Source organism: Chloroflexota bacterium, from assembly GCA_020850535.1.
Taxonomy (GTDB): domain Bacteria; phylum Chloroflexota; class UBA6077; order UBA6077; family JACCZL01; genus JADZEM01.
Genome location: JADZEM010000016.1, coordinates 1 through 93,191, shown reverse-complemented (window position 1 = coordinate 93,191; position 93,191 = coordinate 1). Strand labels below are relative to the sequence as shown.

The window sequence follows — 93,191 nt, the reverse complement described above, 5'->3', positions numbered from 1 at the left end:
CCACAGTGGATCGCGCTGGAGATCTTGTATCGATTCAGTCAAACGGATAACCATATCGTCTGGGGTCAGGGCAGCGCCCGCCATGTCTTGCGCACAGATGCCGAGAGATGTTCTGCCAGACACGGTAAAGGGCGAATCAATGAGAACATCCGGCGAACGATTCGGCACACTTGCGGTTGCCGCAACCTGTGTTGCGATGGCAGTGGCATCTGCAATTTGTACCGGAGATGTCTGGCTCGACAGGCCTCCCCGGCTGGTCGTATAGAGTGCGGCTGTCGCGGCAAGACCTAAGGCACCGCAAACAAGCAGTCGCACGAATGACTTCTGTCTCACTACAGTATCCTAACGGTATCGCTCTTGTCGTATCCATGGCAGGAACATGAGGCTGCTCATTTAGCCAACCACAATCGAAGTATCCCGCGCGTGTCCGCATACGCAGTATGCGGTAGGTGTTGAGTGTGTCAATACTGACGTTGGGTGTAGATAGTATGCGAATCCGTCTATTGGCGCTCGGGCACGCTGATGGCTATGAGGATTCCTGTAGTCGCGGGCAGCCGACGATTGCCACGGTCATGCCCTGAACTGAACCCATGCGAGTCTGGCGACACTCTGGGGGAGGGGCGGAATCAAGCTCATCATTGGATCCAAAAGTTCACCCGTCAAGTGCACGGAATGCTTGATACGCGAAGAGACTATCTCAGACTGGCACGTAGATCGTGAACTGGCTACGGACTTGAGGCCTCCGGACTGCTCGTTTGCACGAATTCGGGCGTCTCGGGAACAGGCCGTGTCGCGACGTTGAGAGGTCACGGACCTTGCGTCGCGGCTGTGTCGGCCTGAGATGGTTTCTTATTGATCGTCCTCGGCCTTTGGCAAGCCCCTCTCGATCCGGTCACGGTGCACAATCCTGGACCGTGGGTTCTAGCTGCGCCTCCTGATGCGCTCGTATACTGGGCCACCGTACCCTCTTCGAGAGCATAGCGCGGACGGAGCGAGACGGTGCCGGAACTGATCCGACTGGCGATCATCACGAGCCAGATCTCTGACGGCTACTTTGCGGATGCACGCGACATTCTTGTGAAGACGCCGTGGGGCGATACCCCGATCACCATCGGCACGCTCGGCGGGCACCGCGTGGCCGGGCTGATGCGGTACGGCCCGCGGCGCAACACCGCCAGCCACCACATCAACTTCCGCGCGAATCTCTGGGCGCTGCGCGAGCTTGGCGTCGAGCGGATCGTGTCGCAGAACGCCATCGGCTCCGTCAACCCGATGCTCCAGCCGGGCGACGTGGTCATCTCCGACGACTTCATCGACCTGACCAAGAACCGCCCGCTCACCCTCTACGACACCGATCGGTCGTGGGTCCGCGTGGACATGACCGAGCCGTTCTGCCCGGAGATGCGGCGGGCGCTGGTGGCCGGCACGCGGACCGTCTTCGGGCGGGCGCAGGACGGCGGCACGTTCATCTGCGTCGAGGGGCCGCGCTTCGAGACGCCCTCCGAGATTCGGATGTACCACCGCTGGGGCGCGGACATCATCGGGACGCCGCTCGTGCCGGAGGTCGTGTTCGCGCGCGAGGCCGGCCTGTGCTTCGCCTCGATTGCGCCGATCATCAACTACGGCTCAGGCCTTGCGCCGGCGGTCATCCAGACCGGCGAAGGCAGCATGTCCGACTTCTACTACTCCGGCATCCTCCACACCAACGTCGAGCAGGCGATCGCCCTGGCGCTGGACAGGATCCCGACCGACCGTGGCTGCGGCTGCGGCGACGCACTGAAGGGCGCGCTGAACGGCCCGATGCCGGACTTCGTGCATCGACCGCCGCCAGGGGTGCCTGAGGATGCCTGAGCCGGCCTCAACCCCAGCCCACGACCCAGAGGGACGGCCGGTGCTGCCGCTCGATCCGCCGAGAGCGCCGCTGGCGATGATCGGCGGGGCGGTCACCCGGGCGCTGCGCTTCCCGCACGACCTGACCGATCCCGATGTCGAGGTCGTGGCCACGGACCTCGTCTACCAGACGCCGTCCGGCATCAGCGCGCCGTTCAAGCATCTGCGGCTGACGCGTGCGCCAGAGGTCGGCGGCGGCACGGTAGATGTCCTCTACCTGCGCTATCTGGGCGTGCGCTCGGGAGCGACCCGGCGGCAGGACACGGAGGCGGCGTTCCACGTCTTCGCGGCGGCGGGCGTCCAGCGCATCGTCACCGACGACAACATGGGCAGCCTCAACCCGCTGCTCGACCCCGGCGATCTGGTGGTCTGCCACGACTTCATCGACTTCTTCAAGGAAGCGAGCGTAGCGCCGCTGGAGGGCAAGCTCGTGCGGATGCGCGAGCCGTACTGCCCCTCCCTGCGGAAGCAGATCGTCGAGACGGCCCGCGCCTCGACCCCGAACCGGGTCTTCCGGCGCGGCGTCTACGCCGTCAGCCACGGCACCCGCTTTGAGTCGCCGGCCGAGATCCAGGTGTACCGGCAGCTTGGCGGCGACATCGTCGGCTACAGCGTCATCCCGACGATCTACCTCGCGCGGGCGCTGGGGATCTGCTACGCCGGGCTGTACCTCGTCAGCAACTACGGCGAGGGGCTGATCGAGGACTGGGACCACGACAGCGTCTGGCAGGAGAGCGACTCCATCGCGCCGAGGATGGGGCAGATCCTGCTGGATGTGCTCAAGCGCGCGCCGCTGCCCCCCGAGTGCGGCTGTGCCGCCTACTGCACGCCGCGCCCGCCGGGCGTGGTCAACTACCCCGACAAGTGAGGCAGACGAGCAGGTGAGCCGCATCATCCTCGAACGGCTGAGTCAGGCCGTCTTCGTCGTGTTCGGCGTGTCGCTGCTGTCCTTCATGCTGGTCCACCTGACGGGCGATCCGGCCGCCTTGCTGTTGCCGCTCGACGCCAGCCAGGAGGACCGCGACCGCTTCCGCGCGGCGATGGGCCTCGACCGGCCGCTGCTCGTCCAGTACGTCGACTTCGTGGTGAAGGCGGTGCAGGGCGACTTCGGCAACTCGCTGCGCTTCCAGCAGCCGGCCATGGGGCTGGTCGTCGAGCGGCTGCCGGCCACGCTGGCGCTGGCCGTCACGGCCCTGGCGATGGCCCTGGCGGTCGGCGTGCCGGCCGGGCTGATCGCTGGGGTCAAGCGCAACTCGCTCTTCGACCGCGTGGCGATGGTGCTGGCGCTGGCCGGCCAGTGCGTGCCAGCGTTCTGGCTCGGGCTGATGCTGATCCTGCTGTTCAGCGTCGGGTTGAGGCTGTTGCCCGTCTCCGGCGGCGGGACGGTCGCCCACCTGATCCTGCCCGGCCTGACCCTCAGTTGCTACACGATGGCGCTGGTGGCGCGGCTCCTCCGCAGCAACATGCTCGACGTCATGAACGCCGACTACGTGCGGACGGCCCGTGCCAAGGGCCTGGCCGAGCGCGCCATCGTGGTCCGGCACGCGCTCAAGAACGCCGCGATCCCCGTGGTCACGGTCGTCGGGCTGAGCGCAGGCTACCTGCTGGGCGGGGCGGTGATCGTGGAGCAGGTGTTCGCCTACCCGGGACTGGGGCGGCTGGTCTACCAGTCGATCTCGAACCGAGACGTGGCGGTCGTGCAGGCGTTCGTGGTGCTGATCTCGCTGGTGGTGCTGGCGATCAACCTGACCGTCGATCTGGCGTACACGCTGCTCGATCCGCGGGTGCGCTATGAGTAGCGCCGCGACCGCGGCAACGTCCGCCGTCGTCACGCCGGCCGAGCCAGCCCGCCGGCCTCGGCGTCGGCCTGCGCCGCCGACGTTCGCCGTCGGCGTGCTGGGGCTGATCGTCCTGGCTGGCATCCTCGCGCCGCTGGTCGCCCCCCACGACGCCGAAGCGCCGTCGCTGGCGGTCCGGGCGCTGCCGCCGGCCAGCACCGCCGAGGGCGGTTTCTACCTGCTCGGCACCGACGCCCTGGGCCGCGATCTCCTGAGTCGGGTGATCTTCGGCGCGCGGGTCTCGCTGGTGGTCGGCATCTGCTCGATGGCCATCGGCGGGACGCTCGGCACGCTGCTCGGGCTGCTGGCCGGCTTCTACGGTCGGAAGGTGGACGCGATCATCACGCGGCTGGCCGACCTCCAGTTGAGCATCCCGTTCCTGATCCTGGCGATCTCGATCATGTCGGTGCTCGGGGCCGGGCTGAGCAAGGTGATCCTGGTGCTCGGGCTGACCTCGTGGATCATGTACGCCAGGGTGGTGCGCGGCGAGGTGCTGGCCGTCCGTGGACGCGACTACGTCCTGGCGGCGCGGGCGCTCGGGGCGTCGGACGGGCTGCTGCTGCGACGGCACATCCTGCCGAACGTCTCGACCTCGGCCATCGTGATCGGGACGTTCGAGATCGCGCGGGCGATCCTCAGCGAGGCGAGCCTCAGCTTCCTGGGGCTGGGCGTCCAGCCGCCCACGCCCTCCTGGGGTGGGATGGTGGCGGACGGCCGCGAGTACCTGACAACCGCCTGGTGGATCGCCACCTGGCCGGGCGTGTTCATCGCCATCACGGTGATGTCGATCAACCTGATGGGCGACTGGCTGCGCGACGTGCTGGACCCGGTCAGCCGAGGGCGCGGCGGGTGAGCGGGTCAGGTGGTGAGGTCATCTTGGACGTAGCTGCCAGGGGGTGGCCATGCGGACGCTGATCGCCAACGTCTTCGTGTACGTCTCCGACGCTGCTGAAACGATGGTGCACGACGGTGCGATCTTGATCGAGGATAGCCGGATCGTGGAGGTGGGCGCGGGCGACGCCCTGGCTGGACGCTTCGTGGACCGGGTGATCGACGCGCATGGCATGGTCGCCCTGCCCGGGTTCATCAACTGCCACGCTCACGCCACCCTCTCGGCCAACCGGGCGGACTCTGACGACCTGGAGCTGTTTCCCTGGCTCCTGGATGGCGCGCGGGTCCGCACGCCGCACCCCGACGACGCGGTGTACTCGGCGTACCTCGGCGCGTTCGAGATGGTCCGGGGCGGCATCACCTACGTCGTGGAGTGCGGCCGGCGCGAGCCGTACCTCTACGCGAAGATCGCGCGGGAGATCGGGCAGCGCTGCCTGAGCGGCGCGATGGCCAACTCCGAAGAGCTGCGGCCAGGGGCCGGCAACTGGCCGGTTATCGTCCAGGACACCGAGCGCGCGATGGCCCAGGCGCCCCAGGACGACACCCTGATGACGCGCTACTTCCTGGGCGCGCACTCGCCGTACTCGTGTACGCCTGGCTTGCTGCGCAAGGTCAAGCAGGAGGCCGACCGCCTCGGGCTGCTGTTCGACATCCACCTCGCCGAGTGCCAGGACGAGATGGACATCATCCAGCAGCGCCACGGCACGACGCCGCTGCGGCTGGCCCACGATCTCGGACTGCTGGACCGGCGAACGATCCTCAACCACGCCGTCTGGATCTCCGAGGACGAGATCCCGATACTGGCGGCCAGCGGCGCGAGCGTGGCCCACTGCCCGATCAGCAACGGCAAGCTGGCGAGCGGCGTCGCCCCGGTGACCCGGTTCCGGGCGCAGGGCGTGCCGGTGGGCCTTGGGACGGACAGCACCGTCAGCAACAACACGCTCAACATCTGGGAAGAGATGAAGGTCTCGCTGCTGTTGCAGCGGGCGACCAGCCACAACGCCCGCCAACTGACGGCGCGCGACGCCCTGGCGATGGCAACGCGCGAGGCGGCGAGGGTTGTCGGCCTCGAAGACGACCTGGGATCGCTGGAGGTCGGCAAGCGGGCCGACATCCAACTGGTCGCACTGGAGCATCCGCGCGGGCTGACCCCTGCGCGGGTGCGCTCCGATCTGGTCTGGGCGACGCGCCCGGAGCAGGTCCAGCTCGTCATGGTCAACGGCGAGGTGGTCTACGAAGACGGCGCGTTCACGCGGGTGGACGAGCCAGGCATCCAGGCGGCGGCGCGGGCGCACTTCGCGCGGCGCGAGCGCGGCGAGACGTAGTTCAACTGGAGACAGCACATGCAGCGAATCAATCGACGACACTTCCTGGCCGGCGCGAGCACCATGGCGCTCGGCCTGATGGCCGCCTGCTCGGCCCCGCCGGCCGCCGCGCCAGCCGCCAAGCCGACCGAGAAGCCGGTGGCGACGGCCCAGCCGGCCTCGGTGGCCGCACCCTCTCCGGCGGCAGCCGCTCCATCCCCGGCCGCCGCGGCCTCCCCGGCGGCAGCGACATCACCCGCTGTGGGGGCGTCGCCGGCCGCTGCCGCGTCTCCAGCAGCCTCGCCGGCCGCCGCCGCCGCGCCGGCCTCCAAGCCGTCCGGCACGGCCTCCACGAAGGACACGTTGATCTTCGCGCAGACGCAGGATGCGATCTCGCTCGACCCGCCGATGCACTCGCTGATCCAGAACAACACCACGCTGATGCACATCTTCGACTCGCTGGTGTACCTGGACGCGCAGGGCAAGCTCCAGCCGATGCTCGCCACGACCTGGGAGGTCTCCCCGGACGGCAAGAGCTGGACGTTCAAGCTGCGGCAGGGCGTCACGTTCCACAACGGCGAGCCGTTCGACTCGGCAGCCGTCAAGTTCAGCATCGAGCGGACGCTGAACCCGGACCAGAAGTCGCCGACGCGCTCGAAGATCGCCGCGATCACCAGGGTGGACGCGCCAGACCCGAGCACCGTCGTGTTCAGCACAGCCCAGCCGTTCGCGCTGCTGCCGTACACGCTGGTCGGGTTCGGGGCGATGCCGGTCCCGCCGAAGTACGTCCAGGACAAGGGCGACGCCGAGGTCGCCAAGAACCCGATTGGGACGGGGCCGTACAAGTTCGTCGAGTGGGTGAAGGACGACCACATCACCCTGGAGGCGAACCCGGACTACTGGGGCGAGAAGGCGAAGGTCAAGCGGGTCATCATCCGCCCGATCCCCGAGAACGCCACCCGCGTGGCCGAGCTGCGCTCTGGCGGCGTAGACCTGATCATCAACCCGCCCCCGCAGGAGATGGCCGCCCTCAACGCTGGCGACACCAAGACCTACGTCCAGCCGAGCCTCTGGGCCATCGTCGTCGGCATCAACGCGATCCAGCCGGGGCCGCTCCAGGACAAGCGGGTCCGCCAGGCGTTGAACTACGCCGTGGACCGCGAAGCGATCGTCAAGGGCATCTTCGGCGGCATGGGCAAGACCATCAACAGCCTGGCCGTGCCCGAGGTCTTCGGCTACGACGCCAGCCTGCCGGTCTACCCGTACGATCCGGCCAAGGCCAGGGCGCTGCTGGCCGAGGCCGGTGCCTCGACCATGCAGCTGGTGCTGACGACCCGCATCAACAACACCTTGAACGACAAGGACGCCAGCGAGGCTATCGTCGGCTACCTGAAGGCGGTGGGGATCGACGCCAGCGTGCGGACGATGGAGAACGGCGTCTTCGCGCAGTGGTCGAACAACAAGGGCCGTGACGGCATCTGGTACGGCGGCTGGCGCGGCGACTACCCCGAGGTGGATGGGTACGCCTTCTCGAACCTCGTCTCAAGCCAGTTCCAGGGGTACATCAAGGACGACGAGCTGGATAAGACGGTGCTGGCCGCCCGCGAGGCCATCGACCCGGCGAAGCGGGCCGAGCTGTACAAGCAGGTCGGCAAGCTCTCCAACGACCTCGCGACCCACATCTTCCTGTATCAGTTGCCAGACACCTACGCGGCCCGCAAGAACCTCAACTGGACGCCGAAGCCAGACTCGGTGATCGAGCTGTGGAACGCGACGTTCAGCTGAGCGACGCGTTTAGCTGCACGACGCACTCAGGCTGCGGGACCGGACTGCCCACGCGAGAGGCTGACGTCTCCCCTGCGTCCTCCAACGAGCGCAGCCGCCGCGAGCGCACGGCCGCCAGCGCCGTCGCTACCGCAAGCAGCCCCATCACCACGAGCAGCAGCCCGATGCCGCGCCCCGGCCCGGTCCCGATCCAGACGCCAACGCTCGAAGCGAGCGTGCCAGACGAAGCCAGCAACGGCTCAAGCACGCGGTCGGCCAGTGGTCCGGCCGCAAGGTACGCCAGCATCGCCGCGCCATGCTCGACCGCTCGCCGGACGGAGAGCACCCGCCCCTGCAATCCGTCTGGCGTCGCAGCCTGCCAGATCGTCTGTTCGCAGCCGTTCACGAACGGCAACGTCCCGAAATAGAGGCCGACGGCCAGCGCCAGCACGATCCAGGTCGGATGCCATCCGATGGTCACCATCGCGAGGCCGAGCAGGATGCTCGCGCCGCACGCGCCGAGCAGTCGGCGGCGTGGCCCGCCCCAGGCGGTCAGCAAGAGGCCGCCGGCCAGCATGCCGCAGCCGCCCGCCGACGCCAGTCCGCCCAGCACCGAGGCGGACTCCGTGCTGAGGATCATCGGGGCGAACAGGGCGTTGAACGTGCCGGCGCTCAGACTGACGAGCGTCGAGAACACCAGCAGGCCGCGCAGCCCCGGACGTTCCGCGATGAAGCCCCAGCCCTCACGAAGCTCGGCCATCAGGCCGGCCCGATGGTGGGACGCGGCCTGCACAGGCTCTGGCCGCGCGCCGCCCGGGATGCGCGCCAGCATCAGCGTCGCCACGCCCACGCCGAAGGTCGCCAGGTCGACCAGGAGCAGCCCCGGCAGCGACACCCACGAGATCAGCGCGGCGGCGAGCAGTGGCGCGACGATCAGGCTGCCAGACCATGCCATCTCGACCATGCCGTTCGCCCGGCCGAGGTGCCTGGTAGGAACGAGCCGCGCCATCAGCGCGGCATAGGCGGGATACTGGAGGGCGGCACAGGTCGACGTTGCCAGGACGGTTGCGTAGACGTGCCATGTCTGCAGTTGACCGCCCCAGGCGAGCGCCGCGACGACCAGGGTGCTCAGCGCCGCGCCACAGTCGGCGAGCAGCATCACGCGGCGGCGGTCTGCGCGGTCGACGATGGTGCCCGCCAGCGGCGCGACCAGCACCTGCGGCAGGCTGATGCAGAGCGCGATCAGCGCATAGTCGGTGGCAGCCCCGGTCCGCTGGAAGACCCAGACGCCAAGGCCGAACTCGGTCAGGCCGGATCCGACCATCGAGACGACCTGTCCGAGCCAGATCACGCTGAAGGTCGCCATGCCGTGCCGGCCATCCAGGCGGACAGCGCGGAGACCCGCGAGCCACACACCGAGCCGCTGCATCGCTGTCGTCCCCCGGCGGCGGCGCTACCGGCCGGCCGTCAGCGACGCCTGACGCGGAATCAGGGTCGTCATCGCGAGGCGGACGCCCTGCTCCCCGGTGACGTAGGCATAGGACGCCCCCATCGGCTCGGACCAGCCGCCGCCCGCCTCAAAGGCATGGGCCACGCCGTCGATGGTGACGGTCAGACTGCCGTCGAGCACGCCCACCAGACGCGGCCCCTGCGGGATCGGCAGCGCGACCTCCGCGCTCGGGTCCAGCGTAACTGACTGCTCCAGCACGTCCAGCGGCCCCGCCGGCAGGACGGACAGGCTCTTCGTCATCGCCAGGGCGTCCGGCACCGGCGGGGCGGTGTCCTCGTCGGTCTCGACGATGCGGGCCGGTGGGATGCCCCGCTCCACGACCATTGTGGCGATCAGCTCGGCGGGCACGTCGCCGACGTTGCCCGCCACATGCAGGACGCCCGGCTCGTCGGACCAGCCTTCGCCCGGACCAAACGTCCGGTCCGTGTCGCCGATGCGGAGGGTGACACTCCCGCGCAGCACCGTGTTGTAGCTGCCGCCGGTGTGGGCGTGCAGCGCCGTCCAACTACCCGGCTCGAAGGACAGCACTGACTGATACAGATCGGCCAGCGGCGGCGAGTCATCGGCTGCCATGCGGCGCTCGATGGTGATGGTGGTGTGGGTGGCCTCGCCGTAGGCAGCAGCGCCCGCGGGCACGACGAGCAGGGCAGCGGCCAGCGCGGCAACACGGAGCAACGCCATCGGACGCATCACGCCACCTCCCGGGCCTGCGGCTGTGTCTGCCGAGCCCGCGGCGGTGTCTGGTCGGTCGTCGCCGCCGGTGCCGCCGCCGGTGCGAACGGCGTTGGAGCCGCCATCAGATCGGCTGACTCGGTGCGGCCCGACTCGCGCTCCCCCAGGAACCGCGCGATCCAGGCGACGATCTCGTCGATCTCAGGCATCGCGCCGACGGTCGGCCGGCCATTCGCGACGGCAAGCCCCTCGACCGGATCGATCACGCCATACCCATCCGCTCGAAGCTGCGCCACATTGCGCTGAACGGCGGGCTTCCTCCACATGATCTCGTTCATGCCCGGCACGAAGATGACGGGGCCGGACGCCGCGACGATGCAGGTCGTGAGCAAGTCGTCGGCGATGCCGTGCGCGGCGCGTGCCAGGGAGTTCGCGCTGGCCGGCAGCACCAGCATCAGGTCGGCCCAGCGGGATAGCTCCATGTGGGTGACGGTCGGACCGCCCGGGTCGACGGCGTCGTCGAGGGCCACCGGCGCACCGGACGCAACGGCGAGCGCTCGTGGCGTCACCATCGTGGCGGCCTGACGGGTCATCACGACGCGCACGTCAAGGCCGAGCTCGTGACGCAGGTAGAGGATCGACTGCGGCGTCGTCACCGAGGCGATCGAGCCAGAGACGCCGATCAGCACGCGGCGGGCGGCCAGTTGTGTTGATTCGTCAGCCATCACCGTTCTCCTCGCGGCCCCTTCGGGGTGGGGCGTTGGTCTGAGCGATGGACGCCGCCGCGCGACATGTCGGCGTGACAGATGGCGGGACCTCGGCCTGAAGTGGCCGAGGCCCCGACGCGGCATCGGATGCCAGGCGGCAGGCGCCGGTCTGCCTAGCAGACCGGCCCGCGCGGAATGAAGCAGACCGGGCCACGCGGAATGAAGCAGACCGGGCCACGCGGGATGAAACAGACCGGGCCACGCGGGATGAAGCACACTGGACCACGGGGCGCGCCAGACTCTGCGAACATCGACGTTCTCCCTTTTCTGCCGGCCGTTCTGGCCGCTTGCGGCGGGCTCTGTGTCCCGCGGCGCACCGTCATGATCGCCTGGGCAGCCAGGGGCTGGCTGCCGCCCGCCCGACATTGCGAAGGTTGGCGCCGAAACACCCCGGCGGCCTCGTCGTGCGCCGGACCCGCTCGGGCGTCAATCCGGTGCGGCCAGCGTGTCCGCTGTCCATAGCCAGCGCGGACGCGAAGGAGCCCCATCCGGCCGGCCGGATGGGGCTCCCCACTCGCATCACGATCGAACCGATGGGCCTTCCCCCTGCGCCGATGCCCAGGGGGACGACCTGCCAGCTCGTGCAGCTTTGAGACGGATGAGGCGGTGGACGTACCCGCTGGCGGCGGTCAGTGGCCGTTCCCGACGTACCCGATCAGCAGCCACGACCCGACGACCTTCGGCGTGCCGTCCGGGTTCTTCAGGTTGGGCGAGGTGTACGTGTACCAGATACGCATCGACTTGGTGACCTGGTGATACGCATCGTTCGTTTCCCAGTACTTGAGCTTGCCGCGCCCGTTGTCGCCCAGATCCCAGTCCGCGACGCTGCCCCCTGACACGAAGGTCGTCGTCAGGAAGGGACGGTCGGCGTTGCTCTCGGCGTATGCGCCGTCGATCTCGACGGGGGCCTTGGCGTGGTACCCCTTCGGCGCGACGGCCGGGACCGGCGCCGGGCTCGGCAGCGGGTTGGGGAACGGGTCCGGCGAGGGCACTTCGAGGGCCGGGAACGCCACCTCGGCGCTGTACGGCAGCTGGTCCAGGATGAACTGCCCCAGGCGCATCGCGAGGTCGTCGGGTGAGGACGCCGTCACCGGCGCGGCCACGACGACCGGCGTCGTCGGCTCAGGCGTGAACGTACCATCGTGTGGGTAGGCATCGTTCGGGTTGTTCGACGGTGCAGGCATCGCGTCGCTCCTCTTCAGCTCGTCTCACAGAACGCTCAGGGCACATCGTCAAGGCGTATGAGCGTGGATGCTACAGCCCTGCCGTTGCCGGGCCGTTGCACACCCGTTTCGTTGCACCCCAATCTTGGCTGGCCGCGCTCATCCCTTTACCGCGCGGGCAGGGCCGCCGGGGCCGCGATGGTCAGCCGCCAGGCTCGCCGCGCTGACGGATCTCCAGCAGCGCGGGCAGCTCGGACCAGTCGAAGAAGAGCAGGTCAGCATGGCTGGTGATGGCGCCGTCGTTGTCGCCCTCGGGCAGGTAGCGGGCCGAGTACATCCCGGACGCCTTTGCGCCCACGATGTCCATGCTCTCAGTGTCCCCGATGTGCAGGGCGTTCTCCGGCGGGACGCCCAGATCCTTGAGGGTGTCGTGGAAGATCCGGGTGTCCGGCTTGAGCCAGCCGTGCTCGTTCGAGAAGGTCAGCGTCTCGAAATAGCCGATCAGCCCATGCTGGGCCAGCACCTGCCGCAGCACCCGCCCGCCGGTGTACCCCGTGTTGCAGATCAGCGCGAGCTGATAGGTACTTGCCAGCCGCTCGACCGCTTCCTTGACGCCGTCCAGGAGGTTCGGGAGGAACTCGACCGTCAGATCCTCGTAGGCGGCGGTCACGAGGTCGAACGGGACGGCCTCCGGCGGGATGCTCAGCTGCCGCATCAGCTCCTGCCAGCGGCCGGGCGGCCCGACGTCGTGGTTGTCCAGGGCGATGCCCTCGTCGATGATCCGCCGGGCTGCGCGGAAGCCGCCGCGCAACTGCTCCAGCTCCAGCGGGTAGCCCGCGCCGCGGATCGCCGTCAGTAGCATCTCGCGTCGCCGCTCGATCTTGCCGATGGGGTCGCGCGAGTCGATCAGCGTGCCCCAGAGGTCGAGCGTGACGGCGCGCAGCGGCCGCCAGGGTGCATGCACGTGGACGTTCGGCGGCTGACTCATCGGGGCTGCTCCTCGGCACAACGGGCGACGCCCGGTTGCGCGGCAGGATACCCGGGCGGGGGCGCGGCAAGCCAGCATCGCGGAGCGGGGGTCGTGGGCCGAGGATCACGGGTCGTGGACGATTGTGAAAACATGCAAGCTGCAATTGTCATCCTGAGCGCAGCGAAGGACCTCACCCACTGACGCGAACGTTGACGGTCAGCGGGTGACGCGGGGGTTGACGCTCGGAGGGTAACGCGCGAGACGACGGTCAGCGGGTGAGGTCCTTCGCTGCGCTCAGGATGACATGGGGAGTTGCGTGCTTATGACGATGCAGCGGCGCGCGGCAGCCGATACGCTCCCACGACCCACGACCCACGACCCACGACCCACGACCCACGACCCACGACCCACGACCCACGACCCACGACCCACGACCCACGACCCACGACCCCGCTAGGCTATCCTATGGGGCCGCGCGCTGCCGCCAGACCGATGGTGGCGCGGTCCATCAAGGAGGATTGAGATGCGCCCGAACAAGGTCAAGCAGTTCTTCCAGGAGAAGAAGCAGCTTGCAGTCGGCTGGCTGGGCAGCCCGGACACCTACATCGTCGAGACGATGGCCAACTCCGGCTTCGACGCCATCGTGCTCGACATGCAGCACGGCATGGGCATCGGACCGGATCGCGCCGTCCTGGCTCTCCAGACCCTCAGCACCACCGACGTGACCCCGCTGGTCCGCGTCCCCTGGAACGATCCGATCTACATCCAGTACGTGCTCGACGCTGGCGCGTACGGCGTGATCGTCCCGATGGTCAACAGCCGGGCCGAGGCCGAGAAGGCCGCGGGCGCCTGCAAGTACTTCCCGATGGGCTACCGCTCGAACGGCGCGAACCGCGCGCGGTTCTACGCGGGCACCGACTACTTCGCCAACGCTAACAGCGACATCCTCTGCTTCGTCATGATCGAGACGACCCAGGCCATCGAGAACCTGGAGGAGATCGCGACGACGCCCGGCGTGGACGGCTTCTACATCGGCCCGTCCGACCTCGCCATCACGATGGGCCTCGAGCCGAAGCTCGACCACGATGCCCCGCGGCACATCGAGGCGGTCCAGAAGATCGTGGACACCGCCAAGAAGCACGGGCTGATGGCCGGCATCCACACGACCGGCCCCGAGGAAGTGATCCGTCGGTACAAGCAGGGCTTCAACCTGTGCCCGCTCGGCTCGGACGGCGGGTTCGTGGGCGCGGCGGCGCGCAAGGCCGTTGCCGACCTGCGCGGCTCGGCCCCGGCCGCCGGCGGCGGCTCGCCTTACGCCTGAACCCCAGCGGAGGCCCTCACCCGCGCGGGTGAGGGCCTCTACACCGCCCAGACTCGTTTGCTGTGCAGCTTCTCCGAGGCTCGCACGGCGATGCCCTCGCGGGCCAGCACCGCGTCTCGCAGATACTCGAAGGCGTGCCGATCCTGCGCCGTCACCACGGCCTGCTTGTCCGCGCGGGCCAGCACGTTCGGGTAGCCCAGCCCCTTCTGGCACTGGTCGAGGATGACCGACTGCACCAGCGCAAGCTGATCGGGGTCGTCGGCTGTCCAGGGCGGCACCTCGATCCGCGCGATCTCCGTGCCGACGTTCAGGTAGAAGAAGCAGGGCACCAGATCCTCGTAGAACTCGGTCAGGCCCGCCGGCAGCGTCATCTGGAACAGCGCCGAGCGCTCTCCTGGCCCGAGCAGCCCAAACAGCTCGCGGTCTGGGAGCCGCTCGAAGACGCACGGCTCGTCGCCGCCGTCGCCGCACGGCGAGCACCCGCCGAACGGCCCGACGCACCCGCCCTCGCGCAGTAAGACCACCACGTCCTGGCTGCGCGGCCGGCTGATGTAGCTGGCCAGCGGCCGGCCAAGCGCTCGCAGCCGCTTCAACTGCTCGACGTAGGGCGCTACCAGCGCCTTGCGAAGAAAATCGTCCGGCCGCTCTTCCAGCACCCAGAGCGCCAGCGTACCGTCGGCCAGCACCGCCAGATCGATGGGATCATCCCGCCAGCGGTCCGCCAGCGTCGCCGCCTGGGTGATCTCGAGCACCGAGCGCTTCGCGCTCAGGTGACGGTCCTGGATCGGCACACGGCGCGTCCCGTGGGGGCCGCTGTAGGTGATCGCCGTATCCTCAGGCTTGAAGTAGAGCGTCGGCTCGCTCGCCAGCTCCGCGAACGGCTGCGGACCGTAGCGCAGGACCGCCCACCCGACGTTCAGCAGGAAGAAGTCCGACATCGCGTGGCGGTCCGGCTCGATCTGCGAGCCGTCCGTGGCGATGACGACGTGCTCGGGCGGCAGTGGGATGCCCGGGTGGCGGGCGTCGAGCGGCTCCTGCGGACGCGGCAGGCGGCGCTCAGCGCTCGCAGCCAGCTCCTCCAGGTCCATCCAGCGCGGGGCCAGCCGGGCCAGCACGGCCTGCGCCTCCTCGATGCGCGGCCCGCGCCCGCGGAGGTACGCCCCCGAGGCGCGCGCCATCTCGGCCATCTGCGGCCCGACTTTCAGGAGATCAAGCGTCATGTGGCCCTCTCTTCGGCACTAGACGCCGCACCGAGGCGTGGGCCAGAATCCCCACCGTGGTGCGCAGAGGCCCGGGGTGACAGAATTCGAACAGATGTCTCATACGCGCTGCCGCCAGTATACGGCGTGCTCGGCGCGCTGAGAAGACCGCGAAGGGGGCGTCCGCTGCTCTCCCACATCACGAACCCGTTCACGGCAGGGGCCGATCTCGCGTCAGGCCGCCCGCTGCGGGTGCTGGCCATCGGCACCGATCCGTCGCTGCTCCAGCCCGCCGACGTCGCCTTCGGGGACGCCCACCAGCGCCAGCTTCAGTACGCGAGCATCCTCGACCAGTACCGGATGATCGTGCGGAGCATCGGCGGCTCACGGCGCGCCATCCCGCACGGCGGCAGCTTCGTGGTCCATCCGAGCGCCTCACGTAACCGGGCGGCGTTCACCCACGATGCGTACCTGATCGGCAGCGCGTTGCATCGCCGCTTCGGCTTCGACCTTGTCTCCACCGAGGATCCGATGCTCTGCGGGCTGGCCGGCACGCTGCTGCGTGCGCGGCTGGGCCTGCCGCTCTCGGTGCAGATCGCCGGGGACATGATCGACAACCCGTACTGGCTGCGCGAGCGCCGCATCAATCCCGCCCTCAACCGCATCGGCCGGTGGCTGGTGCGCGCGGCGGACAGCGTGCGCGTCGTCAGCGAGCGCGAGCGCGCCAAGATGGTGCGGCTGGGCGTGGCCCCTGAGAAGGTCAGCAACCTGGGCTGGATCGCCGATTTCCGCCGGTTCGATGCCGTCGATGCTGTGGCCGCCCGCCAGTTGCGAACTGACCTGCTCGGCGTGGACGGGACTGAGCTGCTGCTGTTCGTCGGGCGGCTGGTGCTCCAGAAGGACATCCCGACGCTGATCCGCTCGATGGCGACCGTCGCAGCGCACCGCCCTGGCGCCCGCCTCGTCATCGCTGGCGACGGCCCCGAGCGCCCCATCGCCGAGCGGATGGTGGACGATTTCGGCATCCGCCGCGCCGTCCGCTTCCTGGGGATCGTGCCGTATCCCGACGTGCCGCGCCACTTTGCCGCCGCCGACCTCTTCGTGCTCCCCTCCCGCTACGAGGGGAACGCCCGCGTGCTGGCCGAGGCCGGCGCGGCCGGCGTGCCATCCGTCACGACCGATGTGAGCGGCGCGCACGACACCGTGCTGCAGGGTGAGACCGGCACGATTGTGCCCGTCGAGCGGCCGGACCTGTTCGCCGAGCGCGTGCTGGCACTCCTGGAGCGCGCCGGCGAGTTGCCGGCGATGGGCGCACGGGCGCGGGAGCACGTTCGCGGTCTGTACGACGCCCAGACGCTGCTGCCGGCGTTCGACCAGTTCTGGCGGCAAACCGCGGCTCGCCGGTAGCGCCCGGCGATGCGCGTCGACGCGCCGGGCGGGATGTGTGCTGGCCCGGCCCGATTCTCGCGGTGTTCGCGTTATGCTTGGTACGTTGCCGCGCGCCCGGAGGCGATGGCTGCTCCTGGCGGCCAGCCATCCTGTATCCTGCCATGACACATCCTCGCGCCTGAGAGAAGCGTGATCGATCCTGATGGGCACCCCGATCTGGCAGGTGGCTGGCAGACGCTGGACGAGGCAGGCTTCCCAGCCTGCCTGATCGACAGCAGCCTGCAGTATCGACGCGCCAATGCCGCCTGGCTGGCCTACCTCCAGGGTGATACGTTCCGCTTTGGGCCGCAAGAGGTCACCATCGACGGGCGCAGCCTGCTCGCCGACGTGCCCGCGGATCGCCGCGACCGCTGGAGCCGCGCGCTCTCGGAGATTGTGGCGGGGCGGCTCGGGCACTTTGTCGATCGGCTGATCGAGCACCGCGCGCTCGGCGACCGCCTGGTGATGATGACCGCCAGCCCGACCGTCGGCCCGTCTGGGGCCGTGAACGGCGCGCTGTGCGTCCGCTACGACATGACAGGCCCCCTCCAGGCCGCCGCCAACGAGGAGCGGCTCTCGCAGGTGCTGCTCGCCGCCCGCCGGCTGCAGCACTTCATGGGCAACCAGCTGGCGTTGACCCTGGGGTACGTCGAGCTGCTGACGTTCGATCCGCGCCTGCCGCCCGAGCTGCGCGACCGCGTCGATGAAGCCCTGCGCGGCGTGATCGAGGCCACCGAGACGCTGTCGAAGCTGCGGCTGGTGACGCGGCTGGAGATGGACCCCGACGACCCCGACGTGACGGACGGCGGCGGCCACCCGTGAGGCGGGGCGCCCAGGCCTGAAGGCGGGCGACGTAAGGCCATCACGCCCAAAGGCGCTCATGCCCCGGCGAGGCCGCGTAGGCACGCTCCCTGCGTAGTAGGCACGCTCCCTGCGTACAGGGGGCCACGCAACCGCCAGGAGCACGCCGATGCCTCGCCGCAGGCCAGCCCGCAGCGCCACTTCTGACAATCGTCAGCCAGTTCCGCCTGACTCGGTGCAGATGAACCTGCGATCGGATCGGGGACAGGCAGTCGTCACTCGGATCGTTCCTGCTGCGCGCGACCTGCCACCCACGTGCCGGTTCGACATCGACGTGGCCGTTGAGCGGCTGCGGGATGCTGTCCGCCCCCTGCCGAAGGCGGCGATGTTCCAGCTTGCCGACGAGGGCCACACCTCCCTCTTCGAGCAGCTCGTGGCCTGCATCATCTCGATCCGTACCTATGAAGAGGTCACGCTGCCGACCGCGCGTCGCCTCTTCTCGGCGGCGCACACCCCTGCCCAGATGGCTCGGCTCACGCCCGCGGAGATCGACAAGCTGATCGGCGCGTGTACCTTCCACGAGCCGAAGGCCGGCCAGATCCACGCCATCGCCCAGGTTGCGCTCGACCAGTACGCTGGTGCGCTGCCGCCAGACCGGGACGCGATCCTCAAGCTGCCGGGCATCGGGCCGAAGTGCGCCGCGCTGGCGCTCGGCATCGCCACCGGGCAGGCCGGCATCGGCGTGGACGTCCACGTCCACCGGATCACGAATCGCTGGGGGTACGTCCGGGCCCGCACGCCCGAGACGACGATGGCGGCCCTCGAAGCGGTCCTGCCCCGGCTGTACTGGCTGGAGATCAACCGTCTGCTGGTGCCGTTCGGCAAGCACGTCTGCACCGGAACGGCCCCGCGCTGCTCGGTCTGCCCGCTCGGGGACATGTGCCAGAAGGTCGGGGTCACCGCCCACCGTTGATGGGTGGATTGCTCGTCGGGCACGCTGCCGGCTGCCCGCCGGGATGCTGCACACCCCTCGCCGGGGACTGCCGGCTCCCAGCGTCGCGTACACTTCGCCCTCGGAGCCGGTGCGCGCGAGTGGGAGATGCGGCCGGGCTGGGAGCACATATGACCGCAGATCGGGACGCGCAGACGGACGCCCTCTCACGGCACTTGCTGGCCATCGCCACCGACGCCGCGAAGGACGCCGCGGCCTACTTCGCGCCGTTCGCCGGGCGCATCGCCATCGCCGCCGAGAAGAAGGGCTTCTTCGATCCCGTCACCGAGTGCGACCGCGAGTCCGAGCGGCGGATCGTCGAGCGCATCTTCCGCGAGCATCCTGACTCGACCATTGTGGGCGAGGAGGATGGCCAGCAGGGGAGCGGCGCGGTCCACTGGTACGTCGATCCGATTGATGGCACCAACAACTTCGTGGCGGGCGTCCCGTTCTTCTGCGTCTCCATCGCGGCGGCCCTGGGGGATCAGCTGCTGGCCGGCGTGATCTACGATCCGAGCAAGGACGAGTTGTTCGCGGCCTCGACGGCCGGCGCGACGCTGAACGGCGAGCCGATGCGCGCCGCCGGCAGCGTGCTCGACTCCGGCTGCACCCTGTTGACCGAGTTCCCGCGCTCCGGCCGCCCGCTCGACCCGAACGACCTGGACCAGTACGAGCGGCTGATCCGTCCGTACCGGGCGGTGCGGCGGCTCGGCTCGACGGCCCTGCACCTGGCGTACGTCGCCTGCGGGCGGGGCGACGCCACCTTCGGGATGGGCACGAACCCCTGGGACGTGGCGGCCGGCGTCATGCTGATCCAGCAGGCCGGCGGGCGGTATCTGGTACCAGAGGGCAACGCCACCTGGGCGGCCCGGCCGTGGCTCTCGCCCTACTACCTCGCCGTGACGCCCGAGCTTGACCTGGGGCAGTCGGCGGTGGGCGACGTGGTGCTGCGGGAGATGTTCGCAGAGGTCGAGGCCGGCGGCTCCCGGTAGCGCCCGGCCCGCTCAGGAACCCCTGGCAGGCTAGTAGCGCGCCGACAGGCTCCCGCGCTGCCCGCCGACTTCGCTGGTGGCGGTGGGCAGCGTGAAATGGACCGTGGTGCCCTGGTCGAGCACGCTCTCCGCCCAGATCCGCCCGCCCAACGCCTGCACGACGTGCTTGGCGATCGCCAGCCCCAGGCCTGTGCCGATGGCCGCCCGCGCGCGGTCCACCTTGTAGAACCGCTCGAAGATGCGCGGCAGATCCTCGGCGGAGATGCCGGAGCCGGTGTCGGCCACGGTGAAGTGCGCGAACGCGCCATCGGCCTCGACGCCCACGCGCACCTCGCCGCCGGGCGGCGTGAACTTGATGGCGTTGTGGACGAGAGCCAGCAGGACGTGCTCGACCCGGGTGCGGTCCGCCAGGATCGGGGGCAGGTCGTCATCGGCGGTCCAGCGCAGCCGGAGTCCGGCGCGCTCGGCCTGCGGCTGCAAGCGCTCGGCGGCCGACTCGGCCAGCACGGTCGGGGCGACGGCTTCGAGCTTGAGCTGGGCGCGCCCGCTCTCGACGCGGGACAGCTCCAGCAGCTCGGCCACGAGCTGGGCCAGCCCATCCACCTCGACGTGGATGCGCCGCAGAAAATCGCGGGCGGCCGGCGGATCGTCCAGCGCGCCGTCCTCCAGCGTCTCGACCAGGGCCTTGAGGGCGGCGATCGGCGTCCGCAGCTCGTGGGAGACGTTTGCGACAAAGTCCCGCCGGAGGTTTTCGACGCGCCGCTCCTCGGTCACGTCGCGCAGCACCAGCAGGCCGCCGCCCCCCTCGCGGAGCGGCGCTGCCGAGACGCGCAGGTGCCGCCCGGAGTGCTCGACCCGGCGGACCTCGGTGCGGCTGCTGCCCTGGGCCAGGGAGTCGTTCAGGACCGCGCAGATCTCATGATCGCGCACGGCCCGCGCCAGCGAGAGCCCGTCTGGCACGTCCACCATGTCGAGCAGGCGGCGCGCCGCCTCGTTGGCGATCACCACGCTGCCCTGCTGGCTGACCACCACGATGCCGTCCGCCAGGTTCGTCAGGACGCTCGCCAGCACGTCGCGCTCGTGCGCGAGGCTCAGCATCTGGGCCTGGAGCTGGTCCGCCATCTGGTTGAACGCCTCGGCAAGCCGCCCGATCTCTCCCTCGGCCGGCATGCCCAGGACGGCCGTCGGCCCGCCGCGCGCCACCTCGTCGGCGACACTCGTCAGGTGGCGCAACGGCCCGGTCACCCGGCCGGCGATCCACAGGGCCATCCCCACGGCCACCAGCGTGATGGCGAGGAGGGCGGCGGCCACCACCGCCAGGATCTGGCGGATGGCGTCGTTGACGGCCGTGAGGGGCACCGCCAGCCGCGCAACGCCGTAGACCTCGCCGCCCGCCACGATGGCCGAGGCGACGTACAGCTCGCTCTCGCCGAGGGTGGCGCTCTTGCGGGTGCTGCTGGGATTGGGGGAGCCGGCCAGGGCGGCGGCGATCTCCGGCCGGTTGGCGTGGTTCTCCATCTGGGCCGGGTCCGCCACCGAGTCTGCCAGCACCACGCCGCGCCGATCCACGATGGTGATGCGCGCGTCCGTCCGCTGCGCGAGGCGGGCGGTCTGGTTCTGGATCTGGGTGCGGCGCTCAGGGCTCAGTTCGGGGCCGCTCGATGCGAGGAGGATCGGCAGGACGCCCTCGCCCACGAGGCGCGCCTCGGCCAGCAGGCGGGTCCGCAGGGCGTCCACCTGGAACTGGCTGAGGATGGCGCCGAGGTACGCGCTGAGCGCCAGCAGACACCCCCCGAGCAGGAGGGTGTACGGAATGGCGATTCGCCACTGCATCCGGCCGAGGATCTGCCTCACGCTCGCCCTGCCAGCGCCGCGCCCGGAAGGACCGTGGCGGCGCGCCTGACCGCTGAGAGTGTAACGCAGCGCGGCGGCATCGCTTCTGATGCCGCCGCGCTGTTGGTGTCAGGTCCTGCAGGCCGGTCGTGGATTACGGGACGGGCATCGGCTCCGCGCGTGACTGCAGCTCGGACTCCGTCATCGACGGGGTCGCCTCCTCCAGCCGCCGCGCCAGCGCCCGCGCCGCCGTCACGTGCTCGTAGTCGTAGCCGGGGGCGTAGGCCAGCGCCTTCAGCCCGCACTCGATCAGGTACAGGTCGGCGCGGGAGACCCGCAGCTCGATCTCTTCGTCAGAATGGACCGCCACCCGGGGCCGCGCCGCGCCGTCCTGCGCCTCGGCATCGCCCTCACGGTGAACGCACGGCTCGGGCTCTTCGGCGTGCAGCGCAGAGGGGCGCGTCAGCAGCAGCGGGATGCTCGACTGGCGCAGCACGCTGGTGGCCACACTCCCCAGGATCAGGCGGCTCAGACCGCCGTGGCCGTGCGTCGCCATGACGATCAGGTCTGGATGCAGTTCGCGGGCCGCCGAGGTGATGACCCCCGCCGGCTGCCCGACGACCACCCGGCCCATCGCATGACGGCCGGCCGCCTGGAGCCTGCTCACCTGCTGATCGACGTACTGGCGGGCCTGGGCCAGCTCCGTTTCTTCGTCGTAGGGGATGTAGGTGTAGCCATCGCCGTAGAGCGGGTAGGCCGGCGGCTCGATGACGCGCAGGAGCGTGATACGCGTCTCGCGGTGCAGCGGCAGATTCTCCGCCGAGGCCAGCGCCTCCTCGGCCAGCTCCGAACCGTCCAGCGGAATCAGCAGCGTATCGATCTGCTGGCCCACCTGGAGGCCGCCCTTCGCCGAGGCCGGCACCAGCACCACCGGAACGGTCGCATGACGCAAGACCAGGTCGGCCACGCTGCCGTACAGCATCCGCCCGATGCCCGTCCGGCCGTGGGTTGACATGACGATCAGGTCGGCAGACTGCCGCTCCGCGGCGTCGAGGATGGCGTGGGCGGCATCGTCGTAGTAGACGTGGGCAGAGGAGCGGACGTGCTCAGCTTCGAGGCGGGCCGTCACCATCTGGAGGTACGCCTGCGCCCGCCCCATCACCTCAAGCTCGGCGTCCGTCTGATCGACGCCAGGCGGCGTGTGGGCCTGCACTGCCTGGACCAGCACAATGTCTGCTCCGGCCCGGCGGGCAAGGATGGTGGCATACGAGATCGCCAGCTCTGCGAGCGGTGAGCCATCGAGCGGTAGCAGGATGTTCTGCAACATTGTGGTACATCCTTCTCGGCAGTACGCCCCCTCGCCGTATCGGCGGGGGGGCGCAAGTGGTGCGGCCGATTCAACTGATTTGAAGAGCGAGCGGCGAGTGCGGGAGACTGCGATAGCTAGACCGTGCGGGCCGCGCCAGGGATCTGCGCCGGAACCTCAGCCTCACGCTGCTTCCAGGGGGTGCCGAGCATCGGAAGGAGGAAGCGGTCGATGCCGATGTAGCCAGCGTTCTTCCACGCGAGGATCAGGAGGATGCCGGCGAGGAACAGGACCGGGTTCGTCGAGACCGTGCCCGCCATCAGGAAGCTCATGTTCATGAGCGCGCCGAAGAAGGCCGCGACGCCGACGAGTGCACCAACGATCAGCCCAAGACCGACAGCCAGCTCGCCGAAGACGATCAGCTTGGCGAACCACGGGTGCGAGCCGCTGTCCACAAGGAACTGGATGAAGTTGCGGTACCAGTCGTACGCGATGACCGGCTTGCCGTTGTTGACCGCGAGTGCCCGGTTCCAGAAGCCCAGGATGCCATCGCCCGTCTGCATCCACGCAGGATCCTCGAACTTATGCCAGCCAGCCTCGATCCACTGCCAGCCAATGTAGAGCCGCACGATCAGCCAGAGCACCGACGCCTTGCTGTTCGAGAAGAGGAATTGTGCAACAGGCGGATCCTGAATAATGACATTGCCCTTGCTGTCCGTGACATGCTTGACTGCGAACATCTCAGCCTCCTGGGCGCTCCTGCGCCAGATCGACGATGGACTGCCGCCTGGTTGTCGTCCTGGCCGCCATCGGTTCGATCTCTACCATCAGAATACGTGGGGGGGCCGCTGGAACAGGTCTGTCGAATGTCCCATCCTGGGGGGGACGGTTGGCGGCCCGATGGGACAGTTGTCCCGGGACGTCTGTCCCGTCCGGCGTTTCACAGGTGAGGCACAAGCGTTCGCGTGCGCGGGGCATCCTCCCACCAGACAGCTCACCCTGCCGTATCATGGTGAACATCACGAGCTCTCAACACTGCGAGGCAAGACGTGCGCGATCTTCGCATCCTGCTGGTCGACGACCATGAAGTCGTCCGGCTCGGCCTGAAGGCGCTGCTGAGCCGCCATCCCCGATTCGAGATCGTCGGGGAGGCCGGCACGGCTGAGGAGGCGCTGGTCAAGGCACGAGTCCACAAGCCCGACGTCGTCGTCATGGACATCCGCCTGTCCGGCGCGAGCGGCATCGACGCCACCCGCGACATCATGGCGGCGCTGCCGGAGACGCGCGTCATCATCCTGACCTCGTACGCCGACGACGACCTGCTCATGGACGCCGTGGCGGCCGGCGCGATTGGCTACGTGCTCAAGCAGATCGGCTCCGACGAGCTGGTGCGCGCCCTGGAGACGGTCGCGCGGGGGGAGGCCCTGCTCGACCCAGCCATGATGAACAAGGCGTTCGCACGGCTCCGTGAGGCTGCCCGCAAGGACCGTGGCGACGCGTTCAAGATGCTGACCGAGCAGGAAGTCAAGATCCTGGCGCTCGTTGCCCGTGGGCGGACCAACCGCGAGATCGCGTCGGAGCTGTACCTCTCAGAGAAGACGGTCCGCAACTACGTCTCCTCGATCCTCGGCAAGCTCAACATCTCACACCGCGCCCAGGCGGCAGCGTACGCCGTGAGCCACGGGCTGCCGGGGGTGGGCGCGGAGAGCGAGTAGCACGCAGGGCGAGCAGCGCGGACGAGGTAACCCGCGGACGAGGTAGCCCGCGGACTGGCACGACGACGTGGCGGATGCCCCTATGACGCGGCGGATGCCCCGGCGATGTCCGCGCCACACGGCGGGTTCACCATGGCCGTGCGGACCTGCTCGGCAAGCCCGTTCGGCCCGGCCGACTTGAGCTGATACCGGCCGCCGGCGTGGAGCACCAGCTCCTCAGCTCGCGGATCGCGCAGCGACGCCAGCGCGATCAGCCGCGCGCCCACGTCCTCGGTGGCCTCGATGGCGGCGCGCAGCTCCGCCAGGCCCAGCTGGCTCAGGTCCAGCACCAGCACATCCGGGTGCGCGTCGATGATCGCGCGGGGGCTGAAGGCAGACCCCGTCACCGCGAGCGCAGGCGACCTGCTCAGGTACATCACCAGCTGTTGCCGCACGGCATCATGCTGACTGACGACCAGTGTCTGAACGGCGCAGCCCAGCGCGTAATGCGCGCTCTGCTCTTTCTGAGATCTGCTGCTCATGGCGCCGCTCGCCTCCGCGCAGCCTGACGCTGGGAATAGGGAACCAGCGACCGACTGCCTACCTTCATGCTCAAGATTACGTATCCGGCCGGGCTGGTGAGTCGTGTCGGATGTCCCCATCTGCCCGGGACACTTCTGCCGCCTACGCCTCTGGTGAACGGCCCCCGAGGCCAGAATCCGGCCGATTCCGGCCCGATTCGGCAGCTATCCGTCCCCGCAGGCCGCCCGTCGCCGTTGTAGTCAGAATGTCCAGCGTGTGCGCCGGGCCACGGAGCTGCTATGCCAAAGTACGATGTTCGCTGTCAAACCTGTGGTTCTTGCTTTGAGTCGTCGCGTTCCTTTGACGAAGCGTCTGCGCCAGCCGTCTGCCCCCACGACGGCGACGCGGCCATCCGCCTCTTCTCCCCGCCGCTCGATCTGCTGATGGACAACCGCGAGCCGGCCGCCCCCTCCGGCCGCGTGACGATCCCCCCGGGGGCGCTGTCCTGCCACGATCACGGCCCGCCCGTCAGCCCGCACGACGACGAGTCAGGCCGCCACTGACACGCGCACGGCTACGATGCCGAGCCGGCAGCCGAACAGGCAGGCGCACCCCACAGCCACCCGCACGGGCACAGGCATGCCCACAGGCACGGAGCGCGCCCACATGGGCACCGCCACGGGCGTACTCACGGGCACGGGACGCACACGCACCCGTAGCGAGGGAGGGTACCCTCCGCAGCGAGGGAGCGTACCCTCCGCCCGTTCATCGGCGGAATTGGCGGGCGACACGCCCGCGCGATACGGGTGGGTATGCCCCGCGCTACGACTGGCTGCTCAGCGGTGACGCCTGCCGACTCGGCGAGATGATGGCTGTGCGGAGGTCTGGCTGCGCCGCCGCCGCCGCCACCGCCATCACGACCAGCAGCGCGCCCATCACCCCGAGCGTGATCGGCGCGCCGACGAAGTCTGTTCCGACGCCGGCGATCATCGTCCCCAGCGGGATCAGCCCACGATTCATGAACAGCGTGCTGACGATCCGCCCACGGAACTCCGGATCGACCTCTTCCTGAATGATCGAGTTGTTCAGCGCCATGAACATCTGCTGCCCGAAGCCCACCCCGAACAGGGCGCTCGCGGACAGCCACAGCCACGGCGAGAGCGCGAACGACGAGATCATCGTGCCGAACAGGACCAGCCCCACCAGCATCAGCCGGCGCCGCCCTTGCGTCGGCCCGCGAGACGCCACGAAGATCGCGCCGCACACCGCGCCCAGCGCCGCACAGGCGGTCAGCAGCCCCAGCCCCGGCCCGCCGATGTTCAGGATATCCTTCGCGAAGACCGTCAGCATCGTCATGTACGGGTTGCCGAGCATGATCGGCACCAGCGCCAGGATCACCAGCGTCCGCAGCGACGAGTTGCCTCGCAGGTACTGCACCCCGCCCAGCAGATCGGACGTCATGCTCTTCCGGGGGCGCGGCTGACGGGGCGGGAACCGCATCTGCATCAGGCCGATCAGCACGGCCACAAAGCTCAGGCCATTGACGTAAAACGCCCCGGCCACCCCCACTGTCACGATCAGCATGCCGCCGATCATCGGCCCGATGATGCGCGTCAGATTCATCGTCGCCGAGTTCAGCGCGATGGCGTTCGTCAGCAGCTCGCGCGGGACAAGATCGGAGATCAGCGACTGCCGGGCCGGCTGGTTGAACGACATCATGACGCCCCGGCCGACCGCCACCACCAGCACCATCCAGAACTGGACGATACCCGTGCTGACCACCACGGCCAGCGCCAGGGCCAGCACCATCGCCACCGATTGGGTGATGAACAGCAGCGTCCGGCGCTCGACGCGGTCCGCCGCCACGCCGCCAATCAGGGTGAAGAGGGTAATCGGGACCAGCCGGCACATGTTCAGGAGCGCCAGCGCCAGGGCCGAGCCAGTCAGATCGTAGACCAGCCAGTTGAGCGCGATCTGATCCATCCAGTCACCCGACTGGGAGATCAGCGTCCCACTCCAGAGCAGACGGTAGTTGCGGTGGCGCAGCGAGGCGAACGTGTCCGGGAGCCGAAAGGGCGACCGTGAGGGGGCGTTGGGAACGGCGGTCACAGCCAGGTCATCGCTCGCGGATACGCGCACCTCGTTCGCCATGCAGCCGCCTCCCAGGTCAAGCTCACACCCACCACCGACCAGCGCCACGCCTCACCGACCAGCGCCACGCCAGCCCTGTCCGCCACGGCCGGCCAGCAGCATCCGCCGGCCAGCAGCCGTCTACCAGCGGCGAGCGCCGCCAGCCGCCGCTCGCTGAACCGTTTCACTATAGCGTGGGCGTGCCTCCGGTTCACCCCCCCGTGACCGCCGCGAGAGGTGGCGCGCAGACGAGCTTCGTGCGCCGCCGCGCACGCTCTGCGGCACGCATCGGCGAGAGCGCGGCTGCCCAGGCCGAGACGGTCGTCGGTCGTCGCGGAAATGTGCCCGTTCTACATGACAGAAACAACACCAGGGCATCCCTCCACTGGTAGCGTCTCTCGTTAGTCTCTATGGGCACAATCTCGAACAAGATGAGCGCATCGCGGCACGGGAGAGGCGATGCACCTAGACGCCTGGGGTGGCGGTGTGGAGGCGCAACAAGATGGCAGCGGCAGTCCAGCCGGCCGAATTACCTGTCAGCAATGTCTATGTTGCGCGGCAGCCGATTTTTGACATCCACGCCAAGATCTACGGCTACGAGCTCCTCTACCGCGCGAACATGGAGAACCGCTTCCACTCCGCCGACGGCGAGGAAGCCTCGCTCTCGGTGCTCTCGAACAGCGCGTTCGTCTTTGGCGTCGATGCGCTGGCCGGCAATGGCAAGGCGTTCGTCAACTTCACCCGCAAGGCCTTGCTTGCGGATTATGCCCGCATCTTCCCGGCCAAGACGCTCGTCGTCGAGGTGCTCGAAGGCGTCGAGGTGGATGACCATGTGCGCGAGGCCTGCCTCCGCCTCAAGCACGACGGCTACCTCATCGCGCTGGACGACTGGGATCCGCACGGATCGACCGGCCCCCTGCTGAACCTCGCCGACATCATCAAGATCGACTTCATGGCGTTTGGCCGTAAGATGCGGCAGGCGTTGGGCGCGGACCTTTCCCGGCGCGGCATCACCCTGTTGGCCGAGAAGGTCGAGACGCAGGACGACGCCGACCAGGCTCGCGATTTCGGGTACACCTACACCCAGGGGTACTTCTACGCCCGCCCCGAGATCAGGGTCGGGACGCGGTCCTCCGGCTTCAAGCCGCACCGGCTGCAGCTGCTGGGCGTCCTCAACAGCGGAGACCCAGACCTGGACACGATCGAGGAGTTGCTGCGGCACGATCCGGCCCTCTCGTTCCAGATCATCAGCTACCTGAACTCGGCGGCGTTCGGGCTGCGCTCGCGCGTCACCACCATTCGGCAGGCCATCTTCCTGCTCGGGCAGGCTGGCGTGCGGACCTGGGCCACCGTGGCGATCCTCGCGGACGCCGGCTCGGATCGCCCCAACGAGCTGATCGTCACGTCCGTGGCGCGCGGGCGCTTCTGCGAGCTGGCGGGCACCGCGGCCGGCCTCGGCGCGCGCCATCACGATCTCTCGCTGCTGGGCCTGTTCTCGATGATCGACGCGATTGTTGCCCGGCCGCTGGCCCCGACCCTCGAAGCCGTCTGCCTGCCGGCCGACGTCACGGCGGGCATCCTCGGAGAGCCAGGGCAGATGGCGGACCTGCTCAACCTGGCCCGCGCCTACGAGCGCGCGGAGTGGGGCGCCGTCGAGACGCTCGCCGAGCGGCTGGGGCTGCCGCTGTCCGCCGTCCCCCAGATCTACCTCGACGCCGTCGAGTGGGGGAACCGCACGCACTCGATAGGCTGACAGAGCGCGGCGGCCCGCCCCCACGAGCGTACACTCCCTGTCCCCGCGCCTGGCATGGCATGGCCTCTGCATACGCTCTCCGCAAGACCTCATCGATCTTGTGGAGGCACACACTCATGAGTCAGGTCAACGTCAACCCTGGTTCGGCCCCGGTCCGCGAGGACACGGGCGACCGAACAGCCGCGGCCGGCATCAACTTCGCCACGGTGCTTATCGTGCTGGCCGTGGTGGTGGCCGTGCTCTGGTTCTTGTTCAGCGGCCCGGTCGGCACGCTGTTCCGGGGCGGCAACGTGGACGTGAACATCAACACGCCAGCGCAGACGCAGCCGGCCGCACCGTCCGCCCCGAACGTGACCAACCCGGCGTCTGGCGCTCCGGCCAGCAAGCCGTAAGGCGAGTAGCGAGCAAGGCTCACGGAAAGGGCCCGCTCCCTTGCTGGGAAGCGGGCCTCTTCTTCAGGTCAGTGGCTACGAGGGGCAGACTGCTTTCCAGAGATAGCGATGGTGGCGAATTTCGACTCCGTCAGGCGTGCCGTACTCAGAGAAGATGCGCGCCAGGATAGGGTGCACGTCAGCAAGCGAGGGCACTTCATCGGCGGCGCAACCCCAGGTCAACCAGATGTACAGCTGTTCCGGATCAGGGAGAACCTCCGGTACGTCAAAGCTCCACCAGCTGTCCAGAGCAAGCTGCGCCGTCTGAAGTCGCTGCTCGATGGCCGGGCGCGCCCAGTTCGGATCGAGCGCGTCCTCCCACTGCAACGCAGCAGGCAGCCGTGAGTGCCAGCGTGTCAGCGGAACCGCATCCGGGACCAGCATCAGCAGGATTGCCCCAGGCCTTGCAACACGCCTGGCATCCTCAATCCAGTGGAACGGCCCCTTGCTACAGATCAACAGGTCGAACGCGTGGTCAGCGGCCGGGAGGCGCACCCGCCCACCGTTCACCGCCGCCGACGAATCGTGGCAGACGAAGGTCGCATTGGAGACGGCACGCTCACGAGCGGCACGCTGCGCAATCTCGATCCAGGCAGCCGTGCGATCGTACCCCAGCACGGACCGCACCTGGGATGCAACGATGAGGCTCATGTCGCCGTGGCCACACGCTGCATCCAGAACATCCATGTCTGGGCGCGCGTGCTGCCGCACCAGTTCTACGTACGCGTCCTCCCCGTGCCAGTCTGGGAGCATTGAGCGCCACGGATACTGATACCCCTCCTGAAGTGTGGCGAGGCGGTCGTACCAGACTGCAGTCTGCCGGTCCGTTCGCATGTCGCCCTCCACTCGCGTTCAGGCTCAAGCGTCTGAACTGCTTGAGCCCTGGCCTAACATCGTCGGGGCGCTGAAACATCAGCGGAAATCGTGGGAGGGGACAGATGGGGCTGGCCGGCCGTCCGGCCCACCTGTGTCACTATCCGTGCCACCCTCAAGGACGCTGAACGGCCACGCCTTCCGCACAATGACGTCCATGACGATGCCCTCCCGCTGAAGGATCCCCTCAATGATGAGCAGCGGCTCACCGCGCAGCGCCCGCGTGAGCGCGTGGTAGACCTGGGGCTGCACGATGACGTTGACCAGCCCGGTCTCATCTTCCAGCGTCATGAACATGAAGTCGTTGGCCGTCTCCGGGCGCTGCCGGCAGATCACGATGCCGCCGATCCTGACCGGGCCGCCTCGGCGGTGCTCCAGCTCGGCGGCCGTACGGACGTTGTGCAGGCGCAGACGCGGCCGGTAGAAGCTGACAAGGTGGCGGTCCACCGAGAGGCCCAGGCCGCCATAGTCGGCGCGGGTGGCCTCCCAGGCGCCCATCGGCGGGAGGTCCGCGCGCTCAGCCAGTTGATCCGCGAGGCCGGGCAAATGCTGCGGGCTGCTCAGGCCGGCCAGCTCCCCGGCCTGCCAGATCGCTGCTCGCCGCTCGTCGAAGCGCAGGAACGCCCCGACCTCCGCCAGCCGCTCGACGGCGTCTCGACCCAGCCCCGTCCGCCGTACAAAGTCCGCGATGGACTGGTACGGCCCGCGTGCACGCTCCCGTTCCAGCGCCTCACGGGCGTGCGGACCCAGCCCGCGCACCATGTTGAAGCCGAGCCGAAGCGAGGTGACCTCACCCCGCACCCCCCGCCCCGCGTGCGGGAGAGGATGTCGACGAAGTCGATATTCGCGCCGCGCAGCGGGGCGGGGGGTGCGGGGTTCCTGATCGGGGGTGGGGGGCACATCTTCCAACGCACACTCCCACCCGCTCGCGTTCACGTCCACGGGCAGCACCCGCACCCCGTGCCGGCTGGCGTCCCAGATCAGCGTGTGCGGCGCGTAGAACCCCATCGGCTGGCTGTTCAGGAGCGCGCCCAGGTACTCGGCCGGATAGTTCAGCTTGAGGGTGGCCGAGACCAGCGCCAGGTGTGCGAACGGGTAGGCATGGGCGCGCGGGAAGCCGTACCCGGCAAACCCGATGACCATCCGGCGGATCTCCTCGGCCAGGGCCTGCGAGCGCCCGAGCTTCAGCATCCGCTGCACCATATCCTCGCAGAGCGCCTCCATCGCCTCGTAGGAGCGCTTGTGGGTCATGGCGCGGCGGAACTGCTCGGCCTCGCCCAGGGTGTAGCCGGCCATGATCTGGGCCACCTGCATCGCCTGCTCCTGCCAGAGCAGCACACCCGAGGTCTGCTCCAGCACAGGTTGCAGCTCCGGGTGGGGGTAGGTGATCGGCTCCAGGCCGCGCCGCCGCCGCGCGATCCGGCCGCCGGCGCCCGTCGCGCCCGGGCCGGGGCGGATCGCCCCGACGCTGATCGCCACGTCGCTGAGGGTGCGCGGCTCGAGCCTGGGCAGGAAGCTGATCTGCGCGCGCGACTCGATCTGGAACAGGCCGATGGTGTCGCCTTTGCAGATGCTGTCGTAGACGCGCTCGTCGTAGCGGAAGCCGTGCAGCCGGAGTGGCTCCTCGCCGCGCGCCTCCAGTTGCTCGAAGACCCGCGAGATGACTTTCAGCATCCCCAGGCCCAGCAGATCGAGCTTGATCAGGTGGACCTCGAACAGCTCGGCCAGCAGCACGATGTCGTCTTTGTCCCAGGGGATGATGGTGCGGCCCGGCATCCGCGCCGGCTGGTTGTGCACCACCTCGTGCAAGGAGCGCGCCGAGATGACCATGCCGCCGACATGAATCGAGAGGTGGCGCGGCGCGTTGACGAGCTGCTGACAGAGCGAGATCAGGAGCGTCGCCGTGCGACCGTCAACGGGCAGGCCGCTGCCGCCGGTCTCCAGCAGCGTGTCGAGGGATCGGCGGTCGTACAGGTCGACGGTCTTGGCGAGCACGTCGATCTGGTGCTGTGGCAGCCCCATCGCGAACGCGACATCCCGGATGGCGCTCCTGGCGCGGTAGGTGTTCACCTCACAGACCATCGAGACGCGGGCGCGGCCATACGTCTCGTAGACGTACTGGATCACGCGCTCGCGGTCCTCATGCGCGATGTCCAGGTCGATGTCGGGATACTCCTTGCGCTCCGGCGAGGCGAACCGCTCGAAGAGGAGGCCGTGCTCCAGCGGGTCGATGGGGCACAACCCCAGGCAGTAGAGCAGCACGGAGGCCGGCGCAGACCCCCGGATGCTGACGAGGATGCGCTCCCGGCGGCAGAAATCGACGATGTCCTTGAAGACCAGCAGGTAGCCCGGCAAGTTCAGGAGCTGGACGATCTCCAGCTCCTGCACGATGCGGTCATGGACGTCCCGCGTGATGCGCGGATAGTAGCAGCGCGCGCCCTGCCAGACTTCTTCTACCAGGATGTCGTACGGGTCACGGCCCGGCGGGAGGTTGTCCGGCAGCGGGAACTCGTAGTGGAGATCGGCCAGGGTGAATGCGCAGCGCCGCGCGATCTCGACGGTCCTGGTCAACTCCTCCGTGTGCCCCCGGAACAGGTGCGCCATCTCGTCCGGCCCTTTCAGGCAGCGCTCGTCGTTGGGGAAGAGCAGTGGCGGCTCCGCGCCGGCCGGTTGGGCCGCCTGCTCCAGCGGCACGCGCAGGCGGATCGCCGTCACCACGTCGTGCAGCAGGGCGCGGTCCCTGGTGGCGTAGTGCACGGCGTTCGCGGCGACGGTCTTGAGGCCGCGCGCCTCGGCCGCCCGCCGCAGCCGGGCGTTGTGGCGCTCCTCGCCCGGCACGAGGTGGCGGTTGATCTCGACGTACAGATCCTCGTCGAGGATGTATCGCTGGTACTCGGCCAGCCGCTCGGCCAGCGCGTCCTCGAAGGCGGAGGCCGGCCGCACCAGCGCGATCAGGCCCTCGGTACGGTCGGCCAGGAGGTGCAGCGGGATGTGTGGATGCCCCTCACCCCCCGGCCGGGGGGTGAGGGGTTCACACGGGGTGAGCGGCAACTGACGGATGTCATCCGGAGCCAGCGTCTGCCGGTGCGCCCGGTCGATGAGCCAGCACAGGTTCCGGTAGCCCGTCAGGTTCTGCACCAGCAACACGATGCGCTCGTCGCCCTCCAGCAGCAGCTCGGCCCCGAGGATCACCTGGATGGACGGCTCGCCGCGCAGCGCTCGCGCCTTCGCGGCCGCCGCGAACCGCACCACGCCATACAGCCCGTGGCTGTCCGTCAGCGCGATGGCCGACAGCCCCAGCTCGATGGCCCGTTCCACCAGCGCTTCCGGATCTGACGTGCCGTCCAGGAACGAGAAGTTGCTGTGGCAGTGCAGCTCGGCGTAGCCAAGCGCCCCGACGCCCGACTTGGTGTCTGACCCACGGTCTGACTCGGTGTCTGGCATCAGTCGAACGTCCCGAGCAGCAGCCAGCGGTCGGTCAGACGGTCGTGCACCAGCCAGCAGGCTGTGCCGTCCGCCAGCACCACGTGGTAGGCGTCCCGGGCGACAGGCTCGGCCACCCAGCGCTCCACCAGCCGCCACGGCCCGGCCGCCTGCACGATGCGCCGCACCCGCTTCCCCTGGGTGACGCTGCCGGGCCGCCGCCGCCCGTTCGGCTGCCGGCCCCCCCGGTCAATCTGAACCTCCTCCGGGACGGCAGCCAGCGAAAGCAGCCAGACCTCACCCCCCGGCCCGGTGGCCCGACTGGGGCGGAGGGTGAGGGCCTTCGTCTGCCGTCCGGCCAGCTTTCGCCCCCCTCGCCGTGTCGGAGAGGCGGGGGGCGCGGCGAGCAGCGCCGTGGAGGTCAGCTCGCGCCAGCGGAACGCCTGCTCTGGCCGCCGCGACGCCACCAGCTCGGCCTGCTGCACACACGTCTCGCCCCAGCGCGTCTGCAGCCGGGCCAGCGTCCGCGCAGCCGAGAGCAGCCGCTCTGGCTCAGGCGTGCGGCCGTCCTCGCCGGGCAGCAGCGCCAGCTGCCGGCCACCCAACGGCCCCAGCTCCTCCGCTTCCACCAGCAGGCCGCGCACGCCCCGCTGCCGCCCGGTGTGCGGATCGCGGAAGCGCTCCGGTCGCAGCCCCTCCACATGCCAGCGCAGATGCTCCAGCAGCGTCGAGCCAGAGGCCCCTGGCTCGGCCAGCCGCACGATGGAGACGACCGTCCCCTCGTCGGACAAGCCGTCTGCGTCTGCCGCACGTCGGTGGTCGCCTTCTGCCGCCCCGTCGTCTCCGTCGATCCCGCTCAGGTCGTCGCCGGTCGTCAGCCCGGCCGCGTCCAGCAGCCACACGATTCGCAGCCGGCCACAACCCAGCCCATGCTGCGCCAGCCGCACGCTCAGCCGGTCGGCCAGCCGCTTCAGCAGGAACAGCAGCCGATCCAGACTCGTCTCGACCCACTCCAGATCGAGCGCATCGTGCAGCTGGAGCGGCATCGGACGGGGGCGCAGCGGCCCCTCGTCGTGGCCGGCCGCCAGCGCCCGGGCCACCACGCCATCCGGCCCGAAGCGGTGGCGCAGCGCGTTGCCGGGCAGCCGGCCGACATCCGCCAGCGTCCGCGCCCCGAGCGCCGTCAGCCGCTCGCGCGCCTCCCGGGGCAGCGGCAGCACGGAGACGGGCAGCGGGGCCAGGAAGGCGGCGTCCCCACCGGGCGGAACGACCTCACCCCCCCACAGCGCCGCCAGCAACGCTGCGTACCGTCCATCGGCGATCCCCACCTGCGCCGCATGTCCCGCTTGCTCCCACAGCTCCCGCACGATCAGCCGTGCCAGCCGCGCCTCGGAGCCGTACAGCGCCACCAGGCCGGTCCCATCCAGAAAGACCGCGTACCGCGCAGACGGCTCGTGGCGCGTGGCCGCCGATGCATCCGCCGGATCGGCGCTCCACTCGACAACCGGGCTCAAGGCGGCCAGGACCGCCAGCACCGGCTCGATGGCCTGCGCGTACGCCGCCGGCGCATCCGCCCGATACGACACGTCCGGCCACCGCACCTCCGCCTCGCGCAACGCCAGCCCCACGTAGGTGCTGGGTTCTGGGTTTCGGGTTTCAGGAGATGTCTCCCCAGAACCCGAAACCTGACGCCCAGCACCCAGGTCAGGCGGTTCGAGCAGCGGGCGACGCCGCCGGCTCGGATCGAACACCGAGATCGGCCGCCCCAGCGGGTCCGGTCGCTCGCGCGCCTCCACCTCCGAGCGGAAGCGCGGCAGCCAGACACAGATGGTCCGCCGGTGGGCAGGCTCCGGCTCGGCCGGAGGGCTGCTGTCCAGCATGCCGGGCATGCGGGCCTGGCATGTGCGGTCCTGGAGCGCTTCCGCCGACGCGTTCGGTCCGGCCAGCGGCGGCGGCGATCCCGCCCCGAACTGCTTCCCGCGTGGATGCTTCACGGCCGGGCGTCCAGAACGCGCCCTCGCGCAGACCGTCTGGCCCCATGCCCGAGGCGTCCACCGCCCGATGCTGTTCGAGACGCAGCTCCCACTCCTGGCCGGGTTGCGCGCCACGGAGCCGCTCGGTGCGGAGGCGCGGGGAGACGCCCGCCAGCTCGCCATCCTGCCAGCGCCACTCCCAGGCCGTCACCCGCAGCCGCACATCGGCGCTCGGGAAGAGCCGGTCGGCGTCGGAGTCCGCGTGCTCGGCCAGCCTGCTGCCCGACGCCCGACGCCGATCCGTCACCAGCGCCAGCAGCGTGGTTTTCGAGCGCGCGGCCAGCGTCGAGAGCCTCACCGAGTCCAGCCCGCGCGGACGCGTCTTCCACTCCAGCGGCCACAACACCGCGTCGAAGCCGGCGCTCGCCAGCAGCAGCGAGACGGCCTCGACTGCCTCTCGTCGGTCTGGCGGGCGCACCACCACCAGCCGGGCCAGGTCGAGCCCGCTCGCGGCGGCGGCCGGCGGGTAGAACGTCCCTGCCTGATCCACCACGGCCACCAGCCCGCCCCGCGAGGCCGCCGCCAGCCAGAGCAGCGCCACGCCCAGCTTGCCGCACGAGTCCGGCCCACGCAGCTCCAGCAGGTTCGGCCGTAGGTAGCCTTCCGCGCCCGGCCACCAGGGCGGCAAGGCCGGCTGCGCGGTGTGCCGCGCCCGCAACGCCAGCATGCCCGACGCGCGTGGGCCGTTGTACCCACGGGTCAGGCTGTGCGAGCCCCAGCGCTCCTGCACCGCGCCGAGGACTGCGGAGATCGCGCTTGCTGTATCGCGTGACATGGTGAGTCATCAATGATCAGGAGTCAGGGAGCATACTTGCGGATCGTCGATTACTATCATACATGCGACTTCCAATTGTCATTATGAGCGCAGCGAAGGGCCTCCCCCGCTGACGCGGTCGTTGACGGTCAGTGGGCAATGTGCAAGATGACGCGCGACACGAACCTTGACGGTCAGCGGGTGAGGTCCTTCGCTGCGCTCAGGATGACATGGAGAGTTGCGTTTTTACTCCATCGCAGCGGCGCACGTCAGCCGGTATGCTTCCACGATCCACCACCCTCGATCCACGATCCACCACCCTCGATCCACGATCCACGACCCACCACCCACGGCCCTCGATCCACGGCCCACCACCCCCGCTCACGCCGCCTCCACCAGCTTCACCAGCCCGAGCCGCTGATACCCTCGCCGCTGGCTGATCTTCCCCACTTCCTCCCGCACATCCTGCACGTACACCGCGTAGCTCGCCCCGTCCAGGTCCACCAGCGTCACCGTCCCCGCCACCCCTGCCGCCGTCCACAACGCCGACGACAGCTGCGCACCCGTCAGCGGCTCCGCCGCCTGGTCCAGCGTCACCAGCGGCAGCTCAGGCGTCCCCTCCAGAATGACCGCCAGCTCCCACTCGCGCGCCAGCGTCGGGCGCGGCACGTACCGCAGGCCGACCTCATGCACCACCGGCGACCCGTTCCCCGCCGAGGACGTCGTCAGCACCAGCCGCAGCGCGATCAGCCGCCCCGTCACGCTCGCGCCAAACTGGTACGTCGCCGTCGTCGCCCCCACCGTCGACAGCGTCCCCAGCGTCGTCCACCCGCCCGTGTCCTCCAGCCGGTACTGCACCGCCACCGCCTGCCCAGACGCCAGCGCCGACGTCACCAGCGTCACGCTCTTCAGCAGCTTCGGCACCCCCGGCAGCCCGCACGAGATCAGCCCGCTCTCCACCGTCCCCGACGTCCGCACCCCAGACGCCACCCGCCACACCGTCCCCTGCGCCCCCACCGTCGTCCGCTGCGTCCCCACGTACAGCTGGTCGTTGTACGCCGCCAGCGCCCGCGACGCCGTCCCAGGCACCCCCGTCGCCGGGCGCGACCACGCCCGCCCGTCGTACCGCAGCAACAGGATGCCCCCAGCGTCCACCGTCGCCACCCACAGCGCCCCGTTCCACACCGCCATCCCCCGGATGTCCCCCGTGTGCGGCACCAGCGGCGTCCCCAGCTGCAGCACCCGCGTCAGCTGCGCGCCGTCCCACCTCAGCACCTGCCCGCCCGGCGAGCAGCCCAGGTACAGCGCCCCGTCGAACGCCACCGCGCTCCAGCAGAACACCCCGTCCAGCCGCACATGCTGCCGCCACACCCCGCCCGAGCCGCTGTCGTCCACCGAGTACAGCCCCAGCCGCGGCGATCCGCCAGCCTGGCTCGCCACGAAGTACAGCCGCCCGTTCAGCACCGCCGAGGCCAGCGGGAACAGCTCCTCAAAGTCGAACTGTCCCGCCGAGAGCGCCCCACCGTCCCAGTAGTACGCCCGAGACACGCCGTTCGTGCCCGTCCCCGAACTGCCCACATACAGGTACTGCGCCGCCTGCCGGTAGTGCGTCCGCAGCGTCCACACCCCCGTGGACCCCGCCACCGTGAACGCCGTCGGCGCGTTCACCCAGCCCGTCGTGTACGACCCCACCACGCCCGTCCCCTGGCAGCCGTAATAGAGCCGGTTCATGAAGATGTCCATGCTCCGGACCGCCGCCCCCGTGTTCACCAGCGCCGTGAAGGCCGCCCCGTCGTAGCGGTACAGCTGCCCGTTCGACAGCCCAATCATCAGGTTCCCGTTGAACACCGCCAGGCAGCAGCTCTCGTCCGCGCCGTAGTCCACCAGGGGAGCTGCCAGCTCCGCGCCCAGCCGCACCGCCCCCGGCAACGACCAGATGTCGATGTCCGATCCCGAGCGGTAGCGGCTCGGGGTGGCCTCGTCATAGCTGACCACCCCCTCGCCGCCAGACCAGTCCGAGAGCACCAGCAGCTGCTCGGGGCCGCGCAGGTCGCCGAAGTCCACCGAGCCCTCGGTCTGCTTGCTCGGGAACGGCTCCCGGATGCGCTTCTGGTAGCGGTCCAGGTCGAGCACGTAACCCTGACCGTTCAGCGAAACGTGATACTGCGTCACGGGCGCACCCCCCAAAACCCCAGGCGCAACAGCAAAGACACACGCCCGAGCACCCTCGGTATAGATCATTTGTTCTATACCGTTCGGGGTTTTGCGCCACTCGCACCAGCCCAACTGTCAAGTTGCCGCCTGTTCCTCGTCGTTCGGGCAGTGCGTCCCGGGCATGATCGAGGCATGCCACGTGCATCGTCTTTGTGCAGCAGCGTTTTAGGAGGACGTCCCACGATGGCACGCAACGACGATGCACAGCACCACCACCAGCACGACGAGGAGATGGGGTCGGCCGGCCGACCCACTGGCCTCGACGAGCACGAGCCTTCGGCAACGGGCACGGCCGGCGTCTACGCCACGCCCATCCATGAGGAAGGCGAGGAGGCCGCCGCCGAAGGCGAGAAGCAGGCCGGCAGCCGCACAACGCGCTGAGGACACACGCCAGCCGGGGCCGTCACGCCCCGGCTGCGGGCTCCGGCGTCAGTTCGGCGCTGGCGCCGAGGCCGTCAGCGAGGCGTCGCGCGCCCGGAAGTACCGCGCCAGGTTCAGCACCCGCTCCACGTCCGTCCCGTACCGTTCGAGCGCCTGCCGCACCGCCGGCCCGTCGATCTGGTCATCTGCACCGAGCGTCCGGAGATACCGCGCTGCCGAGGCCAGCGAGTCCACGAACCCGCAGATATCCGCGATGCCGTCCCCGTTACCGTCCACGCCGACCTCGTCAAACGTCGGCCGCTTGAACTGGAACGGCCCGACAGCGCCCGAGCCGTCAAGGTTCGGCCAGCAGCCGTCCGTTGCCGCACTCGACTCGATCTGGTGGAGCGCTTCCAGCAGGTACGGGTCGATGCGGTGCTCGGCCGCCGCCACCCGGTACCACGCCACCGGACGAACGCCATCCACACCGGCCAGTTGGCTGACCGTCGGCGGCAGAGGCTGCTGACGGGCATACACTACCCCGACGCCATCCTGCGCGTAGGCCGTGCGCGTCTGCGCCGAGGCCAGCGCGATGGTCACCAGCTCGTCGGCCTCGCGCTGGCCCCGCCGGGGCGCCCACTGATACGTCATCACCATCAGCAGCGGCGTCACCAGCGTCAGGACGATGACCATCCGGCCAAAATACCGCCGCATGTAGGCAAACACCGATAGCTCTGCGATCCGCCGCCTTCGTACCGTGGCGGCAGTCCAGAGCACCGGGCGCGCCTGTCTTCGTCCTGACTGAGTTCGTCCTGAACGCCGGTCCATACCCACCTCGTGCCAAAACGAGCGCACGAGAAGTCCGACGACAGGATGATACCCGGCCCGCGCCGTGCGTGCCGCATCTACAACCGAATTCGCCACAATTTCCAACGAAACGCAGGGGGGCCGGTCGTGCAAACGCAGCGCCTGCAACCCCAGTGCAACGGCCGGGCTGCCCCAGTGCAACGGCCGGGCTGCCCCAGTGCAACGGCCGGGCTGCCCCAGTGCAACGGCCGGGCCGCCCCAGTGCAACGGCCGGGCCGCTCCGGCGCCCGGCCGGCCCTCAGCCTCGCTGGATGATGACGTGCTCCTCACCGCAGATCCGCCGCAATTCGGCGGTCAGATCGGCCGTCAGCCGGACCCGGTAGTCCGGGTCACTCACCCGGAACCGGCCCTCCGGCAGCACCACCACCACCTCGCACGGCGATTGCCCCTCCAGCCCGCCGAGCACGTGGTCCAGGTGCTGGATCTTGGTGATGTCCGCCGCGTCGTTCTCGGTGCGAGGGATCAGCAGGCGCACCCGCTGCACGACCACCTCGGGGGCCATCGTCCGCACGTTCAGGTTGTGGTTGACGTAGCCACCACTGCCGTTGCCGTTGCTCTGTCCATTGCCGTTGCTCTGTCCGTTGCCATGGCTCTGTCCGTTGCCATGGCTGCCATTCCCGTTCGACGAGCCGTGGCCGTTGGATGCCCCGTTCCCGTTGCCGTTCTGGGCCGCCGGATCTTTCTTCGGCCGCCAGGCGGCGCGCGGATTCGGGTCCACCGTCACCGTCGGCTGGTAGATCCGCACGTCCTCGTCGGCCGCCTTCTCCAGGTCCGCGCCAAGCTGCGGCTCCTCGACGCCCTCGGCGATGATCTGGAGGCGGTCGTCACGGGCATCGACCTTCCCCTGCACCACCAGGATGGCGTCCTCCCGCCACAATTCAGCGTACTGCTGGAACGTCTTCGGGAACCCGACCACCTCAACGCTGCCGTGGAGGTCTTCCAGCGTCAGCACGCCCATCGTGTCGCCCTTGCGGGTCGTGATCCGCCGGATCGAGGCCACGATGCCGGCCACCGTCACCTGCTTCTCGGCGATGTCCGTGCTGATGGCGCTGGTGAGGGTGTACTTGCTGCTGGCGAACCAGCGCGCCGCGTCCATGAACGGATGATCCGAGAGGAAGACGCCAATCGCCTCCTTCTCCCAGGTGAGCTTCTCGCGCCGCCCGACCTCCGCAACCACCGGCAGCGGCGTTTCAAAGACCGTCGAGCTGTCGTTGTCGCCGCCGCCGAACATGCTGAACATGTCCACCTGGCCGGTGCTGGCGGCCTTCTGGGAGCGCTGCCCGTTGCCCATGCAGGCGTCGATGCCGGCCAACACCCGCTCGCGCGGCCCGAACTCGTCCATCGCTCCGCACTTGACCAGCGCTTCGATCACCCGCTTGTTCACCATGCGGAGATCGACGCGGCTGCAGAAATCGTCCAGCGACTTGAACGGACCGTTCTTCTCGCGCTCGGCCACGACGGACTCGACAGCCCCCTCGCCGACGTTCTTGATGGCCGCCAGCCCGAAGCGGATACCGTGCGTGAACTTGCCCGGGTTGGCCAGCGTCTCGACCGTGAAACGGACCTGGCTGTAGTTGATGCTCGGCAGCAGGATCTCGACGTCCATCCGCCGGCACTCGCCCAGCGCCGAGACGATCTTCTCAGGCTTGGCAACATCCGTCGTCAGGACGGCGGCCATCCATTCGACCGGATAATTCGCCTTCAGATACGCCGTCTGATACGCAACAAAGGCGTAACAAAACGCGTGCGATTTGTTAAAGGCGTAGCCGGCGAATGGCTCGATGTACTCCCACAGTTTCTCGGCGGTTTCGACCGGATAGCCGCGCTCCTTTGCCCCATCGATGAAGCGCGAGCGCTCGCTCCGCATCACCTCGGGGTCTTTCTTCCCCATGGCGCGGCGCAGGATGTCGGCCTGCCCCAGCGAGTACCCGGCCACCCGCTGCACGATCTGCAGCACCTGATCCTGGTAGACGATGATCCCGTACGTCTCGTCCAGCAGGTCTTCCAGCGAGGCGTCCGGATACTCGACGTGCTGGCGGCCCTCCTTGCGGGCGATGTAGTTCGGGATGTGGGCCATCGGGCCAGGGCGGTAGAGCGCCACCATCGCCGCAAGGTGGCGGACCGTCTGCGGCTTCAGCTCTTTGACGTAGCGGGTCATCCCGCTGCCTTCAAGCTGGAACACCGAGTGGGTCTCGCCGTCTGAGAGCCGCCGGTACGTTTCGGGGTCGTCGAGCGGCACGGTGCTCAGGTCGATCTCGACCCCGCGCGACTCGCGGATGTACTCGACCGCCTTCGCCAGCATCGTCAGGTTCGCCAGCCCCAGGAAGTCCATCTTGAGGAGGCCGATCTCCTCAAGCGCCTTCTGCGGGTACTGGGTCATGACCATCGTCTCGCTCTTGCCGACCTTCTGCAGCGGCGAGTGCCAGACCAGCGGATCGCCTGAGATCACCACGCCGGCGGCGTGCGTCGAGGCGTGCCGGGCCACCCCCTCAATCGACTTGGCCGAATCGAGCAGCCGCTTGACCGAGGGGTCAGCATCGTAGAGCTGCTTCAGATCCTTGACCTGATCCAGCGACTTGTCGATGGTCATGCCGACGGGGATCTGCGGGATCAGCTTGGCGACCCGCTCGACCTCGTTCAGCGGGTAGTTGAGCGCCCGGCCGACATCCCGAATAGCAGCGCGCGCCAGCAGCCGCCCGAACGTGACCATCTGCGCGACATGGTCCGCGCCGTACCGCTCGATGCAGTATTGGATCACTTCCTCACGGCGCTCGTCCGCGAAGTCCATGTCCACGTCAGGCATCTGGACGCGCTCGGGGTTGAGGAAGCGCTCGAACGTCAGCCCGTACTCGATCGGATCGACGTCCGCGATGCCCAGCAGGTAGAGGATGATGCTGCCCGCCGCCGAGCCTCGCGGCCCGCAGGGAATCTTCCGCTCCCTGGCCCACGCGACATAATCCCAGACCAGCAGGATGTACGCCGAGAAGCCCGTCTTCCGCACCACCTCCAGCTCGTAGTCGAGCCGCTGGCGGACATACTCCTCGGTGTTCGGGTAGCGGCCCGGCAGCCGCTCCCGGCAGGACCGCGCCAGGCAGTCGTCGGCGTTCTCGCCCGGCTGCATCACGTGTTCGAGCGGCGGGAAGTTGATCCGGCCGAAGTTCAGCTTCAGGTTACAGCGCTCGGCGATGACCAGCGAGTTGGCGATCGCGTCCGGCGTGTCCTTGAACAGCTCGGCCATCTCGTCCGGGCTCTTGAGGTAGAACTCCTGCGTCTCGAAGCGCATCCGCTTCGGATCGTCGATGGTCGAGCTGGTCTGGACGCAGAGCAGCAAGTCCTGCTTCTCAGCCTGCTCGCGCGTGGTGTAGTGGTTGTCGTTGGTGGCGACGACGGGGATGTCAAGCTCGCGGGCCAGCCGGATCAGCTGCGGGGTGACGGTGGCATCTTCCTTGAGCCCGTGCTCCTGCAGCTCGATGTAGTAGCGGTCCCCGAAGACCTCCTTGTACCAGAGCGCGCTCTGCTTCGCGCCCTCGTAGTCGCCCTTGTTGATCGGCCCGGCCACCTCGCCGCCGAGGCAGGCCGAGAGCGCGATCAGCCCTTCGTTCTTCTCTTTGAGCAGGTCGCGGTCGATGCGCGGCTTGTAGTAGTACCCTTCGAGCCAGGAACGGGTCGTCAGCTCCAGCAGGTTGCGGTAGCCGGTCTCGTCCATGGCCAGCAGGATCAGGTGGCGGTAGTCGCGGTCCTGCCCGGATTTGGCGGTCATCTTGCCGGGCGCAACGTAGGTCTCGATGCCGATGATCGGCTTGACGCCGCTGTCCTTGCACGCCTTGTAGAACTCGATAGCGCCGTACAGGTTGCCGTGGTCGGTCAAGGCGACGGCAGACATGCCGAGCTTGGCGGCGTACTTAGCGAGCTCTTTGGTCTTGGAGTACCCGTCGAGCAGGCTGTACTCCGAGTGCACGTGCAGATGGCAGAAGTCGGCGGCCACAGGCCCTCCGTGGACAATTCAGACCGTTGGCGCGCGTCGACTCGGCACACTGCCCCAACCGGGCGAGGCTGTCTACCCTCAGTCTGCCCGATACTTAACGGAACGTGTGTTCGATGCGCGCCCGTGGATAGCGTACCGCACACCGAGCCGTCCGGCGTCCATCGGGTCGTGCGCGTTCCGGAGCTTTTAGGCGTCTGCGTCCGCCTGCGCGGGCTGAGACGGGCCGAGGCGGGCTCCAGCCGGGCGGCGACGGGCACGCGTCGGCGTTGTGCCCTCGCCGCACGACGCTGTGCAGCGCTCCCCGTGGTCTGTCCCCAAGGCATGCGGCCAAGAACGCAAATGCGCGGCCCCGGTACGCAGCCACCGTCTCGGGATGCTACGCTTGCACACCATCCAGGTTACGGGCAGGAGACACACGCGTAGCTGCTTGCACGTGCCCCGGGGCGGCGCACCTTGCCAGCGCTGCGAGACGCACGTATGACGGCCAGTCCATCGGCCATCCCGTCAACGATCCGGGCGCCAGCGCGGCGGCGCACGCGGCAGCTTCTCGCTGCGCGTGCGCTCGTCGTGCTGTTCAGCCTGCTCATGCCGATCCTGCTGCTCGAAGCGTCGCTCCGGCTGCTCGGGCCGTGGCTGCCCGGCGGCTACGACACCGGCCCGTACATAGTGCGCCACGAGCTGCTCGGACATTTTCACGCGCCCAACCATCGCGGTTGGATGCGCGCACCCGAGTTTACGACCTACGTCCAGATCAGCCCGCTCGGCCTGCGCGATCGGCGAACATCCTACGAGAAGCCGCCCGGCACCTTCCGCGTCCTGCTCCTGGGCGATTCCTTCCTCGAAGGCGTGCAGGTACAGCAGTGGGAAGGGGTGGCCGAGCGTCTGGAGACGGCGCTCAACCAGTGGTCCATGCAGGCTGGCGGTCCGCGCGTCGAGGTCATCAACGCCGGCGTCGCCGCCTACGGCACGGCCCAGTACCTCCTGCTGTTCGAGCATGACGCCCACCGCTACCAGCCCGATCTGGTCATGGTGCTGCACTTCGTCGGCAACGACGTCAAGAACAACAGCCCCGCGCTGGAGATCCCCGGCGGCGACAGACGGCTGGCCCTCAAACCGTACTTCGAGCTTCAGGCCGATGGGCGTCTCACGCTGCTGCCAGGGCCGCCCGTCACGCCGCACAGCCCGCTGGTCACCATGATGCGACGCTCGTGGACCTACAACGTGTTTGAGGGCAGCGTCCGCACCTTCTTCGACCCGTCGTACATCCGCGAGGATATCGAGGTGATCGGCGGCGCGCGCAACTACATCCGCGAGAACTACGATCTGCACCCCGAAGGCGACTGGGCGAAAGCCTGGACGCTCACCGAAGCGTTGTTCGCGCGGCTCAAGCTGCGAGCCGGGGAGCACGGCGCACCGCTGGTGCTGGTGGGCGTGCCGGACTGGCGGGCGCTGGACCCCGTGCAGTGGCGGCAGGAGCTGTTTCGCAACCGGTCCCAGCGCCGGCCGGCCAGCCCCGAAGCGCCGACGGACCGTCTGGGCCAGATCGCTCGCCGGCTGGAGCTGCCGTACGTCGATCTGCTGCCGGCCATGCGCACGGCGTCAGCCACGAACGGCGCGCCCTTGTACTACGCGGTGGACGGGCACTGGAACGCGGCCGGTCACGCAACAGCCGCCAGGGCCCTGGGGGAGGCCATCGAACACGGCGGCTACATCCACCCGTAGCCCGGTTCCCCGGAACGCCGCCTCCACGCCGGACCAGAGGCTGCAGTGGCTACCTACTCGGCAGGCGTCTCGGCCGCCGTCGCAAGCTCGCGAAGGAACGCCTTGATTGGATCAAAGGCCGGATGGTCTCGAACGATGTAGTTCGCGTCCATAGCCTGGCCCGGCAGAATGCCCGGGCGCTCACGCGATGCGAGCCAGGTATGAAACTCAACCTTCGCCCGATGCGCGACGAGAGATGCATGCAGATGCGGGATGACGCAGTGCATGAACGCCTGTACACAGTCCGACACCGCATCTCTACCGATGGCTCGTAGGTAGAGACTCTCGAGAGCTCCCGGACTTTCCCCATCCGGCGCGATGAAGACGCCGGCCGCTCGGTGCCGGCCGTCGAAGCTGGGACCGCGAACGACGATACCAGCATGGTCAGGACAGGGCAGACCTTGATTCATTAAGAGATCCCGCACACTACGGAGGGCGCCAGAGGGCAGTTCATCGGCATCTCGCACGATACCAAGTGCATTCAGGCCCGAGAACCCGGGGCGCAGGCGAAGAATCTCAAGATAGGTCGAGAGATTCTCCTTGCCTTCAAACACCTCAACGCGCAAGCTCGATGTCAGTCCTTCACCCACGATGAGTCGTCGGAGGAAGGCGAAGTCATTCGGGCCTTCGCACCAGATCAGCCCGGGCGTCTGAATCTGCCCGGTGGGGGTCGGCAGTGGAGGCATCAGCGCAGTTCAGCCCTGGCCTTCACAGCCGAGCGCAATCGATGATCCTCCCCCGCGACAACCCCGATCTCACCGCTCTTCTCCCGCTCCAGCCGGTAGAAGGCCAGACTGCCCTCGTAGCCCTCTGAGCCTCCGACGGCGGCCTCAATGGCTTCCAGGCTGTGCGTGGTCACGAACAGTTGCACGTCATGCTGATGCGCCGCCGCGATGATCGCCTTCCAGACATCAGTCATGACGTCGTGGTGCAGGCCGTCCTCGATCTCATCGATGAGCACGACGCCACCTGCTGACTCGACAATTGCCGTCACAATCGTCAGCACCCGGCTAAATCCCTGGCCGGTGACGTTCAGTGGTAAGAGAGCGCCGTCACCGAAATCAGCATGGACGTTCGCACCCATGCCAGTGTCGAGGATTTGGAGGCGCGCGAGTCTACGATCAACGATCCTTAGCGAATCGACAACTTCGTGGTCCCGATTCGCCTGCACAATCCGACTGTACGCCTGAGCGTCGTATGTTGATCTTGGTGACCGGTTGGGCACGAAGAAGGATGGCAAGTCGTGAATCTGACCGGCTTCATGTTCGATGCGTGGCCCGTCAGTCTCCATCCTGATACGTGAAAGCCCATGCTGCCCCCAGCTATCTTCGTACTCGAACACGAGTGCGACGAGCGGCCGTCCTGACGTAGTTACCACGTATTCAAGTGTCCCCGGCGCCCGATCACCGGGCGGCGGCTTTGAGCTGGGCATCCGCAGACTGCGTGAAGACTTGATCCGGAGCTTTACGGACTGCGCTCTATCGTCCACTGCACTCAGCGTGACGACTTCTGCCTCTGCCGCACTATTGAAAATCCAGCCCCACGCATTGGGGCCATCTGCGAGGACCGTCTCAATTCCGCGCAAATTGGCGATGGTCAGGATAACTTCCGGATTCGTCGGGGAAAGCAGGAGGAACAGGGCTTCCAGCAGGCTCGTCTTGCCGGTGTTGTTCTGGCCGGTGATCAGGTTGATCCGGCCAAGGTTCTCCAGGTGGAGATCCTTGAACTGGCGAAAGTTCTGGATGCGCACCGAGCGGAACATACAGACGGCCCTTCATCGCGGCGGCGTCACTGTCTACCGCGTGACCTTGCACTCCAACATCGTCACCGGCGTCTTCGACATCTCAGCCAGGAACTCCTCGGCGTTGCGATACCGCCTGTCCGGCAGCAGCCGCGCCGCCATCGGGAAGACCAGCGGCGAGGTGTCGAACGGGTACGGATCGAGCCGCACCGACAGCTCACCAAGATTCATGATCTTCAGCGAGCCCGTCGAGCCGTCAGGATACGGCAGCGGCGCGATCTCGCCGCTTGCGCCGAGCCGCCACGCAAACTGCAACTGCAGCCTGTCCCAGACTTGCAACAGGAGATAGTTGTACCAGACCTGTGGATCGGTGGTGACGTGCGAGTGAAGCTCCCGGCGCAGCGCCCGCTGCGCCAGCGACTGCTGGAACAGCGCCTGCTCGGCCAGAAACTCGTCCACCAGAGCCTGCTCGGCCTGGCTCAGGCTCCGCTCGTTGAGGCGGAACGTGCCGTAGCGGTCGTTGTACAGGCCCGCGCCGTGCATGCTGACCAGCAGGCCCGTCGTCGGATCGTGGTCGGCTGCCATCTGGATGCCCCGGCGGTACAGCGGCACGTGCTCGTGCGGCGTCAGCTTGAAGAACGCCCACGGCTGGCCCGTCTCCGGGTCCATCGTCGGGGACTCTTCCCACGCTGCCCAGCCGTTGTCGTGCTGGGTGCCGGCGTCGATGACCTCCTGGCGCGGATCGAAGGTTGGGGTCTGCTCGTTCCCCCAGCGGCTGGCGAAGAGGCCGGCCTGGACCCCATGATCCGGCTGCCGCACAACCAGGAGCTGTCCACGGAAGATCTGGAAAATCACGAGATCCACCTCCGGTGGGGTCGAGGATCGTCGGCGTTGGGCTATGGGGGACGCCAACCCGACACCGCGTCGTGCCCGGTCACCAGAATCAGGCTACTGCAATTCGGCCACCAGGCGCGATCCTCTTCGGTCCCACGATCCGCACCCCTCGATCCGCGCCCCGCCATCCACGACCCTCGCTCTACAACCCGCCATCCACATCCGCCTGCAGCTTGCCGCTGAGCAGCCGGTAGCCAGGGCCACGGTCGAAGAGGGGGAGCGGGCCAGGATCGCGCGCCGCCACCATGTCCGCACGCAGGGCGGCCGTCGCGGCAACGTCAACTCCTGAGAGGCCGTCCGCCGCCGTCTCGACCACCACCCCGTACTCGGCGCGGGCAGCCTCGGCGGTCACCTTCCCCTGCGTCACATCCAATGCGACCCGCTCCGGCTCGCGCTCCAGCGGGTCGCCCCAGCCGCCGCCGCCCGTCGTGTCGATCCGCACCAGCGTCCCGGCTGGGACCGGCTCGTCGTCCACCAGCCCTTCAAGCTGCCGCTCGTTCGGGCCGCCCGGATCGACGGTCACGCGGAACGGCCGGCCCGCCTTGCCGCCCTTCAGGCCCCAGCACCCGAGAATCGAGCGGTCGGCCACGGACAGAAAATAGGCATCCAGCGTGGGGCGGATCTCCTTGCGGTAGCCCAGGCCGCCACGCCGCTTGCCGGCCCCGCCAGAATCCGGTGCAAGCTGGAGAGACTCCACCAGCAACGGAAAACGCGTCTCGGTGAACTCGACGGGCAGGTTCTTGGAGTCTGGCACCACGTGGACCGTGTCCGAGCCATCCGCCCACGGCCGGCCGCCCGATCCGCCGCCGAGCACCTCGCGCATCAGGTACGGCCGATCGCCATGGTCCCGCCCGTGGAAGCCGGTGTAGCGGATCGTCTCCTGATCGGCCGGCATCATGCCGCCGTTCGCCTTCGCCAGCACGCCCGCCAGGATGCCGAGCAGCCGCAAGATCACGAACGTCCGGGCGTTGGTCGGGGCGGGGAAGATCGGCGTCAGGAGGGTGCCCGGCGGCGGGAACGTCAGCTCGATCAGCGACACTACCCCCTCGTTCACGTCCAATTCGGCCATGCGCTCGGGGGTGTCCGCCAGGTTGCGGAGGATCGGCGCGATCCACTTCTTGAGGAAGACGCCGTCCGCGTAGTTGCCAGCGTGGTTGATCGGCCCCTTCGCCTGGGGGCTGGTCCCCGTGAAGTCGATCAGCAGCTTCGGCTCCGGCTGGGAGACCTTCGTCATCGTCATCCGCTGGGTGTGCAGCCGTGGCGGATCGACCCCGTCGTGCTCGGCGTAGTCCTCCCAGACGTAGACGCCGTCCGGGATCTTGCTCAGCAGCTCGCGTCGGAACGTCTCGGTGGTCCGCTGGAGGATCGCCTCGAAGCAGGCCTCCACCTGCGCCCGCCCATAGCGCCGGAACAGGTCGGCGATGCGCTCGGCCCCCATCCGGCAGGCCGCCACCTCGGCGTCGAGGTCGCCGCGCAGGGAGTCGGGCATCCGCGAGTTCCGCGCCATCAGGCGGATCACGTCGTCATTCGGCTCGCCGGCCCGGTAGATGCGGATCGGCGGGATGATCAGCCCTTCCTGGTAGTGGGAAGTGCCATGACTGGGCATCGAGCCGGGCACCGCCCCACCGATGTCGTCGTGGTGGCCGAACGCCTGCACGAACGCCACCACCTCACCCTCGTGAAAGACGGGCACGGTGCAGCACATATCCGGCAGATGCCCGATGCCGCCCTCGGAGCCGTAGACGTCGTTGTGGAAGAAGACATCGCCCGGCCGCATCATCTCAATCGGGAAGTCGCGGACGATGGGCTGCACCAGCGCCGAGTACGAGCGGCCGGTCAGCTTCCGACAGTGGCGGTCGTGGATGCCACCGCGAAAGTCGCGGGCCTCGCGGATCATCGGCGAGCGGGCGGTACGCTCGATGGCCGCCTCGACCTCGGCCTCGGCGGAGGCCAGCGCCCCCTCGACGATCTGCACGACGATAGGGTCGGCGGTGACCGCTGACCTGGGCACAGCAGGGTCGGGGTGCGCCTGTGGCTGCGTCATAGGGTGCCCTCCGCCGGCAGATCAGGCCACCAGGGTAGCAGGCGAGCAGACGTGTTGTCAGCACACTCACAGCAAACACGCAACTCCCCATGTCATCCTGAGCGCAGCGAAGGACCTCACCCGCTGACGCGAGCGTTGAGAGTTAACGGATGTTGCGAGAGTTGACGGTCAGCGGGTGAGGCGGAAGATGACGGTCGGCGGGTGAGGCGGAAGATGACGGTCAGCGGGTGAGGCGAGGGTTGACGGTCAGCGGGTGAGGCGGAAGATGACGGTCGGCGGGTGAGGCGAGGGTTGACGGTCAGCGGGTGAGGTCCTTCGCTGCGCTCAGGATGACAATTGCAAGTCGCGTGCTTTCACCACACCATTCCCACGACCCACGACCCACGACCCACGACCCACGACCCACGACCCACGACCCACGACCCACGACCCACGACCCACGACCCACGACCCACGACCCACGACCATCACGGCGGTGGCAGCGCGTCCAGTTGCTCGAGGATGCCGGCCTCATCGCGCTGCACCCACTGCTCGACGATCCGGCCGTCCCGGATCCGAAAGATGACGTGGGCCAGCCAGCTCACCGGCCGCCCAGCCGCCTTCAGGATGCCGTTGCGGCTCGGGATGTCCGTGCTGAAGACGGCGTCGTGGCGCACGCGGGTGGCAACGAGATCATCCTCGGCCAGCAGCAGCTCGACGTGGGTGGTGATGCTGCTTTGCCGGGCCCGCGCCTCGGCCAGGGCGGCGGCGGTGACCTCGACGCCGACGCGCGGCTCCGCCTGGTGCGGATACTGCACGCGGCAATCGGGCGCGAACAGATCGTACGCCAGTTCGGACCGGCCGGCGTCCATCACCTCGGAAAAGAAGCGGCGAACCAGCGCCTTATTAGCTTCCAACGACATCGTGTGACACATCTCCCCGCGTGGTCTCGTCCTGCGCCACGCACACGCTATGCTGCGCCACGCACACGCTATGCTGCGCCCGCTGCCGCCCCTTCCGACAGCGGCTCGCCACTCCCGATGGCCGGCCGGCGCTCCAGCGGCACGGCGCACCCCAGCAGCTCCAACGCCTGACGATTCATTGCCAGCGCCAGCTCCTGCTCTCCGAGGATCGCGTCCACCCCCTGCTGCGTCAGGTACTGGCGCTCGGCCTCGCTGTGCGTGCGCGCCACGATGGGCAGCCCCGGCGCGTGCTTCTGCGCGAACTCCACCACGTGCCGCGTCGCCAGCGGATCGGACATCGCCACCACCAGCACGCGCGCCCGCTCCAGGTGCATCTGCTTCAAGGCCCCGTGGTCGGCCACGTCCGCCCGCAAGGCGTCCACCCCGCGCGCCTGGAGCTCGTCGATCAGCCCCCAATCCTGATCTACCACCAGCAGCGGCACATCCTCAAGCTCGAGGGCCGCGCTCAGCAACCGCCCCACCCGACCGTAGCCGCACAGCACCGCGTGATCGCGGCGTGGAGCGACATGCGGCTCCGCGACTGCCAACGGCTCGGCGTCCGCGCGACCGCTCCAGCGGTCCAGCCAGCGCTCAATCGGCCGGACCGTCGCGAAGATGGCCGGGTTGAGCGTGATCGAGACAATGGCTCCCGCCAGGACCAGCCCGTACCCCTCGGTCGGCAGCATCCCCAGCGAGCGACCCAGCTCCGCCAGGATGAACGAGAACTCGCCGATCTGCGCCAGCCCGGCCGCCACCACCAGCCCGGTCCGGGCCGGCCGCCGCAACGCCACCACCAGCAGGAACGCCGCCAGCGGCTTCGCCACCACGATGATCCCCACCACCGCCAGCACGTGCAGCGGGCTTGTCCAGAGGATCGACGGGTCGAACAGCATCCCCACCGACACGAAGAACAGCACCGCGAAGGCGTCACGCAGGGGCAGCGCGTCCTCGGCCGCCTGGTGGCTCAGGTCCGATTCGCCGACCACCAGCCCGGCCAGGAACGCCCCCAGTGCGAACGACACCCCGAAGATGGTGGCCGACCCGAACGCGATGCCGAACGCCACCGCCAGCACCGCCAGGATGAACAACTCCCGCGAGCCGGTCCGCGAGACCTGAATCAGCAGCCAGGGCACCACCCGTGCGCCGGCGAACAGCATCACCGCCACCAGCAGCACGACCTTCCCCAGCGTCAGCGCCACCGTCACCGCGATGCTCGCCAGCCCGCCCGTGACGCCCAGCCAGTCCGTCACCATGCTGGCGAGGCTCAGGCCGTGCCCGTGGTCCGCGTCGCCGCCGGCCATCGCCGGCAACAGCACCAGCGCCAGCACCGTCAGCAGATCCTCGACGATCAGCCAGCCCACGGCGATGCGGCCGGGCGTCGTCTCCAGCAGATCGCCCTCCATGAGCGCCCGCAGCAGCACCACCGTGCTCGCCACCGAGATCGCCAGCCCCAGCACCAGCCCGGCCTGCAGCCCCCAGCCCCACCAGAGGCAGACGAGGATCGCCAGAACCGTGGCGATGGTGCTCTGGAAGATCGCCCCCGGGATGGCCACCGAGCGCACAGCCAGCAGGTCGCGCAGCGAGAAGTGGATGCCGACGCCGAACATCAGCAGGATCACGCCGATCTCAGCCAGTTGTGGCGCGAGCGACATGTCCGCCACGAAGCCGGGCGTGAACGGCCCGACCACGACGCCCGCCAGCAGGTAGCCGACGAGCGACGGCAGCTGGAGGCGTGTCGCCAGGAAGCCGAAGACAAATGCAAGCGCCAGCGCGACACTCATGGTGGCGATCAGGGCAGTCTCATGGGGCATCGGCGGAGCCTCCTTTCCCAGGTGATGGCGAGGCGAACGAGGGACAGTTGCGCGGCGGAGCACAGGCTCCCCGGCCGGCGAGTCGTCGGCAGCATGGGACCGTCAACGGCGCCGCGGCCGGCGCGGCGGCGGTCAGCTGCGTGCTCCACGAGCGCCCCGGACTGTCGCACTCACTGTGCCACGTTCGTCGGGCTCATATCGCCTGCGCGCCTCGGCAGGGTCAGACCCGCCAGCCGGCGCGGTCGTCGCCAGCACCAGATCCGGCGATGCGCCCTGACCGCCAAACAGCACGGCCGGCAACCGCCGAAGCTCGCCCGTCTCCCAGGAGTACAGGAGCAGGCTGGCGTTGAAGATCGAGCTGTAGGTGCCCAGCGCCACGCCGATCAGGATCGCCAGCACAAAGCTCTGAATCGTCGAGCCGCCGAAGATGTACAGGGCCAGCAGCGTCAGGAACGACGTGATCGAGGTGTTGATCGAGCGGCCCAGCGTCTGGATCAGGCTGTGGTTCACGATGTCGGCGAACGACTCGCCGGCGTGCCGCACGATGTTCTCGCGGACCCGGTCGAACACGACGATGGTGTCGTGGACCGAGAAGCCGATGGTGGTCAGCACCGCCGTGATGAACATGGCGTCCAGCTCGATGGTCGTGAAGCGCCCCAGCAGCGAGAAGATGCCGAGCAGCGCCACGGCGTCGTGGACGAGCGCGATGACCGCGCACGAGCCGTAGCGGATCGAGCGGGGCACCTTCCTGAACGCCCACCAGAGGTAGACCAGGATGCCCAGGCAGGCCGCCGCCACGGCCACCCCCGAGTACCGCACGATCTCCTCGGCGATCACCGGCGACACCTGATCCAGCGCCAGGATCTCGACCTCGCCGAGACTGCCGCGCAACGTCTCGAGGAGTTGGGTGCGCTCGGACTGGCCGGCCCCCTCGGCCTCGTCGGTGACCTGCCCAAGCGGCCGGGTCCGGATCAGGAACGTGCCGTCGTTCGCCCGCTGCACCACGGCGTCGGGGTGGCCGGCCTCGCCGAACGCGCGGCGCACCGCCTCCTGCTCGACCTCCTGGGCGAAACGCAGTTGCAAGAGGGTGCCGCTGGTAAAGTCGATGCCGGGGCGAAAGCCGCCGGGCAGGAGCATCGAGACAACGCCGGGGACCACGATCAGGATCGAGAGCCAGTAGAACCATCGCCGTCTGGCGACGAAATCGAACATCAAGCCACTCCAGGGGATGCGGCCGGCGGCACCGTCAGTGGGAGGATGCGGCCATCCACCACGCCGATGACGCCGAGGTCGGCAGCGCGCGAGCAGCGGCGCTACGGGGGGTCAGGACAGGAACCGCCCAGGCCGGCTGCCGGCAGGCCCGACGGAACGAGCGCACGCAGGCAACGACGAGCACGGCGGCTCACCGGCGGGGCAATCTCCGGGCAGGGCGGCAGGAGCCGGCCGTCAGCCCGGCGCAGGCTCAGGCGGGTGGTGCGCGCGGGGCGGCCGGGGCCGCGAGCGCCTGCTGCTCTTCAGCGGAGCGGCTGGCGGCGCTCGATATCCAGCGCTCGCCGGCCGGCAGCCGCGGCGCAACGGCATCGGCGTCAGGGCCGCGGCCCGCTCCGCTCGACTCGGTACGCCCGACCGCCGCCGACCGGCTCGAAGCGTCCGGCAGGATGGTCGAGTGCTCGGCCGGCAGGCCTCCGGCGGGCGCATCGGAGAGCAGGGCGGCAGTCGGCGCGACGCTGAGCCAGAGGCCCTTGTCGCCCGAGCTGAGCGGGGCGGCGAGGAGGATGCCCAGGAGGATCAGTGTGATGGCGGGCAGCTGTCGCCACGACATCGCGTCCTCCTTTCTGCCACGCAGACGTGCCTGGCTCCGCCACGCAGGCACGCTCGGCATCTGCTCGACGAAACGATCTGCTCGCAACCGCCTTTGGGGGATCATCCGGCGGCCGGTGGATGATCCCGACCGCACCGAAGGGTACCATACGCCCACGGCTTGCCCGACAGAAATCCACAGTCTGTGCGAGGCTCGTCGGGCACTCGCTTGCGCTCCGGGCGGGGCGTCGGCCGGCGCCCTGGACGCCTGCACCCGCGCATCTTCCAGGATCCTGGGGATCCCGGTCGGCGGCTCGTGGGAACGGTCCGCGCCGAGTTCGTGCGGGCAATCGGACCGGAGACGACCGCATCCCGGTGAACAGGCCCCCAGGGGGATGACAACACCCCAGGCCGGGACGGTAACCTGACGGTTGTGGCGCATCTGCAATGCCGGCGCCGAGCGGAAGGCGGCGCCAACGGGCTACCATTCGCCGAATACCGGGTGGGAGTATCGCCGGCCTGGGCGTTCCTGGGGAGGGCGTCAGCGGCAGGCGACGCTTCAGGGGGGAGCAAGCATGACCACGCCGCCGGGCGGCGCGCCGGGAGGGAGCGCGCCGTCCTCGATCTCTGATGCTGCCTGGGACCGGGCGCGTCAGCTCATCGACACGCACGATCCGCAACCACGCTTCGGACGACGGCGCTCAGACCAGCGCCGCATCCTGGAGGCGATCCGCTACAAGCTGACCGTCGGGTGCCGGTGGAACGATCTGCCGCGCGCCCTGGGCGATGACAGCACCGTGCACCGGACGTACCTCCGCTGGCAGCGGCTGGGAATCCTGCACGAGATCCTGGCCGCAGTGGACGGCGCGTCGCCGAACGGGCAGCCGTAACCCCGGGCGAAGCGGGAGGTTCGGTGCGGCCCCCACCAGGGCCGCGCGCCGAACCTCCTGTCGCCCCATTCGAGAACCTGCCGGCCGGCAGATGCGCCCGGCCTGGGTGCGGGCGATCTCGATATGCTGCTTTCTCACCGGCCTCAGGGCGCGCCCTGGCCGCCGCGCCGCTTCAGGCGGGTCAGCACGCTCGGCACGTCACAGGTCGCCTGCCGGTTCATCGGGAGACGCAGCAGCAGCAGGCCCATCATGCAGGTGTCCGTCACCCCGGCGAACAGCAGCCCCGCCCCGACGAACCCGGCCAGGTAGATCAGCGGCTGCCAGACGAACAGGCTGCCCAGCACGCCGACGAGCACCAGGCTGCCGGCGATCGCCCGCACCTGCCGTTCGAGGCTCCAACGCTGCCGGCCCTGCACCACCGGCAGCCCGGCCTGCTGCCACGCCTGGACGCCGCCGTCCAGCACGTGCAGCCGCTCGATGCCGGCGGCCTGGAGCGCGGCCTCGGCCTGGCGGGCGCGCATGCCCGACCGACAGACCAGCACAATCGGGTCGCCGACGCCTCGGAACTCCTCGCAGTGTTCGGAGAGCTGGTCGAGCGGCACGTTGTAGCTGCCCGGGATGTGGACAGCCTCAACTTCGGCGGGCGTCCGCACGTCCACGACGACGGCCTCGTGGCCGGCGCGGCGGAACCGGTCGAGATCGACGGCGCCGACGACGGGCGACAGCGCCGCGCTGGCCGAGGCGGGATCAGAGATCGCAACAGTCATGGGGAACCTCTCCAACATGGGGAGTGCAGCGGGAAGCGGCCCTCAGGCCCGGAGCGCCACCGGCCCGGCCGGGAGGCCCGGGGCGTACTGGCGGGCCAGCATCCCGCCGGACACGTCGCGGGCGTCGAACCCGTGCTGGAGCAGCAGACGGGTGGCCGTGTAGGCGCGCTGGCCGGAGCGACAGACGACGTGGATGGTGCGGTCGCGCGGGAGCTCCGCGAGGCGCGTCCGCAGTTGGCCGAGCGGGATGTTGACTGCCCCCGGCGCAGCCTCGGCCTCGACCTCGCTCGGCTCGCGCACGTCGAGCAGGAAGCCATCCCCGACCTCATCCCAGTGGCTGAGGGGCATGTCGCCGCGCAGCACGTTCGCGCCGACCATCCCCGCGAAGTTCACCGGGTCTTTGGCGCTGCCATACTGCGGCGCGTAGGTCATCTCGGCCTCTTCAAGGTCGTAGACCGTCGCACCCATCTGAAGCATCGCCGCCAGCACGCTGATGCGCTTGTCCACGCCGTCCTCGCCGATAGCCTGCGCCCCGAGCAGCGTCCCGTCCGACCTCCGGAACAGGATCTTCATCGAGAGCGGCTTCGCGCCAGGGAAGTAGCCCGCGTGCGAGTTTGGGGTCAGGTAGACGCGCTCGTAGTCCGTATCGCCGAGGCGGTTCAGAAGCTTCTCGCTGACGCCCGTCCAGGCGACCGTCTGCCCGAACAGCCCGACAATGGCCGTGCCCTGCGTGCCCCGGTAGCGAGAGTCGCGCCCGGCAACCACGTCGGCGGCGATGCGGCCCTGGCGATTGGCCGGGCCGGCCAGCGCGATGAGGCTCCACTGCCCGGTGACGGTGTCGCGGACCTCGACGGCGTCACCCACGGCGAAGATGTCCGGGTCGCTGGTCCGCATCTGCTCGTCCACGCGGATGCCGCCGCGCTCGCCGATCTCCAGCCCGGCCTGCCGCGCCAGGGTCACGTCCGGGCGCACCCCGAGCGCCACGATAACCAGATCGGCCGGGTAGACCGCCCCCGAACGGGTCTCGACCAGCAGCCCACCGTCCACGGCCGGCTTGAAGCCGCTCAGGCCGTCCCCGAGCGCCAGCCGCACGCCATGCTGGGTCAGGTTCGCTTCGACGGCGCGGGCGTGCTCCACGTCCAATGGGGGCAAGACCTGATCGAGCAGCTCGACCAGCGTCACCTCGAAGCCGCGATGCACAAGGTTCTCGACCATCTCCAGGCCGATGAACCCGCCGCCGACCACCACCGCTCGCAGCTTCCGGCTGGCCGAGCCGTCCGCCGTGTGCTCCTGGCGCACGGCCAGGGCGGCCCCTGCCCGCTCGATCCAGGCGCGGATCTCGCGGGCGTCAGGGACGGTGCGAACCTGGAAGATGCCCGGCAGGTCGATGCCCGGCAGCGGCGGCCGAACCGACTGCGCGCCCGGGGCCAGCAGCAGCTTGTCGTACGGGTGGACCGTCTCGACGCCCGTCGTCAGGTCACGCAGGGTGACGGTCTTCTCGGCCGGCGCGATGGCGACGGCCTCGCAGCGGGTCCGCACGTCGATGCCGAAAGTCGTGCGAAAGCTCTCGGCGCTGGCGACCAGCAGGCTGGACTCCTGCTCGATGACACCGCCGACGTGGTACGGCAGACCGCAGTTGGCGAAGGAGACGTAGGGGCCGCGCTCGACCATCAGGATCTCAGCATGCTCGTCGAGCCGGCGCAGGCGCGCAGCGAAAGACGCACCGCCCGCAACACCACCGATAACGATGACCTTCATGACGCCTCCAGGGCGCTCGTGTTACCTACACTCTACCCCCCTAGGGTATAGGATGGCAAGTGCACGGCCTGGGCCGTGGCGGCCGCATCCTACAGCCCGAAGTCAGGCCGGGCGGAACCGGGGCAGCGCCGTTCCCTGGCCGGTGTCGTGGAACACCAGCGACACGGCCTGCCCGATCCGTACGCTCTCCACGTCGCAATCCACGATGTTCGTCATGATGCGCGGCCCCTCGGCCAGCTCGACGTAGGCCAGCACGTACGGGACCGGATCCTTGTACTCGGGGAGGTCGCCGGCCCCGCGCCGATTCACCGTGTAGCTGTAGATCGTCCCCTGGCCGGACGCCTCGATCCACTCGACATCGAGCGAGCCGCAGGCCGGGCAGAAGGGGCGCGGGAACCAGATCAGCGACTCGCAACCGGTGCACTTCGGCAGCAGCAGCTTGCCCTCGGCGGTTCCATCCCAGAAGGGCTTGACCTCGGGCTGGACCGTTGGAACGGGGGTCGGGTGGCCGTTGGGCGAGACAACGTCAGCCATGTCAGGCGTCCTCCTGTCCGAGAATCAGGGTCGAGCTGCCCATACGGGTGCCCAGCGAGCCGCCGGTACCGTGCACCAGCGCGATCTGGCAATCCTGCACTTGCAGCTCAGGGTGGGCGCGGCCTTCCATCTGGCGGACGGCCTCGAGCACCTTCATCATGCCGCCCATGCCAGGGTGGTTGTTGCAGAGGCCGCCGCCGTCCGTGTTGACGGGCAGCCGCCCGCCCTTCGCCAGCAGGCCGCCATCCGCCACGAACGGGCCGCCCCTCCCCTTCTCGCAGAAGCCCAGGTCTTCGAGCGTCTCGACCACCGTGATCGTGAACGAGTCGTAGATCGACGCGTAGTCCACGTCCCGCGGCGTCACACCGGCCTCGGCGAAGGCGCGCGGCCCGGACCAGCGTGCGCCCGTGTAAGTCAGGTCGATCTTGCCGTTGTTCTGGTGCTTGGGCGCTTCGCTCTGCCCGAGGATCTTGCAGTTGGTCCGCTTCAGATCCCGCGCGATCTCCGGGCTGGCGACGACCACCGCGCCGCCGCTGTCGGTCACCACGCAAGTATCGAGCAGGTGGAGCGGATCGGCCAGCAGCCGCGAGTTGAGCACGTCCTCAACCGTCACGACCTTCTGCAACAGGGCGTGCGGGTTGTACTGGGCGTGCTGCGAGGCGGCCACCTTGACCCAGGCCAGTTGCTCGCTGGTGGTGCCAAACTCGTACATGTGGCGCTGGGCGGCCAGCGCATACATGCTGATGGTGTTGGTGCCGAAGACCTGCTCGAAAGACGCCTCCGGGTTGGGCGCGCCGCGCACCGGGCGCTCGCTCTTGGGGCGGGCCGCCAGGGAGACCAGGGCGATCTTGCACTTGCCCATCGCGATGGCCGCCGCCGCGTGCCCGATCTGGAACACCGGCGACGACCCGCCGGTCATGGTGGTATCCAGGTACTGGACGTTGGTCAGCCCCAGGTAGTCCGAGAGGGCTGTACCACCCATGTTCAACTGGCCGGTGTAGAACAGCCCATCCACGTCCGAGAAGCTCAGGCCGGCGTCGATGAGCGCGCCACGGCAGACCTCGGCATGGATCTGGGAGACCGACTTATCCGGGATGACCCGGTCCGGATGCTCGTAACTGCCGACGATGTACGCTTTGCCTCTGATGCTCACAAGCGACCCTCCTTTGGGTGCTGGATCGTGGGTCGTAGATCGTGTGGGTGCTGGATCGTGGGTCGTGGGTCGTGGGGAAGGGGGTTGCCCCTCACCTGTGGCGGAGGATGGGTCCGAAGGCGGACAGATGATCGGTTCAGGCACTGCCTGCAACCTCCGATGTCCTCCTGAGCGCGGCGAAGGACCTCACCCTCCGAGCGTCAACGCCCGAGTCGCCCGCTGACCGTCAACGTTCGCGTCAGCGGGTGAGGTCCTTCGCTGCGCTCAGGATGACACGGCCGCTGCGCTCAGGATGACACGGCATCTTGTACTCTCCGCACGGGGATCGCGGCTGCGCTCGCGGGGATCGCGGCTGCCCCAGCGTCAGGCGACGATCTGCGATGGGTCCAGCTCGGTCAGCGCCACCACCTCCTCGGGGGTGAAGCCGTCCGCGACCGCCTCCACCCGCCACTGACGGTCAGTCCGCCTGAGGATCGCCAGGTCCGTGACCACGACGTCCACGCAGGTCTTGCCCGTCAGGGGGTAGGTGCAATCGGCGCGCAGCTTCGGTCGGTCCTGGCTGTCGCGGTGCTCCATCATCACGATCAGCGTCTGCTTGCCGGCGATCAGGTCCATCGCGCCGCCGATGCCGCCCTTCCTGACGTCGGTGACGCTGTAGTTGGCGATGCTCCCCTCCTGGTCGACCTCGTACGCGCCCAGCACGACGGTGTGCAGCCGGCCGCCACGCGCCATCTCGAACGCCTCGACGCTGTCAAAGTAGGAGGCCCCGGGGAGGATGCTGACGTACTCGCCGGCGGCGTTGAAGATGTTCTTGTCCACGGCATCGCCGCTGACCTGCTCGCCGTACCCCAGGATGCCGTTCTCGCCATGCAGGATGATGTCGCGGTCGGCGATGAAGTTGGAGACGAGCGTCGGCATGCCCACGCCCAGGTTGACGTAGGAGCCGTCCTGGAGCAGCCCGGCGATGCGGCGGGCCATCTCCAGGCGGGTCCAGCCGGGCTTGCCGTTGTACTCGCGGGGGGCGTCCTTCGGGCGCCGTGAGGCCGGGCGCACGGCGTCCGGCTCGACCGTCGCCTTGACGACGCGGTGCACGAAGATGCCCGGCAGCCCGACCTGCTCTGGATCGATCTCCCCGACCTCGACGATCTCATCCACCTCGGCGATGACGCACCTCGCCGCCTTGGCGAAGGCCGGCGTGAAGTTGCGGTTGCTGCCTCTGAGATCGAGGTTGCCGAGCCGGTCGCCCCGGTAGGCCCGCACCAGGGCGTAGTCGACGGTGATCGCCTTTTCGAGGATGTACGGCTTGCCGTCGAACTCGCGGACCTCCTTGCCGTCCTCGATGGTCGTGCCGATGCCGACCGGCGAGTAGAAGGCCGGGATGCCGGCCCCGCCGGCCCGCATCCGCTCGACGAGAATGCCCTGCGGCACCAGCTCGACCTCGATCTCGCCGGCGTCGATCTGCTCATCGGCCGGCGTCGGCGGCCCCGGGCGCCAGGAGAACGCGGCGATCAGGCGCCCGACCTGCTTGTTGGCCACCAGCAGCATCGAGCGCAACTGGCCGACCGCGCCAAGACCGTTGGTCACCAGGGTCAGGTTCCGCGGGTTCGCCTTGTTGGTGGCGATCAGCAGGCTGACGGGGAAGCCGTAACTGGTGCCGAAGCCCGTCACGGCGACCGATGCGCCGTCGGGAATGTCGGCGACGGCCTCCTCGGGACTGCCGACGATCTTGTCTCTCATGCTCGAAAACCTCTGCTGCGTCGTCCCTGACCGCGAAGCATCACGTCGGCGGCTGCGCGGCGCAGCCGACACCAGCGGCGTGCGCGAACGCGCAGGGCAGGATAGCCGGTGCAGCCCGCGCCCTGCGACCCGCCTGGCCCATGCACCAGGGCAATCGCATGTTGGGTGTGTCGTGCCGCCGCGTCGGGGCTTGAAAGCCCCGCCTACCATCCTGCAGTCGCTGCGCGACGCTCCAGTCGCACCAGTGCCTGCCGTTCCCGACGGCCGTCGCGCAGCGACGGCATGCGTGTAGGCGGGGACTTCAGTCCCCGACTGCCCGTTCTATGATGCTTCGGGTACACCAACGAACATGCAATCGCCCTGGCCCATGCACGGTCTTCGCTGACATCTGGGATCCTGGCGACCGCCGACCCGCGCTGATACCATGGGCGGTCAGCGGACGATCGTCGTAGCGTCAGGGAGCCAGCGTTGGCCCCGTCCACTGGAGGACCGCGATGAACGATGGAGCGAACCGTCTGACCCGGCGCCGGGTCGTGAAGCTGGCGGCCGTCGCCATGGGGGCGACGGGCCTCTGGCCGCTGCTGAGTGCCTGCAGCGCCCAGCCGCCAGCCGCTGCCCCGGCCCCAGCGCCCGCCAAGCCTGCCTCTGAGGCGAAGCCCGCCGCGGACGCAAAGCCGGCCGAGGCCAAACCGGCCGCCGAGGCGAAGCCGGCCGCGCCCGTGCAGCAGGCCCCGGCGACGGTGGCCCCGCAGCCGGTGGTGGTGCAGCCGACCGCGAAGCCAGAGGCCGCCGACGCCGGCGCGATGCTCAGGGCGCCGGAGCCGAACCCGAAGCGCGGCGGCATCCTCAAAACCGCCTGGGGCGCGACGACGGCCCACTACGACATCCACCAGGGCGGCAACAACAACATCCTGATCCAGGTCTACGATGGCCTGATCGCCAAGAACCTGGCGACGGGCCTGCGTGGCGTCACGCCGGCCCTGGCGACGAAGTGGGAGGTCTCGCCGGACGGCAAGCAGTACACGTTCACGCTGCGCGAGGGCGTCAAATTCCACGACGGCACGCCGTTCAGCTCGGCGGACGTGCTGGCGACCTTCCAGCGGATCGTGCAGCCACCCAGCGGCGTCGTCAGCGTGTTCCGCGACGAGCTGGCCCAGGTCTCGGGCATCGACGCCGTCGATCCGAAGACGGTCCGCTTCACCCTCAAGAACCCGTGGACGCCGTTCCTCGAAGTGCTGTCCAGTCCGTCGATGATCGTCTACCCGAAGAAGGCGCTTGACGAGAACGGCGGCGACCTCCGCAAGATCGTGGCGCCCGGCACCGGCCCCCACAAGTTCAAGGAGTACAAGACCGGCGAGAAGTGGACCCTCGAACGGAACCCGGAGTACTGGAACAAGGAGCTGCCGTACATCGACGGCATCGAGGCATTGCACGTCGCCGCCTGGAACGACCGTGCTGCCGCCGTGATGACAGAGCAGGCGACGTTCTCCTGGAACGTCTCGCCGCAGATCTGGGAGGACGCCGTCAAGCGGCCCGACCTCGGCGGCTCGCAGATCCCCTGCCTCAACTCCCACACCGTCATGATGAACAACACCCGCAAGCCGTTCGACGATCCACGGGTACGGCGGGCGATTCACCTGGCGGTCAGCCGGCAGGTGATGTTCGCGGCGATCTCCACCCAGGAGCCGGTCTTCCTGAGCCGCTGGATGCCGTACGCCTCGCCGTTCTCGCCGCCGAACGCCGAGCTGGAGAAGCTGCCCGGCTACCGCGCGGACAAGGACGCCGACATCGCCGAGGCCAAGAAGCTGCTGGCCGCCGCCGGCTTCCCGGACGGCTTCGAGAACGTCGAGATCGTCACGCCGTCCGTGGCGCAGTGGTCCGAGATCAACACGCCGGCCTTCCAGGACGAGCTGAAGAAGACGCTCAACATCCGCAGCAAGATCCGGACAGTTGAGCGGGGTGTCATCTCGGAGGAGTACAAGAACGGCAACTGGGACATGCTGCTGGAAGGGGCGTTCGAGTCGAACTACATCGACCCGACCGTCCTCTGGACCTCCCGCCTCAAGACCGGCGGCTCGCAGAACTGGTCGAAGTACTCGAATCCAAAGCTCGATACGCTGATCGACCAGGTCAACGTCGAGACGGACGAGGCGAAGCGGAAGGCGCTGTTCAACCAGGGCATGGACTTGCTCGACGAGAACCCGCCGTTCTTCCTGATCGGCTTCTGCGCGCACTCGCCGCTCTGGCGCAGCTACGTCAAGGGGATGGCGCTGGACAAGCGGCTGCACGTCGAATGGGGCCGCCTCGACACGATCTGGCTCGACCGCTAGCGCCGTCTCGACGCCCCTCATGCCCAGGTTACCCCCACCTCCAAGAAGGCCCTCACCCCCCGACCCCCTCTCCCTGTGCGCGGGAGAGGGGGAGATTCACGAGATTCGCATGGCTCCCCCTCTCCCGCGCACAGGGAGAGGGGGTCGGGGGGTGAGGGCCTCCCTCGGGGTCGGGGGCCTCCTTGGGGGTGAGGGCCTCCTGGAAAGCATCACGCGCCGCGCCGTCGCACTCACGAGGAGGCCATGCAGCAGTACATCGTCCGTCGGCTGATGCTCAGCATCCCGACCATCTTCGGGGTCACCGTCCTCATCTTCCTGGCGATGCGCGTCCTGCCCGGCGATCCGCTGGCGATGATCCAGTCCGAAGGCAGCGGCTCGCACATCCTCTCCGAGGAGCAGTTGCAGGCCGCGCGCGCCTCGCTGGGCCTGGACAAGCCCTACTACCAGCAGTACCTCGAATGGATCGGGGCGATCCTCCGGGGAGACCTGGGCCAGTCGTTCTGGCGCGGCGACAGCGTCCGCGAGATCATCGCGCGCCGCCTGCCGATCACCGCCGAGATCGCCGGCGTGGCGATCCTCGTCTCGTGGCTGATCGGCGTGCCCATCGGCGTGTTCGGCGCGATCCGCCCGAACTCCTGGCTGGACATCTCGACCCGCCTCGGCGTCATCGTCTTCCTGGCGATCCCGAGCTTCTGGCTTGGCCTGCTCCTGATCATGACCTCGGTGCTCTGGTTCAACTGGCGGCCATCGCTCACCATCGTCTACTTCACCGACGATCCAGTCGCCAATCTCCAGATGATCGCCGGGCCGGCCCTGGTCATGGGCATCGGGCTGGCGGCCGTCATCGCGCGGGTCGCCCGGGCGGCCACCCTCGAAGTGCTCAACGAGGACTACGTGCGGACGGCCCGCGCCAAGGGCATCTCGGAGCGGTCCGTCGTGCTGGCGCACGTGCTCCGCAACGCCCTGCTGCCCATCGTGACCGTCTCGGGGCTGGCGTTCGGCGGCCTGCTCGGCGGCTCGGTGGCCGTCGAGCGTGCGTTTGGCGTGCCGGGCCTGGGGCAGGCGTTGGTGCTGGCGCTGACCGAGCGCGACTGGATGCTGATCCAGAACCTTGTGCTCCTGTACGGACTGATCTTTACGGCGCTGAATCTGCTTGTCGATCTGAGCTACGCCTGGATCGATCCACGCATTCGGTACGGGTAGGCCTCATGACCACTTCGGCCGCGCTTCCCACCACCGCCGAGCGCGCCCAGCCGCCCCGCGTGCGGCGTGCCACCGGCCTCCGACGGTTTGCCCAGGTGTCGCCCGTCGGCGCGATCAGCCTGGCGCTGCTGCTGTTCGTGCTGTTCGTCGCCGCCTTCGCCGATCAACTGGCCCCGCGCGATCCGCTCACGACCTCGCTGACTATCGCCCGCCGGCCGCCCTCGCTCCAGAACTGGCTGGGGACGGACAACCTCGGGCGGGACGTCCTCAGCCGGCTGATCCACGGCACCCGCGTCACCATGACGGTGGTGCTGATCTCGGTGGCGCTCGGGGACACCGTCGGGTTCCTCTGGGGCCTGACCAGCGGCTACCTCGGCAACCGCTTCGACCTGCTGAGCCAGCGGCTGCTCGACATCCTGATGGCCTTCCCGGCCCTGATCCTGGCGATGCTGCTCCTGACAGGCCTGGGGGCCGGGCTGCACACCGTCATCGTGGCGATTGCCGTGACCCGGGTGCCGCTGACCACCAGAGTGATTCGGTCGGTGACCCTCTCCGTCAAGGAGCAGGTCTACGTCACCGCCGCGCAGTCGGTCGGGGCCACCTCGTTCAGGATCATGGCCCGGCACGTCGCCCCGCAGTGCATCGCGCCGCTGCTGGTGATCCTCAGCTTCAACCTTGGCACCGCGATCTTCGCCGAGGCCGCCCTCAACTTCCTGGGCGTCGGGCTGCCGCCCCCCGCGCCGACCTGGGGCAGCATGCTCGGCGGCGTCCTGGCCGAGACCTTCCGCCCGCAGTGGTGGCTGTTGCTCTTCCCCGGGCTGGCGATTACCCTCACGATCACGGCGACGAACCTGCTCGGCGACGCGCTGCGGGACTTTCTGGACCCGCACCTCAAGCGCCAGATGCAGTTGTCCGGCTGATCGCCGCTCCCCCTCCACCCGCCCCCTCTCCACGACGATGTGACAAGGAGTGCTCGCGATGCGTGTTCTGCGCCTGGCCGCGTACCGGCCCCTGGCGATGGAGTTGGAAAGCGCCCAGATCGCCGATGTGCCGCCGCCCGGCCTGCTGCTGGTCGAGGCGAAGACGACGGCGATCTCGGCCGGCACCGAGATCGCGAACTATCGTGGCATGACGACCTACCGCTCGGCCGCGAACCCCGACTGGAGCGCCGATCCGTACCTGCCGGGCTACTCGCTGGCCGGCGTGGTCAAGGCCGTGGGCGAGGGCGTCACCGCGTTCCAGCCCGGCGACCGCGTCTGCGGGATGGGGCCGCACGCCTCGGCCTCGCACGTGCCAGCCAGCGGCTTCGTCAAGATCCCTGACGGTGTCTCGTTCGACCACGCGGCCATGACGACGCTGGTCTGCATCGTCATGAACGCCGTGCGGCTGGCCCACATCGAGCTTGGCGACCGCGTGGCTGTCGTCGGAGCCGGGCTGATCGGGCAGCTTGCGCTCCAATTGTCGCGGCTGGCCGGCGGCCGACCGACCGTCTCGGTCGATCCCATCGGGCTGCGGCGGGAGCTTGCGCTCAGGTGTGGCGCATCGGCGGCCCTGGACCCGACCGCGCCCGACGCCGTCGAGCAGTTGGAGCGGCTGACTGGCGGCCGTGAGTTCGATGTCGTCTTCGAGGCGACTGGCTCGCCGCAGGCGTTCAACCCGGCCCTCAAGCTGGTCCGCTTCGAAGGGCGGATGGTGCTGCTCGGCTCGACGCGCGGCCTGGTGGAGCAGTTCGACCCGTACTCGGACGTGCACCTCAAGGGCGCCATCCTGATCGGCGCGCACATGCGGACGCACCCAGACAGCGAGACGCCCAACAACCGCTGGACGCAGCCGAACAACCGCCGGTTCGGCCTCCAGTTGATCGCGGACGGGGCGCTGCAGCTCGAGCCGCTGATCAGCCACCGCGTGTCCGGCGACGAGGGGCCGGCGATGTTCGAGCGGCTGACCGAGAGCCGCGAGAGCTTCTTCGGCGTGCTGCTCAACTGGTAAACAATGCGTGGAGGGGCACGGTCGCTGGCGCGCCACGTGCAGTCATCCTGCTATGCTGCACGAACTGCCTCGGCTCACTGGACGATGGTTCTGGCAGATGCGCCCGGGCCGACGCGCGGCAACATGTGGAGGGCGATGGATGTCGGGTTTCGACTCTGGCTCTGACGCAGAGGTGTGCTACGACGCCATCCGTCGTTCGCCCGACGAGCCTCCCGAGGGCTGGCTCAACCTGTCAGCCGGCGCCCTGCTCGCCTTCGTGCTCCTCCTCGTGTTCGGCACCCATGCGCTGGAGCTGGAGCGGGTGCCGCCGGAGATGGTGTTCGGTTTCCTGGGCCTGTACTTCTACGCCGCCGGCTACCTGTCCGGACGGCGGACCGGCAAGATCGGCACTGGCGCCTGGGCGGGCGTCGCCTGTGGGCTGGCGTTCGGCGTCGTCGTCTGCGTGGTGATGTTCACGTCCGGCCCGGACCTGACGACCGGCTCGGCCAATTACGGAAGCGTCAACAAGGTAGCCATCGCCTGGAGCGGCGCCGTCTTCTACATCATGCTGGGCGCAGCCTGCGGCGCGGCCGGCGCGAAGCTCGCCGTCCAGTCAGCCCCGGCCAGCCGCTACTACCGCTGACGTCCGGGTCGCCGCGCCTGGCTGTAGCGCGAACTCAACCCGCACCCTCCACGCTGGTTGGCGCACCACGGTGGTTGGCGCACCACGGTGGTTGGCGCACCACGGTGGTTGGCGCATGGCGGAAACAACCCGTCCCCCTACACCGGGCGGCTACGCGGATCGAGGATGTCGCGGAGGCCGTCGCCGAGCAGGTTGAACGCCAGCACCGCCCCCATGATCGCGGCGCCGGGGAAGACGGAGATCCACGGAGCCGTGTCCAGGAAGGTGCGCCCCTCGTTGATCATGGTGCCCCAGCTTGGCGTTGGGGGCTGGGTGCCGAGCCCCAGGTAGCTCAGCGACGACTCGATGATGATCGCCTGGGAGATCGCAACGGTGAACTGGACGATGATCGGCGAGAGGACGTTGGGGAGGACGTGGCCGCGGACCACCCGCACGTCCGACGCCCCGACCACCCGCGCGGCTTCGACGTAGTCCTTGCCGCGCTCGGCGAGGGCCGCGCCGCGCACCACCCGCCCGAAGGCCGGCCAGTAGGTGATGGCGATGGCCAGCAGGGCGTTCTGGATACCCAGCCCGAGCGCCGCCGAGATCGCGATGGCGAGGATCAGCGACGGGAACGTGAAGAAGATGTCCATGATCCGGCCGAGGACGTTGTCCACCGTGCCGCCGAAGTAGCCGGCCGCCAGCCCGACCAGCGTTCCGATGACGGCGGCGATGGCGATGCTGCCGATGCCGACCAGCAGGCTTGCGCGAGCGCCATGAATCGCGCGGCTCAGCACATCGCGCCCGAAACGGTCCGTGCCGAATGGGGCCGCTGCTGACGGCCCTTCAAGCGCCTTCGCGGCGTTCATAGCAACCGGGTCGGCCGGTGCGACGACGTTGGCGAACAGGGCCACCAGCACGAAGAAGACAACCAGGATCAACCCGCCGAGCACCAGCGGGTTGCGGACCAGCGGGCGGTACCACTGCCGGCGGCGAGCGGCACGCACAGGGGCCGGCGCGGGGGAGGCGGCTGGCGCGGAGATGGCCTGCATCGTCACGAGCGGCCTCCCGAGCGGCTCAGCCGGATGCGCGGGTCGAGGTAGCCGTAGAGCACGTCGACCAGCAGATTCGTCGCCATGAACAGGACGGCCGTGAAGATCACCGCTCCCTGGACGATGGGGTAGTCCCGCATACCGATGGCGTTCAGGATCAGCAGGCCGATGCCCGGCATCCCGAACACGGATTCGACCACGACCGAGCCGCCGAGCAGCGATCCGAACTGCAAGCCAAGGATCGTGACGACGGGGATCATGGCGTTCTTGATGGCGTGGCGCAGCACGACGGCCCGCTGCCGCAGACCCTTCGCCTGGGCGGTGCGGATGTAGTCCTGCCGGAGGACGTCCAGCAGGCAGGAGCGGGTCATCCGCATGACGCTGGCCGAGGCGCTGGTCCCGAGCGCCAGGGCCGGCAGGATCATCAGCGAGAGGTTCTGGAGCGGATCGACGAACGGGCTGACGTACCCGAGCGGCGCCCAGCGGACTGTCAGCGAGAGCACCAGGATGATCATGGTCGCCTGCCAGAAGACGGGCATCGACAGGCTGAACAGGCTGACGATCCGGATGACGTGATCGAGCCAGGTGTTCTCGTTGACGGCCGAGAGCACGCCGAGGGTGATCCCGACGATCATCGAGATCACGGCGGCCATCAGCGCGAGCTGCAAGGTGACCGGCAGGGCGTAGAGGATCATGTCCATGGCGGGGAAGCGCGCTCGCCAGCTTGTGCCGAGGTCGCCGGTGAGCAGACTGCCGAGATAGCGTCCGTACTGGACGTACACCGGCTGATCCAGCCCGAAGAAGGCCCGCAGCGAGCGCTGGACTTCCTCGCTCGAGTCGCCCTGAGCCAGGAGTTGATCGACGATGGTGCCGGGGACGAGCCGCATCACGACGAACACGAGGGTGACGACCCCGAGCAGGGTCGGGATGGTCGCGAGCAGCCGTCCCGCGATGTAGCGGTGCATGGGAACCCTTTCGGGGGAGTGGGCAGGGGGTGAGGGGTTCTTGGAGCCCTACTCGATCCAGGTCTCTTCCAGGCCGCGCAGGATCATCGGCGGGTACTTGTCGCGGGCGTAATGGACGTTCTTGCGCGTCGCGTCGTAGAAGTCGACGTGGAACATCCAGATCCCGTGGAAGCGGTCCAACAGCGTGCGCTGCACCTTGTCGTACATCTCTTTCCGCCTGGCTGGATCCCAGGTGTAGCGGGCATCGTCCAGGAGCTTGTCGATCTCCGGATCGTTGACGTACGGGTAGTCCTGGCCCTTGCTGTGCAGGAAGCGGTGGCTCGCATCAGGGTCGATGGCCGAGCCGCCCCAGGTATTCGGGTAGATCGGCGCCTGACGGTCGAGGAACTGCTTGGTGAGCGTCCCCGCCTCCATCATGACGACCTCGCAGTCGATGCCGACTTCCTTGGCGTTGGAGGAGAGGATCTGCGCGGTGTCGACGCGCCAACGCGTCGTGGCGTCGGCCCAGACCTGGGTCTTGATGCCGTCAGGGTACTTGCCGCTGGCCTTCGCCTCGGCCACGGCCTTCCTGGCGGCCTCGACATCCCGCTTCCACCACTTCTTGACCTCGTCGTCGGGGAGGGCCCAGGGGGTGACTGTCGGGCTGATCGGCCCGGTCGCGATCCCCTGGCCGCCAGACGCGATCTTCACGGCGGCGTCGCGGTCGAACGCCCAGTAGATCGCCTCGCGGACCTTCGGATCGGCGAGATGGCCGATGCGCGCGTTGACGTACATGGCGACGACGCCATCCTGCACCCTCGGGATGCGGTGGACGGCAACGTTCGGATCGGACTCCAGCCCCTTGATGTTGGTGAAGTCGAGGATCTGCATGTGCTGGATCGCACCGGTCCGCATGCCCGCCACAATGCCGGCCTCGTCCGGGACGATCTTGAAGGTGATGCCGTCCAGGTAGGGCAGGCCCGGCCGCCAGTAGTTCGGGTTCTTCTTGACGATGATCTCGCTGCCGGGCGTCCAGCGCTCGAACATGAACGGGCCGGTGCCCATGCCGGTACGGGCAAGGTCGCCGTTCTGCTCGACGGCCTCCTTGGCGACGATCTCGCCACCCTTGAACTGGGCCAGCATCCGGAAGACGCCCGGGAACGGCTTCCCGAACTCCATCTTGACGGTGGACGGATCGACGACCTGGACCGCCTGGATCGCGGCGTAGTCGCGAGCAAAGACCGACTTCGGGTCTTTGAGACGCTCCATGCTGTACTTGACGTCCTCGGCGACGAGCTCGCGGCCATTGTGGAACTTGACGCCCTTCCGCAGCTTGAAGACGAGGGTCGCGCCGTCGTTCTGAACGTCCCAGGACTCGGCAAGGTTCGGCTGGACCTTGTTCTCCTTGTCGAAGTAGACGAGGTAGTCGTACATCAACGAGGTCCAGGTCGCCGGGAACCCGAGATGTGGATCGAGGGTCGAAGGCTCGGCGGTGACGGCGCTGATGAGGGTGCCGCCCGGCTTCGGCTGGCCGGCGGCCGGCCTGGCCTCGGCAGGCTTACTCTCGGCTGGCTTGGCGGCCGGAGCCTGTGCCGCTGGCTGTGCTGGAGCCTGCGCAGCCGGCGCCTGCGTAGCCGGGGCTGCCGCGGGAGCTTTTGGGGCGGCCGTTGGAGCGGCGGCCTGTGGGGCCGTCCCGCCAGCCCCATACGAAGGGGGCGGCCCAGAATTCTGACAGGCCTGGGCCAGCAGCACGGCGGCCGCGGCGCCGGTCAGGCCCACGGCGCGGAACAGGAAACCGCGCCGGGTCAGGCGGGCGCTGACGCTCGTCATTGAGGTCTCGCGTGTGGTCACGGTCACTCCCTCCATTGGGTGTGTCGCTTGATCCAGAGGTACTCTCGCTCGTCGGTTGCCCCTCACCCCCCGCCCCCTCTCCCGCACGCGGGAGAGGGGGAGCCAGATGCGTGGATGACGGTGAGATCAGACGCGGGTCGGGGCGGCCTGCACGAACGCCCGGCTCAGGGCGTCCCGCTCGATGACGGGCGACTCGCGGTGCAGGTAGCAGGCGACGATGCAGTGCGGATCGGGCTGGTAGAGCGGCGGGTGCTGCTCGATGCAGGCCGGCAGGGCATGCGGGCAGCGGCTGGCGAAGGCGCAGCTTTGCGTGGACGCCCGAGCGGCCTCGCGGGAGGCCTCCTCCTCGCCCAGCCAGGGATGGCGGGGATCGGCGCGCGGCACCGACCCGACCAGTAGCTGCGTGTACGGGTGGCGCGGCCCGCGCACGACCTGCTCGACGCTGCCAGCCTCGGCGACGGTGCCGCGATACAGCACCACGATGTTCTCGCTGACCTGATACGCGGTGGTCAGATCGTGGGTGATGTAGACCAGCGAGATGCCGAAGTCGCGGTTCAGTTTGACGAGGCTGGCGAGGATCGTGGCGCGCAGCGAGGCGTCCACCATCGAGACCGGCTCGTCGGCGATGATGATGCGCGGACGCACGATCAGCGCGCGGGCCACCATGATGCGCTGACGCTGGCCGCCGCTCAACTGGTGGGGGTAGCGCCCGAGCGTCTCCTCCGGCCGCAGCCCGACCGCCTGGAGCGTCTCCTCGACCAGGTCGCGAGCCTGGGCCTTCGAGGACGCCAGCCCGAACTTGCGGACGGGCGTCTCCAGGACGGTGTCCACCTTGTAGAAGGGGTTGTAGACCTCGTACGGATCCTGGAAGATCACCTGGACCTGCCGCAGGTACTCCTTCCAGCCCTGCTTGCTGAGCTTCTGGACGTCCGTGCCGTCGTACAGCACCTGCCCGGTGGTCGGCTCGACGAGGCCGAGCAGCAGGCGGGCCAGGGTCGTCTTGCCGCTGCCGCTCTCCCCGACGATGGCGGTGATCGACGGCGGGCTGTTGGCGATGGTCAGCGAGAAGTCGGCCAGGGCGGTCGTCTTCGTGCGGTCCATCAGGCCGCCGCCGAACACCTTCGTGACGTTGCGGGCTTCGAGCAGGGGCGCTGCAGTGCGCGCGTTCTCAGTCATGGCTGGTCCGTCCTCGGTCCCGTCGTCGGCGGCACGGCATCGGACAGAGGATCGAGCACGGGGGAGGCCGTGGCGAGCCGCCCAGCCTCTGACACCTGAGGGCTGACCACCGACGACGCGTAGAGGTGGCAGGCAACCCACCGGCGCGGGCGGGCCTCCAGCAACGGCGGCTCATCCGTCTCGCAGACGGTCATCGCCTGTGGGCAGCGCGCCCGGAAGGCGCAGCCGGCTGGCTTGTCGAGCAGCGAGGGCGGCAGACCAGGGATGCCCTGGAAGACGCCCTTCCGCTCGAGCGAGGGCAGGCTGGCGATCAGCAGTTGCGTGTACGGGTGCATCGGTGCGTCGAACACATCCAGCACGTCGCTCAATTCGACGAGGTTGCCAGCGTACATGACGCCCAGGCGGTGAACGAACTGGGCCATCAGCCCCATGTCGTGCCCGATCAGGATGACGGCGGCGTCGATCTCCTCCTGCACCGAGCGGAGCGTCTCCATGATCTGCCGCTGGACGACCACGTCCAGGGCGCTGGTCGGCTCGTCGGCGACGATCACCTTCGGCCGGAGGCTGATGGCGATGGCGATGCAGACGCGCTGCTTCATGCCGCCGCTCAACTGGTGCGGGTACATGCCGGCCACGGACGGCGCCAGCCCGACGCGCCCCAGCAGCTCCGGGATGAAGCCACGGGCGTCCGAGCGCCAGGCGCTGCCGTTGCGGGCCTGGACGATGCCGCCGTGCGCCGCGACGGCGTCTGAGATCTGGTCGCGGACCCGCCGGACCGGGTTGAGCGAGTTCATGGCGCCCTGCGCCACCATCGCGATGTCGGCGAGGCGGGCGCGGCGCATCGCCTCCTCGGAGAGGGCCAGCAGGTTGACGCCGTCGAGGATCGCCTCGCCGCCCTCGATGCGGCCGGGCGGCTTGATCATCCGCATCAGCGCCAGCGCCATGGTGGACTTGCCGGAGCCAGACTCCCCGACGAGGCCGAGGCGCTCGCCGGCCCGCAGCGCGAAGCTGACGCCATCCACGGCCCGGACCGGGCCGCGCAGGGTGTGGTAGTGGACGCGCAGGTCGCGGACGGTCAGCACGTCGCCGGCGGTGGTCGGCGGGCGGGGGAGAGTCGCCTGTGGTGCGCTCACACAACCCTCCGACGGCGGGGATTGGCGACCTCGTCCAGGCCGGACGAGATCAGGAACAGCCCCACGAACATCAGCACGACGACCAGGATCGGCGGGATCCACCACCACCACATGTTGCGGAGCAGCGCGTTGTACTTGATCGCCCAGTAGATCGTCTGGCCGACCGTCGGGTCGTTCTGCGGGCCAAGCCCGAGCACCTCCAGGCCGATGGACGCCAGGATGGTGGCCGAGACCGCCGTCACGAAGCTGGCCGCCAGGTACGGGAGGAGATTCGGCAGCAACTGGAACAGGATGATCTCGGGGGTGCCCAGGCCGGAGCGCCGCGCCACCTGGATGTAGCCGCGCTCGCGGAGGGTCAGCACCTGCGAGCGGATGGTGCGGGTGGGGCGCGGCCACGCCAGCGAGGCGACCACCAGCGCCAGCACCTCAACGCTGATGAACGTCTTGATCGAGGCGGCGATGGTGATCAGGATCAGCAGGCCGGGCACCGTCAGGATGATGTCCACGATCATCGAGATGACGGTGTCCACCGTGCCGCCCAGGTAGCCGGCCGTCAGGCCGAGCAGCGTCCCGATGCTCAGGCCGACAGCGCCAGCCAGGAACCCGACCTTCAGGGTCAGCGGCAGGCCAGCCACCATCACGGCCAACAGGTTGCGGCCCTGGTCGTCGGTGCCGAGCAGGTAGCGGGCGCTCGGCGGCTGGCCGGGCACGGCGCGCATCGGCTGGGCCTGCCGCACGTCCACGAAGAGCGGGCCGATCAGCCCGATGGCGAGCAGCGCGCCCACGACCACGAGGCCGACGATCAGCTCGGGGTTGCGGCGGGCGTAGTCGCGGAAGACGTCCAGCCTGCTCGGCGCGGCCGAGACGGCCCGGGCACGCGGGGGAAGGGCAAGCGAGAGGTCCGCCATGTCAGGCCCCCCGGTACGAGATGCGCGGATCGACCAGCGGGTAGGTCAGGTCGAGCAAGATGGTGGCGACGGCGATGGCCAGCACCGTCATGAAGACCACCCCGTAGATCACGAAGTAGTCGAGCGCGGCGATGGCCTGGAACAGCAGCGAGCCGACGCCTGGATACCCGAACACGATCTCGACGACGACGGCCCCCGACACGACGGTGCCCAGCGAGAGGGCCAGCGAGGTCAACTGCGGCAGGATCGCGTTGCGGAGGGCGTAGTGCAGGAAGATGCCGCGATCCGGGATGCCCTTCGCCTCGGCGTAGACGACGTAATCTTCGCCCTCGGTGGTGACCATCATGCCGCGCATGCCGATGGCCCAGAACCCGACCGCCGAGAGCACAATCGAAAAGGCCGGCAGGATCGAGTGGTAGATGGCGTCCTGGAAGAAGCCCCAGCTCCAGTTGGGGAGGGTGCCCACGGCGAACCCGCCGGAGATCGGGAAGAGCGGCAGGGCGATGCCGAGCGCGTAGACCAGCACCAGCCCGAGCAGGTAGTACGGGATGGCCGAGAGCGCCATCATCGGCAGGACGAGGTGCCGCAGGAACTTCGGGGAGCGCGGCCACGCCATCAGCGCGCCGAGCAGCGTCCCCAGCGCGAACGAGATCAGGGTGGAGACCAGCAGCAGGCTGATGGTCCAGGGGAGCGCCGCCATGATCAGGTTCAGGACTTTCGACGGGTAGCTCGCGATGGAGTAGCCGAAGTCCAGTTGGAAGGCGTGCTGGATGTAGAGCAGGTACTGGACCCAGAGCGGCTTGTCCAGGCCAAACTGCTCGTTGTAGGCGCGCACCATCTCTTCGATGCCCGCCTGCTGGTAGCCGCCCGTCGCCAGCGCGCTCAGGAGGCGCTCGCGGACGGGATTGCCGGGCGCCAGGCGCGGCAGGATGAAGTTGAGCGTTGCCGCACCCCAGAGGACAACCAGGAACTGGATGAGCCGACGAACGAGATAGTCGAGTCGCATGGTGGTCTACCGACCCTCGTGCTGGTTCTCGCCGTTGGGCGGCCGAACAGCGGCGCCCCAACGGCGGTACGCCGAACGTGGTGGCCGAGCGCCGTCACGGGCGCCCGGCCGCTGCGATGGATCGGTCAGGCCGGCTGGATGGTATTCAGTACCAGCCCGGCCGAGCCGCGATGCCAGAGCGATGGCGCGCAGTACGGCGTCTTCGAGTCCGGCCAGCCCTTCCAGTCCGTCCCGCTGACCGGGAGGATCAGGTACCACTGGATCGTGGGGACGTCTGGCAGGTTCTTGAGCCAGATCTCCATCGCCTGGCGGTAAGTGTCCATGAACGCCGAGTTGCTCGGGTGCATGGCCCCCATCTTGTCCACGAGGTCGGAGAACTCCTTGTTGGACCAGCGGTACGGGCGCTCGGCCACTTCGCCGATGGGCTTGACCCAGCGGGCGTTGTAGTGGTCCAGCGTCTGGTATGGGTCGGTGATGCTGCCGGTGTGGCCCTGGATGAAGGCATCCAGATCGCCGGTCTGCATCAGCGTGGCGGCGTTGCTCGGCGACTTGAACGAGGCGTCGAAGCCGGCATCGCGAAGCTGGGTGACGATCAGCGGCGCGAAGTTCTGGAAGAAGCCCGGCGGCAGGATGATGATGGTCGAGATGCGCTGGCCGTCCTTGACCCAGAGCTTCTCGGAGTCGCGCTTGTACCCCTTGGACTCCATGATCTGGTCGGTCTTGGAGGGGTCATAAGTGCCGACGGGGTACTTCTGGAGGAGATCCTTGACCGCATCGAAGTAGGGGATCATCGGCTGGTAGGTCGGGAAGGGGAGCAGCGTCGCCTCGGTGTCGCCCTTGAACCCGATGTCTACGATCGACTTGCGGTCGATGGCGTAGTTGACAGCCCAACGCACCTCGGGATCGTCGAACGGCGCCTTCATGCAGTTGAAGCTGAGGCAGTTGGTGTACCAGTCGAGCCAGCCCCACGGCTTCACCTTGTCCGCGCTGCGGACGAGGATGTTCAGGTTCCGCTGCAGGATGACCTCGGCGTCGGCCGGCTGCTGGATGTTGTGGGTGGCCGTGACCTGATCGGCCGCGAGAAGCTGGGTCAGCTTCGGGTCTTCGTAGTGCGGCAGGACGATGACCTTCTTGACGGCCGGCAGCTTGCTGAAGCCGGCCTTGACGCCCCACCAGTCGTCGCGCCGCTCGAAGATCTTCTGGCCGGGAGTGGAGCTGGTCAGCTTCCACGGCCCGGTCACCACGGGCGGCCCCTTCGCCAGATCGAGGTTGGTGAAGGTGAGCGGATCCTGGCCCTTGAAGACGTGCTCCGGGACGATGGGGAAGCCGGCGTCCTGGTGCCACTGGATGTACTGGAACATGAAGCGCGGGGCCGGCATGTTGAAGGTGATCTTCGCCGTCTGCGGGTCCGGCGCGGTGACGTCCTTGATCCAGAGCTTCATGTCCGAGGCGAACACCAGCTTCGGGGCGTTCTCGCGGAGCATGTTGAGCGTGAATACCACGTCGCTGGCCTGGAACGGCTTGCCGTCGCTCCAGGTCACGCCCGGCCGCAGCTTGAGCGTCAGCTCGGTGTAGTCCTTGCTGTACTCGTAGCCGGTGGCGAGGTAGGGGATCTCGCCGTCCTTGCCCTGGAGGCCGGGCGGGGCGGTGACCTCCTTGGTAAACCAGGGGTTGTAGAAGTAGAGCGGCTCGTAGGCGAAATGCCAGCCGGTGCGCTTGGCCCCCGTCAGGAACGGGTTGAAGATCTCCGGATCCGCGAACTGGTTCAGGTCGTCGGAGACGCTCATGATGACCGTCTCCTTGCGGTTGACCCCGCTGGCGGGCGCATCGCCGCCGGCGGCCGGGGCGGGCGGCTGGGCAGCCGCTGGCTGCGCGGCGGGCGCCGGTGGAGCAGCCTGCGCCGGAGCCTGGGCGGCCGGGGCCGATTGCCCGGCCGGGGCCGACTGCGCGGGCGCGCCGGCCGCTGCCGGCTTCTGCTCGGCCGGCTTGGGAGCCGTCGTTGGCTGCGCGCCGGCCGGCGGCAACGGCACGGCCTGGGATTGGCAGGCCGTCGTGAGCGCGATCGCGCTGATGGTCGTTCCGGAAAGGAGCAAGAAACGTCGGCGGGAAAGTCGCTGCACCATGAACCCCCTGTCCTCCATGACGGGTCACCACAACAACGTGATCGGTGGTTGCTACGACGATTGCGCTCCGCGTTCCGCGCGTCGGGGTAAAGCGCCTCCAATGCCAGAGTGGTGAGGGGTTGGGCGGGCGCCGGACGAGGCGTCCTGCCTCAACCCCTCATGAAGTTGCCAGGTCTGGACCGTCCGATCTCCGACGATCGGATGCGTAGAGTTGCTGGTCAGATGCGAGCAGACGCCGCGATCGCTAGCCCTTGACCGCCCCCGCCGCCAGCCCGGCCACCACGAAGCGCTGCGCCAGGAAGTAGAGCAAGACCACCGGCAGCGAGGCGAGGATCGCGCCGGCCATGATCGCGCCCCAGACGTACTGGTCGCCGACGATCATCCCCGAGAGCTTGACCGGCACCGTCTGCAAGGCTGGCCGATTGATAAACACCAGCGCCAGCAAGAACTCGTTCCAGGCGCCGGTGAACGTGAAGATCGACGCGGCGACGACGCCCGGGGCGGCCAGCGGCAGCAACACCCGGATCATCGCGCCGATCCGCGAGCAGCCGTCGATCATCGCCTGCTCTTCAAGCTCGGCCGGGATACCCCGGAAGTAGCCCATCAGCAGCCACGTCGCGAAGGGGATCGAGAACGAGAGGTAGGTGAAGATCAGCGACTGGAGCGTGTTCGCCAGCCCCAGGCCGTTGACCACCAGGAAGAGCGGGATGTAGATCAGCGTGGTGGGCAGCAAGTACTTGAAGAGGATCAGGCGGGCCACCCAGACCCGCCCCCGGAAGCGCAGCCGCACGACCGCGAAGGCCGCCAGCACGCTCATCGAGATCGCCACGACCGTCGCGGTGGTCGCGACGATCAGGCTGTTCTGGATGTTGACGAAGAACCGCTCCCCGACGATCACCCGCTGAAACTGGATCAGTGTCGGCTGGCGCGGGATGTAGGAGAAGTCGTCGTAGATCTCCTTGTCCGTCTTGAAGGCCGTGACGACCATGCTGTAGAGCGGCAGCGAGACGAAGGCGGTCAGCAAGACGACCACCAGAGCGGCCGGCACGGCGTTCGTGATGCGGCCCAGCGGGCTGCCGGCCGGCCGGCTGATGGCGCGGCTGCTACTCATCACGGCTCATCACCCCGCTCAAGGCCACGATGAAGAGGCCGAGGATCGGCAGGATCAGCACCGGCACCGCCGACGCCTCCCCGAGCCGCATGTTGACGATGCCCATCTCGTAGGCCAGCACCGTGTAGACCATCGTGGCGTCGGCCGGGCCACCGCCAGTCAGCAGGTAGATCGGCTCGAAGGCGTTGAACGTCCAGATGGTCGCCAGCATCAGCACTACCAGGATCACGTGCCGCAGCCCTGGGATGGTGATGTAGAGGAACTTCTGCCAGCCGTTCGCGCCGTCCACGGCGGCGGCCTCGTACTGCTCCGAGGGGATGTTCTGGAGGCCGGCCAGGAACGCCACCCCGAAGAACGGGAAGCTGCGCCAGACGTGGGCCACGATCACCGAAGGGAGGGCCATCTTCGGGCTGCTCAGGAACTCCAGCGGGAACGAGATCAGCCCGAGATCGGTCAGCGCGTAGTTGAGGACGCCCTGAAGCGGGTCCAGGAACCAGCGCCACATCATGTAGGCTACGAAGCCGGGGAGGATCCACGGCACCAGGAAATAGGCCCGCAGAACGTTCCGCCCGAAGAAGGCCCGGTTCAGCACGAGCGCCATCGCCATGCCGAGCGCAAACTTCAGGACGATGGCGACGACCGTGAACACCAGCGACTGCTGGATGGCCCGGAGGAAACGCGGCGACGACACGACCTGCGTAAAGTTCGCCAGCCCGACGAAGGTAGCGTCCCGGCCGATGCTCTTGTCCGTGAAGGCAATCCAGATCGCCGTGAGCATCGGCCAGACCACCAGCACCAGCATCACCAGCAGGACCGGCGAGAGCAGCAGCCAGCCCAGCACCGGCTCGCGCTGGAAGAGCGGGCGTCTGCCGGCGGCCGGCTGCGTCGGCGCTTGCACCGAGACGCTGGGCGATCCGGCGGCCATCTCAGGATTTCTCGTACTTCTTGTAGATCGTGCTGATCTCTTCGGCGGCGACCTGGAACGCCTCCTCTGGCTTCTTGCCGTCGCTGATGCAGGACTGGAGCATGCGCGGGATCACGAAGGCCGTGTTCATCTCGGCCCAGGCCTGATTCTGGGTGTCCGGCCAGGCGGCCGGCTTGCCGGTCTTCGCAAGATCGACGCGGACCTTGAGCCAGCTCTGGTTGAACGCCGGATTGTCGTAGTGGGCCTCGGTCGTCGGCCCCCACTGGGACTTCGGCCAGTACTCCTTGAAGTACTCCTTGTCGTACAGGAAGTACAGCAAGTCCAGGGCCTTCTCACGGAAGGGGCTGTCGGCCTTGACGCTCATGGCGACCGCCCCGACCGGCTGGACATGCATCTTGGGGCCGGCCGGCTTCAGGTACGTCCCGACGCCCGGCAGCATGTCCGGCTTGTTGTCGCGGATCCAGGCCGGGATGCTCAGCGGGTTGAAGGCGAACATCGTGCGGCCGGACTGGAAGGCGTCGTTGTCGCCGGTCTGATCCCAGGTCAGCACGCCCGGCGGGAAGACCTTCTTCGTGTTGTAGCCGTCCAGCACCATCTGGATGACTTCGACCGCCTCCTTCTGGAAGTTGCCGAAGGTCACCTGCTTGCCGGCGTCGTCGGCGAAGCGGACGCCGTAGGACTGCAGCACCTCAACCCAGAGGTTGGCGTCCGAGGTGTTGCTGAGCGCCTGCCCCAGCCCGAAGAAGCGCGGCGGCTTCTGGGCCTTGGCGGAGTACTCGAACAACTCCACCCAGGTCTTCGGCGGCGGCGTCAGGCCGGCGTCCTTGAGCAGGTCGTCCCGCGAGATCATCAGGTTGGCCGAGGTGCCGATGGGCAGGATGTACTGCTTGCCGTCCGGCCAGGTCGAGACGGCCGTCGCGCCCGGCGCGAACTTCTGCTCGCCGTCGATCTTCTTGTAGAGCGCGCTCAGATCGGCGATCAACCCACGCGGCTGGAGCAGCTGGGTCCACTCGTCGCCGGCTTCCAGCACGTCGGGCATCGTCTTCGACTCGATGGCGGCCGGGATGCGCTTGCCGTAGTCGCTGGTCCCGATCTCGACGACCTCGACCGGCACGTTGGCCTGCTTGCCCCAGGCCTGGATGCGCTCGGTGCGGTACTTGTCGAACGGGTCGAGACGGGTCTTGTACATCCAGAAGATCAGGGTGCCGGCCGGCGCACCGGCGGCCGGCGCCTGGGCAGCCGGTTTGGCCGCCTCGGCTGGCTTGGCAGCCTCAGCCGGCTTCGACTCGGCCGGTTTGGCCGCCTCGGCCGGCTTGGCGGCCTCCGCTGGCTTCGCCACCGTGGGCTGGGGCTGGGCGGCCGGGGCTGCTGGCACGGCAGTGGCCGCTGGCTTCGCAGGCTCGGCCGGCTTGGCGGGGGCCGCCGCCGGCTGGCCGCAGGCCGCTGCCAACGGAAGCGCTGTCGCCGCACCGATCCACAGCAGCACCTGCCGACGGCTCACACGTCGGGCGACGGAAGGGGGCGCACCCTGAGCTTCGGGTTGCATCATCGCATCTCCCCGCCTGCGCGCACGCCAGTCACCACAGACTGGCTGCCACAGCATCTTAGATATACACGCGACCATGCATGTACTGTCCGCGTGCACACGATAGCAGCGCTCTGATACCGTGTCAAAGCACTTTGGGCGTCGCTGAAAGGTTGTAGCACTCACCGTTTGCGCTATTTCCACAGCCGGAGTCGCAGGAAAGCAGTGAGGAGCGGCGCTGCACGTGCTGGGCCGTTCTCACCAGACTGGGCGCCCGTCAGCGAGGACGCCGGCCAGCCCAGACATGTCGCGAGGTGGCGGATGAAGATCGTCTCTGTCGAGCCCATGCTGATCGACCGGTACCTGTTCGTGCGGATCACGACCGACAAGGGGCTGGTGGGGGTCGGCGAGTCCGGCACCTGGGGCCATCTTGAGGCCTCGGCGGCGGCCATCGCCAAGTTCGGCGACTACCTTGTCGGCAAGGACCCGTCGCCGATCGAGCACCACTGGAACGTGATGTACCGCTCCGGCCACTTCCGCGGCTCGGCGATCATGGGCGCGATCTCCGCCATCGACATCGCCCTCTGGGACATCAAGGGCAAGTCGTTCGGCGTGCCAGTGTACGAGCTGCTGGGCGGCAAGACCCGCACCAAGGCGCGGGTCTACTACCACGTCAAGGGGCCGACCATCGACGCCCAGGTGGAGAAGTGCGTCGAGGCGAAGGAGGCCGGCTACACGGCCGTCGGGCACCTGAACCCGTTCCTCGACGAGGCCCGCAGCCAGACCTACTTCCAGACCCACGCGGCGAAGATCGAAGGGGCCATCGAGAACGTCCGCCGCTACCGCGAGGCGGTCGGGAACGACGTGGATCTCTGCCTGGAGATCCACCGGCGGCTCTCGCCGGCCGAGGCCATCGTGCTGGGGCGGGCCATCGAGCAGTACCGGCCGATGTTCTACGAAGACCCGATCCTGCCCGACAACTTCGACGCGATGGCCGAAGTGGCGAGCCAGATCGGCATCCCCATCGCCACCGGCGAGCGGCTGATGGGCATCCACGAGTTCCAGATGCTGCTGGAGCGGCGGGCGACCCAGTACGTGCGGATCTGCGTCTGCGTGGCAGGGGGGATCTCGGGCGCGAAGAAGATCGCGGCGCTGGCCGAAGCGCACCACAAGTTCGTGATCCCGCACAACCCGCTCTCGCCGGTCAGCACGGCAGCCTGCTTGCAGCTCGACGCATCGATCCCCAACCTGGCGATTCAGGAGCTGCCGGACCACGCCGACGAGACGCCGGACAAGGACTTGCTCAAGGAGCGGCTGCGGGTCGAGAACGGCTTCCTGCTGATTCCTGAAGGGCCAGGCATCGGCGTGGAGCTGATCGACGACGTGCGCGAGAAGTTCCCGCCGAAGCCGCGCCCGGTCGGCACACGGCTCAACGTAGACGGGTCGGTGGTGGACCAGTAGACAGTGGTGGACCAGTAGACACTGGCGCAGGCCGTCATCTCGTGCAAAGCGTGCGTGCTGCCCCCTGTCATCCTGAGCGCAGCGAAGGACCTCACCCGCTGACCGTCATCTCTCGCGTCAGCGGGTGAGGTCCTTCGCTACGCTCAGGATGACAGGGGGCTCAGGATGACAGGGTTCTTCCGCGCAGCGGTCTTGATAATCTGCCTATCCAGATGGGTGGCCCGTCAGCCGCGGGTGCGCTCGGGGATGCCGGCGATGAGCGCTTCGGCCTGCGCCAGCACGGCCTCGGCCGGCTGATCCAGGTCGACCGCTCGCCCGAACGGCTGCGGGATGTCCTTGTCGGTTGCCCAGTACACCTCGATGCGGTTGCCTTCAGGGTCGAAGAAGTAGATCGCGATGGCGATGCCGTGGGTGATCTCCCGCTCGACGGTCACGCCCTCAGCCTGCAGCAGCCGGTGGAACCCGAGCAGGTCCTCCAGGCTGTCCACGTGCCAGGAGATCTGCTGCACCACCTGGGCATCCTCAGGGCCGGTCCGGCCCCGCATGATGACGAACTCGTGGTGCTCCTCGTGGGGCCGCGAGCTGAAGAAGACCATGCCGCGCCCGGCGTCCTCATCGGTGACGGTCAGCCCGAGGACGCGGGTGTAGAAGGCGCGCATGGTGTCGAGATCGCGAACGAAGATGCCGGTGTGTCCGAGGCGCGTAACGCGAGGCATGCTGATCCTCCTCGATCAGGAGATGCTGGCAGCGATGCCAGCTCGTCACGGCGGTCTATTGAGCGAAGGCCCTCACCCCCGACCCCCTCTCCCGCGCACAGGCCCGGTGGCTCGACTTGGTCCGGGGGGTGAGGGCCGCCCGTCACTTCGCGTACTTGCCGCCGGTCTGCGGCGTGGCGTCCTCGTGGCCCTGCTCCTGGCGCTGGAGCCGGGTCTCGCGGGCCCAGGTCCGCTTGAGGTCGTCCTTCACCTTGAAGGTCAGGCGGCCCAGCCCTTCCGTCTCGATCTCGACCGTGTCGCCGTCCATGAACGGGTTCAGCCCACGATGGTTGGTGCCCGTCGCCAGGATGTCGCCGGCTTCGAGGGTGTGGATCGAGGTCACCCACTCGATGCACCGCGCGATCTTGTGCGCCATGTCATCGGTGTTGAAATTCTGCATGACGACGCCGTTGTTCCAGAGCTTCACCTGGAGCTTCTGGGGATCGGCGATCTCGTCGGCGGTCACGAGGTACGGCCCGATGGGCGCGAACGTCTCGCGCGACTTCATCTGGTAGAAGGCCGGAACGCCTCTGGCCGAGCCGTCCACAAAGTTCATGTAGCCGAAGACGTACTTCAGTGCGTCGGCGGCCTTGACCTGGGTGGCACGCTTGCCGATGACGATGGCGACCTCCGCCTCGCCCTCGAAGATGGTGGCCGGAATGTCAGGCAGCACCATCGTGTCGCCGTTGCCGATGATGGCGTTCGGGGACTTCTGGAAGGCGTTGATCGGGGCCGGCTCGGAGCGGGTACCATCCTCCATATAGTTGACAGCCATGCAGACAATGGTGAACGGCTTCGGCACCGGCGGCCGGATCCGCACGCTGCTGACCGGCACGCCCGCGCCGCGCTCGACGGCCGCTTCCAGCTTCGGGCGGTACTCCGCAAACCGCTCGATCAGCCCGTTGAGCAGGTCGTGCGGCCCGAGATGGGGGATCTCCTGCACCACGGCGGAGACATCCACCACCGACTCGCCCTTGAGCACGCCGAGCTTGAAGTCGTCGAAGAAGAGGAGCTTCATAGGTACCCTCCTGCGCTGCACGCCCCGCTGCGTGTGAGCCTGCCCGATGATAGTGCGTCGGCGCAGCGGCAGGCAGAAGGGTGGGTGATCGGCTGAGATTGGCGGCGGTGTCGTCAGTCGAGGATGCGGACCAGCCCGGCGTTGCCGTCCACCTCGACGGTCTGCCCGTCCTGGATGACCGCCGTGGCGCGGGCCGTCCCGACGACGGCCGGGATGCCGTACTCGCGGGCCACCACGGCGCAGTGGCTCAGGATGCCGCCGGCGTCCGTGACCACCGCCGAGGCCGTCGCGAAGAGGGGCGTCCAGGGTGGGGCCGTAAACTCGGCCACCAGGACGTCGCCAGGATGGACCCGGTCGGCCTCGTCCAGCGAGCGGACCACGCGCGCCGTGCCCGTCACCTTGCCCGGCGAGCCGGCGCTGCCGCGCAGCTCGGAGGGCGTCTCGGAGGGGGGTGGCGGGCCGGCCCCGAACATCTTGACGATGGCCCGGCCGATGGGATCCTGGGGCGGCGGGCCAGACGGCGGCGTGCCCAGGCCCGGCGGCGGCGTCAGGGTGGCGGCGTGCGCCAGCTCGGCCTTGCGCTCGGCCACCAGCGCCTGCCGCGCCTGGCCCGGCAGGGCGGCGGCCGTCTCCCGCAGCTCGTCCAGGCTCAGCAGGAAGACGTCGTCAGCAGCGTCGAGCACGCCGCCTGAGGTCAGCCGCTTGCCCAGCTCCAGGATCACCAGCCGGACCTCGTAGGTCGTGCTGAAGTCGATCCAGAAGCCGTGCTCCTCGGACAGGACGTTGGCGACCTGCGCCGCCGCCAGCAGCCCCTCGAACTGCCCGACGACCGGGCGCGGGTAGCCCTGGAGCCGCTCGCGGGTCTCGGCCACCAGCCGCTCGCGCTCCTCGATCAGGGCGGCGCGCTCGGCGGCAAGGTCGCGGTCTGGCTGCTGGACATACTCCTTCAGATTGCGGAGCACCGATGCTGGATTCTCGATCCAGCCGGGCTGGCGCAGCCCCCAGGTGTCGCCGCGCCGCCCGAACGCCGACAGGAAGCCCTGCAGCTGGCCCAGGAAGGCGCGCCCCTCGGGGGTGGCCTCCAGCGCCGCCACGATCTCGCCGGCTGGGACGGTCTCGAAGACGGCGCGGACCGGCGGATCGGCCACGGCGTGCCGGCTGAGGCTCCACAGCTCGCGGTTGCTCTCGAGGGTCTTGTTGTCGAAGCCCTGAAGCAGTCGATACGCCTGGAAGGCGTCCTCGTCCCCGAAGAGGTCGCGGTAGAAGTCGTCAAAGAGGGAGATCGCCAGCAGCATCGGGAAGGCGATCAGGAAGTGGATCTCCCAGACACGCTTCAGCCTGTCCAGCGTCCAGTCGAGGTGGGCCAGCAGGGCAGGGGTATCCGCACCATTGAGATCGTACGCCTGCCAGGCGGCGAGGTACGCCTTCAGCTCCGGCAGGTACTCGCGCTCCCAGAGCTCACCCAGCCGCTCGATGACCGGCTGCACCTCGGCCTCGGCCAGCTTACCCTGAGCCTCCACCTGCTCGGGGGGAATGTGGGGCGCCATCGAGTCGTAGTGATAGGTGTTGAACCGCCGGACCGCCGCCCGAATGGGCAGCTGGTAACGTGCAGCCGCACAGTTGAAGCCGTGCTGATGGACGATCTTCACGAAGTTGTGATCCATCAGCGTCATCGGGTCGGGGAAGTGCATCCGATCCTGCTGCCAGAAGATGCCCGCATCGGATGGGTGCTCCCACTCCACCGGAAATGGCGCTGCGTTGGCGGTCCCCACCGCCGACTCAGGCTGCCGCTCGTCAAGCTGCGTCACTGTCCCTCCTGATGGCCCCGCGGGGCCTCCCACACGTCCACGTCGATCCGAGACCACGCCGATACACGAGCGCACCGCCGCCGGGTCAGCCGCCGCCGGGTCAGCCGCCGCCGGGTCAGCCGCCCGCCTGATGCGCCTGCCGTTCGCCTACCGTCCGGCGGCTGCCAGCGTCGTGATTGGGCGGCACTGGAGCAGGTAGAGCACGTCGTCGCGGTAGGCGCACTCGATATCCACCGGCCAGCCCATCGTCGCTTCGAGATCGCGGGCGAGGCCGGCCATCTCCCGAAGCTGCGCGTCCGACAGCGACGGCTGCCGGGCCATCAGGCGCGGCACGTCGACCTCGCGGGTGCCGCCAGCCACCGCGACCGTCATCTTGCGCTTCTCGGCGACGGTGCGCACCGTCACCTGCCAGCCGGCCGGATCGCCGGTCGCCCGCACCACGAAGGTGTCCGGCGTCACGCTGCCGCCCACGACGCTCTCGCCCAGGCCCCAGCTGGCGTTGACCACCACCTCGTCACGGTTGCCGGTCAGCGGGTTGGCGCTGAACACCACGCCCGAGACGTCCGCCACCACGAGCTGCTGAACCAGCACGGCGATGCTCGCGCCATCGGTGGCGAGGCCGTGCTGCCGGCGGTACTCCAGCACGCGCGGCGCACGCGCCGACTCCCAACAGCGGACGATCGCCGCGCCGACGGCCTCCGCGCCGATCACGTTCAGGTAGGTGTCGTGCTGGCCGGCGAAGGACGTCTCCGCGCCGTCCTCGTCGACCGCCGACGAGCGCACCGCGACGGACGGCTGGGCCTGACCGGTCTGCTCGGCCAGCCGCCCGTACGCCTCGGCGACCCGGCGCTGAAGGGAGGCCGGGAGCGCATGGCCGCCCACCACCGCCAGCTGGTGGGCATCCGTCGTCAGGCAGAAGCCGCCGGGCACACGGTAGCGGGCGGCCAGCCGGCTGAGCGGCGCAACCTTGCCGCCCACCAGCCCGCGCACCTCGGCGTGCGGCTCCCCCAACCAGACGATCTCGTGCCGCGCAGTGAGCGGCGCGCTCACGCTCGGTGCTGCTTGCCGCGCCGGTTCCGCCGCCATCTCACACCCTCCCTGCTGCGTGCTGCGTCGGCGTGTGCGGGCCACGTCGGCGAGGCAGAGGGCGTTATACCGCTGACAGCTACTCGAAGGCAGCGTTTTCCTCACGGTGGGTGACTCTCCGAGATGTCGGCTGCTTGACAGTGGCGCGCAACACGAGATCCCCTTCTCGCAGCCGCGACGACGGCGCGTCCGGTTGCGCTGCGTGGCGCGGTTTTGTCGAGCCATAAGAGGTAGCCCAAAACAGAAGGTTGCCTGCACGGCACAGTCAGGACGCTCAGCGAGTGCGAGCGGACGCGTCAGGCGGCCACGCTGGGCCGATGACCGGCCGCGCCGGCCCAGGCAGGACTGTGCTCCCGGGCACATCGAGAGTGTTCGGATGCATGCAAGGGCGTCGTCGTCTGGGGCACGTCTCGGCGCGGCCGGCCGGCACGGACACGACCGATCAGCCAACCAGACAAGGGGATGGGAAGGCGCATATGAGCGATATCGACAGCCGGACCAGCGGCAGCACGCTCCGTGCGGCGTGGACTCCGGCCCTCGGGGCGGCCATCGCGCGGGAGAACTTCTGGGATCCAGCAGGCCAGCCGGTCCGACGCGCGGCGATGGAGCAGTTCAATCAGATCCCCTTCGAGCGGCGGCGCGCCATCTTCCAGGCGGCGATGGATGCTGGCCTGACCGCCGAGGGCATCCTGGAGGCCGGTGCGCGCGGTAGCTGGCGGCAGGCGATGTGCGCCGTCGTGCTGGGCGAGCGCTTCCCCGGCGAGTGCCCGGACCTGAACCCGTTCATGCTGGCGGGCGAGGCTGGCGGCGTCTTCCGGGGCGGCGCGGACTGCCTGAACAGCTCGGCGCTCGGCTACTTCCAGTTCATCGCCCAGAAGCCCATCGAGAACGGGCAGCCCTTTTCTCCGTCGTTTGACTACGGACACTGGCGGGCCTACGGGCCGTTCCCGACGGACTACGCCCGCCAGACCGAGCCAGCCTCGCAGGTGCGCCAGTTCATCCGCGCCATCCGGGGCTCGCGGAAGCATCGCGGAGACCCGCTGAGCGTGGTCCGCCAGAAGGCCTCCGGAGACCACACCTGGGGCCCATGACGCCCACCAGGCCGGCTGACCGCGCCCTCGACGCGGTGTGGCGGGCGTTGCTTCGGCCCGCCACACGGGTTGGAAGGTGTCCAGGCGCCTGTGATCTGGCGCCTAGATCTTGATGCGCATCACGACCGCCTGATCTGGGCCAGCGTTGCCTGACAGATCGGCGCCCATGAAGCCAGCCACGATGACCGCCGACTTGTCTGGCGTCAGCGCAACGCCGTACCAGGAGTCGTTCGGGCCGCCGATGTCGGTGATGAGCTTGCCGCCTTCGCCGAACTCCTCGATGAGCTTGCCGTTCTGCGCGAGCAGAACCACCATCCCATCGATGTCGCTGGCAGTGCGCTTGCCGCTCCCAACCGCCACCAGCCGACCGTCCGGCAGCGCCAGGATGTTGCGCGCTCGGTCGTCGTCGTCGGCGATATTGATCCGGGTCACGCCGTCGCCGATGCCGAAGTTGAGGTCGCGCTTGCCGTCGCCGTGGAACCGATAGGCGACCAGGTCAACCTTCTCATTGGCATCCGCGCCGCGTCCGTAGCCTGCTGCCACGTAGTCGCTTCCGTGCCGCGTGACGTTGTAGGCCTCGGTCACGCCGGGGAGCACCGTGTCGGTGGCGATGCCGCCGTCGCCGAATGACGGGTCGAGGATGCCGTTCGCCGAGAGCCGGATAAGGACTGGCCGGACGACGCCGCCGCTGGACGAGTAGCCACTGGTGACGATCTTGGCGTCGCCCTGTACGATGATGTTGCGGGGGCTGTCACCGCTCTTGTTCAGGTCAACGACGACCATGCCGTTGGCCCCAAACTCAGGATCGAGCGCACCGTTGCTTGTGAGCCCGACCACCACGTAGTCGGTGTCGGTACGGTCGGGGCCGTCGGCGAGCTTCGAACCGAACACGATGATGCGGCCGCCCCGCATCGCATCCATGCCCCAGGACGTATCGCCGACAAAGGTCGTACCGGTGGTGACGCGGCCGGTCCCGAGGTCGATCCGAGCGATGCCACCCTGGCCGAAGGACGGATCGAGCTGTCCGCGCCGGTCGAACTGGACGACGGCGATGTCGGTATCGCGAGCGGCGTCCCCCGCCGCGCTGACATCGCGCTCAATCGGCCCCGAGATCAGGATCTTGTCGTTCTGCAGCACGACGCTGCGAGCAAGCTCGCCGGTCTTACCCGGGGAGACGTTGACCGACGCGATACCGTTCGTGCCGAAGGTCGAGTCAAGCGTACCAGCGGGCGTCAGCCTCGCCACCGCCATGGCCTGATCGCCGCCGACCGTAATGAACCCCGCCGCAAAGATGCCGCCGTCTGGCGCAATGGCGACGGCCATGAAGCGTGCGTTGCCATCCAGGGAGAGGCGGGCCATCCCGGCAGCGCCGAACGCCGTATCGACGGCTGCCGACGCTGTGCTCATCGGCTTCGGCTCGTTTGCGCCCGAGCTGGCTGGAACTGGCTCATCGTCGCACTGGGCGACGGCGGCTGACGCGGTCAGCATGAAGACCATAAGGACGGATATGACGGTACGCCAGATCGACATGGAGCTACTCCCACCCTCGGAAAGTCGACGCCTATTAGATACGGCTACAGTAGTTCATTAGGATCCACTGCATCAAGAGGTTCGTGGAGTCTGTTCTTTGCGTGCTGGCGTTGGAGCGAGACGATGGCGACTGCGATGCCCTCAAGATGCAGCGTGAACAGGCATCGTTCGATGTTGGCATTCTGAGCAAGGCCCGAGTGGAGACGCAGCCGTACGAGATCCGCAACCGGTCGCCAGGCTTCTGCGCGCTGCGCGACGCCCTGGCAACGCTCGCGGATGCAGCCGCCCGGGCACCCGAGCCGTAAGGTATGACTGGCTACCGCTTGATGACCTTCCGCGGGTCGCGGCTGAAGCTGTTCCAGATGTCGGGCGGCGCGCCCTGCCCGCGCCCGGGCAGCGAGCGGTAGTACTCGATGAAGGGGCGGTCGTCGCTGAGGATCGGGCCGGGGCCGACGAACTCCGCGATCTCGTCGCGGGTCGCCACGAACGCCTCGGGCACCTCCTCCACGCCGCCGAAGCCAGCCTGCCGCAACGCCTCTCGGGCGCGCGGCGACTCGAACCGCTTCGCCGTCTCGGCCATGTCCAGTTGGATCGGCTCGCGGCTGCCGATCACCAGATCAGCCGTCAGCCAGAGCGTGACGTGCGGGAAGACTGCCAGGTACGTCCGCAGCATCGTCTTGTACTGGTAGTCGTCGTGCGGGCCGATCCACTGGGCCATCACCCCGTCAGGCTTCAAGGAGGCCAGCGCCAGCCGGTAGTACTCGGCAGAGTAGAGGTTGGTGCTGCCAGCGTCGAGCGGCTGGATCGTGTCGGTGGTGATGATGTCGTACTTCTGGGTCGAGGTCAGCAGGAAGTTGCGGCCGTCGCCCATCCGAATCGAGAGATTCGGGTTGTGCATCACGTCGTAGTTGACCGCCGAGAACCGCTCGGCCCCCTCGACGATGGCATCCGACAGCTCGACCACCTGGACCCGCGTGCCCTCGTGCTGGAGGATCGAGCCGGCCGTGTGCCCCGCCCCCAGGCCCACGATCAGCACGTCCTGCGCCCTGGCGCGGACCAGCAGCGGCGTGTGTGCGATCTTGCGGTGGTACTGGACCAGCCCCGGCTCGTCGTTGGCCTGCCCGCGACTGTTCGTGTAGAGCGTCCGCACGCCCTCCGGGTTCCTGACGATGGACACCGTCGTCTCGATGCCCTCGCGGAACCACTCAACTTGCGAGTCCTTGAAGCGGATCGAGAACAGTGCATGGTAGAGGTCTGGCTTGGCGATCCACAGCACGATGAACGCCGCCGTGCCGGCCGCCGTGAGCACCGCCCGCGAGGGCAGCGTCCGCCAGTCTGAGGCCAGCAGCAGCAAGCCCGCCAGCCCGAGCGACGCCACCGAGAGCAGCAGCAGCGAGGCCTGCGTCCCGAGCAGCGGCAGCAGCACGAAGCCGCCGAGCATCGAGCCGAAGATCGCGCCGAAGACATTGACGGCGTAGATCTGGCCGAGCCGCTCCGACGACCGATCCAGCCCCACCGTGTAGATGCGGGCGGCCAGCGGGAACGTCGCGCCGATCATGAAGGTGGTCGGCAGGATCGTCACCGCCGCCACCACGAAATTGAAGTTGGTCGAGGTGGCCGCCAGCCGGCGCAGGCCGCGCGTCGCTTCGAGGAAGCCGCGGATCTCGGCAAGGTTCGAGACGGCCCAGATCGCCCAGATGCCGCCGATGGCGATGCCCAGCTCCAATGCCGCGAACAGCAACGGCACGTTCACCTTGCGCCGCATCAACGGCGTGACGACGGCGCTGCCGAGGGCGATGCCGATCAGCACCATCGAGAGCATCGTAACGAAGGCGTAGATCGAGGTGTCGAGCATCAGCGAGAGCATGCGGGTCCACGAGACTTCGAGCGCGAACGAGATCAGGCCGCTCAGGCCGTAGGCGACGAGCGTGGCGGTGCGGATGCGGGCCGAGTAGGCGGGCGTCGTGTCAGAGGACGTGGCGGCAACGGCGTCGTCGGACTCCTCGACGCGCGTCTCGCCCTCGCGGATCACGAACCGCTGGAGCAGAAAGGCGATCAGCCCGACCAGCGCGTTGACACTGGCGGCCAGGATGATCGAGGCGCTGATGCCGATCCCGCCGATCAGCCAGAAGCCGGCCAGCATCGTGCCGAAGATCGCGCCGAAGGTGTTCGCGGAGTAGAGCAGGCCGATGCGCCCGGGCAGATCGCCGTAGCGGGCCAGCGAGGACTTGACGATGATCGGCAGGGTGGCGCCCATCAACGTCGTCGGGGCGGCCAGCACCGCGAACGCCATGATAACGCGGACGACCGTCAGGATCGCTTCGCTGTCGCCGACGGATCGGGCAACGGCCGGGTAAGCTGACTGGAGCCACGTCAGGGCGCTCGGCGTGAGGATCGCCACCAGCGCCACGCCGATCTCGATGATGGCGTAGACCAGCAACGGACGCTGGATGCGCTCGGCCAGCCGGCCGCCGAAGAAGCTGCCGAGGGCCAGCCCGCCCATGAAGCTTGCCAGCACGACGGTCACCGCGTAGACCGTGATACCGAACGAGAGTGAGAGCATCCGAACCCAGAGCACCTGGTAGACCAGGCCGGACGCTCCAGACAGGAAAAAGAGGAGAACCAGCCACCAGACCAGACGGCTCGTTCGGTCAGCAGGGCGCGTTCGGACCGCCGGAGCGGCCGCAACGGTCGTCATGCAGGTGCCCGTCCTTAGAGAGGGAGCGTCTCGGGGGGCAACAGGCTGCTGCGTCCGGATCCGAGGCGGGCGCGAGTATAGCAGAGCGCCCCGCCGCCGCCCGTCTTTTGTCGAGTGCGAGCCAGGACGCCTGCACGTTGGGCACGTCGTGCAGCGTCGTCGGCGTTCCCAGAACGTCGCAAGATGCGCAGTCGGGGTTTGACTCTGGTTTCCGGTAGCAGCTGACGTCCGGGGCTGGCGGAGAGGAGGGGGACAGCAAACGAGCCACGCGGTGGTGTACCGTCGGGGTGTTCAGACTCGACGAAACGACCGGGTGGCTCGATGCAAGAGACAGTGTACCGGGTGATCGGGATGCTG

At 68.6% G+C, this 93,191-nt stretch carries 75 protein-coding genes; 26 read left to right on the top strand and 49 right to left on the bottom strand.

Annotation, left to right across the window (positions count from 1 at the left end):
- Positions 1-999: 999 nt before the first annotated feature.
- Genes IT306_03195 through IT306_03170 form a run of 6 tightly spaced genes read left to right on the top strand, consistent with a single transcriptional unit; the run spans position 1,000 to position 7,708 of the window.
- Positions 1,000-1,851: an MTAP family purine nucleoside phosphorylase gene (locus tag IT306_03195; GenBank protein MCC7367400.1), complete on the top strand. Its 852-nt coding sequence runs from the start codon at positions 1,000-1,002 to the stop codon at positions 1,849-1,851.
- Positions 1,844-2,758, top strand: coding sequence for a phosphorylase (locus IT306_03190; GenBank protein ID MCC7367399.1), 915 nt, complete (start codon positions 1,844-1,846; stop codon positions 2,756-2,758). The genes IT306_03195 and IT306_03190 overlap by 8 nt, the downstream gene beginning before the upstream one ends.
- A 13-nt stretch (positions 2,759-2,771) precedes the next feature.
- Positions 2,772-3,689 (top strand): ABC transporter permease, encoded by a 918-nt coding sequence (locus IT306_03185; GenBank protein ID MCC7367398.1) that lies wholly within the window; start codon positions 2,772-2,774, stop codon positions 3,687-3,689.
- Complete coding sequence (locus tag IT306_03180; GenBank protein MCC7367397.1) at positions 3,682-4,581, top strand: ABC transporter permease; 900 nt, start codon at positions 3,682-3,684, stop codon at positions 4,579-4,581. The genes IT306_03185 and IT306_03180 overlap by 8 nt, the downstream gene beginning before the upstream one ends.
- 49 nt (positions 4,582-4,630) lie before the next feature.
- Complete coding sequence (locus tag IT306_03175; GenBank protein ID MCC7367396.1) at positions 4,631-5,944, top strand: amidohydrolase; 1,314 nt, start codon at positions 4,631-4,633, stop codon at positions 5,942-5,944.
- Between the two features lie 18 nt (positions 5,945-5,962).
- Positions 5,963-7,708: a hypothetical protein gene (locus tag IT306_03170; GenBank protein ID MCC7367395.1), complete on the top strand. Its 1,746-nt coding sequence runs from the start codon at positions 5,963-5,965 to the stop codon at positions 7,706-7,708.
- On the opposite strand, the gene IT306_03165 is transcribed toward IT306_03170, so the two are convergent.
- From IT306_03165 to IT306_03140, 6 genes are all read right to left on the bottom strand, one after another.
- Positions 7,701-9,053, bottom strand: a complete 1,353-nt coding sequence (locus IT306_03165) for an MFS transporter (protein MCC7367394.1) — start codon at positions 9,051-9,053, stop codon at positions 7,701-7,703. The genes IT306_03170 and IT306_03165 overlap by 8 nt on opposite strands.
- An 87-nt stretch (positions 9,054-9,140) precedes the next feature.
- Positions 9,141-9,890 carry a cupin domain-containing protein gene (locus IT306_03160; protein MCC7367393.1) on the bottom strand — a complete coding sequence of 250 codons (750 nt, stop codon included), beginning with the start codon at positions 9,888-9,890 and terminating at the stop codon, positions 9,141-9,143.
- Positions 9,887-10,594 carry a hypothetical protein gene (locus IT306_03155; GenBank protein ID MCC7367392.1) on the bottom strand — a complete coding sequence of 236 codons (708 nt, stop codon included), beginning with the start codon at positions 10,592-10,594 and terminating at the stop codon, positions 9,887-9,889. Before IT306_03155 ends, IT306_03160 begins: the two co-directional genes overlap by 4 nt.
- Before the next feature lie 155 nt (positions 10,595-10,749).
- Positions 10,750-10,887 (bottom strand): hypothetical protein, encoded by a 138-nt coding sequence (locus tag IT306_03150; protein MCC7367391.1) that lies wholly within the window; start codon positions 10,885-10,887, stop codon positions 10,750-10,752.
- A gap of 378 nt (positions 10,888-11,265) precedes the next feature.
- A complete protein-coding gene (locus IT306_03145) occupies positions 11,266-11,820 on the bottom strand; it encodes a hypothetical protein (GenBank protein MCC7367390.1) in 555 nt (184 codons plus the stop codon).
- A gap of 181 nt (positions 11,821-12,001) precedes the next feature.
- On the bottom strand, positions 12,002-12,787 hold the full coding sequence (locus tag IT306_03140) for an HAD family hydrolase (protein ID MCC7367389.1): 786 nt from the start codon (positions 12,785-12,787) through the stop codon (positions 12,002-12,004).
- A 505-nt stretch (positions 12,788-13,292) separates the two neighbouring features.
- Between IT306_03140 and IT306_03135 the strand changes: the two genes are divergently transcribed.
- On the top strand, positions 13,293-14,090 hold the full coding sequence (locus IT306_03135; protein ID MCC7367388.1) for a 2,4-dihydroxyhept-2-ene-1,7-dioic acid aldolase: 798 nt from the start codon (positions 13,293-13,295) through the stop codon (positions 14,088-14,090).
- Between the two features lie 38 nt (positions 14,091-14,128).
- On the opposite strand, the gene IT306_03130 is transcribed toward IT306_03135, so the two are convergent.
- On the bottom strand, positions 14,129-15,310 hold the full coding sequence (locus IT306_03130) for a DNA double-strand break repair nuclease NurA (protein MCC7367387.1): 1,182 nt from the start codon (positions 15,308-15,310) through the stop codon (positions 14,129-14,131).
- Between the two features lie 126 nt (positions 15,311-15,436).
- Here IT306_03130 and IT306_03125 point away from each other — a divergent pair, with 126 nt between their 5' ends.
- The 4 genes from IT306_03125 to IT306_03110 all read left to right on the top strand — a co-directional run bounded on the left by IT306_03125 (position 15,437) and on the right by IT306_03110 (position 19,501).
- Complete coding sequence (locus IT306_03125) at positions 15,437-16,696, top strand: glycosyltransferase family 4 protein (protein ID MCC7367386.1); 1,260 nt, start codon at positions 15,437-15,439, stop codon at positions 16,694-16,696.
- 171 nt (positions 16,697-16,867) lie between these two features.
- A complete protein-coding gene (locus IT306_03120; GenBank protein MCC7367385.1) occupies positions 16,868-17,539 on the top strand; it encodes a PAS domain-containing protein in 672 nt (223 codons plus the stop codon).
- Positions 17,540-17,687: 148 nt separating this feature from the next.
- Positions 17,688-18,491: an endonuclease III gene (locus IT306_03115; protein ID MCC7367384.1), complete on the top strand. Its 804-nt coding sequence runs from the start codon at positions 17,688-17,690 to the stop codon at positions 18,489-18,491.
- 149 nt (positions 18,492-18,640) lie between these two features.
- Positions 18,641-19,501 carry an inositol monophosphatase gene (locus IT306_03110; protein ID MCC7367383.1) on the top strand — a complete coding sequence of 287 codons (861 nt, stop codon included), beginning with the start codon at positions 18,641-18,643 and terminating at the stop codon, positions 19,499-19,501.
- 30 nt (positions 19,502-19,531) lie between these two features.
- Here IT306_03110 and IT306_03105 read toward each other — a convergent pair whose 3' ends face one another.
- From IT306_03105 to IT306_03095, 3 genes are all read right to left on the bottom strand, one after another.
- Entirely contained in the window at positions 19,532-21,355 is a 1,824-nt protein-coding gene (locus tag IT306_03105) for a HAMP domain-containing protein (GenBank protein MCC7367382.1), read from the bottom strand.
- 133 nt (positions 21,356-21,488) lie between these two features.
- Positions 21,489-22,661 carry a universal stress protein gene (locus IT306_03100; protein ID MCC7367381.1) on the bottom strand — a complete coding sequence of 391 codons (1,173 nt, stop codon included), beginning with the start codon at positions 22,659-22,661 and terminating at the stop codon, positions 21,489-21,491.
- A 116-nt stretch (positions 22,662-22,777) separates the two neighbouring features.
- The gene (locus IT306_03095; GenBank protein ID MCC7367380.1) at positions 22,778-23,380 is read right to left on the bottom strand and encodes a DoxX family protein; all 603 of its coding nucleotides are present in this window, start codon (positions 23,378-23,380) and stop codon (positions 22,778-22,780) included.
- Between the two features lie 309 nt (positions 23,381-23,689).
- On the opposite strand from IT306_03095, the gene IT306_03090 reads away from it, so the two are divergent.
- Positions 23,690-24,355, top strand: coding sequence for a response regulator transcription factor (locus tag IT306_03090; GenBank protein MCC7367379.1), 666 nt, complete (start codon positions 23,690-23,692; stop codon positions 24,353-24,355).
- Between the two features lie 80 nt (positions 24,356-24,435).
- On the opposite strand, the gene IT306_03085 is transcribed toward IT306_03090, so the two are convergent.
- On the bottom strand, positions 24,436-24,876 hold the full coding sequence (locus tag IT306_03085) for a hypothetical protein (GenBank protein MCC7367378.1): 441 nt from the start codon (positions 24,874-24,876) through the stop codon (positions 24,436-24,438).
- A gap of 279 nt (positions 24,877-25,155) precedes the next feature.
- Here IT306_03085 and IT306_03080 point away from each other — a divergent pair, with 279 nt between their 5' ends.
- Positions 25,156-25,419 carry a hypothetical protein gene (locus IT306_03080; protein ID MCC7367377.1) on the top strand — a complete coding sequence of 88 codons (264 nt, stop codon included), beginning with the start codon at positions 25,156-25,158 and terminating at the stop codon, positions 25,417-25,419.
- Positions 25,420-25,678: 259 nt separating this feature from the next.
- On the opposite strand, the gene IT306_03075 is transcribed toward IT306_03080, so the two are convergent.
- Complete coding sequence (locus IT306_03075) at positions 25,679-27,007, bottom strand: MFS transporter (protein MCC7367376.1); 1,329 nt, start codon at positions 27,005-27,007, stop codon at positions 25,679-25,681.
- 481 nt (positions 27,008-27,488) lie between these two features.
- Here IT306_03075 and IT306_03070 point away from each other — a divergent pair, with 481 nt between their 5' ends.
- Positions 27,489-28,739 (top strand): HDOD domain-containing protein, encoded by a 1,251-nt coding sequence (locus tag IT306_03070; protein ID MCC7367375.1) that lies wholly within the window; start codon positions 27,489-27,491, stop codon positions 28,737-28,739.
- Positions 28,740-28,855: 116 nt separating this feature from the next.
- A complete protein-coding gene (locus tag IT306_03065) occupies positions 28,856-29,131 on the top strand; it encodes a hypothetical protein (protein ID MCC7367374.1) in 276 nt (91 codons plus the stop codon).
- 75 nt (positions 29,132-29,206) lie between these two features.
- Here IT306_03065 and IT306_03060 read toward each other — a convergent pair whose 3' ends face one another.
- The 5 genes from IT306_03060 to IT306_03040 all read right to left on the bottom strand — a co-directional run bounded on the left by IT306_03060 (position 29,207) and on the right by IT306_03040 (position 38,425).
- Positions 29,207-30,004 (bottom strand): methyltransferase domain-containing protein, encoded by a 798-nt coding sequence (locus tag IT306_03060; protein ID MCC7367373.1) that lies wholly within the window; start codon positions 30,002-30,004, stop codon positions 29,207-29,209.
- Positions 30,005-30,082: 78 nt separating this feature from the next.
- Positions 30,083-33,487: an error-prone DNA polymerase gene (locus IT306_03055; GenBank protein MCC7367372.1), complete on the bottom strand. Its 3,405-nt coding sequence runs from the start codon at positions 33,485-33,487 to the stop codon at positions 30,083-30,085.
- The gene (locus IT306_03050; GenBank protein MCC7367371.1) at positions 33,487-35,052 is read right to left on the bottom strand and encodes a hypothetical protein; all 1,566 of its coding nucleotides are present in this window, start codon (positions 35,050-35,052) and stop codon (positions 33,487-33,489) included. The genes IT306_03055 and IT306_03050 overlap by 1 nt, the downstream gene beginning before the upstream one ends.
- A 118-nt stretch (positions 35,053-35,170) precedes the next feature.
- Positions 35,171-36,274, bottom strand: coding sequence for a hypothetical protein (locus IT306_03045; protein MCC7367370.1), 1,104 nt, complete (start codon positions 36,272-36,274; stop codon positions 35,171-35,173).
- 360 nt (positions 36,275-36,634) lie between these two features.
- The gene (locus tag IT306_03040; GenBank protein ID MCC7367369.1) at positions 36,635-38,425 is read right to left on the bottom strand and encodes a hypothetical protein; all 1,791 of its coding nucleotides are present in this window, start codon (positions 38,423-38,425) and stop codon (positions 36,635-36,637) included.
- 225 nt (positions 38,426-38,650) lie between these two features.
- Between IT306_03040 and IT306_03035 the strand changes: the two genes are divergently transcribed.
- Entirely contained in the window at positions 38,651-38,848 is a 198-nt protein-coding gene (locus tag IT306_03035) for a hypothetical protein (protein ID MCC7367368.1), read from the top strand.
- Positions 38,849-38,896: 48 nt separating this feature from the next.
- On the opposite strand, the gene IT306_03030 is transcribed toward IT306_03035, so the two are convergent.
- Together IT306_03030 and IT306_03025 are read right to left on the bottom strand one after the other, a co-directional pair.
- Positions 38,897-39,553: a lytic murein transglycosylase gene (locus IT306_03030; GenBank protein MCC7367367.1), complete on the bottom strand. Its 657-nt coding sequence runs from the start codon at positions 39,551-39,553 to the stop codon at positions 38,897-38,899.
- A 379-nt stretch (positions 39,554-39,932) separates the two neighbouring features.
- Positions 39,933-43,679, bottom strand: a complete 3,747-nt coding sequence (locus IT306_03025) for a DNA polymerase III subunit alpha (protein ID MCC7367366.1) — start codon at positions 43,677-43,679, stop codon at positions 39,933-39,935.
- 477 nt (positions 43,680-44,156) lie between these two features.
- On the opposite strand from IT306_03025, the gene IT306_03020 reads away from it, so the two are divergent.
- Positions 44,157-45,401 (top strand): SGNH/GDSL hydrolase family protein, encoded by a 1,245-nt coding sequence (locus tag IT306_03020; GenBank protein ID MCC7367365.1) that lies wholly within the window; start codon positions 44,157-44,159, stop codon positions 45,399-45,401.
- Positions 45,402-45,454: 53 nt separating this feature from the next.
- Here the strand turns inward: IT306_03020 and IT306_03015 are convergent, their stop codons facing one another.
- The 8 genes from IT306_03015 to IT306_02980 all read right to left on the bottom strand — a co-directional run bounded on the left by IT306_03015 (position 45,455) and on the right by IT306_02980 (position 54,693).
- Positions 45,455-46,126 carry a hypothetical protein gene (locus IT306_03015; protein ID MCC7367364.1) on the bottom strand — a complete coding sequence of 224 codons (672 nt, stop codon included), beginning with the start codon at positions 46,124-46,126 and terminating at the stop codon, positions 45,455-45,457.
- Entirely contained in the window at positions 46,126-47,202 is a 1,077-nt protein-coding gene (locus IT306_03010) for an AAA family ATPase (GenBank protein MCC7367363.1), read from the bottom strand. The genes IT306_03015 and IT306_03010 overlap by 1 nt, the downstream gene beginning before the upstream one ends.
- A gap of 33 nt (positions 47,203-47,235) precedes the next feature.
- Positions 47,236-48,036 (bottom strand): DUF3891 family protein, encoded by an 801-nt coding sequence (locus tag IT306_03005; protein MCC7367362.1) that lies wholly within the window; start codon positions 48,034-48,036, stop codon positions 47,236-47,238.
- A 181-nt stretch (positions 48,037-48,217) separates the two neighbouring features.
- Positions 48,218-50,119 (bottom strand): hydantoinase B/oxoprolinase family protein, encoded by a 1,902-nt coding sequence (locus IT306_03000; GenBank protein MCC7367361.1) that lies wholly within the window; start codon positions 50,117-50,119, stop codon positions 48,218-48,220.
- Between the two features lie 467 nt (positions 50,120-50,586).
- On the bottom strand, positions 50,587-51,021 hold the full coding sequence (locus tag IT306_02995; protein MCC7367360.1) for an ester cyclase: 435 nt from the start codon (positions 51,019-51,021) through the stop codon (positions 50,587-50,589).
- Positions 51,022-51,089: 68 nt separating this feature from the next.
- Positions 51,090-52,871, bottom strand: a complete 1,782-nt coding sequence (locus IT306_02990; GenBank protein ID MCC7367359.1) for a cation:proton antiporter — start codon at positions 52,869-52,871, stop codon at positions 51,090-51,092.
- Positions 52,872-53,003: 132 nt separating this feature from the next.
- Positions 53,004-54,083, bottom strand: coding sequence for a protein translocase subunit SecF (secF, locus tag IT306_02985; protein MCC7367358.1), 1,080 nt, complete (start codon positions 54,081-54,083; stop codon positions 53,004-53,006).
- Positions 54,084-54,333: 250 nt separating this feature from the next.
- Positions 54,334-54,693, bottom strand: coding sequence for a hypothetical protein (locus IT306_02980; protein ID MCC7367357.1), 360 nt, complete (start codon positions 54,691-54,693; stop codon positions 54,334-54,336).
- A gap of 553 nt (positions 54,694-55,246) precedes the next feature.
- Between IT306_02980 and IT306_02975 the strand changes: the two genes are divergently transcribed.
- A complete protein-coding gene (locus IT306_02975) occupies positions 55,247-55,561 on the top strand; it encodes a transposase (GenBank protein ID MCC7367356.1) in 315 nt (104 codons plus the stop codon).
- A 143-nt stretch (positions 55,562-55,704) separates the two neighbouring features.
- Here the strand turns inward: IT306_02975 and IT306_02970 are convergent, their stop codons facing one another.
- The 5 genes from IT306_02970 to IT306_02950 form a co-directional block, all read right to left on the bottom strand.
- Positions 55,705-56,328 carry a rhodanese-like domain-containing protein gene (locus tag IT306_02970; protein MCC7367355.1) on the bottom strand — a complete coding sequence of 208 codons (624 nt, stop codon included), beginning with the start codon at positions 56,326-56,328 and terminating at the stop codon, positions 55,705-55,707.
- A gap of 42 nt (positions 56,329-56,370) precedes the next feature.
- Positions 56,371-58,086, bottom strand: coding sequence for an FAD-dependent oxidoreductase (locus tag IT306_02965; GenBank protein ID MCC7367354.1), 1,716 nt, complete (start codon positions 58,084-58,086; stop codon positions 56,371-56,373).
- Positions 58,087-58,188: 102 nt separating this feature from the next.
- Complete coding sequence (locus IT306_02960; GenBank protein ID MCC7367353.1) at positions 58,189-58,620, bottom strand: Zn-ribbon domain-containing OB-fold protein; 432 nt, start codon at positions 58,618-58,620, stop codon at positions 58,189-58,191.
- A 1-nt stretch (position 58,621) separates the two neighbouring features.
- Positions 58,622-59,773 carry a thiolase domain-containing protein gene (locus IT306_02955; protein ID MCC7367352.1) on the bottom strand — a complete coding sequence of 384 codons (1,152 nt, stop codon included), beginning with the start codon at positions 59,771-59,773 and terminating at the stop codon, positions 58,622-58,624.
- Positions 59,774-60,136: 363 nt separating this feature from the next.
- Positions 60,137-61,510 (bottom strand): 3-oxoacid CoA-transferase subunit A, encoded by a 1,374-nt coding sequence (locus tag IT306_02950; GenBank protein MCC7367351.1) that lies wholly within the window; start codon positions 61,508-61,510, stop codon positions 60,137-60,139.
- Between the two features lie 494 nt (positions 61,511-62,004).
- On the opposite strand from IT306_02950, the gene IT306_02945 reads away from it, so the two are divergent.
- The 5 genes from IT306_02945 to IT306_02925 all read left to right on the top strand — a co-directional run bounded on the left by IT306_02945 (position 62,005) and on the right by IT306_02925 (position 67,654).
- The gene (locus IT306_02945) at positions 62,005-63,840 is read left to right on the top strand and encodes an ABC transporter substrate-binding protein (protein ID MCC7367350.1); all 1,836 of its coding nucleotides are present in this window, start codon (positions 62,005-62,007) and stop codon (positions 63,838-63,840) included.
- Positions 63,841-64,083: 243 nt separating this feature from the next.
- Positions 64,084-65,043: an ABC transporter permease gene (locus IT306_02940; protein MCC7367349.1), complete on the top strand. Its 960-nt coding sequence runs from the start codon at positions 64,084-64,086 to the stop codon at positions 65,041-65,043.
- Between the two features lie 5 nt (positions 65,044-65,048).
- Positions 65,049-65,963 (top strand): ABC transporter permease, encoded by a 915-nt coding sequence (locus tag IT306_02935; GenBank protein ID MCC7367348.1) that lies wholly within the window; start codon positions 65,049-65,051, stop codon positions 65,961-65,963.
- A gap of 58 nt (positions 65,964-66,021) precedes the next feature.
- Positions 66,022-67,032 carry a zinc-binding dehydrogenase gene (locus IT306_02930; GenBank protein ID MCC7367347.1) on the top strand — a complete coding sequence of 337 codons (1,011 nt, stop codon included), beginning with the start codon at positions 66,022-66,024 and terminating at the stop codon, positions 67,030-67,032.
- 139 nt (positions 67,033-67,171) lie between these two features.
- Positions 67,172-67,654 (top strand): hypothetical protein, encoded by a 483-nt coding sequence (locus tag IT306_02925; GenBank protein MCC7367346.1) that lies wholly within the window; start codon positions 67,172-67,174, stop codon positions 67,652-67,654.
- Positions 67,655-67,791: 137 nt separating this feature from the next.
- Here the strand turns inward: IT306_02925 and IT306_02920 are convergent, their stop codons facing one another.
- From IT306_02920 to IT306_02870, 11 genes are all read right to left on the bottom strand, one after another.
- Positions 67,792-68,685, bottom strand: coding sequence for an ABC transporter permease (locus IT306_02920; GenBank protein MCC7367345.1), 894 nt, complete (start codon positions 68,683-68,685; stop codon positions 67,792-67,794).
- A 2-nt stretch (positions 68,686-68,687) separates the two neighbouring features.
- A complete protein-coding gene (locus tag IT306_02915; GenBank protein MCC7367344.1) occupies positions 68,688-69,650 on the bottom strand; it encodes an ABC transporter permease in 963 nt (320 codons plus the stop codon).
- Positions 69,651-69,698: 48 nt separating this feature from the next.
- Positions 69,699-71,480: an ABC transporter substrate-binding protein gene (locus tag IT306_02910; protein ID MCC7367343.1), complete on the bottom strand. Its 1,782-nt coding sequence runs from the start codon at positions 71,478-71,480 to the stop codon at positions 69,699-69,701.
- A 126-nt stretch (positions 71,481-71,606) separates the two neighbouring features.
- Positions 71,607-72,656, bottom strand: a complete 1,050-nt coding sequence (locus IT306_02905) for an ABC transporter ATP-binding protein (protein ID MCC7367342.1) — start codon at positions 72,654-72,656, stop codon at positions 71,607-71,609.
- Positions 72,653-73,738, bottom strand: coding sequence for an ABC transporter ATP-binding protein (locus IT306_02900; GenBank protein MCC7367341.1), 1,086 nt, complete (start codon positions 73,736-73,738; stop codon positions 72,653-72,655). The genes IT306_02905 and IT306_02900 overlap by 4 nt, the downstream gene beginning before the upstream one ends.
- 47 nt (positions 73,739-73,785) lie before the next feature.
- A complete protein-coding gene (locus tag IT306_02895; GenBank protein ID MCC7367340.1) occupies positions 73,786-74,697 on the bottom strand; it encodes an ABC transporter permease in 912 nt (303 codons plus the stop codon).
- A 1-nt stretch (position 74,698) separates the two neighbouring features.
- A complete protein-coding gene (locus tag IT306_02890) occupies positions 74,699-75,703 on the bottom strand; it encodes an ABC transporter permease (GenBank protein ID MCC7367339.1) in 1,005 nt (334 codons plus the stop codon).
- A gap of 125 nt (positions 75,704-75,828) precedes the next feature.
- On the bottom strand, positions 75,829-77,826 hold the full coding sequence (locus IT306_02885; GenBank protein ID MCC7367338.1) for an ABC transporter substrate-binding protein: 1,998 nt from the start codon (positions 77,824-77,826) through the stop codon (positions 75,829-75,831).
- 244 nt (positions 77,827-78,070) lie between these two features.
- Positions 78,071-78,937, bottom strand: coding sequence for a carbohydrate ABC transporter permease (locus tag IT306_02880; protein MCC7367337.1), 867 nt, complete (start codon positions 78,935-78,937; stop codon positions 78,071-78,073).
- Entirely contained in the window at positions 78,930-79,862 is a 933-nt protein-coding gene (locus IT306_02875) for a sugar ABC transporter permease (GenBank protein MCC7367336.1), read from the bottom strand. The genes IT306_02880 and IT306_02875 overlap by 8 nt, the downstream gene beginning before the upstream one ends.
- A 1-nt stretch (position 79,863) precedes the next feature.
- Complete coding sequence (locus IT306_02870; protein ID MCC7367335.1) at positions 79,864-81,348, bottom strand: extracellular solute-binding protein; 1,485 nt, start codon at positions 81,346-81,348, stop codon at positions 79,864-79,866.
- Between the two features lie 360 nt (positions 81,349-81,708).
- On the opposite strand from IT306_02870, the gene dgoD reads away from it, so the two are divergent.
- Positions 81,709-82,848: a galactonate dehydratase gene (dgoD, locus tag IT306_02865; GenBank protein ID MCC7367334.1), complete on the top strand. Its 1,140-nt coding sequence runs from the start codon at positions 81,709-81,711 to the stop codon at positions 82,846-82,848.
- 224 nt (positions 82,849-83,072) lie between these two features.
- Here dgoD and IT306_02860 read toward each other — a convergent pair whose 3' ends face one another.
- From IT306_02860 to IT306_02845, 4 genes are all read right to left on the bottom strand, one after another.
- Positions 83,073-83,564, bottom strand: a complete 492-nt coding sequence (locus IT306_02860) for a VOC family protein (protein MCC7367333.1) — start codon at positions 83,562-83,564, stop codon at positions 83,073-83,075.
- Positions 83,565-83,706: 142 nt separating this feature from the next.
- Positions 83,707-84,621 carry a fumarylacetoacetate hydrolase family protein gene (locus IT306_02855; protein ID MCC7367332.1) on the bottom strand — a complete coding sequence of 305 codons (915 nt, stop codon included), beginning with the start codon at positions 84,619-84,621 and terminating at the stop codon, positions 83,707-83,709.
- A 113-nt stretch (positions 84,622-84,734) separates the two neighbouring features.
- Positions 84,735-86,429 (bottom strand): hypothetical protein, encoded by a 1,695-nt coding sequence (locus IT306_02850; GenBank protein ID MCC7367331.1) that lies wholly within the window; start codon positions 86,427-86,429, stop codon positions 84,735-84,737.
- A 147-nt stretch (positions 86,430-86,576) separates the two neighbouring features.
- Positions 86,577-87,515 (bottom strand): PEP/pyruvate-binding domain-containing protein, encoded by a 939-nt coding sequence (locus IT306_02845; GenBank protein MCC7367330.1) that lies wholly within the window; start codon positions 87,513-87,515, stop codon positions 86,577-86,579.
- A 476-nt stretch (positions 87,516-87,991) separates the two neighbouring features.
- Here IT306_02845 and IT306_02840 point away from each other — a divergent pair, with 476 nt between their 5' ends.
- Positions 87,992-88,606: a hypothetical protein gene (locus IT306_02840; protein MCC7367329.1), complete on the top strand. Its 615-nt coding sequence runs from the start codon at positions 87,992-87,994 to the stop codon at positions 88,604-88,606.
- 102 nt (positions 88,607-88,708) lie between these two features.
- Here the strand turns inward: IT306_02840 and IT306_02835 are convergent, their stop codons facing one another.
- A complete protein-coding gene (locus IT306_02835) occupies positions 88,709-90,136 on the bottom strand; it encodes a hypothetical protein (protein MCC7367328.1) in 1,428 nt (475 codons plus the stop codon).
- Between the two features lie 83 nt (positions 90,137-90,219).
- On the opposite strand from IT306_02835, the gene IT306_02830 reads away from it, so the two are divergent.
- Positions 90,220-90,441 (top strand): hypothetical protein, encoded by a 222-nt coding sequence (locus IT306_02830; protein MCC7367327.1) that lies wholly within the window; start codon positions 90,220-90,222, stop codon positions 90,439-90,441.
- Positions 90,442-90,452: 11 nt separating this feature from the next.
- Here the strand turns inward: IT306_02830 and IT306_02825 are convergent, their stop codons facing one another.
- Complete coding sequence (locus IT306_02825) at positions 90,453-92,834, bottom strand: fused MFS/spermidine synthase (GenBank protein MCC7367326.1); 2,382 nt, start codon at positions 92,832-92,834, stop codon at positions 90,453-90,455.
- Positions 92,835-93,191: the final 357 nt, after the last annotated feature.

What these genes read in the sequence shown, in the direction of transcription:
- IT306_02940 (MCC7367349.1), top strand. Translation starts at nt 64,084, where the DNA reads ATGCAGCAGTACATCGTCCGTCGGCTGATGCTCAGCATCCCGACCATC.
- IT306_02855 (MCC7367332.1), bottom strand. Translation starts at nt 84,621, where the DNA reads ATGAAGCTCCTCTTCTTCGACGACTTCAAGCTCGGCGTGCTCAAGGGC.
- IT306_03145 (MCC7367390.1), bottom strand. Translation starts at nt 11,820, where the DNA reads ATGCCTGCACCGTCGAACAACCCGAACGATGCCTACCCACACGATGGT.
- IT306_03065 (MCC7367374.1), top strand. Translation starts at nt 28,856, where the DNA reads ATGAGTCAGGTCAACGTCAACCCTGGTTCGGCCCCGGTCCGCGAGGAC.
- IT306_03070 (MCC7367375.1), top strand. Translation starts at nt 27,489, where the DNA reads ATGGCAGCGGCAGTCCAGCCGGCCGAATTACCTGTCAGCAATGTCTAT.
- IT306_03000 (MCC7367361.1), bottom strand. Translation starts at nt 50,119, where the DNA reads ATGACGCAGCCACAGGCGCACCCCGACCCTGCTGTGCCCAGGTCAGCG.
- IT306_02980 (MCC7367357.1), bottom strand. Translation starts at nt 54,693, where the DNA reads ATGTCGTGGCGACAGCTGCCCGCCATCACACTGATCCTCCTGGGCATC.
- IT306_02990 (MCC7367359.1), bottom strand. Translation starts at nt 52,871, where the DNA reads ATGCCCCATGAGACTGCCCTGATCGCCACCATGAGTGTCGCGCTGGCG.
- IT306_02970 (MCC7367355.1), bottom strand. Translation starts at nt 56,328, where the DNA reads ATGACTGTTGCGATCTCTGATCCCGCCTCGGCCAGCGCGGCGCTGTCG.
- IT306_02995 (MCC7367360.1), bottom strand. Translation starts at nt 51,021, where the DNA reads ATGTCGTTGGAAGCTAATAAGGCGCTGGTTCGCCGCTTCTTTTCCGAG.
- IT306_02925 (MCC7367346.1), top strand. Translation starts at nt 67,172, where the DNA reads ATGTCGGGTTTCGACTCTGGCTCTGACGCAGAGGTGTGCTACGACGCC.
- secF (MCC7367358.1), bottom strand. Translation starts at nt 54,083, where the DNA reads ATGTTCGATTTCGTCGCCAGACGGCGATGGTTCTACTGGCTCTCGATC.
- IT306_03075 (MCC7367376.1), bottom strand. Translation starts at nt 27,007, where the DNA reads ATGGCGAACGAGGTGCGCGTATCCGCGAGCGATGACCTGGCTGTGACC.
- IT306_02960 (MCC7367353.1), bottom strand. Translation starts at nt 58,620, where the DNA reads ATGGCTGACGTTGTCTCGCCCAACGGCCACCCGACCCCCGTTCCAACG.
- IT306_03175 (MCC7367396.1), top strand. Translation starts at nt 4,631, where the DNA reads ATGCGGACGCTGATCGCCAACGTCTTCGTGTACGTCTCCGACGCTGCT.
- IT306_02835 (MCC7367328.1), bottom strand. Translation starts at nt 90,136, where the DNA reads ATGTCGATCTGGCGTACCGTCATATCCGTCCTTATGGTCTTCATGCTG.
- IT306_02920 (MCC7367345.1), bottom strand. Translation starts at nt 68,685, where the DNA reads ATGCAGGCCATCTCCGCGCCAGCCGCCTCCCCCGCGCCGGCCCCTGTG.
- IT306_03045 (MCC7367370.1), bottom strand. Translation starts at nt 36,274, where the DNA reads ATGTCACGCGATACAGCAAGCGCGATCTCCGCAGTCCTCGGCGCGGTG.
- IT306_02885 (MCC7367338.1), bottom strand. Translation starts at nt 77,826, where the DNA reads ATGGTGCAGCGACTTTCCCGCCGACGTTTCTTGCTCCTTTCCGGAACG.
- IT306_03110 (MCC7367383.1), top strand. Translation starts at nt 18,641, where the DNA reads ATGACCGCAGATCGGGACGCGCAGACGGACGCCCTCTCACGGCACTTG.
- IT306_03100 (MCC7367381.1), bottom strand. Translation starts at nt 22,661, where the DNA reads ATGTTGCAGAACATCCTGCTACCGCTCGATGGCTCACCGCTCGCAGAG.
- IT306_03170 (MCC7367395.1), top strand. Translation starts at nt 5,963, where the DNA reads ATGCAGCGAATCAATCGACGACACTTCCTGGCCGGCGCGAGCACCATG.
- IT306_02975 (MCC7367356.1), top strand. Translation starts at nt 55,247, where the DNA reads ATGACCACGCCGCCGGGCGGCGCGCCGGGAGGGAGCGCGCCGTCCTCG.
- IT306_02875 (MCC7367336.1), bottom strand. Translation starts at nt 79,862, where the DNA reads ATGGCCGCCGGATCGCCCAGCGTCTCGGTGCAAGCGCCGACGCAGCCG.
- IT306_02965 (MCC7367354.1), bottom strand. Translation starts at nt 58,086, where the DNA reads ATGAAGGTCATCGTTATCGGTGGTGTTGCGGGCGGTGCGTCTTTCGCT.
- dgoD (MCC7367334.1), top strand. Translation starts at nt 81,709, where the DNA reads ATGAAGATCGTCTCTGTCGAGCCCATGCTGATCGACCGGTACCTGTTC.
- IT306_03095 (MCC7367380.1), bottom strand. Translation starts at nt 23,380, where the DNA reads ATGTTCGCAGTCAAGCATGTCACGGACAGCAAGGGCAATGTCATTATT.
- IT306_03020 (MCC7367365.1), top strand. Translation starts at nt 44,157, where the DNA reads ATGACGGCCAGTCCATCGGCCATCCCGTCAACGATCCGGGCGCCAGCG.
- IT306_02935 (MCC7367348.1), top strand. Translation starts at nt 65,049, where the DNA reads ATGACCACTTCGGCCGCGCTTCCCACCACCGCCGAGCGCGCCCAGCCG.
- IT306_03140 (MCC7367389.1), bottom strand. Translation starts at nt 12,787, where the DNA reads ATGAGTCAGCCGCCGAACGTCCACGTGCATGCACCCTGGCGGCCGCTG.
- IT306_03150 (MCC7367391.1), bottom strand. Translation starts at nt 10,887, where the DNA reads ATGTTCGCAGAGTCTGGCGCGCCCCGTGGTCCAGTGTGCTTCATCCCG.
- IT306_02845 (MCC7367330.1), bottom strand. Translation starts at nt 87,515, where the DNA reads ATGGCGGCGGAACCGGCGCGGCAAGCAGCACCGAGCGTGAGCGCGCCG.
- IT306_02880 (MCC7367337.1), bottom strand. Translation starts at nt 78,937, where the DNA reads ATGAGTAGCAGCCGCGCCATCAGCCGGCCGGCCGGCAGCCCGCTGGGC.
- IT306_02895 (MCC7367340.1), bottom strand. Translation starts at nt 74,697, where the DNA reads ATGGCGGACCTCTCGCTTGCCCTTCCCCCGCGTGCCCGGGCCGTCTCG.
- IT306_03055 (MCC7367372.1), bottom strand. Translation starts at nt 33,487, where the DNA reads ATGCCAGACACCGAGTCAGACCGTGGGTCAGACACCAAGTCGGGCGTC.
- IT306_03130 (MCC7367387.1), bottom strand. Translation starts at nt 15,310, where the DNA reads ATGACGCTTGATCTCCTGAAAGTCGGGCCGCAGATGGCCGAGATGGCG.
- IT306_03085 (MCC7367378.1), bottom strand. Translation starts at nt 24,876, where the DNA reads ATGAGCAGCAGATCTCAGAAAGAGCAGAGCGCGCATTACGCGCTGGGC.
- IT306_02950 (MCC7367351.1), bottom strand. Translation starts at nt 61,510, where the DNA reads ATGAGAGACAAGATCGTCGGCAGTCCCGAGGAGGCCGTCGCCGACATT.
- IT306_03015 (MCC7367364.1), bottom strand. Translation starts at nt 46,126, where the DNA reads ATGCCTCCACTGCCGACCCCCACCGGGCAGATTCAGACGCCCGGGCTG.
- IT306_03060 (MCC7367373.1), bottom strand. Translation starts at nt 30,004, where the DNA reads ATGCGAACGGACCGGCAGACTGCAGTCTGGTACGACCGCCTCGCCACA.
- IT306_02945 (MCC7367350.1), top strand. Translation starts at nt 62,005, where the DNA reads ATGAACGATGGAGCGAACCGTCTGACCCGGCGCCGGGTCGTGAAGCTG.
- IT306_03180 (MCC7367397.1), top strand. Translation starts at nt 3,682, where the DNA reads ATGAGTAGCGCCGCGACCGCGGCAACGTCCGCCGTCGTCACGCCGGCC.
- IT306_03165 (MCC7367394.1), bottom strand. Translation starts at nt 9,053, where the DNA reads ATGGCGACCTTCAGCGTGATCTGGCTCGGACAGGTCGTCTCGATGGTC.
- IT306_02840 (MCC7367329.1), top strand. Translation starts at nt 87,992, where the DNA reads ATGAGCGATATCGACAGCCGGACCAGCGGCAGCACGCTCCGTGCGGCG.
- IT306_02860 (MCC7367333.1), bottom strand. Translation starts at nt 83,564, where the DNA reads ATGCCTCGCGTTACGCGCCTCGGACACACCGGCATCTTCGTTCGCGAT.
- IT306_02905 (MCC7367342.1), bottom strand. Translation starts at nt 72,656, where the DNA reads ATGACTGAGAACGCGCGCACTGCAGCGCCCCTGCTCGAAGCCCGCAAC.
- IT306_03155 (MCC7367392.1), bottom strand. Translation starts at nt 10,594, where the DNA reads ATGGCTGACGAATCAACACAACTGGCCGCCCGCCGCGTGCTGATCGGC.
- IT306_03080 (MCC7367377.1), top strand. Translation starts at nt 25,156, where the DNA reads ATGCCAAAGTACGATGTTCGCTGTCAAACCTGTGGTTCTTGCTTTGAG.
- IT306_02890 (MCC7367339.1), bottom strand. Translation starts at nt 75,703, where the DNA reads ATGCGACTCGACTATCTCGTTCGTCGGCTCATCCAGTTCCTGGTTGTC.
- IT306_02930 (MCC7367347.1), top strand. Translation starts at nt 66,022, where the DNA reads ATGCGTGTTCTGCGCCTGGCCGCGTACCGGCCCCTGGCGATGGAGTTG.
- IT306_02825 (MCC7367326.1), bottom strand. Translation starts at nt 92,834, where the DNA reads ATGACGACCGTTGCGGCCGCTCCGGCGGTCCGAACGCGCCCTGCTGAC.
- IT306_03035 (MCC7367368.1), top strand. Translation starts at nt 38,651, where the DNA reads ATGGCACGCAACGACGATGCACAGCACCACCACCAGCACGACGAGGAG.
- IT306_03135 (MCC7367388.1), top strand. Translation starts at nt 13,293, where the DNA reads ATGCGCCCGAACAAGGTCAAGCAGTTCTTCCAGGAGAAGAAGCAGCTT.
- IT306_03115 (MCC7367384.1), top strand. Translation starts at nt 17,688, where the DNA reads ATGCCTCGCCGCAGGCCAGCCCGCAGCGCCACTTCTGACAATCGTCAG.
- IT306_03190 (MCC7367399.1), top strand. Translation starts at nt 1,844, where the DNA reads ATGCCTGAGCCGGCCTCAACCCCAGCCCACGACCCAGAGGGACGGCCG.
- IT306_03010 (MCC7367363.1), bottom strand. Translation starts at nt 47,202, where the DNA reads ATGTTCCGCTCGGTGCGCATCCAGAACTTTCGCCAGTTCAAGGATCTC.
- IT306_02915 (MCC7367344.1), bottom strand. Translation starts at nt 69,650, where the DNA reads ATGCACCGCTACATCGCGGGACGGCTGCTCGCGACCATCCCGACCCTG.